General features: G+C 66.4%; 98 protein-coding genes and 5 pseudogenes. 44 read left to right on the top strand and 59 right to left on the bottom strand.

What is annotated here, in order from left to right; all coding sequences use genetic code 11:
- Positions 1-441 (bottom strand): annotated as a pseudogene (locus VP06_RS34060) (type IV secretory system conjugative DNA transfer family protein); the annotation flags it as partial.
- Positions 442-682: 241 nt separating this feature from the next.
- On the opposite strand from VP06_RS34060, the gene VP06_RS08340 reads away from it, so the two are divergent.
- On the top strand, positions 683-1204 hold the full coding sequence (locus VP06_RS08340; protein ID WP_048446021.1) for a hypothetical protein: 522 nt from the start codon (positions 683-685) through the stop codon (positions 1202-1204).
- A gap of 20 nt (positions 1205-1224) precedes the next feature.
- Here VP06_RS08340 and VP06_RS08335 read toward each other — a convergent pair whose 3' ends face one another.
- Both VP06_RS08335 and VP06_RS36120 read right to left on the bottom strand, forming a co-directional pair.
- The gene (locus tag VP06_RS08335; protein ID WP_245291100.1) at positions 1225-1797 is read right to left on the bottom strand and encodes a hypothetical protein; all 573 of its coding nucleotides are present in this window, start codon (positions 1795-1797) and stop codon (positions 1225-1227) included.
- Positions 1797-2108 carry a hypothetical protein gene (locus VP06_RS36120; protein ID WP_156295506.1) on the bottom strand — a complete coding sequence of 104 codons (312 nt, stop codon included), beginning with the start codon at positions 2106-2108 and terminating at the stop codon, positions 1797-1799. The genes VP06_RS08335 and VP06_RS36120 overlap by 1 nt, the downstream gene beginning before the upstream one ends.
- Before the next feature lie 273 nt (positions 2109-2381).
- On the opposite strand from VP06_RS36120, the gene VP06_RS08325 reads away from it, so the two are divergent.
- Genes VP06_RS08325 through VP06_RS08285 form a run of 10 tightly spaced genes read left to right on the top strand, consistent with a single transcriptional unit; the run spans position 2382 to position 10875 of the window.
- A complete protein-coding gene (locus VP06_RS08325) occupies positions 2382-3206 on the top strand; it encodes a thioredoxin domain-containing protein (protein ID WP_048463313.1) in 825 nt (274 codons plus the stop codon).
- A gap of 2 nt (positions 3207-3208) precedes the next feature.
- Positions 3209-3478, top strand: coding sequence for a hypothetical protein (locus tag VP06_RS08320; protein ID WP_048463312.1), 270 nt, complete (start codon positions 3209-3211; stop codon positions 3476-3478).
- Complete coding sequence (locus VP06_RS08315; protein ID WP_048446026.1) at positions 3475-4131, top strand: DotI/IcmL family type IV secretion protein; 657 nt, start codon at positions 3475-3477, stop codon at positions 4129-4131. The genes VP06_RS08320 and VP06_RS08315 overlap by 4 nt, the downstream gene beginning before the upstream one ends.
- Positions 4128-5246, top strand: coding sequence for a DotH/IcmK family type IV secretion protein (locus tag VP06_RS08310; protein ID WP_048463311.1), 1119 nt, complete (start codon positions 4128-4130; stop codon positions 5244-5246). The genes VP06_RS08315 and VP06_RS08310 overlap by 4 nt, the downstream gene beginning before the upstream one ends.
- Positions 5247-5258: 12 nt before the next feature.
- Positions 5259-6554, top strand: a complete 1296-nt coding sequence (locus VP06_RS08305) for a DotG/IcmE/VirB10 family type IV secretion system protein (RefSeq protein ID WP_048463321.1) — start codon at positions 5259-5261, stop codon at positions 6552-6554.
- Positions 6554-6712, top strand: a complete 159-nt coding sequence (locus VP06_RS36115) for a hypothetical protein (protein WP_156295505.1) — start codon at positions 6554-6556, stop codon at positions 6710-6712. Before VP06_RS08305 ends, VP06_RS36115 begins: the two co-directional genes overlap by 1 nt.
- The gene (locus tag VP06_RS08300; protein ID WP_048446340.1) at positions 6712-6966 is read left to right on the top strand and encodes a hypothetical protein; all 255 of its coding nucleotides are present in this window, start codon (positions 6712-6714) and stop codon (positions 6964-6966) included. Before VP06_RS36115 ends, VP06_RS08300 begins: the two co-directional genes overlap by 1 nt.
- Before the next feature lie 14 nt (positions 6967-6980).
- Positions 6981-7466: a hypothetical protein gene (locus VP06_RS08295; RefSeq protein ID WP_048446341.1), complete on the top strand. Its 486-nt coding sequence runs from the start codon at positions 6981-6983 to the stop codon at positions 7464-7466.
- Entirely contained in the window at positions 7463-10450 is a 2988-nt protein-coding gene (locus VP06_RS08290; RefSeq protein WP_048463310.1) for a hypothetical protein, read from the top strand. Before VP06_RS08295 ends, VP06_RS08290 begins: the two co-directional genes overlap by 4 nt.
- Positions 10451-10464: 14 nt before the next feature.
- Positions 10465-10875, top strand: coding sequence for a hypothetical protein (locus tag VP06_RS08285; protein WP_245239812.1), 411 nt, complete (start codon positions 10465-10467; stop codon positions 10873-10875).
- 1270 nt (positions 10876-12145) lie between these two features.
- Here the strand turns inward: VP06_RS08285 and VP06_RS08280 are convergent.
- From VP06_RS08280 to traA, 4 genes are all read right to left on the bottom strand, one after another.
- Positions 12146-13057: a hypothetical protein gene (locus VP06_RS08280; protein WP_048463309.1), complete on the bottom strand. Its 912-nt coding sequence runs from the start codon at positions 13055-13057 to the stop codon at positions 12146-12148.
- A complete protein-coding gene (locus VP06_RS08275) occupies positions 13054-14355 on the bottom strand; it encodes a Fic/DOC family protein (RefSeq protein ID WP_048463308.1) in 1302 nt (433 codons plus the stop codon). Before VP06_RS08275 ends, VP06_RS08280 begins: the two co-directional genes overlap by 4 nt.
- Entirely contained in the window at positions 14352-14639 is a 288-nt protein-coding gene (locus VP06_RS08270) for a hypothetical protein (protein ID WP_048463307.1), read from the bottom strand. The genes VP06_RS08275 and VP06_RS08270 overlap by 4 nt, the downstream gene beginning before the upstream one ends.
- Positions 14640-14857: 218 nt before the next feature.
- Positions 14858-18562, bottom strand: a complete 3705-nt coding sequence (traA, locus tag VP06_RS08265) for a Ti-type conjugative transfer relaxase TraA (protein ID WP_053081603.1) — start codon at positions 18560-18562, stop codon at positions 14858-14860.
- A gap of 525 nt (positions 18563-19087) precedes the next feature.
- Between traA and VP06_RS34645 the strand changes: the two genes are divergently transcribed.
- From VP06_RS34645 to VP06_RS08250, 3 genes are read left to right on the top strand one after another with little or no spacing between them, the layout of a single operon-like run.
- Complete coding sequence (locus VP06_RS34645; RefSeq protein WP_082167264.1) at positions 19088-19387, top strand: TraC family protein; 300 nt, start codon at positions 19088-19090, stop codon at positions 19385-19387.
- Positions 19371-19568, top strand: a complete 198-nt coding sequence (locus VP06_RS08255) for a conjugal transfer protein TraD (RefSeq protein ID WP_048463305.1) — start codon at positions 19371-19373, stop codon at positions 19566-19568. Before VP06_RS34645 ends, VP06_RS08255 begins: the two co-directional genes overlap by 17 nt.
- Positions 19565-21562 carry a type IV secretory system conjugative DNA transfer family protein gene (locus tag VP06_RS08250; RefSeq protein WP_048463304.1) on the top strand — a complete coding sequence of 666 codons (1998 nt, stop codon included), beginning with the start codon at positions 19565-19567 and terminating at the stop codon, positions 21560-21562. The genes VP06_RS08255 and VP06_RS08250 overlap by 4 nt, the downstream gene beginning before the upstream one ends.
- A 172-nt stretch (positions 21563-21734) precedes the next feature.
- Here the strand turns inward: VP06_RS08250 and VP06_RS37090 are convergent, their stop codons facing one another.
- Both VP06_RS37090 and VP06_RS36110 read right to left on the bottom strand, forming a co-directional pair.
- Positions 21735-21908 carry a hypothetical protein gene (locus tag VP06_RS37090; RefSeq protein WP_167350778.1) on the bottom strand — a complete coding sequence of 58 codons (174 nt, stop codon included), beginning with the start codon at positions 21906-21908 and terminating at the stop codon, positions 21735-21737.
- Between the two features lie 578 nt (positions 21909-22486).
- Positions 22487-22660 carry a hypothetical protein gene (locus tag VP06_RS36110; RefSeq protein WP_156295504.1) on the bottom strand — a complete coding sequence of 58 codons (174 nt, stop codon included), beginning with the start codon at positions 22658-22660 and terminating at the stop codon, positions 22487-22489.
- Between the two features lie 549 nt (positions 22661-23209).
- Here VP06_RS36110 and VP06_RS08245 point away from each other — a divergent pair.
- Complete coding sequence (locus VP06_RS08245) at positions 23210-23680, top strand: hypothetical protein (RefSeq protein ID WP_053080496.1); 471 nt, start codon at positions 23210-23212, stop codon at positions 23678-23680.
- Between the two features lie 39 nt (positions 23681-23719).
- On the opposite strand, the gene VP06_RS08240 is transcribed toward VP06_RS08245, so the two are convergent.
- The 3 genes from VP06_RS08240 to VP06_RS08230 form a co-directional block, all read right to left on the bottom strand.
- On the bottom strand, positions 23720-24646 hold the full coding sequence (locus VP06_RS08240; protein ID WP_197093160.1) for a DUF2493 domain-containing protein: 927 nt from the start codon (positions 24644-24646) through the stop codon (positions 23720-23722).
- Between the two features lie 335 nt (positions 24647-24981).
- Positions 24982-26049, bottom strand: a complete 1068-nt coding sequence (locus tag VP06_RS08235; RefSeq protein WP_048463303.1) for a DUF7146 domain-containing protein — start codon at positions 26047-26049, stop codon at positions 24982-24984.
- 27 nt (positions 26050-26076) lie between these two features.
- A complete protein-coding gene (locus VP06_RS08230) occupies positions 26077-30429 on the bottom strand; it encodes a strawberry notch family protein (RefSeq protein ID WP_048463302.1) in 4353 nt (1450 codons plus the stop codon).
- 196 nt (positions 30430-30625) lie between these two features.
- Between VP06_RS08230 and VP06_RS37990 the strand changes: the two are divergent.
- Positions 30626-31111, top strand: a pseudogene (locus VP06_RS37990) (MucR family transcriptional regulator); the annotation flags it as partial.
- A gap of 249 nt (positions 31112-31360) precedes the next feature.
- Here the strand turns inward: VP06_RS37990 and VP06_RS08225 are convergent.
- The 5 genes from VP06_RS08225 to VP06_RS08205 form a co-directional block, all read right to left on the bottom strand.
- Complete coding sequence (locus VP06_RS08225; RefSeq protein WP_048463301.1) at positions 31361-33580, bottom strand: ParB/RepB/Spo0J family partition protein; 2220 nt, start codon at positions 33578-33580, stop codon at positions 31361-31363.
- A 113-nt stretch (positions 33581-33693) separates the two neighbouring features.
- Positions 33694-34179 (bottom strand): hypothetical protein, encoded by a 486-nt coding sequence (locus tag VP06_RS08220; protein WP_048446353.1) that lies wholly within the window; start codon positions 34177-34179, stop codon positions 33694-33696.
- A gap of 414 nt (positions 34180-34593) precedes the next feature.
- A complete protein-coding gene (locus VP06_RS08215; RefSeq protein WP_048463300.1) occupies positions 34594-34893 on the bottom strand; it encodes a hypothetical protein in 300 nt (99 codons plus the stop codon).
- A gap of 61 nt (positions 34894-34954) precedes the next feature.
- Complete coding sequence (locus VP06_RS08210) at positions 34955-35722, bottom strand: hypothetical protein (protein ID WP_048446355.1); 768 nt, start codon at positions 35720-35722, stop codon at positions 34955-34957.
- Complete coding sequence (locus tag VP06_RS08205) at positions 35722-36744, bottom strand: ArdC family protein (RefSeq protein WP_048446356.1); 1023 nt, start codon at positions 36742-36744, stop codon at positions 35722-35724. Before VP06_RS08205 ends, VP06_RS08210 begins: the two co-directional genes overlap by 1 nt.
- A 253-nt stretch (positions 36745-36997) precedes the next feature.
- On the opposite strand from VP06_RS08205, the gene VP06_RS08200 reads away from it, so the two are divergent.
- Positions 36998-37297, top strand: a complete 300-nt coding sequence (locus VP06_RS08200; RefSeq protein WP_048463299.1) for a hypothetical protein — start codon at positions 36998-37000, stop codon at positions 37295-37297.
- Between the two features lie 49 nt (positions 37298-37346).
- On the opposite strand, the gene VP06_RS36105 is transcribed toward VP06_RS08200, so the two are convergent.
- The 5 genes from VP06_RS36105 to VP06_RS08180 form a co-directional block, all read right to left on the bottom strand.
- Positions 37347-37511, bottom strand: coding sequence for a hypothetical protein (locus VP06_RS36105; RefSeq protein WP_156295503.1), 165 nt, complete (start codon positions 37509-37511; stop codon positions 37347-37349).
- A gap of 99 nt (positions 37512-37610) precedes the next feature.
- A complete protein-coding gene (locus VP06_RS08195) occupies positions 37611-37847 on the bottom strand; it encodes a hypothetical protein (protein ID WP_048446358.1) in 237 nt (78 codons plus the stop codon).
- 65 nt (positions 37848-37912) lie between these two features.
- The gene (locus VP06_RS08190) at positions 37913-38236 is read right to left on the bottom strand and encodes a DUF736 domain-containing protein (protein ID WP_048446359.1); all 324 of its coding nucleotides are present in this window, start codon (positions 38234-38236) and stop codon (positions 37913-37915) included.
- 494 nt (positions 38237-38730) lie between these two features.
- Positions 38731-39126 (bottom strand): type II toxin-antitoxin system VapC family toxin, encoded by a 396-nt coding sequence (locus tag VP06_RS08185; protein WP_048446360.1) that lies wholly within the window; start codon positions 39124-39126, stop codon positions 38731-38733.
- Positions 39126-39368, bottom strand: coding sequence for a type II toxin-antitoxin system VapB family antitoxin (locus VP06_RS08180; RefSeq protein ID WP_048446361.1), 243 nt, complete (start codon positions 39366-39368; stop codon positions 39126-39128). The genes VP06_RS08185 and VP06_RS08180 overlap by 1 nt, the downstream gene beginning before the upstream one ends.
- A gap of 198 nt (positions 39369-39566) precedes the next feature.
- Between VP06_RS08180 and VP06_RS08175 the strand changes: the two genes are divergently transcribed.
- Positions 39567-40466 carry a MobA/MobL family protein gene (locus VP06_RS08175; RefSeq protein ID WP_048463298.1) on the top strand — a complete coding sequence of 300 codons (900 nt, stop codon included), beginning with the start codon at positions 39567-39569 and terminating at the stop codon, positions 40464-40466.
- A 99-nt stretch (positions 40467-40565) separates the two neighbouring features.
- Here the strand turns inward: VP06_RS08175 and VP06_RS37085 are convergent, their stop codons facing one another.
- From VP06_RS37085 to VP06_RS08155, 5 genes are all read right to left on the bottom strand, one after another.
- Positions 40566-40739, bottom strand: a complete 174-nt coding sequence (locus VP06_RS37085) for a hypothetical protein (protein ID WP_167350779.1) — start codon at positions 40737-40739, stop codon at positions 40566-40568.
- A gap of 308 nt (positions 40740-41047) precedes the next feature.
- Positions 41048-41260 (bottom strand): hypothetical protein, encoded by a 213-nt coding sequence (locus VP06_RS37985; RefSeq protein ID WP_245239813.1) that lies wholly within the window; start codon positions 41258-41260, stop codon positions 41048-41050.
- 210 nt (positions 41261-41470) lie between these two features.
- Positions 41471-41731 carry a type II toxin-antitoxin system prevent-host-death family antitoxin gene (locus VP06_RS08165; RefSeq protein ID WP_048446364.1) on the bottom strand — a complete coding sequence of 87 codons (261 nt, stop codon included), beginning with the start codon at positions 41729-41731 and terminating at the stop codon, positions 41471-41473.
- 72 nt (positions 41732-41803) lie between these two features.
- Complete coding sequence (locus VP06_RS08160; protein WP_048446365.1) at positions 41804-42190, bottom strand: hypothetical protein; 387 nt, start codon at positions 42188-42190, stop codon at positions 41804-41806.
- On the bottom strand, positions 42187-42726 hold the full coding sequence (locus VP06_RS08155; RefSeq protein ID WP_048446366.1) for a hypothetical protein: 540 nt from the start codon (positions 42724-42726) through the stop codon (positions 42187-42189). The genes VP06_RS08160 and VP06_RS08155 overlap by 4 nt, the downstream gene beginning before the upstream one ends.
- A 229-nt stretch (positions 42727-42955) precedes the next feature.
- Here VP06_RS08155 and VP06_RS37980 point away from each other — a divergent pair.
- Together VP06_RS37980 and VP06_RS08150 are read left to right on the top strand one after the other, a co-directional pair.
- A pseudogene (locus VP06_RS37980) lies at positions 42956-43156 on the top strand (hypothetical protein); the annotation flags it as partial.
- Complete coding sequence (locus VP06_RS08150; protein WP_048463297.1) at positions 43095-43958, top strand: metallophosphoesterase; 864 nt, start codon at positions 43095-43097, stop codon at positions 43956-43958. The pseudogene VP06_RS37980 and the gene VP06_RS08150, both read left to right, overlap by 62 nt.
- 210 nt (positions 43959-44168) lie before the next feature.
- Here the strand turns inward: VP06_RS08150 and VP06_RS34630 are convergent, their stop codons facing one another.
- The 6 genes from VP06_RS34630 to VP06_RS08130 form a co-directional block, all read right to left on the bottom strand.
- Positions 44169-45110, bottom strand: coding sequence for a hypothetical protein (locus VP06_RS34630; RefSeq protein ID WP_197093159.1), 942 nt, complete (start codon positions 45108-45110; stop codon positions 44169-44171).
- On the bottom strand, positions 45079-45477 hold the full coding sequence (locus tag VP06_RS37080; protein ID WP_197093158.1) for a hypothetical protein: 399 nt from the start codon (positions 45475-45477) through the stop codon (positions 45079-45081). Before VP06_RS37080 ends, VP06_RS34630 begins: the two co-directional genes overlap by 32 nt.
- A gap of 322 nt (positions 45478-45799) precedes the next feature.
- Positions 45800-46366, bottom strand: a complete 567-nt coding sequence (locus tag VP06_RS08145) for a recombinase family protein (RefSeq protein ID WP_048446368.1) — start codon at positions 46364-46366, stop codon at positions 45800-45802.
- Between the two features lie 291 nt (positions 46367-46657).
- Positions 46658-46900: a DUF6894 family protein gene (locus VP06_RS38935; protein WP_048446369.1), complete on the bottom strand. Its 243-nt coding sequence runs from the start codon at positions 46898-46900 to the stop codon at positions 46658-46660.
- Between the two features lie 289 nt (positions 46901-47189).
- On the bottom strand, positions 47190-48002 hold the full coding sequence (locus VP06_RS08135; RefSeq protein WP_048463296.1) for an AAA family ATPase: 813 nt from the start codon (positions 48000-48002) through the stop codon (positions 47190-47192).
- Entirely contained in the window at positions 47999-49468 is a 1470-nt protein-coding gene (locus VP06_RS08130) for a Mu transposase C-terminal domain-containing protein (protein WP_156295502.1), read from the bottom strand. The genes VP06_RS08135 and VP06_RS08130 overlap by 4 nt, the downstream gene beginning before the upstream one ends.
- A gap of 150 nt (positions 49469-49618) precedes the next feature.
- Here VP06_RS08130 and VP06_RS08125 point away from each other — a divergent pair, with 150 nt between their 5' ends.
- Positions 49619-50203, top strand: coding sequence for a recombinase family protein (locus VP06_RS08125; RefSeq protein ID WP_048463295.1), 585 nt, complete (start codon positions 49619-49621; stop codon positions 50201-50203).
- Positions 50204-50697: 494 nt separating this feature from the next.
- On the opposite strand, the gene VP06_RS08115 is transcribed toward VP06_RS08125, so the two are convergent.
- From VP06_RS08115 to VP06_RS08100, 5 genes and pseudogenes are all read right to left on the bottom strand, one after another.
- Positions 50698-51333 (bottom strand): recombinase family protein, encoded by a 636-nt coding sequence (locus tag VP06_RS08115; protein WP_048463294.1) that lies wholly within the window; start codon positions 51331-51333, stop codon positions 50698-50700.
- Positions 51334-52239: 906 nt separating this feature from the next.
- Entirely contained in the window at positions 52240-52677 is a 438-nt protein-coding gene (locus tag VP06_RS08110) for a ProQ/FINO family protein (RefSeq protein WP_053080499.1), read from the bottom strand.
- Positions 52678-52981: 304 nt separating this feature from the next.
- A complete protein-coding gene (locus VP06_RS36100) occupies positions 52982-53533 on the bottom strand; it encodes a hypothetical protein (RefSeq protein ID WP_156295501.1) in 552 nt (183 codons plus the stop codon).
- 930 nt (positions 53534-54463) lie between these two features.
- Complete coding sequence (locus VP06_RS08105) at positions 54464-55498, bottom strand: IS110 family RNA-guided transposase (RefSeq protein WP_048446372.1); 1035 nt, start codon at positions 55496-55498, stop codon at positions 54464-54466.
- A gap of 183 nt (positions 55499-55681) precedes the next feature.
- Positions 55682-56011 (bottom strand): annotated as a pseudogene (locus VP06_RS08100) (DUF6118 family protein); the annotation flags it as partial.
- A gap of 23 nt (positions 56012-56034) precedes the next feature.
- On the opposite strand from VP06_RS08100, the gene VP06_RS38930 reads away from it, so the two are divergent.
- A complete protein-coding gene (locus VP06_RS38930) occupies positions 56035-56124 on the top strand; it encodes an ATP-binding protein (RefSeq protein ID WP_363325447.1) in 90 nt (29 codons plus the stop codon).
- Between the two features lie 106 nt (positions 56125-56230).
- Here VP06_RS38930 and VP06_RS37070 read toward each other — a convergent pair whose 3' ends face one another.
- Positions 56231-56374 (bottom strand): hypothetical protein, encoded by a 144-nt coding sequence (locus VP06_RS37070; protein WP_157080608.1) that lies wholly within the window; start codon positions 56372-56374, stop codon positions 56231-56233.
- Between the two features lie 3 nt (positions 56375-56377).
- Between VP06_RS37070 and VP06_RS36095 the strand changes: the two genes are divergently transcribed.
- From VP06_RS36095 to VP06_RS08085, 3 genes are all read left to right on the top strand, one after another.
- Positions 56378-56620, top strand: coding sequence for a hypothetical protein (locus tag VP06_RS36095; RefSeq protein WP_157080607.1), 243 nt, complete (start codon positions 56378-56380; stop codon positions 56618-56620).
- A 175-nt stretch (positions 56621-56795) separates the two neighbouring features.
- Entirely contained in the window at positions 56796-57227 is a 432-nt protein-coding gene (locus VP06_RS08090) for a hypothetical protein (protein ID WP_048444554.1), read from the top strand.
- A gap of 135 nt (positions 57228-57362) precedes the next feature.
- Positions 57363-58712, top strand: a complete 1350-nt coding sequence (locus VP06_RS08085) for an IS1380 family transposase (RefSeq protein ID WP_048463292.1) — start codon at positions 57363-57365, stop codon at positions 58710-58712.
- Positions 58713-59064: 352 nt separating this feature from the next.
- On the opposite strand, the pseudogene VP06_RS37975 reads toward VP06_RS08085, so the two are convergent.
- Positions 59065-59201, bottom strand: a pseudogene (locus VP06_RS37975) (tartrate dehydrogenase); the annotation flags it as partial.
- Positions 59202-59443: 242 nt separating this feature from the next.
- Here VP06_RS37975 and VP06_RS08080 point away from each other — a divergent pair.
- Both VP06_RS08080 and VP06_RS34615 read left to right on the top strand, forming a co-directional pair.
- Entirely contained in the window at positions 59444-60607 is a 1164-nt protein-coding gene (locus tag VP06_RS08080) for a nucleoside triphosphate pyrophosphohydrolase family protein (RefSeq protein ID WP_048444553.1), read from the top strand.
- Positions 60604-61275 carry a uracil-DNA glycosylase gene (locus tag VP06_RS34615; protein ID WP_245239713.1) on the top strand — a complete coding sequence of 224 codons (672 nt, stop codon included), beginning with the start codon at positions 60604-60606 and terminating at the stop codon, positions 61273-61275. The genes VP06_RS08080 and VP06_RS34615 overlap by 4 nt, the downstream gene beginning before the upstream one ends.
- Here VP06_RS34615 and VP06_RS34610 read toward each other — a convergent pair whose 3' ends face one another.
- From VP06_RS34610 to VP06_RS08065, 5 genes are read right to left on the bottom strand one after another with little or no spacing between them, the layout of a single operon-like run.
- Positions 61276-62055: a thymidylate synthase family protein gene (locus tag VP06_RS34610; RefSeq protein WP_082167261.1), complete on the bottom strand. Its 780-nt coding sequence runs from the start codon at positions 62053-62055 to the stop codon at positions 61276-61278.
- On the bottom strand, positions 62027-62713 hold the full coding sequence (locus VP06_RS34605; protein WP_082167260.1) for a C1 family peptidase: 687 nt from the start codon (positions 62711-62713) through the stop codon (positions 62027-62029). The genes VP06_RS34610 and VP06_RS34605 overlap by 29 nt, the downstream gene beginning before the upstream one ends.
- A complete protein-coding gene (locus VP06_RS08075) occupies positions 62710-63723 on the bottom strand; it encodes an ImmA/IrrE family metallo-endopeptidase (RefSeq protein ID WP_082167259.1) in 1014 nt (337 codons plus the stop codon). Before VP06_RS08075 ends, VP06_RS34605 begins: the two co-directional genes overlap by 4 nt.
- A 5-nt stretch (positions 63724-63728) precedes the next feature.
- Positions 63729-64100: a helix-turn-helix domain-containing protein gene (locus VP06_RS08070; protein ID WP_048444552.1), complete on the bottom strand. Its 372-nt coding sequence runs from the start codon at positions 64098-64100 to the stop codon at positions 63729-63731.
- Positions 64100-64447, bottom strand: coding sequence for a hypothetical protein (locus VP06_RS08065; RefSeq protein ID WP_048463291.1), 348 nt, complete (start codon positions 64445-64447; stop codon positions 64100-64102). Before VP06_RS08065 ends, VP06_RS08070 begins: the two co-directional genes overlap by 1 nt.
- A gap of 162 nt (positions 64448-64609) precedes the next feature.
- Between VP06_RS08065 and VP06_RS08060 the strand changes: the two genes are divergently transcribed.
- From VP06_RS08060 to groL, 3 genes are all read left to right on the top strand, one after another.
- Positions 64610-66823: a metallophosphoesterase gene (locus tag VP06_RS08060; RefSeq protein WP_048463290.1), complete on the top strand. Its 2214-nt coding sequence runs from the start codon at positions 64610-64612 to the stop codon at positions 66821-66823.
- A gap of 164 nt (positions 66824-66987) precedes the next feature.
- A complete protein-coding gene (locus VP06_RS08055) occupies positions 66988-68223 on the top strand; it encodes a hypothetical protein (RefSeq protein ID WP_048463289.1) in 1236 nt (411 codons plus the stop codon).
- 2597 nt (positions 68224-70820) lie between these two features.
- Entirely contained in the window at positions 70821-72431 is a 1611-nt protein-coding gene (gene groL / locus VP06_RS37970; RefSeq protein ID WP_280950184.1) for a chaperonin GroEL, read from the top strand.
- A 138-nt stretch (positions 72432-72569) separates the two neighbouring features.
- Here groL and VP06_RS08045 read toward each other — a convergent pair whose 3' ends face one another.
- A complete protein-coding gene (locus VP06_RS08045) occupies positions 72570-73631 on the bottom strand; it encodes a site-specific integrase (protein ID WP_048444547.1) in 1062 nt (353 codons plus the stop codon).
- Positions 73632-74099: 468 nt separating this feature from the next.
- Here VP06_RS08045 and VP06_RS08035 point away from each other — a divergent pair, with 468 nt between their 5' ends.
- The 3 genes from VP06_RS08035 to VP06_RS08030 all read left to right on the top strand — a co-directional run bounded on the left by VP06_RS08035 (position 74100) and on the right by VP06_RS08030 (position 75091).
- Positions 74100-74480, top strand: a complete 381-nt coding sequence (locus tag VP06_RS08035) for a type II toxin-antitoxin system VapC family toxin (protein ID WP_245239711.1) — start codon at positions 74100-74102, stop codon at positions 74478-74480.
- Between the two features lie 4 nt (positions 74481-74484).
- Positions 74485-74625, top strand: coding sequence for a hypothetical protein (locus tag VP06_RS36080; RefSeq protein WP_156295498.1), 141 nt, complete (start codon positions 74485-74487; stop codon positions 74623-74625).
- 106 nt (positions 74626-74731) lie between these two features.
- Entirely contained in the window at positions 74732-75091 is a 360-nt protein-coding gene (locus VP06_RS08030) for a CrcB family protein (RefSeq protein ID WP_280818942.1), read from the top strand.
- A 105-nt stretch (positions 75092-75196) separates the two neighbouring features.
- On the opposite strand, the gene arsH is transcribed toward VP06_RS08030, so the two are convergent.
- A complete protein-coding gene (gene arsH, locus VP06_RS08025; protein WP_048444545.1) occupies positions 75197-75949 on the bottom strand; it encodes an arsenical resistance protein ArsH in 753 nt (250 codons plus the stop codon).
- Positions 75950-75999: 50 nt separating this feature from the next.
- On the opposite strand from arsH, the gene VP06_RS08020 reads away from it, so the two are divergent.
- The 5 genes from VP06_RS08020 to VP06_RS08000 are packed head-to-tail and all read left to right on the top strand — an operon-like array spanning position 76000 to position 79803.
- Positions 76000-76359 (top strand): ArsR/SmtB family transcription factor, encoded by a 360-nt coding sequence (locus VP06_RS08020; protein WP_048463315.1) that lies wholly within the window; start codon positions 76000-76002, stop codon positions 76357-76359.
- Complete coding sequence (locus VP06_RS08015) at positions 76352-76879, top strand: arsenate reductase ArsC (protein WP_048444544.1); 528 nt, start codon at positions 76352-76354, stop codon at positions 76877-76879. The genes VP06_RS08020 and VP06_RS08015 overlap by 8 nt, the downstream gene beginning before the upstream one ends.
- Positions 76879-77304 carry an arsenate reductase (glutaredoxin) gene (arsC, locus tag VP06_RS08010; protein ID WP_048444543.1) on the top strand — a complete coding sequence of 142 codons (426 nt, stop codon included), beginning with the start codon at positions 76879-76881 and terminating at the stop codon, positions 77302-77304. The genes VP06_RS08015 and arsC overlap by 1 nt, the downstream gene beginning before the upstream one ends.
- 33 nt (positions 77305-77337) lie before the next feature.
- A complete protein-coding gene (locus tag VP06_RS08005) occupies positions 77338-78633 on the top strand; it encodes an arsenic transporter (RefSeq protein WP_048463288.1) in 1296 nt (431 codons plus the stop codon).
- Positions 78634-78639: 6 nt separating this feature from the next.
- Complete coding sequence (locus VP06_RS08000; protein ID WP_048444541.1) at positions 78640-79803, top strand: MFS transporter; 1164 nt, start codon at positions 78640-78642, stop codon at positions 79801-79803.
- Positions 79804-79817: 14 nt separating this feature from the next.
- On the opposite strand, the gene VP06_RS07995 is transcribed toward VP06_RS08000, so the two are convergent.
- Entirely contained in the window at positions 79818-80045 is a 228-nt protein-coding gene (locus VP06_RS07995) for a DUF1289 domain-containing protein (RefSeq protein WP_048444540.1), read from the bottom strand.
- A gap of 93 nt (positions 80046-80138) precedes the next feature.
- On the opposite strand from VP06_RS07995, the gene VP06_RS07990 reads away from it, so the two are divergent.
- Positions 80139-80417 (top strand): metal/formaldehyde-sensitive transcriptional repressor, encoded by a 279-nt coding sequence (locus VP06_RS07990; RefSeq protein WP_048444539.1) that lies wholly within the window; start codon positions 80139-80141, stop codon positions 80415-80417.
- 14 nt (positions 80418-80431) lie between these two features.
- Positions 80432-81547 (top strand): nickel/cobalt efflux transporter, encoded by a 1116-nt coding sequence (locus VP06_RS07985; protein WP_048463287.1) that lies wholly within the window; start codon positions 80432-80434, stop codon positions 81545-81547.
- Positions 81548-81612: 65 nt separating this feature from the next.
- On the opposite strand, the gene VP06_RS07980 is transcribed toward VP06_RS07985, so the two are convergent.
- The 3 genes from VP06_RS07980 to VP06_RS07970 are packed head-to-tail and all read right to left on the bottom strand — an operon-like array spanning position 81613 to position 83383.
- The gene (locus VP06_RS07980) at positions 81613-81810 is read right to left on the bottom strand and encodes a hypothetical protein (RefSeq protein ID WP_048444537.1); all 198 of its coding nucleotides are present in this window, start codon (positions 81808-81810) and stop codon (positions 81613-81615) included.
- A gap of 18 nt (positions 81811-81828) precedes the next feature.
- Positions 81829-82563, bottom strand: coding sequence for a DUF4396 domain-containing protein (locus VP06_RS07975; protein ID WP_048444536.1), 735 nt, complete (start codon positions 82561-82563; stop codon positions 81829-81831).
- 37 nt (positions 82564-82600) lie between these two features.
- Positions 82601-83383, bottom strand: coding sequence for a glutaredoxin family protein (locus tag VP06_RS07970; protein WP_048444535.1), 783 nt, complete (start codon positions 83381-83383; stop codon positions 82601-82603).
- 58 nt (positions 83384-83441) lie between these two features.
- On the opposite strand from VP06_RS07970, the gene VP06_RS07965 reads away from it, so the two are divergent.
- Positions 83442-83879, top strand: coding sequence for a MerR family DNA-binding protein (locus VP06_RS07965; protein WP_048444534.1), 438 nt, complete (start codon positions 83442-83444; stop codon positions 83877-83879).
- Positions 83880-84085: 206 nt separating this feature from the next.
- On the opposite strand, the gene VP06_RS37060 is transcribed toward VP06_RS07965, so the two are convergent.
- Positions 84086-84223 carry a heavy-metal-associated domain-containing protein gene (locus VP06_RS37060; protein ID WP_197093161.1) on the bottom strand — a complete coding sequence of 46 codons (138 nt, stop codon included), beginning with the start codon at positions 84221-84223 and terminating at the stop codon, positions 84086-84088.
- Positions 84224-84658: 435 nt separating this feature from the next.
- On the opposite strand from VP06_RS37060, the gene VP06_RS07960 reads away from it, so the two are divergent.
- The 3 genes from VP06_RS07960 to VP06_RS07945 all read left to right on the top strand — a co-directional run bounded on the left by VP06_RS07960 (position 84659) and on the right by VP06_RS07945 (position 87515).
- Entirely contained in the window at positions 84659-84862 is a 204-nt protein-coding gene (locus tag VP06_RS07960; protein WP_053080351.1) for a heavy-metal-associated domain-containing protein, read from the top strand.
- An 830-nt stretch (positions 84863-85692) separates the two neighbouring features.
- Positions 85693-86154: a hypothetical protein gene (locus tag VP06_RS07950; protein ID WP_048444532.1), complete on the top strand. Its 462-nt coding sequence runs from the start codon at positions 85693-85695 to the stop codon at positions 86152-86154.
- 71 nt (positions 86155-86225) lie between these two features.
- Positions 86226-87515 carry an adenylate/guanylate cyclase domain-containing protein gene (locus VP06_RS07945; protein ID WP_053080350.1) on the top strand — a complete coding sequence of 430 codons (1290 nt, stop codon included), beginning with the start codon at positions 86226-86228 and terminating at the stop codon, positions 87513-87515.
- Positions 87516-88883: 1368 nt separating this feature from the next.
- Here the strand turns inward: VP06_RS07945 and VP06_RS07940 are convergent.
- From VP06_RS07940 to VP06_RS07910, 7 genes are all read right to left on the bottom strand, one after another.
- On the bottom strand, positions 88884-89264 hold the full coding sequence (locus tag VP06_RS07940; protein ID WP_048444531.1) for a hypothetical protein: 381 nt from the start codon (positions 89262-89264) through the stop codon (positions 88884-88886).
- Between the two features lie 232 nt (positions 89265-89496).
- Positions 89497-90132, bottom strand: coding sequence for a c-type cytochrome (locus tag VP06_RS07935; protein ID WP_048444530.1), 636 nt, complete (start codon positions 90130-90132; stop codon positions 89497-89499).
- A gap of 105 nt (positions 90133-90237) precedes the next feature.
- A complete protein-coding gene (locus VP06_RS07930; RefSeq protein WP_245291098.1) occupies positions 90238-90822 on the bottom strand; it encodes a copper-binding protein in 585 nt (194 codons plus the stop codon).
- A 191-nt stretch (positions 90823-91013) separates the two neighbouring features.
- Positions 91014-91298 (bottom strand): copper-binding protein, encoded by a 285-nt coding sequence (locus VP06_RS07925; protein WP_048444562.1) that lies wholly within the window; start codon positions 91296-91298, stop codon positions 91014-91016.
- A 172-nt stretch (positions 91299-91470) separates the two neighbouring features.
- A complete protein-coding gene (locus VP06_RS07920; RefSeq protein WP_048463286.1) occupies positions 91471-92892 on the bottom strand; it encodes a multicopper oxidase family protein in 1422 nt (473 codons plus the stop codon).
- Between the two features lie 32 nt (positions 92893-92924).
- Positions 92925-94469, bottom strand: coding sequence for a TolC family protein (locus VP06_RS07915; protein WP_156295496.1), 1545 nt, complete (start codon positions 94467-94469; stop codon positions 92925-92927).
- A 62-nt stretch (positions 94470-94531) separates the two neighbouring features.
- Positions 94532-94757 (bottom strand): hypothetical protein (locus tag VP06_RS07910; protein ID WP_048462729.1); only part of this gene is annotated, 226 nt, incomplete at its 5' end.

The raw sequence follows: 94757 nt of genomic DNA, 5'->3' as shown, positions 1-94757 counted from the left end.
GTCGCCGACATTCGGCGGGAAGGGCTGACTGTCCCCCCCGGGCAGGTAGCGCGGGCCGTTGGCGATGGCGTTGAGGGCGTTGGCCTGGGCCACGCCGCCCGGCCCGTAGTAGCCCGGAGGCGGGTAGCCGCCGTAGCCAGCACCGCCGTATCCGCCATAGCCTGGAGCGGCGTAGCCAGGGGCAACACCGCCGTAGCCCGGAGCCGCGTAGCCGCCCCCGTAGGCGCCGTAGGTGGGCTGGACGTAACCGCCGCCATAGCCGCCATAGCCGGCGTAAGCGGGTTGGGTGTAACCGCCATAGGGCACGCCGTAGGCGCCCGCCGTCGCGACCGGCGCACAGGCGGCCGGGTTCTGGGCGCAGTACGTGTTGGCGACCTGGGCTGCTGCCGGGAAGGCCGCGATGCAGAGCGAGGTGGAGAGAAGCCAGCGTGCAAGGCGCATGGTCAGACCCCGTGCTCGCGCAGCTTGGCGTCGACATGACCCGAAGTGCTTCCGCCGGTGCTGACGCAGGCAGGCAGCAACACGGACATACCGAGAAGCACGGCCGCCAATCGAAGAAGGCAGCGAACGCGATTACGGTCCATACTCAAGCCCCATGGATTTTATTGATATTTGCCTTGCAGGCTCGACCCTGAGTGATCCACAAGCCTGATCCAGAACGCACACGCGATGGATTGGGCCAATGGGGATCGGATCGTTTCTCTCGGCGCGGCTCGCGCGCCGGGTCGGGCCGGAGCACCGCAGCTTCGCGGCGATGACCGGAACCGTGCTGGGTGGCGCCCACGCGGCGTGCCCGATCTGCCGGCGCGGCCATCTGCGGCCCGATCCCGCCGCTCCGAACCTGCGCCAGTGCGACGACCCGGCCTGCAGGGCGACCTTCTCGCTCGCCGAGATGGGCCGCACCTTCGCGATCGAGGGCGCGGACGTGCGCGACCTCGCGCACGAGGCGCGCCGGCAGGCGCTGGTCCTGTTCCTGACGGCGGTCCTGCTCGGGGTCCTGGCGGCGGCCTGGGCGGTCTTCGCGCAATCCTGGCTCACCCTGCTCGGCGCGGTGCTGCTGTGCACCGTGGTGCTGGCGAGCGCGCTCGTGCAGCGCTACCGCGCCTGGCAACTCGATCAGGGCCGGATGTTCGAGGCCCGCGCTCCGTTCGGCGCTTTCCTGATCGCCGAGTTGAATGGACTGCTCGGCCGCGAACGGGCCTGAGAGGAGGGGCGAGCGCATCGTCAGCTCCCCCCCATCATCGTGCACACGTTCGACAGCGACACGTCCATCTTGATCGTGCTGCCGACGAGGTCCGCGACGTCGTTGATGAAGAAGGCCAGTGTCCCGCCGACGAGGTACAGAACTGCCGAGCCGGGGCCGGCGCCGTGCTGGCCAGCCGTGGCGTTGTAGAGCCGCATGCCGGCGATCAGCCAGGCGAGCGAACCCAACGCCATGAAGAAGTAGGTGATCGCGATCTTGATGCTGTCGCAGGTCGAGGAGCGAGGCAGCGAGCCGTAATTGAACATGTTGTAGGTGATGTTGCCGCCCAGGACGAACGAGTTGGCGAACTTCCACATCAGAACGGGCGCGACGATCATCGCGCTGCCGAGCGCGAGCTTGCCGAAGGCCGCATCGATGGTCACCGGACGGTTCGTGAACTTGTGCTCTCCGGCGGCGACGCCGTAGAGGCCGTAGAGCCCGGCCGTCCCGTACACGATCCCGAGCAGCGCGATCAGCAGGAACACCAAGTTGACGACGAGCGGGAACACCTCGCTCAGCGAGGCGAGGACGCTGCCGAGGTCCGGAACCGCCATCACTGACCCCTTTTCGAAAATCTGGAATGATGCTCCAACTGCTCGACACGTTCCTCAAGCGCGTTGAGCCTTGCTATGAGCTCCTCATATCTCAGGTTCGTCGGATCGACGTCGAGGCTAGGCCGGCGATAGGGCCGCTTCTCCTCAGCACTTCCGTCGTGATACTCGAATTTCGATCTATTTTTTTTCTGCAATTCAGGATTTACTGCGGCATCGGGTGCTGCCGCTACCAAAGTTGGCATCGCGGTTGCGAGTACAGCCGCCAGGGTTGCATTTCTTAATAAGGCCTTAACGAAGCTTTCCGCGGCCATGTCTGCTTAGCCCTTTCGATCTAGCCGGCACGCTGGCCTGAGCCCTACTGCAACCCTTGACGCAACGAGTGCGGAGCAACCCGCAAGTCCTTGTGCTATACACCGGTATATCGCTATCATTAACGTACGAATGATCGTGGTATTGATGCCATAGTACCCCTCGATCAGCACCCTTGGTCTTGGATGCCCCTGGGGCTTGATTGACATGTTGCGTCCATGTTCGCAATAAGAGCGCCAACACAAAAATTATGACTCTCTCGGGGCATCCTACGCATGGAGAACGCAGTAAAGCACCTGGCCTGGGCCGGATCACTTGTCGCGTGTGTGTATCTTGCAACGGTCAACGACTGGCAGCTCATTTCTCTCCACATCGTCGCTGGAGAAAATAATCGTCCTATGTCAGGGCCTGAGCAGAACAAATCTTCTTCTGCCAATTCTGCCAAAACTGCCAATCCGGCCAATGTGTTAGCCCCTGCTCCGCCGCCCTCCCCACAGGTTGCGTTAGCGCCTGCAATCACACCCTCTGCGGCAGCGCCGACCTACGTTCCAGCGGCAGTGCCCGCGCCCGTGCCGCAGCAGGCGGGAACCGTCAGCTACGCAACGATCGAAGATCCCAAGGCTGCCAGGCCTGTGATGGAGCTTCTGGCCAAACTTGCCTCAGTCGTCGATGCGCCGCCGGGCACGCCGGAGGGTCAGATCGCGACGATCTTCTTCGATCCGCGCTGCCCTTACTGCCACGCCGCCTTCGCCGCTCTGCATGGGCGGATCGCGGCGCGCTGGGTGCCGGTCGTGGTCCTCGGCGATCCCGAGGGCGGCAACCGCATGGCGGCCGGCATCCTCTCGGCCACCGACCGGGTCGCGGCGCTCAAGGCCGCCTTCGAGACCAAGGGGGGCAAGCCCGGCGAGATTACCCCGGAGATCGGCGCCAAGCTCGCCGAGAACAAGGAGGCCTTCGCCTCGATCTTCGCAGCATCGCCGGCCCTGCGCCCCGGCGTCCCGACGATGTTCGTGCCCCGCCCCGACGGGCGGCTCGCGATCATGGTGGGCTACGAGACCGGCGACGACGCCAAGCTGCGCGCCGTCCTGACCGGTAGCTGACGATGGCGCGGCGATCCTCCATCGGAGCGTTCAGCCTGCCCTCGGCCCGCGGCTGCCTGTCGCCGTCGGCGCTCGCCGACGAGATCGAGGGCTACGCGCGCGCCTCGTGGTTCCTCTCCGGCGCGGTCTTCGCCTCGCTGATGGCGATGATGTGGCTCACCTATGCCTGCCTCAAGCGGGCCGAGGTGATCCCCTACGTCGCCGACGGCGGCGTGTTCGGCTGTGAGGTCAGGATCGTGGCGCCGCCGGCGGCAGGAAAGCCGCGCTCATGAAGTCGGCCGACCACATCTCGCGCGAGGTCGATGCCGGCCGGATGATGCTGCGCAACCAGTGGTACTGGATCCTGCTGCTGTCGCTGTTCCTGACCCTGTCGCTCGTCGTCAACGCGCTTCTGTTCTACAACGCGTTCGTCCGGTTCCCGGTCAAGCAGTTCATCTGGACCTCGGACGCGCAAGCCGTCTGCGATGCGATCCCGCTCAACGAGCCGAACATCTCTCAGGCTCGGCTGAAGGAGTTCGCGGTCAGCTCGGCCGTCCAGTTGAATAGTTACGACTACGCGAACTGGCGCGCGCTCATCAACAACGCGCTGTCGCAGTCGTTCACCCCGAGTGGGCGTGACCGTTACCGGGCGGCTCTGCAAGAGAGCGGCATCATCCAGAAGGTCGTTCTCGGCTACCAGACCGTCTCGGCCGTGACGACGGACCCGGCCAACGTGGCCGAGGAGGGCAAGGCGGCGGGCCGGTACTACTGGCGCGTCGAGGTACCCCTGCAGATCTTCTACCGCACCAACGTCGAGACGCGGGTGGAGCGGCGTCTTCTGACCATGACGATCGTGCGGATCGACCCGTCTCCGATCAACCCGAACGGCATCGCGATCGACTCGGTGATCTCGACGCAGCAACTAACCAATCAGGTCGGGCCATGATGCGCGTATTGGCCCCGGGCTTTGCCGCGGTTGCCGTCTGGGCCTCCGCCGCGGTCGCTCAAGCTCCCGGGCAGCAAGCACCTGGGCAGCCGGCCCCGCCGAACTTCCAGCCCTCGGGCGATGCGGTGCGCCGGCCGGCCGGTGTGCCACCCACCGGCCTGCCGCCTGCCACGGGCCCGTTGGCGGCGCAGGCGCCACCGCCCGTCCCGCGCGCCCTGACCCCGGCCGAGCTGGAGGAGCTGCGCAAGCGCATGCTCGGGAGCACCCAGGGCATGATCCTCAAGCCCGGCGAGATCCAGGACGTGCGTCGCGCAGTCCAGGACGCGCAGGGCGCCGGCAACTTCCCGGGCCGCGACGGGCGCATGCCCCGGGCGGAGCCGCGGCTCCTCACCGTGACGCAGGAGATCAGCCGCTCGGCGCCCGAGACGCTGCACCTGGCCTACGGCGTGGTCTCACCGATCACCTTCGTCGACGCCAAGGGCGCGCCCTGGCCGATCGCCTCGGTCGCCTACGATCCGCGCCTGTTCGCGCAGGACGGCACCGGCTGCGGCCAGGACACCGCGATGGGGGCGGCCCAGGTGCCGGCCGCGACGGGCGCCGACCGGCCGACCTCGATCAACTTGATGCCGTGCCGGTACGACACCTGGGGCAACATCCTGATCCGGCTCGAGGCCGTGCCCTACCCGATCCCGCTGATGATCCTCTCCGGGCAGAGCGAGACGGTGGACATCCCGGTCACGGTGCGGGTCGCCGGCACCTCGCCGCTCACCCCCGTGAAGGTGGTGACGGCGAGCACTGCCCCGGTGCGCAAGGCCGGACCGCCGGGTCCGCCGCGCGGGACGGGCCCGATCGACACCACGGCGCTCCTGCATCTGTTCGGCTCCGGCACCCCGCCGGCCGGCGCCCAGAAGCTCGCCGCGACCGGCGGGGCGCAGGCCTGGCTCTACCGCGAGCGGATGTACGTGCGCGTCCAGGGCGATCTCGTCAGCCCGCAGCCGGTCGCCTCGGCCGACGCGTCGGGGGGCTACCGCGTCTACGAGTTCCTGCGCCCGGCCTCGCGCCTCGTCGCCGAGCGCGGCGACGGGGCCGAGACCGCCATCAGCATCGAGTTCTAGGGGGGGATGGCGATGCTCTCATCGAAAGTGGTCGCGGCACTCGGCGGTGTCGCCCTGTTCGGCGCCCTCGGCTCGGCCGCCTTCATCCTGCGGGACGTCCCCGGTGCCGACCAGGGCGCGGGGCTGGCCTCCGAGATCCGGGGCCAGACCCCGAACCCGCCAAACGACATGATGAAGCCGGTCGGCAAGGCCGAGGCGGACCGGCGCGCCGGCGTCAACCGCCAGGCGGCCGACGAACGGGACAGCGCCGGCAAGCCCTTCGTGGCGCCGACGGTGATCGCCGAGAAGCGCGGCGCGACGATGGGCGAGCTGCCCGACGCCAATCCGGAGCCGAAGCCCCCTGAGACGCCTCCGGAGCCGAAGGTGGTCGAGCGGATCATCTACCAGGACCGGCCGGTCATCCAGACCGTGTACCGGGACGTGCCGGTCCAGCCGACGGCCGACCCCGAGCAGGTCGCGGCGATCAACGACCAGATCAAGGCGCTGCTGAAGCCGACGCCGGGCGGGTTCCTGGTGCGGAGCTTCGCCAAGGGCGAGCGGCCCAAGCCCCCCGAGCCGCGGGCTGCCGCCGTCGCGCCGCCGCCCCCGACCGGGCCGTTCGGGATGGGCGTTCGGCACGCGACCGTGGCGCGTGCCGGCGACGTCGCCTACGCGGTGCTCGATCGCGGCTTCAACTCGGACGATCCGGCGGCGCCCATCTTCGCCACCATCGTCGACCTCGACGAGCGCCAGCAGCCCGGACCGCTCAACGGGATCCGGCTGCTCGGCCAGATCGTCTACTCGCAGACGCAGGCCTCGATCCGGTTCTCGACCATGATCCTGCAGGACGGCCGCCAGGGGCCGATGCAGGCGGTCGCGATCACGGTCGACCAGGCCCGCACGGGCGTGGCCGAGGACGTCGACAACCATACCCTGGAGCGCTACGGCGGCCTCGTCATCGCCGGGTTGATCCAGGGCGTGGGCCAGGTCGGCCAGCAGCTCACGCAGCTCAACACCCAGACGGTGGTCGGCAACGGCTTTGCGGTCCAGTCCGGCCGCAACGTCGACTGGCTGACGGCGGGCCTCGGCGCCGCGCAGCCGGTGGGCCAGGCCCTGACCGCGGCGGCGGCGCGCAGCTTCAGCCGGCCGCCGACCCTGTCCTCTCCGACCAACTTCCCGATCGGCATCGTCTTCCTGCAGCCCGTCGTGGTGCCCCTCGACGCCGCCCGGGTCACGGTCGGTGCCGGCACCGGCTACGGGCCGGATCCGGCCTATGGCCCGAGCTACCGGCCCGAGACCCTGCCGATCTCCTATGTGAGGAAGCCGTGATGGGTCCGTCCAAGGGGCTGGCCGACGTCCTGCGCGGCCTGATCGACCTCGTCCTTCTGCCCGTCGTGGTGCCTCTCGACGCGGCTCGGGTCACGGTCGGGGCCGGCACCGCTTACGGGCCCGAGACCCTGCCGATCTCCTATGTGAGGAAGCCGTGATGGATGGCTCGAAAGGCCTGGCCGACGTCCTGCGCGGCCTGATCGACCTCGTGCCGGTCCTGGCCTGGCTCGTGGTCGTCATCACGGCGGTCGCCGGCATCTTTCTCACCGGCTACGCGATGCTGCGGATCTACCAGGCCAACAACTCCGGCGACGGCACGGCGGGCAACTGGATCGTCGCCGGGGTGATCGGCTGCGCGATGACGATCCCCACGATCATCATCGCGCAATTCTCCTTCTACTTCGCCGAGTGAGGGGGCCGGACGCGATGAACGACGGATCCTGGCACCTCATCGACAACCTGACCGCCAACGCGGCGGCCTACCTCGACGATCACCCCCTGGTGAGCAAGGCCGCCATCGCGCTCACCCTCGCGGCGGGCTGCTACGCGATCGTGGCCGCGCGGGCCTGGTCGGTGTCGGTCTGCTCGGACCGGAGCTTGCGCCGGATCCTGCACGTCTGCGCCATGGCGGGCGGCGGCTGCCTGTTCCTGACCGGGCTGTTCTACGACAGCCTGACGCGCGGTCTGGACGGCGCGATCACGTCCCTGCCGCTGATCTACGTCTACTACCCGGCCTCGATCACACTCTCCTGCGCCGCGATGGTGTTTGCCCTCGCGCAGGTCTACTGCGCCCTGCACGTCCGCCCGGCGCCTCTCATGCGGGGGATCGTCCCGGGCCTGCTCGGCGCCTGGCTCTTCGCGCTCGCGGTGCCCGTCTATCAGTTCTCGGTCATCCTGCGAGGCGTCCAATGAGGACGGCCGACAAGTTCTGCGACCTCGCCGGGTTCGATCCGGAGCGCGAGGAGGCGGTGGTCTACGCCCATGACGGGTCGCAGGTCACCCTGATCGAGATCGACGGCATCCGCTCGATCGTCTCGCCCGACGACTACCTCGTCAACGTGGTCGAGCGCTTCGCCGGCGGGATCGCCCAGATCCTCAAGCGGCCCGGCCACCAGCTCACGATCTCCTACGAGTCCTCGCTCAACACCGCCAAGGTCATCGAGCCCTTCGTCGAGCGCCAGGGCCGGCGCGCGCGCCAGAAGGGGCTCTCGGTCGAGGCGCTGATCGAGGAGGGCCGGGCGGTCCTGGAGGAGCGGGCGCGCTCCGAGACCATCCTGCTCGCCGCCTGGACCCGGCCGACGGCCGGCACGCCCGAGGAGGTCCGCCGCGAGCAGCGGGACAACCGCCGGGCCTGGCAGGAGCTGCCCCCGGCCCATGACGCCCAGAACCCGTACCTGCGGCTCGGCTCGCTCGACGGCGTCCACGCCGCGTTCGTGCGCCGGGTCATGGAGGCGCTCGGCGAGGCGCGCCTTCAGGGGCGGATCCTCGCTCCCGATGGTCAGGGCCGGCGGCGCGATCTGGAGCAGATCCGGGCGGCCGTCCTCTACCACGAGACCCCCGACGGCTGGACGCCCTACGGGCCGGGCACGAGGCGCTACCCGGGTGCCAAGGAGCGCCACGACGACGACGTCAGCGACTTCTTCACGCCGACCGTCGCGCGCCAGATCATGACCTCGAACGCGCAGGCCTCGAGCAACATGCGCGCCCTCGACATGGGCGGGCGCCGCTACGCGCTCGCGGTCATGCGGATGTTCCCCTCGTCGATCCTGCCGTTCAACCGGCTGCTCGACTCGCTGCTCGAGAGTTCGTCCCGCTCGGCCGACATGCCGTTCCGGGTCTGCTTCCACCTCGAGGCTTTGCGCGACGCGGATGTCGGCTTCCGGCTCAAGAAGGTCCTGGCGGGCCTCCTCGCCTTTGCAAGCCCGAGCAACAAGAACCTGTTCCGGGCGCTGCGCCAGCTCGAGGAGGTGGTCGAGAAGGACGGCGAGGCGATCGTAAAAGGCAGGGTCATCGCCACGACCTGGACCGAGCCGGGCGAGGATCCGGGGCTCCTGGAGCGGCGGCGCTCGTACCTGATGAGCGGGATGATGACCTGGGGCGAGGCGGTGATGACCGACGCCCCCCACAACCCGTTGCGGGCTCTCTGCGAGACGGTGGCCGGGATGACGGTGCAGGCCGAGATCCCGCCGGGCTCGATCGCGCCGCTCGGGGATCTCGCGGCGATGCTGCCGTTCCACCGCACGGCGCCGATCTTCAAGCAGGGCCAGAGCATGCTGGTCACGCCCGACGGCAAGCCGGTGCCCTACGAGGCGCTCTCGCCCGAGCAGCTGTTCTGGCTGACGCTGATCTACGCCACGCCGGGCTCGGGCAAGTCGGTGCTGATGAACCGGCTCAACGTCGAGTTCGCGTCGTTCTCCGCCGGCGCGGCGCTGCCGTTCCTGGCCGTCATCGACGTCGGCGTCAGTTCCAGCGGGTTCATCGAGCTGGTGCGCAACGCGCTTCCCCCGGAGCGGCGGCACGAGGCGTACTACGTGCGGCTCCTCAACACGCCGGACTTTGCTGTCAACTTCCTCGACCTCGGGCTCGGCCGGCGCATGCCGCTCGAGCGCGAGCGCAGCTTCATCGAGAACTTCCTGACGACGCTCCTCAACGTCTCAAACCCGGAGGTATCGCTCCTGATCCCGCGCCTCATCACGCGGGTCTACCAGCTCAAGAGCGACCTCCAGTTCTCGTCCTCGCCGGCGGTCTACCAGCCCAACGTCGACCCCGAGCTCGATCGGCTGATCGCGCATTACGGCATCAAGGTCGGCGACCGGTCGAAATGGTGGAGCATCGTCGACGCGTTCGTCGAGCGCCGGCTCTCCACCGCCGCGCAGCGCGCGCAGCGCTACGCGATGCCGGTGCTGGAGGACTTCGCCCGGGTGCTCGCCGAGCCGATCATGGTGCAGGACTTCCCCGCCGAGCTGATCCGTCACGTCCAGCGCTCGCTCGAGAGCGCGATCGAGAAGTTCCCGATCTTTTCCCGGCCCACCCGGCTCGACCTCGGCGAGGCGCGGGTGGTGTCGATCGACCTCCAGGACGTGGCCATGCGCCACAAGTCGCCGGAGGCCGAGCGCAACAACGCGCTGATGTTCATGATCGCGCGGCATGTCTACCTGTCGAAGATCTCCGGCTTTGCCGAGGAGATCGCGAAGATGGATTTTCCGCCAGAGGACGCGATCCGGGCGGAATACGTCCGGTACTGGGAAGCGCGCTACGCCGAGGTGGCGGAGACGCCCAAGCGCCTGTGCATGGACGAGTATCACCTGACCGGCGGCGTCGAGACGATCGCCCGGCAGGTGAAGTCCGATGCCCGCGAGGGCCGCAAGTGGGGCCTGGAGCTGATCCTGGTCTCGCAGCTGCTCGCCGACTTCGACACGCTGGCCGACATGGCCTCGACGGTGCTGGTGCTCAACGCCGACTCGAACGAGATCCGCGAGCAGGCCCGCAAGACCTTCGGGTTCGACGGAGCCGTGAAGTCCGCGCTCGAGCGCCAGGTCCACGGGCCGCAGGGGCGGCGCGGCGCGAACATCCTGGCGCGGTTCAAGCTGCGCGAGGAGGAGCGCTGGATCGTGCTCAACAACTCGCTCGGGCCCCGGATGCTGTGGGCCCTGACCACCAAGGCGGAGGACCGCCTGGTGCGCGACGAGCTGTACCGCCGGATGGCGGTCAACGAGGCGCTGCGCATCCTGGCTACACGCTTTCCCGATGGCACCGCCATCGAGACGTGGAGTCGGATGTCCGCGCTTGCGCGGTTCGGTGAGGACCGGATCGCAAAGACGATCGTCGATCAAGTGTTGGGGGAACTCATGAGCGACGCTCAACCCCGGATCGACCGATCCAGAACCGCCGCATGACAATGGAGGTCCCAATGAACATCAAGGATATCTACTACCGTTCCCTGGTCACCGCCACGATGCTGGGCCTGAGCACGATGTCGGCGCTGGCTCAAGCGACGGGCGGCAGCGCCTCGGGCGATCCCTCGGCGCCGATCGAATTTCTGAAGAACTCGCGCTCGAAGGCGTCGAGTTCGGCGCTCAACGCGTCCTCGATCGCCACCGGCGGCAACAACGCCGGCATCGTCATCTCGATCATCTTCGCCGTGGTCGGCATCGGGCTTGCCGGCATCTCGGGCGTGAAGCTCTACAAGTCGTCGCAGGACGACAACGCCCGCGAGGATGCCGGCCGGTCTCTGGCCGGGATCGTCGTCGGCTCTGCCGTCACGATCCTGGGCGTCATCATCGGCGTGGTCACCACCTACATGACCGGCGCGAGCACCTGACGGCCGACCCGGCCGGTCCAGCGTGGCACGACGACAGCGCCGAGCGGAACCGTCCGCTCGGCGCTGTCGCAGCTTGAGAGTGTTACACAATTGAATGTAAGTGCCTGAAATCGCTCGCAATCACGATGAGGAGCGGCGATAAAACCGTTGCAAGTCAATGGGTTTGCTTTGTTACTCTAATCGATTCAGTCGAAAGTCGCCCGTTAATTTTTCTATCTGAAATCGAAAATGGGAAATATTTGAATATTTTGGTACCCAAATTCACTTATTCATCACTCTGCACGACACGAAAGAAAAATCGACCTTTGGTTTTGTACCCTTGATTTTGCGAACCAAATCGTCACTCATAAATATTGTATCGGGGAATTTTTCCTCGATCCACAGGTCTGGACCCATCAACGACTTGTTCGATAAAGCAATATCCAAATTATCTACCCAATTGTGGATCTTCCATATTTTCTTATCTGGGTGTACATTGTAAGTTATTTTTGCTATATTTTTACTTTCCCCGGTAATTAAACTACTCTTCCTGCATCCAAAATTGATAAAATAAAAATGTTCATTGATCTCTGTTGTTAGATCGGCATGATAAAATTTGATAGGGATTAGCTCGCCAGTCCCGAGATCGAATTGCCTAATTACATCGGCAAGCGATTTTCTTATAACGATGAACCCGCCAACAAAAAAACTTCTTTCTTACGGCGAAAGCATTTTTCGTCGAAAATTGCTACGTATTCGGGGAATAACTTGCGATCTAATGAGTAACCAGCGACGTGTCTTTCAAGATTTAACAGCCTATCACGACGTTCGTTCGTAATTTCATGCTGCGCCGGCCGCCAATCATCATCAAAATATTTATACCGTAAGCCGTGTTTGTCGCCTATAGCATAGTCTTTTATGATGTTTGTCAGCCAAATTTTTTGAGACATGGCACGCTCCCTCAGGCGCTCGACATTGGCAGGAAAAATCCCTTCTTTTAATTAATATGGGAATCCGCCCCACTCATTATTTTTAATGGCGATTACAACACGTATTATGAGAGTGTGTTGCGAACCCTGATGTAATTACTTTCTATTATCCAATAGAACGATAAGATACGACAGAGAAAATCATCGCCGGCTCCGCCGTCACGATCCTGGGCGTCATCATCGGCGTAGTCACCACCTACATGACCGGCGCGAGCACCTGACGGTCGAAGCGGCCGGTCCAGCATGACACCACGACAGCGCCGAGCGGAGCCTCTTCGCTCGGCGCCGCGTTTCGAGCGATCTCAGTACGCCGTGATCGCAGACTGCAAGTTCGGATCGACGTGGCGAAGCCACGCGTAGTCCGGAAAATGGATCCGTTGCATCGCGAGAGCCGCGGCCGCGAGCGCCGAGACGGCCGCGGCGAGGCCCTCCTTCTGCTCGAGCACCTCATGGACCTGGCGAAGCGGAGCATCTTCCCGGCCGTTCCGTTCAGTGATTGCCTGGAGCAGGGCGCCGTACAGGGTCGGTAGGAGAGTGACAGGCTGCTCCGCCAGGGGATTCGCCGCGTGGCGGTCTGCGGCCGCCCTGACAGCCTTCAGGACGGCGTCGCGTGCCTTGCGATCGGTGAGGGGAGCCACCGCGTCGATCGTCAGGAACAGGGCGCCGGCGAGGTGCCAGGGAATAGCGTCCAGCTCCGTCTCGACGGCTCGGGCATCGAGGAGGTCGCGGACCCCCTTGAACGTGTTTGGAACGCCTGCCTGGACCTGGAACGCCTCCTGGTCTTTGTCTGGCACACGCATCACCCGGTCGGCCGGCATGAACCGGCTGCCGATTTCCTCCCGCCCAAAGCCTAGACGCGGCAGGGTGATGAGCGCTTCGATGTGGTGGCGGCTGCGCTTGCGCCAGGCGAAGTAGCCGACGAGCGCCGTGAGCAGCGCGGCCACCAGGCCGAAGGCGACGCTCGACTTGTAGATCGACACGTACGCGAACGGCTCGCCGACCGGCATGCCGGTGAAGTACCGGCCCCAGCCGGTAAACCGCCACAGGGAGGCGCTCTCGATCAGTCGCAGGACGGCGTATATCCGGCCGAGGACCGGGCTGAACGTCCACCACACGAGGCTGAGGACGGCCAACGTCGCGAAGGCGACGACGCCGAGGACCACGACCCTGGCGGGCGTGACGGTCTCGGCCGAGTTCTCATGCAGGGTCGTCATCGCGTGTGGCCGAGCTGGGGCTCGTCACGGCCGAGCGCCTGTGTCTGCGCGAGGGTCTGCTGGCGATCGTCGACCATCAGAGCCTGCGCCACCGGTTTGAGGACGGCACGGATTTCAGCGAGATCCTGCCCCTGAGGCAGAAGGCTCCTGGCCTGCTCGGGGCTGCCCTGGATCAGCATCGCCGAGCCCTCGCGGCCGAAGCGCTCGATCAGGCTCTTGTCGATCTGGCGCACCTCCGCGACCAGCCCGGGATCGGCGACGATCTCGCGGGCCGTGCGGGTCTGCAACGCCTCGGCGAGCGCGGGGCTCGGGCCTGGGATCTCGATGCGGTTGCGCACGGCATCGTCCGGGCGCTGGCCGGCGAGCAGCACGTAGCTCGCCGGGATCAGCACTCGGCCGACGACCTGGCTGCGCGCCACCTCCTCACGCGGCTGGGAGCGATCCAGGGTCTCGTCGTTTCGCAGCACCCGCACGTCGACCCGCGAGTTGTTCTCCGGCATCACCCGGAACGAGGCGAGCGGCACCGCCGCGATGTGCCGCTCCAGACGCACCAGGGCGTGGTGGTAGCTCGTCGCGACCACCTGGCCGCGGACCTGGGTGCCGGGCTCGGGCAGGACGATGCGCGGCGCCCCCATCAGGCGGGTCGCCTCGAACGCCTCGGCCGAGAGGCGGCCGAGGACCGGATGGGCGCGCTGCTCCTCCGAGTAGCGGGCATTCCGCACCATCAGCGTCAGGGGCTGGATTTCGCCGCGGGTGGCGAGCACGAGCTTGTCGCGGGTCTCGCTCGGGATCCGGTTGATCAGCGCCTGGTCGAGGGGCTGCTTATGGTGGCGGGCGTACTGCTCCATGAACGCCAGCAGGGTCCGGGTGTTGCCCTCCCGGAAGGGGTGGGCCTGGAACAGCGTCGCCATGGTACCGGCCAGGCGCATCGCCGGCCGGCTCTCCTTCAGGTTTCCGGGCTGCTCCTGCGTGAGGCTGGCGAGGGCGGTCCGCATCTGCTGGTCGATCCCGGCCGGCGGCGTGTAGGCGACGCTGCGGCCGTTCAGCACGATCTCGGGCTTCCACAGCTCGACCGTGCGGGTCTCGCCCGCCCACGGGTAGATCTCGCCAAACAGCCGCTTATGGATCGCCGCGAAGTGCGCCTGGTCGAATTGCCCGAGCACCGGCTCCTTGAGCATCTGGCGCAGGGCCTGGAACGAGACGAGCTGCTCGCGCTCGGCCAGGGCCTCCGGATCGCGGATCTCCGCGGTGTTCCTGAGGGTGTCGGTGCCCTCGTAGACGTAGGGATCGCCGCTCACGCCATCGCTCCCTTGGCACGGGCCCGGCGCGCGTCGAGGGCCTGGAACACCTCCTCGTTGGTCACGAGGCCGGCCCCCGAGAGGAGGGCGCCGAGCTGCACGCGCATGCTCATCTCGTTGCCCGAGCCGCGCATGATCGCGACGGCCTGCTCGTCCTCGGGCGAGGTGAGCGCGGTGACGAAGGGCGCGAACTCGCGCTCGTCGACGCCCGAGGCCAGGGCCTCGAGCAGGGTGAGGGCCTCCTCGCGCCGGGTCACCAGCGCCGGCAGATCGGATAAGCTCATGAGTGCGGTTCCTCGGTTGAAGCCCGGCCGATCCGGCGCGCAGGCAGCGACTCTCGTTCCGTCCTCGAGACGGCAAAAACTCTCGGCTGTCCTCTCGCCTACCCTTACCCATCGTCGCTGCGGGGCCAATACGAAGCACGTGTCGTCCGCGTCACAGGTTCAGCCGGAGATTGTACTAACAACCAAATCACCGGGGCCGATCCAGGTGTGATCGGGCGTTACAGCGTCAGTCCCGGATCCCGGTCACGGTCGAGCTCCTGGCGCCGTTCTTGGGCTTGCTGCGGCTGCACGTCGAGGCGCTGATCGAGTTCCCGGCGCAGGACCGTGGCGATCAGGTGATCCAGGCTGCCCTCCTTGAGGTAGGAGGCGACGAACCCACCGCCGGACAGGATCTCGCGCTCCTCGCTTGTCAGCCACTGCGCCGGGCCGAGGCCCTTGTGCGCCGCGTTGCCGATCGCCCCGTTGGCACCGAAGCGGCGGCCTACGGCGCTCGCGAATGCCTCGATCTCGGCCCGCTGCTCGGAGGTCGCAACCGCCTTCGCGACCACGGCATCGAACGCGCGCGGATCGGTGCCAGGGGTTCGGGCGATCGTGGTCAGTGCCGCTGCGGCGGCCGGGGACAAGCCGGGCACCTCGATCGCGATGCGCATGCGGTAACGCTCCTCCTCCGGACGCGCCTTGTCGGCCATGATCGAGAACCGGTTCTTGAGCTCGACGGCGGTCCATTGGATCGCCCCATAAGCAGCCTCGGCCTTCTCGCGTTCCTCCTTCTCGGCTTTCGGAACGAACCAGCCCTTTCGACCCCGCAGGCCGCCATAGGCTTCGGGGTTGTCCAGCAGGTCGCCGATCCGTGACGAGTAGCCCCTACCGGGGGTTCGAAGCTGGGCGTAGATCGCATCGAACAGCTTGGCGGGATCCTTGACCGACATGCGGATCTCGGCGTGCAATGAGGCGAGCTCACGCTTGAGATCCCGTTCCGGATCGACGCGGCTTTCGAGCACTTCGTCGATCGCCGCTTCGTCGTAGGGAACGGCGGACAGGAACGGCTTGAGCGGGGCCTTGGCGACCGGAGCTTCAACGGCGGCGGGGCGTGATGCGGAAAGAGACTGCCAAGCCGTGGCAAGTCGACTGGCGAGGTCGTGCACGCGGCGCCAGCGCGCCTGAGTCGCGACGATCATCGTGCGTGCGCGCTTCACCAGCGCAGGCACCAGAACGGCGTGACCGTTGAGGCCGCGCCGCTCGGCGAAGGCCGAGGCGAGGGCGCGCATGTCGGCCGGACGGACCCGGTCCGCAATCTCGGTTTCGGCACGCTCCAGACGAGTCAGGGCGGCGTCGAGTGCAGCGAGCGAGGGCGAGCCAATCGACGGGTCCGGCGACGGAACGACAACGGCATCCTGCCTGCCCCGTACCGCCTCCAACCGTTCGGCCAGAGCGGAGAAGCCATCGGCCATGCGACCGGCATCGAGCAGCGGAACGTCGCCGGGACGATCCACCCGGATCGCGTCGTCCATCAGCTCCGGCGGGCGGGTCAGTGCGACCGCTGCCTCGCGGAATGCAGCCTCGTCGGCATAGTCGAGGGTCGAGGCCTTGGAGCCGTCGCGCGACAGCCGTCGCGTCAATCCGGCGAGGGCGGCCGCGTCCAGAACATCGCCCGTGGCGGCGGGCCCGAGCTTCTTCATGCGCCAGGGCGGGATGAAGTCGACGTGCGCGCCATGAACCGTGACGGCATGGCGATGGCGCGACATCGTCACGTAGGTCAGGTGCTGATCCATGCCGGGCGTGGCCAGCATGTGCACCCGATCGACGGTGTCGCCTTGCGACTTATGAACGGTCGCCGCGTAGCCGTGATCGAGGTTGCGATAGGCCTCCGCCTGGACTTCGATCTGCGGCCCATCGCCGACACCATCGCGATCAAGCCTGACCGTGAGACGACCGCTCGATGCCGCTTCGACGGTGGCGAGCATGCCGTTCTTCACGCCGAGCTGACGGTCGTTTTCCAGGAACAGGATGCGATCCCCGGGAGCGAACATCCGCTCGCCGCGCGCCGTGACGAACCGCGCCTCATCGGCGAGATGGCCGTCCTCCTTCAGCGCGGATCGCGCGAGGGTATTGAGGGCCAGAACGTCGACGTTGGTGTGAGCGAGGATCAGCGTCTGGGATGGGCGACCGTCGGGCTTCAACCCGAGATAATCCGGCTTCCAGGCCGCGATCAGGCCGGCGCGGGCAGCGTCCCGGTCGGGGGTGAAGCGGATGAGCCCGGCCTTGCGATAAACCTCGAACGCCTCAGCGACCCGCCCCCTGGCAAAGTCCTTCGTCGCCTGTCGCATCTCCGGCAGGACCTGGCGCCGGACCTCGGAGAGTTCGGCGTAGCCGATGGTCTCGGTGATCGCCCGAAAGCCGGCGCCGGCCTCGATCGGCTGGAGCTGCATCGCATCGCCGACGATCACGAGCTTGGCCCCGCGCCGCTCGACCTCTTGCACGATCCGTGAGAGCTGCTCGGATGCGACCATGCCGGCCTCGTCGACGACGATCACGTCGCCTGGCTGGAGGACATCGCGCTCGTGCTTCCAGCCAAGCTCCCATGAGGCCAGGGTGCGGCTCGGGATGCCGGCACTGCGCTCCAACCCCTCGGCCGCCTTGCCGGCCAAAGCTCCGCCGATGACGCGGTATCCGCTGGCCTCCCAGGCGGCGCGTGCCACCCCGAGCATGGTCGATTTGCCGGCACCCGCGAACCCGACCACGGCCGAGATCCGGTCCGGTGCCGTGACGTGACGCACGGCATCGCGCTGCTCCTCCGACAACTCGGGGCGCGCCGCCAAAGCATGCGCCAGCGCGCGATCGGAAACACCGTGGCTGGTGTCGGCGTAGAGCCGGCCGGTGGCGGCCTGCATCGCGACTTCGGCGTGGAGCAGCGCCCGTGTCGTCCAGCGTGCCGGGGAGACCACGCGCCCGCTCTCGGGGTCGAAGACCTCCTCGGCGACCGCGACGAGTTCGGGTGACTGGCCAAGCCTGAGACGCACCGCATCGAACGCGGCCGGGTCGTCGATGTAGCGGAAGACGGCGCGAGCGATGTCGCGCTCGTCGAACACGCTCTTCTCGCGCGACAGGATCGGCAGCAGCTTCTCGGGATCGGCGATGATGGCTTGCGCATTGCGGATGCGCTTCTGCTTCTCCTCCTCGACGCGATCGGAGACGGTGCCGCGAAGGTTCGAGGCCTGGACGCCGATATGCTCGGTCGGCTCGATCCGGATGCCGGCCTCGACGTGCGAGCGGTGGTCGATGCGAAGGTCGAAACCCGCGGCCGCAAGATGCCGATTGGAGACCTCCGCCCACGAACGGCGCCATGGGATGAGGTGCTTCATCGGCCCGGCCATCACCTCGTACTGAGGCTTGCCGTCCGGGCGGTAGATGATGTTGCCGTCCGGGTCGCGGGCGAACTCGTGCTTGCGAGCAAAGCCTTCCTCGGTGAGCATCCGCAGCGGGATCATGACGTGGATGTGCGGGTTACCCGGCGCATCGTGCAGAGCCCAATCCACGACATGGCCGCGGGCCGCGACCTCCGTCTCGATCCAGTCGCGGGCGAGTTCGATGTTCTGCGCCAGCGTCAGCTCGACCGGCAGGGCGATGTTCAGCTCCATCGCGTAGCCGGTGCCCCTCAGCCCCTCCTTCTTCTCGACGGCGTTCCACAGGAAGGCCGAGGCCCCGTTCTCGCTGCGCCCGTCGAGCGCGGTCCGGAACCAGGCCGGAACCACGGGGGGAAGGCTGAACTCGGTGTGGGCGACGTGCTGCTTACCCTCGTAGGTGATGACCTTGCCGTCGGCCTCACGGGTCATCGTGGCCGCGCGCCGGTAGGCGGCGCTGGCGACGGCGCTCTTGCCGCGACCGCGGCTGATGAGCTGAGCCGAGAGGTGATAGATCGCCATGCGAGGCTCCCGAGCTTGGCCATTAGCAGCTAACCCAGGGAAACGCAAGTTTCCTTTAAGTGCGCCCCTTCGTAAAACTCAGGGGACTTTGCGGAGGCGCTGCGCGCCGTAGCTCTGCTTGAGTGAGGCCCCTTCGGGGCCGGAACCTTCCGCCCGGCGACAGCCGGCCAGCGCGACGCCCCACCGCGCACCATCGCTCGCCGCATTGGAGCTAACGGGGGCGATCGAGGCCGGCTCGGACCAACCTCATCGAAGCGGCACAGGTCGCGCCGCCGGAAGGGGGAGGGTGGTCGGAACCTCGGCCGTAAGCTCGGCCATGAGAGGCCGAGGAGCTGGCCCATTATTAGCAAGCGGAGTGGGACGCGCCACATCAATCTAAGACTGACACGCGCGAAAGTGTGACGCTGGAACCACGGATCTTCGTGCCATGAGCCAGATATCGCTCGCGATGTCTGACGCAGCGTTTCCTATTCGCCATGGGGATGTTAACCAACGCCGTCCAACGGAAGAGGGGATGGGGCAGTCATGGCGAGGCCAAAGTCGCGCGAGTCGATCCTCGGCGAGATCCAGCAGCTGACCAGCTCGATCGATGCGCTGAAGAGGAAGCTCAGTGAACACGACAAGGCCGAAGCCGCGCGGATCGGCGGATTGGCGATGAAGGCCGGCCTCGGCTCGATCGCCATCCCGGAGGAGGATTTGAGCAAAGCCTTCGAGGAGATGGTGGCGCGATTTCGTACGGAATACCCGGAGGTGGCGCAGCCCAAGGCAAAGGGACGTCGAGGCGCTCGACCGGCTCCAGAGGGAGCTGATGCAAAAGCGGAATGAGGAGCGTCGGCGGGACGCTCACAAGAAGATCACGCTCGGCGGCCTGATCGTCAAAGCGGGGCTCGCCGACATCCCGAGCAATGTCCTGCTCGGCCTGCTGGTCGAGGGCCGCGAGCGCATTCGCGACCCTGCCGAGGAGGAACGGCTCGCCCGTCTGGGGGATAAGGAGTTCCGGGCATGAAGTGGCTCTACGGTGCCATCGCCGTTGCGATCGGCCTCGCTCTGCACCTCGCGTTCTCGCTGGTTCTCGCGCCCCTCGTCGGGTCGTTCTACGTCGTCGAGCCCGGCCATTCGATGATGGTCCAGGCCATGCGGGTGGCCGCGGTCGCGTTCCCCGCGCTCATCCTGTTTGCCATCTGTGGACTGGCCCGGCCCGGCGACAGCGGCCGGGTCATCGCCGTGTTCTCCTCGCTGTTCCTGATCGGGCTGTGCGTCTGGACGGTGCGCGAGGAGATCGCCCGGCTGACCGCCCTCTCCCCGGGGGCGGACACGCGAGCGTTGCTGCGCAAGACCGACATCCCGCTGTTTTGCGCGGTGTGCTTTGCGGGCTTCGTCGCCTTCGTCGCGCCGGTCGTTTCCCTTGTCCGGGTCAAGAAGACCACACGCGGCTACAACAAGCCGATCCGCTCGAAATCGGCCGCCCACGGCGACGCCGAATGGGCGACGATGCGGCTTGCCGGCGAGCTGTTCCCGGAGGATGGCGCACTCGTGCTGGGCGAGCTGTACCGACCCGATCTCGATGCGAAGAGCCAGTCGCGGATCTTCAAGCCCGGTGATCGCAGGACGTGGGGCTCCGGGGGTCGCAAACCCCTGATGGGGTTCAACGCGGATCTGGGCTCCGGGCACGGCCTGATCTTCTCCGGATCCGGCGGGTTCAAGACGACGGGCACCGTGATCCCGATGCTGCTGTCGTGCCCCTGGAACACTGTCGTGCTCGATCCCTCGACCGAGCTGTATCCGATGCTCGCCGACTACCGGAAAAAGATGCGCGGTCCGGGAAACTTCCGGCGCGTGCACTGCATCACCCCGAAGGACCTGGAGAGCGGGTTCAACGTCCTCGACTGGATCGGGCGGGGCGAGGACTCGGCCGAGAAGGACATCGCGGCCGTGGTCGGCTGGATCGCCACCGGCCAGGTCAAGCGCGCCGACCCCAATGATTTCTTCCGAAACTCGGCGCTCCAGCTCATCCGCGGGGTGCTGGCTCACATCTGCCTCAACAGGGGTTTTGATGCGACCCGGCCGCGCACGCTACGCACCTTGCGCGAGCTGATTTCGCAGCCCGAGCCCGACTTCCTGATGCAGCTCGGGTGGATCCTTCGCGCGGAGGAAAAGGACTCGTTTGCCGCGCTGGCGCTTGGCCCGTTCAAGTCGATGACGCCGCAGACGTTCTCGGGCGTCTACGCCACCGCGGCCGACCTCACGAACTGGCTGTCGTTCAAGGAATATGCCGCGATCGTGTCGGATGGGGCGTTCTCCAGCCTTGACCTCGTGGAGGACGATATCGACGTGTTCGTCGCGCTCGATCTCCAGACGCTTCAGGATTATCCGGGCCTCGCCCGGGTCATCATCGGCGGGCTGTTGAATGCGCTCTACCACGCCAACGGTGAGGTGAAGGACCGCGTCGCGTTCATCCTCGACGAGGCGGCACGGCTCGGCAACATGAGCCTGCTCGAGGTCGCCCGTGACGCCGGCCGCAAGTATGGCATCGTGCTCGTGATGGTGTACCAGGCGCTGGGCCAGCTACGCCAACAATGGGGCGACAAGGACGCCGTCTCGGCGTGGTTCGAGTCGACCTCGTGGCAGAGCTTCTCCGCCGTCACCGACGTTGACACGGCCAAGGCGTTGTCGGAGCGGTGCGGGTACTTCACGCAGGAAATTATCTCGTACAGCCAGCAGGCCCGGACGGGCAAAGGCTCGGGCGGCGTGAGCGTGTCGGCCTCGACGGCGCTTCACAAAAGGGCACTCATCATGCCCGACGAGATCATCAACACGATGCGGCGCGACGAGCAGATCCTGTGCGTGCCGGGTGTCGAGCCGATCCGCTGCGGCCGGGCGATCTACTTCCGTCGCGATGACATGAAGAAGCTCGTCAAGGAGAACCGCTTCTTCGCTCGTGAGAGCCAGGAGGCCGATGATTACAGGAACGAGATCAAGGCGAGCCCACAGGCGGCCTGACGGGCCGCTCGCCGTGGCACCAGGCGCGGCGAAACCCGTCCGCAAGGACGGTTCGGCGGGCGCCCGGACGGGGGCTCGCCGAAGGCTTGTCCCGCGCGCTACGAACCAGCGTATGGCTCCCCGATCTTCGGGGTCGAAGGCCGCCGTTCGGGCGGCCCTGGAGGAGGGGGTTTTAGCCCTCCGGGGGAAGCTGGGCGACCCGGGTTTGGGCGGCCTTCAGCTCGGCCTGGATGGCGCGCCGCTCGCGCGGGCAGGAGATGGAGGCCAGCTCGGCGCGGAGTTCGGCGACGTGGGTCACGAGGGCGTAGCGGGCGTGGGCGGGGAGGGTCGAGGTGGGGCGCGGCATCGGCTGGGTTCCTGTGGCGCTCGGGACCGTCCCTGCGCGATGCGACCCCCCAAACAGGCGGCGGCTCCGCCTGCACCCCGAGAGGGGCCGGAGCGCAGCGGAGGACCGGCCGGACTGACGATTTTGTCCCGCGAGGAATGGCGCGCAGCGCCAGGGGAAAATCGTCTGGCCGGACGGTTGCGGGCGGAGACGCCGTCTGTTCCCTTGTCGCCATCGTGTAGGGACGGTCCGACGCTGTGGCGAACGTCGGCGCCGCGCTTCACCGCCGGTTCCGCTTGGGGCGGATCGACCGGACGCCGGGCTTGCCGGATGGGGCGGGGTGGCCGGCTCGTGGCCCTCGCCGCTCGTCCAGTTTGGCGCGGGAGGGCGCCCCTCACCGCGCCGCCGCCGCTCGTGATGGCGCCCGCTCCGGACGCCTCCAGCCTCGCGGCCTGACCAGATAGGCTGCCCTCGCCGGGGAGGAGCGCTTCCAGCCGGGCACCGATACCTCCATGATCCGGGCACCACTCAGCGCCGAGGTTCCCGGTCTCCCGACATGGTCGAAGGGCCGGCTCATGCCGACCCTCGTGGTGGCTCGCTCAGGCCCCCGCAGGGAGGTCGTCGATCGCGTCCTGGATCGTCTCGATGCACTCCGCCACGACGCGCCGCGCGGCCAGGTCGGAGAGCGAGTTCATCTCCGCATTCATCGAGGCCAGGATCGCCTCGAGGTTCGCACGAAGATCGGTCTGCGGGATGTCGGTGGAGAGGAGCATCGGCTGGGTTTCCCTGGCGCTCGGGACCGCCCCGGCGCGATGCAACCCCTCAAACAGGCGACGGTGTCGCCCGCACCCTCGAGGGGCCGGAGCGCAGCGGAGGACCGGCCGGACTGGCGATTTTGTCCCGCGAGGAATGGCGCATAGCGCCAGGGGAAAATCGTCCGGCCGGACGGTTGCGGGCGGAGCCGCCGTCTGTTCCCGTGTCGCCATCGTGTTGGGACGGTTCGACGCCGGCGCGAACGTCACTGCCGCGCCTCCTCCTGCGCCCTACGCCATGGGTGAACCTGCCGGTCGGCGTTCTTTGCCGGATGGGCGGTGTGACCATCTGCTACCCCCGCCGTCGCTCCTGATTGCAGGTGGCTGACGCGCTGCGCCGCGTCTCGCGTGGCGCCGCTGCGGCCCCGCCAGCCTCGCGGCTTGACCAGATGCGCGACTCTTGTTGGGGAGGAGCGCTTCCAGCCTGGATCGGGTCGGCTCCGGTTCAGTGCTGACCCTGCCTTCCCTGCGTGCTACCCTGCGGCAATCAGGGTGATCCTTGGGGTAGTCATGGCCGTCAACCCGCTCGAGCCGTTCACCTGCCCCGAGGCTCCCGCCGAGGCTCTTCCGGCATCTTCCTGGTCGACTTTGAAGGCGATCTTCGATGGCACCACCTCGCTTCGGTTCGAAGTCGGGGAGCCGGCCAATCTGCGCCTCACCTTGACCTTCAGTGGCCTCCCCCTTTCGGCGACCGGCGTCGAGGACGTCGCCGACCTGATCGAGGGTTTCCAGCTTGACGGGGAAGCTTCCGTGTTCTGCGACCGCATTGGGTTCTCGCTGGTCCAGATCGGCGATGTCGTCTTCTATCGCGACGCGGATACCGAGGTCTCCCTCCCGCGCGGGGCCTACGACCGGCTGGCCTTACTCGTCACCGATCTGATCCAGGATCAACGCGTGCACGGCGCCTTCGAGGAGGCCTATCGGCGGCTTGCCAGGGAGACCCGGGCGGCCGCCTGGCACCCGAGCCACGTCGAGGGATAGCGGCCCGATCACGGGCCGCTCGCTCCCGGGGTCCGGCGCTCACGCGCCGGCCTTCACGCCCCGCGCAACGGGGATGCCCTTCGCCATCGCCTTGTCGGCGAGGTTGTCGGAGATCCCGCCACCGGGGAAGTGCACCACCCCGATCGGCGCCTGCTCCAGGATGGTGTCGTTGCGCCGAAACGGAGCCGCCTTGCTGTGGCGCTTCCACTCGGGCCGGAACACCACCTGCGCGACCTTGCGGTTCTCGGCCCACTTCGCCGCGATCAGCTCGGCGCCGTCGCCTCCACCGTGGAGCAGCACCATGTCGGGGTGCTTGGCCCGCACCTTGTCGAGGGTGTCCCAGATCACCGACACGTCCTGGAACTGCTTGCCGCCCGTGAAGGCGATCCGGGTGCCCGGGGGCAGGTGGATCTCGGTCTCGGCTCGGCGCCGGGCGCTGATGAAGTCGCGCGAGTCGATCATCGCCGCGGTCATCGTGGCGCGGTTGACCTGCGAGCCGGAGCGCGGGCGCCACAGCGACTTCGTGATCCGGGTGAACCGGTGGGCGGCGGCGTCGCGGGCGTACTCGAAGGCGTTGCGGCGTTCGCAGAGCGTCTGCCCGAGGGCGATGAGCCGCTCCAGCTCGACCGACAGCACTTCGCTGCCGTCCTGCTCGCGCTGGCTCTGGCGCTGCGCCTGCTCGTTCTCGTCGAGCTTGCGATCGATCTGCTCGACCCGGCGGTGGAAGACGTTCACGAAGCCCCAGAGCACGTCCTCGAGGTCGTCCTCCAGGCGGGTGTCGGCGAAGGCCTGCTCGAGGGAGGACATCGCGACGTTGAGGGCTCCGTCCATCTGGAAGGCGCCGGGCAGGGGCCGGGGATCGTCGTGCTCCTCGAACGGGCGGTAGCCGGTGACCGCGAGCTCCTCGAGCAGGGTCGGATCGGGCTGAAGGTCCTCGTCGAGGTCGTGGGTCAGGTGGTCGAGCATCGCTTAGCTCCTCGAGGGTCCGGGGACCGCGTCCATCGCGGCCTTCATGGCGACCCAAGGCCGGGCTCGGGGGCCTGGCGCACCCGCGCGAGGATCCGCATCGCACGTCTTGCGATGCGGCCGCGCGGGCCGGAGCGGAGCGGAGGACGGCTCTGCGACCGTCGATTTTGTTTCGCGATGCAAAGCCGCCCCACGGGCGGCGGCGGAAAATCGTCGGGCGTGAAGCCGTTGCGCCCAAGGTCCCCCGACCCGGCATCCCGTCGCCCTCTCAAGAAGGCCGTGGAGGCGGGCTCTCTCGCGGCCCCTGCGTGCCAGCGGGCCTCTCCACCCACTCCTCAGGCGGCAGCCGCCTCCCCGCCCTCATTGAACAGGAGATGCGCCACGGCATCGTTCGGGTCGAGCTGCGGGGCCAGGTGCAGGGCGAGATCGCGCGGGCCGAGGTGGCACAGGTCGCGATTGAAGTCGTCCTCCCGCGGAACGAGGTCACTGACCAGGATGCCTTGAGCCTCGGCGCGCTGGCGCAAGGTCCAGGCTCCCCGCTCCCCGGCCTCGTCGGCGTCGCGGGCGATGTAGAGCTGGCGCAGGCCCCCCGGCAGGATCAGGGCGCCGAGGTGCCCGGCCGAGAGCGCGGCGACGTGGGGGATGCTCGGCATCAGGCGGTGGACCGACAGCACCGACTCGACGCCCTCGCCGGCCACCATCACATCCGACACGGTGCCGGGAAAGCGCACGCCGTGGCCCAGCAGGTTGCCGAGCACGCGGCGGGGTTTCGGAAGTTCGGCCTTGCCACGCCCGTCCGGCGCGAGCCAGGTCCGGCCTACCGCCGTGACCGACCCATCGAGATCGGTGACGGTAGCGAGCAGGGCCGGGTGCCAGGTATCCGGACCCGGATGCTTGCGGGACGGCCGATAGAGGCAGCGCGGGTGGAAGCGCAGGGCGGCGAAGCTCGCGGCGTGCTCGATCCCGCGTGAGCGCAGGTAGGCCTCCGCCGGGGTGCCCGCGAGCGGCCGCCCGTAGCGCAGCATCCGCCGGGCCGACTCCGTGGTGTCACGCGCTGGTGGGAGCGCCTCGCGACGCTCCGGCGCGGGCGGTTCGGGCAGGCTGAGGAAGGCCCATGCCTCGGCCAGCGCGTCGCGCCAGTCCTCGCCGCGCTGAAGCCGGATCACGTCGAGGAGGTCGCCGTGCTCGCCGGTGGCTGCATCCTGCCACTTGCCCCGCCGGCCCTTGCCGCTGGCCGGGCCGGTCAGGCGCACGTAGAGGGAGCCGCCCTCGGTGTTGTAGACGTCCCCGACGCACCAGTACCGACCGGAGCGGTAGCCGTTGGAGAGGTAGCGCCGACAGAACCACTCGACATTGTTGGCGAGTTGAGCCGCGATATCCGAGGCGGGGGGTAGTGTCGGCATGATCGAACCTCCGTCGGGACACGGACATTAAGCGTGAGCGGTGACGGCGACGCAACGCAGGAGCGCGTGGCGCTCCATCATCGCGGCCAGAATGGCCGCGCCGCGCTCGCCGACCGGGATGAACAGACGCGTACGAAACGAGATCACCTCGGAGAACAGCCCGATGGTCTTGAGCCCCGCCCGCGCACTCTCGCTCGCCCCGATCACTTCGATCCGATCCTCGCCCATCACCCTTGCTCTTTTCACCTGAAGACCGCCCGCGAGCTGCAGGCTGGTCCGCCCGCCGAGCACCGCGGCGTAGGCCTCGGCCGGCGCCAGGGCGGCGCCAGCTCCAAGGTTCAGCCGCTCGCGGGTGACGTGCAGGTCCTGGGCCTCGACCACGCGCCCGACGATGCGCTCTCCGGCGTCGGTCACGAGGCGGAAGACGCGCATGTCGATGCCCGGCAGCCGGTCCCAGATCGGCAGCAGCAGGCCGGTGACCACGTAGAGGGTGCGCTCGTCGAACTCGGGCAGGCTGGCGAGTTCAGCCGCCCACGCCGCCGCGAAGGCCTCCGGCGTCACATCCTCGAACGAGGAGCGGGCGTACTGGTCGCGGTCGAGAAGCTGGCGCTGGAGCGGGCGCACCAGGCGGACCCGGGCGACCACCGAGCCGTCCTCGCGCGTCTCGCTCGCCGCCTTGCCCATCAGCGCCGGCCGGCCGGAGCGCGCGTTCACGACGGGGCGGTAGCCGTCGGCGATCATGTCGAGCGCCGTGGCGAGGTCGAGCGGCCGGAGCCGGCGGCGCTCGGCGATGGTCAGGAGGTGCGTGTGCGCCCCGCTCGCCGGGTGGGTGTAGGCGACCTCGCGATCGGTGACCGTGAAGCTCTCGGCGGTCAGGACCTCGACGCCGACGTCGTAGACCCCGGCCGAGATCGCGCCCTCGATCACCAGGGCCAGCCGCTCCTCGAACGCCTCGAACAGGACGTTCTGGACCGCGATGCGCAGCGCCAGCACGCGGTTGAGGAAGCGGCCGATCGGCGGCAGCTCGTCGAGAACGGAGCCGTTCTCGGAGGTGAGCGCGAGCCCGGTCATCGCCTCGAACACCTTGAGCGGGCAGCCCTCGATCTCGCCCCGCACGATCGCCCAGTAGAGCTGGCGAAGTGCCGTCGCCGCGTACGGCCCTTCGAGATTGTCCTCGGGCCGGAACAGGCCCTGGCCGCCGGTCTGACGCTGGCCGCGGGTGATGGCGCCGAGGGTGTCGAGGCGCCGGGCGATCGTGCTGAGAAACCGCTTCTCGCCCTTCACGCTGGTGGTGACCGGGCGAAACCGAGGCGGCTGCGCCTGGTTGGTGCGGTTGGTGCGGCCGAGCCCCTGGACCGCCGCGTCGGCCTTCCAGCCAGCCTCGAGCAGGTAGTGGACGCGCAGGCGCTGGTTCTTGGCGCCCCGGTCGGCATGGTAGCTGCGCCCGGTGCCGCCGGCATCCGAGAACACCAGGATCCGCTTCTCGTCGTCCTGGAACGCCTGCGTCTCCGAGAGGTTGGCGGTCGCCGGCCGGTTCTGGAGCGCCAGGCGATCAACGCCGTCCTTGCCCGCCTGGCGCACGATCCGGCGCGAGCGTCCCGTCACCTCGGCGACGACGTCCGTGCCGAAGTGGTGCAGGATCTGGTCGAGGGCCGATTGCACGGGCTCAAGCCCGCACAGGTGCTCGATCAGGCTGTCGCGGGTCTCGACAGCCTCGCGGCACAGGACGGGCTGGCCGTCGGCATCGATCACCGGCCGGGACAGGATGTTGCCGCCGTCGTCGGTGTAGGGCTCGTAGAGCTGGGTCGGGAAGGCGTGCTTCAGGTAGTCGATGACGTACTCGCGCGGCGTGACATCGACGTTCAGGTCGCCCCATTCCTCCGAGGGGATCTCGGCCAGGCGCCGCTCCATCAGCGCCTCGCCGGTCGAGACGATCTGGACGACCGCCGCGTGGCCGGCCTCGATCCCCGCCTCGATCGCCACGATCAGCGAAGGGCACTTCATCGCGGTGAGCAGGTGGTTGAAGAAGCGCTGCTTGCTCGACTCGAAGGCGGAGCGCGCCGCGGACTTGGCCGCCCGGTTCAGCGTTCCGGATGTGCCGGTGACGCCCGAGGCTTTCAGCGCCGCGTCGAGGTTGGTGTGGATCACCTGGAAGGCGTCGGCGTAGGCGTCGTAGATCGCCGTCTGCTCCGCCGTCAGCGCGTGCTCGAGCATCTCGACCTCGACGCCGGCGTAGGACAGCGAGCGGGCGGTGTAGAGGCCGAGCGCCTTCAGATCGCGCGCCAGCACCTCCATCGCCGCGAGCCCACCCTGGTCCATGGCGGTGACGAAGTCCGACCGGGTGGGGAACGGGAAGGCGCCGCCACCCCACAGGCCGAGGCGGTGGGCGTAGGCGAGCTTCTCGACCGTGACCGCGCCGGTGGCGCTGACGTATAGTACGCGGGCATCAGGCAGGCGGTACTGGAGTGCGAGGCCGGCGCGCCCCTGCTGCGAGGCCTCGACCACGCCGCGATCGCCTGAGCCGGCCGCGGCGTTGGCGAGCGCGTGGGCCTCGTCGAGAGCGATGACGCCGTCGAAGTCCGGCCCGAGCCAGGCAAGGATCTGGTCGAGGCGCGAGCCCGAGCCGTTGCGACCGGTTCCGCGCAGGGTCGCGAAGGTGGTGAACAGGATGCCCTCGGACAGCGTCACCGGCTTGCCGGGGGCGTAACGCGACAGGGGCACGATCTGGAGCGGCTCCTGGCCGAGGTGGCGCCAGTCGCGCTGGGCGTCCTCCAGCAGGGCTTCGTTCTTCGAGATCCAGAGCGCCTTGCGGCGTCCCTGGCCCCAGTTGTCGAGGATGATCCCGGCGACCTGGCGCCCCTTGCCCGCGCCGGTGCCGTCGCCGAGAAAGAAGCCCTGGCGGAAGCGCACGGCGCCATCGGCACCCTTGGCCGCGGCCGAGAGGACCGTGCTGGTCTCATCCACCGTCCAGTAGCCCGGCAGGTGGCGGGCGTGGGCGGCGCCGGCGTAGATCACGGTCTCGAGCTGGCATTCCGAGAGGAGGCCGCCAGTGACGATAGCAGTCGGCAGGCGCGGGGTGTGGCTCGGCCTTGGCAGGCGGACCGAGGCCATCGCCGTCGACTGTACCAGCGGGGTCGGGTGGGGTTGCGCGCCCTCGATCCGCAGGGTCTCCAGGGCGTAGGCCTCGTACAGGGCGGCCTCGGCCGCGAGCGTGGCGGGCAGCTCCTCGATCACCGTGTAGGTGACCTCCGGGGCGGTCTCGCCAGCGGCAGCCGGGGCGGCGTCCGGCGCGCGGGAGCGCGGGGCCGGGGCGGGCCTACGGGCGAAGCCCGGGATCGCGCTGCGTCCAGCCGGCGCGGCCGGCTCCAGGCGGGCCGGGACGCTCGCGAGCACCGCGGCCAGCAGCGCGGCCACATCCTCCATCAGCCCGAGCGGGGCGACGTGCGCGCCCGTCTCGCCGGCGGGCAGCCGGTCGAACACGCTGAGGCGCACATCGACGGACGTACCGTGTTTCGCGTAGGCGCGGCCCGACAGCCCGGCCGAGAACACCAGCCGCCCGCCGCGCTCGCCAAGCGCCGCGAAGGCCTTCGCCGCGGCCGGGCGATCGGGTCGGAAGCTCTCGCCGGTGATGGCGACCAGGCGCCCGCCGCGGGCAAGCCGGGACAGGGCCGAGCGCAGGTGATCGCCGGTGGCGTCGCGATAGCGGCCCTCGACCTGGGCCGCCACGGAGAAGGGCGGGTTCATCAGGATCACGCTCGGGGTAACGCCCGGATCCAGCCTGTCGTGGATCTGGGCTGCGTCGAGCTGCGTGACCGAACCGGCCGGGTACAGCGCCGTCAGGAGCCCGGCCCGGGTCGCGGCCAGCTCGTTGAGATGGAGGCGCGCGCCGCCCAACTCGGCGTGGATCGCGAGCAGCCCGGTGCCGGCTGACGGCTCCAGCAGCTCCTCGCCCGGCCGCAGGCCGCAGGCGAGGGCCGCAACGTAGCCGAGCGGCAGCGGCGTCGAGAACTGCTGGAGCGCCTCGCTCTCCTCGCTGCGCCGCGTATGGGTCGGCAGGAGAGCGGCGACCCGGGCGAGCATCGCGAGCCGGGCGGCCGGGGTCGCGGCCTTGGCCCGGATCGCCGGCCAGAACCGGCGCAGGAACAGAACTTGAGCGACCTCGCCGGCCTCGTAGGCGTCCTTCCACAGCCAGAAGCCCTCGGCGTCGTTGCCGCCGCAGGCGGCTTCCATCGCCGCGCGCAAGGCGGCGGTCTCGATCGCGCGGCCTTTCGCGAGGGCATCCGCGAGGCGCGTGCCGGCCTCGACGATCGCGGCCGGGCTCGGGCTCGGCACGAGGGCGGTGCTAGCCTCCAAGTATTTGGCGCTGATGGAGAAGTTCATGGTCGCGGCTCCTGGTCGATCAGGCCGGGCCGCGGGTCTCTCTTCCCCTCGCACCGGCTTAATCCCCCGGAGGGCTCCTTTTCCTCTCAGATTACGGAATTTTTATACCGTCCCGAAGTATTGAGGACACACTGCCGGTCCTTCCACACCGGGAATTCCCTTACGAACCATTAAGACCATTGACCATTGCCAAGTCATGGGCTTGCATGAAACAGTCAGACACAGCGGAGGGATTCGTCGGTTGAACCGGCCGCACAGAACAAACCACGACACGATCGTCGAATGCACGGCCCGGATCGTGATGGCGTACGTTGCCGGCAACAGGATACCGCCGGATCGTGTCGCCCCGCTGATCGAGTCGGTGTTCGAGGTGGTCAAGTCTCCGCGCGACTTCGAGGTCGACACGGCCGTCCCCGAGGCCCCGGCTCTCACCTACGTCGCGTCGGACCATCCCCGCCCGCAGGCTCCGGCACGCCTTCTCACGCGCAGGGAGATCGAGGACTCGGTCCAGGAAACCTACCTCGTCTGCTTCGAGGACAATAAGCACTACCGGATGCTGGCCCGGCACCTGCGGCTGTTCGGCCTGACGCCGGATGCCTACCGTGAGAAGTGGGGTCTGCCCGACGACTACCCGATGATGCCGGCGGCCGACCACAAGCATCGGTCCGAGCTCGCCCGGCAGCGCAACCTCTGGCAATACGATCGCAGCGCGGCCAAGCCGCGCAAGAAGTACGTCATGAAGGCCAAGAAGCAGCCGCAAGGCGTCGAGGACCTGTCCAAGCCGAAGGCCTACAGCATGGATCTCACCCGAGGCGGGTGGAGCCTGAAGGGGGAGATCGCGCAGGCAGCGACCCCGGGCTGCCGCCCGGGACCGGTGCCGATCAGGTCTGCGACGGGCCCGAGCGCTCGGCCCGCACCCACCCTGGGCTTCTCATTCGGCGTCGATGGCGTAGCCCAGGTCAGGCTCACCGTCGGCTGGGCCGTCCTCGCCGTCGAGGAAGGGCGGAAGCGGCTCGGACCCGTCCTCCTCCGCAGCTTCGCCGAGGAACGCCGGCAGCGCGGCCTCCTCGGTCGCCGTCGCCCCCTCGGCACTCAGGCCGGGCGTGCGCAGCAGTTCGGGCAGCCAGCCGCTGTCGGCCATCAGGCGCTCGGCCTCGCGCGCCATGTCGGCCTTCTTGAGATGGTCGAGGAGCTGGGCCTTGTCCTCGCCCTTGGCCTCGCGCACCGCCGCCAGGATCTTGCCCTTCGTCACGCGCGAGAAGTAGTTCGCCGCCGTCGGCTTCCAGTCCCGGGTCATGTCGAGCCCGACGAGTTGGGCGAGCTGGTCGGCATGCGGCATCACCTCGGCGGGCCGCCGATCGTAAGCGCTGTGCATCGCGTTGATGGAGAGGCCGGCGCAGAGCGCGAACAGGTCCGTGCGCTCCTCGGGCGCCAGTCCCACCAGGAAGTCCCAGATCGCCCGGTGGTCGGCCGGCAGGCGCCTCGCCCACGCCTCGCGCTTCGCGTCGAGGGCGCTCGCCGGCCGGTAGGCGTCGAGGCCCTGGACGGTGTGATCGGGGCGGGCCGAGGAGGTCGAGATCTCCAGGCAGGACCCGGTGCGGTAGCCTGTGACGATGACGCGGATCACCATGGCGTGCAGGACCGCGATGAAGGCGGCCTGGGGATCGTCGGCCAGCGCCTCGCGTAGCGCGATGGTGCGGTAGGTGGTCAGTTCGGTCCGGTGCTGCTCGGAGAGTGGGCGCTCGACCTCCTCCGGCTCGGGCGCGGGGGCGAGCGCGGGCGTGCTACCCCCGATCGTGATGACCGTGCGCATCACCGCCGGAGCCGGGGCAGCGACACTGCCCGAGGGGGACGCGACCGGCTCGCCGATCGGCGCCGGCGCCGCTCCGGCCGCGGACGCGCCGTGGTCCGCCCCCGCAGGGGTCTCCGTCTCAGCCCGGGGCTCGTCCTCGGGCCGGACGTAGCCGCGGCGCACCTTCGGCGTGCCGTCGTAGTCGAGGGTGACGAACGCACCGGCGATCGCGATGTCGGCCGGGTCGTAGATGTGGGCGCGGGCCTCGAACGCCGCGATGTCCCTCTCCAGCTCGGACATCCGATGCGCGGCGTCGGTGGGCCATTCCTCGTCGCTGTAGCCGTACTCGTTGTCGAGTCCCTCGCGCTCGGCCAGGGCCGCCTCGAAGGCCTCATGCTCGGCCTCGCTCAGCTCGGAGCGGGTCGGCAGGACGCGCAGGCCGTATAAGCGGCTGCTCATCAGCGCCAGCGACACCTCGATCCACTTCCAGCCCTCCGCCGCGACCGTGGTGCTGAACTCGGCGAGCTTCGCCTCGGCCAGCCGGTCGAGCAGCGCCGCATCCTCGAACCAGCCGTCGCCGCGGTCCGTGAACAGGTCGCGCAGGATCGTGCCGCCGGCGGCCTCGTAGGCCTCCTCGCCGACGAAGATGGCGCGGGCCTCGCCCATGCTCACCGTGCGCTCGGTCAGCGCCTGGCGGATGCCCCAGTTGCTCAGGGCGCCCCGCTTCTTCAGCGCCTCCCAGACCTGAACCTGGCGGGCATGGTCCTCGCTGACCGAGAACGCCATCAGGCATTCGAGCGTCATCTGACCGGCGCCGTAGGCCTCGAGCAGCGCCGGGCTGACGCCGGCGAGCCGCAGGCGCTGGGTGACGATCCGCTCGGTCACGAAGAAGCGGGCGGCGATGTCGGCGGTCGACATGCCGGTGTCGGCGAGCGCCTTGAACGCCCGGTACTGGTCGAGCGGATGCAGGGCCTCGCGCATCGCGTTCTCGGCGATCGAGTCCTCGGTCGCGCTGATCGCGCTGCCGGCCGCGCGCACGATGCAGGGCACCTTGACGGTCCTGGCCATGCGCCCGGTCGCCACCAGATGCTCGAGCGCGCGAAAGCGGCGCCCGCCGGCCGGCACCTCGAAGCGGCCGGTCTCCTGGCCCGCCTCGTCGAGGAGCGGGCGCACGCTCAAGGACTGGAGCAGGCCGCGATGGGCGATGTCGGCGGCGAGATCCTCGATGCTCATGCCGTCGGCGATCCGGCGCACGTTGGCCTGGGACAAGCTGAGCTTCTCGAACGGGATCCCGACCGCCTCGGTCAGGACGATCTTGGCGGTGGCGGCGATCTTGGCGGCGGCCTTGGTCCTGGACATGGCTCATCATCCTTCGCGTCGGGTGGTCGGCTCTCTGTCGACCTCGAAACCCTCACGCAGGCGAAGCCCCCCTCTGACTCCAGAAGGGGGCCGCGGAACCGTTGGTCGCCAGATCAGGCGGCGACCTGCACGCGGGCGCCCACGGCCTCGCGCGGGGCCAGGGTCAGCGGCGGGACGGCGGTGGACACCGCCTGATCGAGCCGCGCCAGGATCTCGGGCAGGCCCTCGCCGGCCTCGTGCGCGTTGCGGAGCGCTGCCAGGGTCATCACCGGCTCGCCGCCGTCGTCGGCCAGCTCGGCGGCTGGGCTCGCCAGCCCCGGGCGCCAGTGGCGCAGGCCGGCGTCGAACACGCCGGAGCGTGCACACCAAGTGCGGAGGTACGACAGCCCGTGCTTCTGGCAGTAGGCGTCGAGGTCCGAGGTGAGGCCGAAATCCTGGAGATCCTCGAAGGTCACGCTCGTCCCCTCGGCCAGGGCCTCGTGCACCAGGCGCTCGGCCTCGGCGAAGTAGCGGCCCGTCGCGGCGATCAGGCCGGCGACGGCCTGCGCGCCCTCCAGGGGGCCGCCGATGGTCACGGTGGTCATCACGTACTCGCCCATGTCTCGCTCCTGAGCTGCAGGCCCGACGGGAGCGCTCGTCCCGCCCGGGAAGCCTGCACGGAGGAAAGGCCCTCCTCTGACTGTGAGGCGGGCGGAGACTGGCGAAAGGATCGGGAAGGCGCTATCTTCGGTCGTGGAGTGGGAGGACAGGTTTCCCTGTCCCCCCGTTTCGCTAGAATGTGAAGAATTGGACCCGGAGGCGCAGCTGCCAACTGCTCCGGGTCCTTTTCACATCAAGCGTAATGCTCAGTGGCAAGAACCACATCGGCATTACTCCCATCGCAGGCGAGGCCTTCGCCGAGGCCGGGGCGGCCTATCCTCCCCGGCAGGGCCGGTTGGCTCGGCCCCTCTGCATCCGCCTGCAATACCGTGTGTCGTATCCGGCAACCCGGGTCGCGTCGATGGCTCGCCCGCTCAGGAGGCTGCGTCCGGAGCCGGCAGGGCGCGAGCGGCCGGCCCGGGAAGGCGAGCCGGTGCTGCCGCGGTATCGGCAGCCTGGATGCGCACCACCATGGCGCTACCGGCCGTGAGGTCGTGCAGGTCGACCAGGACGGTGAGGGCCTTGGCCACGTCGCCGGCGAGATGAGCCCGCGCCTCGTCGAGGGTTGGGGCGTGGTGGCGACGCACAAGCTCGCGCGCGGCGGCCTCGAGCACCCTCGCGGGATCCAGGACATCGAGGTCGAGGGACATCGTGTAGGACGAAGGATCGGCCATCTGCGCCAGGCTCCGAAGGGTTCAGGGTCAGGGCCTCTCTCGACTTCGAGAAAGCCCGACTTTATCCCTCTGCCTCTCGCTCCTCTTGCGCCAGCCGCCGGACGATGACGGACCGCGTATCGTCCGCTTGGGCGAGGCGGCGGATTATCGCGAGGTCGTCATCCGAGCAGGTGCCGCGCACGATGATGTCGACCCAATGCCCGCTGCGGCCGACGTGGCTGTCGCGCAGCCGGTGGTTCGACGAGGTGTAGAAGCTCTCGCTCGGATCGATCAGCCGCACGCGCGAGGTCAGGAACAGGATCCCGGACCCGAGATTGCCGCAGAACAGGCGCTCGTCGGCCCCCGTCGTCTTCGGCCCGCCGCCCACCGTGCGCTGGCCGATCTGCCGGAAGGCCTCGGAAAAGCTCGCCGGGTTCGGCGTCGTCCGGGGGGTGAGCGTGTGGCCGCCGCCCCACGGCGGCCGCGCCGGATCGATCCGGCCGGTCGCGATCTCGTGCAGCAGGGTGCCGAGATAGCTCGGATCGGCCGGATACGGACAGATCCGCCACAGAGCCCGGATCGCGCGGCGCTGGTCGACCTCCAGGGCGGACAGGCGGTTGCGAACCCTGCGCCAGCCTTCCGCCCGCTGCCGCCGGCTCTCCTGCTGCTGACGCTCCCATTGCCCGGTGCGCCGGACCATCTCCTCGTCGACGTCGAGCTGGCGCTCGGCGATCACCGCGGCGAAGAGGGGCAGGGCCGCCTGCTCGCGGACCTGCTTGCGCTGGTACGCCGCGCGCTTGCGCGACGTGTCCTCGAACGCCGTCGGCCGCGGCCAGCGCTTGAAGCGCATCACGCCGCCTCCCGCTCGATCGTCGCCGCCGCGTCCTCCGCACCATCCTCCTCGCCCTGCCCGCCGGCGCCGTCCGGGGCGAGGTCGGCCGGCAAGTGGCCGAGCAGCCAGTCGGCCGAGCGGCTGGCCAACCCTGCGGCCTGCACGATCGCGCGCGGATCCGAGCGCAGCACCTCGAGCCAGTTCGCGATATAGTCGGCGTGGCGCACCGTCGGCACGATCCCGAGGCTGGCGCAGACGAAGGCCGCCGAGATCTCGGCCACGAGCTCCTCCCGTGCGTACCCCTCGCTGCCGAAGCGGCCGGTGAAATCGCGCGCGAGCCGATGGGCGGCTCCCGTGGCGTGGCTCATCTCATGCGCCGCGGTCCTGTGAAAATTCACCGGCTCGAAGAACGATTGCGGCGGCGGCAGCACGATCACGTCGTCGGCCGGGCGGTAGAACGCCCGCTGCCCGCCAAGGTGGATGGTGAGGCCGGTGCCCTCCATCAGCGCGCGGAAGCGCGGCTCGATCAGGTCCTCGCGCGGCGGCGGGGGCGGCACGTAGAGGTCCTCCGGCAGGCCGTCGCACTGCGCACAGTTGAACACGGTGTACTGCTTGAGGAAGGCGATCGCGCGCGCCTCCTCGCCCGCCCGCGAGGCCCGGTCCCGCTCCTGCTCGGGGGTGAAGCGATTGGCGTAGACGACGGGCGTGCCCTTCTCGCCGCGGCGCACGCAGCCCCCGAGGGCGAGCGCCTGGCGGAAGGTGAGCCAGCGCTGGGTCGGGTAGCCCGCCGCCATGCCGCTCGACCACAACAGCATGACGTTGATGCCGGAATACGCTCGGGCGGTCTGGGCATTGCGCGGCATCCCGACCGCGGCGGCTCCCGGCAGGTCGCCCCACGGCTGCACCCACGGCACCCGGCCCTGTTCGAGCTGGGCGATGATCGTGTCGGTGATGCGCTGGTAGAGGTCGATGCGCGGGCCTGGAGCGGCCTCGGAGCGGCGGGCAGCGGGCTTCCGGGAAGAAGAGGGTCGGCGGGCCATCGGGGAGGTCTCGCGACGGGCGCCGGAGCCTCTCTCCGGCCTGATCTCCCGTCATGGCCTCGCGAGGCCTTCTCTCACTCCGGCGCGGTCCCCTGACCCATCCTCGAGGCGGCCGGCGGGAATGAGCGGATCAGGCAGCCCCTTCCTCACCGACTATCGTCCTGGTTGGTGGATCACGCCAAATGCCTATCTTATGATTGCAAGCAGACCGCGCGGGATACCCTGCGGCAGGCTCGAACCAAGGAGACGTCGTGTGCCTTGCTCGACCGCATCTGACGCGACCTTGGAGCACCGGACGATCGAGGCGCACCGGCACTACCTTGCGGCGCTCATGCGGGTCGAGGCGCTGGACGAAGCCGACGACGGCTCGGACGGCGAGCGGGAGCGCCTCGATGCCGAGGCAGCTCATCTGCAGACGTTCGCAATCCTGAACCTGCTCTTGAACGAACTCGGCTACGTACCGAAGGGCCTGGTGACCCGGTCCGAACTCGCCATGGCGCTGGCCTGCGAGGTGGGGAGCTACGGCGTGTACCCCGGCCACTTGGATAGCTGAGGCCCGGGCTGGCAGAAGGCTCGCGCCGGGACGCGAGCCGAAGTGCTCATCAGGTCAGCTTGATAAGAGCGGCAAGGGCTCCGAAGGTCGTCACGAGCCCCGCCACGATCATGCTCCCGAGCCGAATGGTCAAGCGGAGCGTCTCCAGCTCCATGGCAGAGCGGAGTTCGTCCTTGGCCGCGCGCAAATCCTCCTTGGTCACGAGATCGACCATGATGAACTCCCGGGGCCCACGGCGTGTACCCCGGCCACTACGACAGCGTAGACCCGGGTCGGCAGGAGGCTCGCGCCTTGGCGCGAGCCAAGGTCCAGATCAGGTCAGCTTGAGAAAGGCGCCGAGGGCCGCAATGAAGGCCCCGACGATGCCACCCAGGCGCACGGTGATCTGCAAGGTCTGTAGCTGGAGGGCGGAACGCAGATCCTCCTTGGTGGCGAGGTCGACCATGATGAACTCCCGGGCCGCTTCGGCATGCGCCTCGGCGTGATCGGTGGGGATGCCGGCCGCACGCAGTGTCTTCGAGTAGCCGAGTGTATCAAACGCGTAAGCCATCGTACTTGCTCCTTCTGTCGCAGGTCCGGCCCCGCCGCGAGGGGCGGGGCCCGTGAGAGCCGGGGTCAGTCCTGGCGGCGGCCGGTGGAGCGGGTCCAGATCAGCGAGTGGGTCTTGCCGTCCTCCTCGGCAAAGAGCCGGGCGTAGAGCGGAGCCGGCAGGCTCGGGTCGTCGATCTTGACCGAGATGTAGTCCCGCCCCTCGTTGGACCGCTTGGCCCACCCGGCGCCGATCTCCGCCCTGGCGAGGTAGATCCGGTGGGTCGGCGCGTTCTCGGCCGTGCGCTCCGTCTCCGCCTGGATCGTGACCTTGCGAGCCTGGATGGTGAGGGTGGCGATGTCGCCGGTGAAGCCGGTCTGGGTCTGGGTGAAGGTGCCGATGGTCGCCATGGTCGTGATCCTCTCGTCCGGTTGCTCTCGGCCGCGCCCCTGCGGCCTCGATGGCGTTCGTTGAGCCGGAGGCGACCGGCGCCGCACCTGCTTGCAGGCCGCAGCGTCAGCGGAGGACGGCGAGGGACGGTTTTCTTGATCCGCGAGGAGACGCCGCAGGCGGCGGGGAAGAAAACCGGCATCCGCCGTTGCGGTGGTCCCGGTCGCCCCGGGTAGAACCGCCCATCACCGAGGCCTCTGGGCTGCGGCCAGGCCCTCCGGACCGCGGGAACGCCACCTGGCCGGCTCGGGTGACGCACCTGACCGCGACGGTTCCGGTCCCCGCACCCCGCCTCTGGCCGGAGGCCCGCACCCGGGGACGATCTACGCGCGCCGCTCCCCGCCGGCCCTGACCTATTCGCGAAGGCCTGACGATGGCACGGTCCTGCCTGAGAGGGAGGTAGGAGGGGGCTTCAAGCTCAAGCACGGCTCGAGCTTCTGCAACCGCCGACGCGCTACGCTGCCGCGATGTCGGTCAACGGAAAGCCACGGCCTTTGAACAGCAGCGGCATGCGATAGGCCTGGGCACAGGCATAAGCGAGGCAATCCGCAGGGGTGAGCCCGGCCGTGTGACGGCCCTGGCCGTAGCGCTCGAAGGCCTCCAGCGCACCGTCGGCAGTCTTGGGCGACATGGCGACCACCTGGATGCTTGCCAACGTGAGGTAATCCCGCACGGCCTGCCGGGCGTCGGGCAGCGGCAGATCGAGGATGCGCGAGAGGGCAAGCGTGGTCTCGAAGACCGCAACCGGCGAGGTGAGCCGCTGGCGGGCCTGCTGGAGCCGTGCGACGAGGGCGGCGGCCTCGGGCTCGCCCGACAGGATCGCGACCAGAGCGGAGGTATCGACGAACATCACCGGTTGCCAAGGAGATGGTCGCGCAAAGCGGCCTCGGCCGGGCGTGGGTTCGGGCCGGCCCGCTCGCGAAGCCGGTGGGCGAAGTCGAGCGAGAGGGCGACGAGGTCACGCTGGCCCTTTTCGCGGTCGATCTCGTTGCGTAAGGCTTGGTGAACAGCTTCGGTCTTGGTGGTGCGCTTGAGCGTTGCCAGTTCTTGAGCGAGGGCGTCGACCGCCGGATCCTTGATGAACAGCGCCATGGATATCCCAAGTGGATATAGCCGATATCCCAATCAGGATATCCCAGGAGCAGTGTGGGGCAAGCCCGCCGCGTGACGGGTAGAGGGGCGAAGGTACGCTGACCGAACGCGAGGATCGCTCCTCGCAGGGGACGAAAAGCGGCTCTGATGCCGTCGGCATCACTCAGGGGTGGTTTTTGCACTCGTGTCGAGGAGCTTATGGCTATCTACCATTTGAGCACCACCAGGATCACCCGACGCAAAGCGCAAAGCGCGGTCGCTTCGGCTGCGTACTATGCGGACGAGGCACTGACCGACCATCGCACCGGCTTGCACCATGCGATGCCGCCTAGAGACGGTTTGCTTGATAGCGAGATCCTGTTTCCGAGCGAAGCTCGCATGGCGACGCCCTGGGATCGGCAGAGACTCTGGAACGCCGTCGAGGCACGGGAGAAGCGTGTCGACTCCCTCGTGGCGCTGCTCTGGATCGTCGCGCTGCCCCATGAGCTGTCGACTGCGGATGCTATTGCCCTGGCGCGATCATTCGCCGACACCCTCATCAATCGCTGGGGCTGCGTCATCGACCTCACGGTGCGGAATACCGGCTCGCTAAACCGCGTTGGCTATTTGCTCACGACGACGCGCCGGTTTGACGGTGATAGTCTTGGGGAGCAGATCGACTTCGTTATCAATGCCCAGACTCGGTACAACCGTGGCATCGAGACGTCGCAACGATCCGATTTGCTGGCCATTCGGGCCCAATGGGCCGAGATGGTCAACGCGGCGCTCGCCGCGGCCGGCTTCAGTGCGCGGGTCGATCACCGCAGCCTGAAGGATCAGGGCTTCGATCTCATCCCCCAGACCCACCTCGGTTCGACCGTAGCGCGACGGACCCGACGCGGCGAGGACATGGATCACAAGGCGGGCTCGGTGGATCGCGACATCTACAATGCAAAGTCGATCCTGAAGCAGCCGGATATCATCCGGCGCCTGCTCGAAAGCCGCGGAGAGCCCTTCGACGCGCAGAGTGCCAGACGTGCGATCGATCGCTTCGTCGACGATGCGCCCCTGCGAGAAGGGCTCTACCAGCTCGTCATCGCGGAATGCGAGCAGCCTTGAACCCGGCAAGATGGCAGGCCGCACCAACGGCGTGCGACGGCCTGCGGATCGATATCGACGGTGCGACCCATGCTGGACGGGGTCGCACCGGCGGGAGGATCACTCCTCCCCGTGGGGGTCGAACTCGGTGACGACGTCGGCCGGGTCGCCCTCGAACTCGTCGGAGGTGACGACGCCGAAGCCGGCCTCGGAGCGGAACACGGTGACCGGGACCATCAGGGAGGCCGCGAGGCTGTGGGCGTAGCGGTTCGCGAGGGTGAGATCGGTCGCCATCGGGGTCTTTGCTCCGGCTGGAGCGGGGGCGATCCCCGCTCGACAGCGGCCCCTAGAGGCCGAGAGCGGCCGCGATCACCGCGTAGGCGAAGCCGAAGCGGCCGCCCGCTTGCGGAGCGGACCCCTTGCGGGTTGATCGTAGAAGGCCGCGACGGCCTATCGGGGTGGCGGACGAGAGAGCGGGGTCGTCCACGCCGGCGCGGGCCTGACATCGACATGCCAGCGTTCTCTAAAGCGATATCAGACCAATAAGCCGATCGTCCTGGCCCGACGCTGCCCGCCATGCCGCGGCCGGGGGGCGTATGCTGTTAGAGGGTCCGGTCGATCCGCCCCTGCGCCGTGGTGAACAGTGGACGGATCGCTGCCCGGATCTGGTTCATGAACCCGGGCCCGAACGAGCCGCGTGCCGTCTGGTTCGGGTCGAAGTGGAAGGACCGCTCGGCGACGTCGTAATTGTACTCGCTGACCGTGATCCAGCCGCGCTTCAGCGTCGATAGGCCGGCCCGGCGCAGCTCGAGCACCGGGATCTCGAGGGCGGTTTGCCCCTCGGTCGGTGCGGTACCCGAGATGGCCAGCAGGACGAGATGCGTCAGGCCCTGGCGCGGGTCGGGGATGGTGATCGCCAGACAGGTCGGGCGGTCCTTGGGTGCATGGAGACGGCCTTTCTCGCTCTGCCAGCGCCACAGGTAGGGATAGGTGATGACCGCTCCCGTCGGGAAGGGTTGGCCATCCTAGTCGCCTCGGTGGTCGGACGATTGGCGATCGAGCTCGGCCAGGATGAGGCTCGCTAATTTCTCCGGCGTTTCCCCGGCGCCATAGGCCCGGCGCGGATCGGCCTGCTCGGTCAGTCGCTGGTAGGTGTCGGCCGAGAGCACCACCAGGGAAGGGCGGCCGTGCTTGGTCAAGGTGAGCGGTGCTTGGCGCGCCTCATCGTGATAGCGGCCGAAATGGCGCACGAACTCGGCGGTTGTGACGGATCGGTCGTCCGGCATCGTCTACCCCTCTGGAAAATACAGATTATACAGATAAAACAGGATCGCGACCGGCGTCATGCGCGGATGGCACTACAGGCCGAGATCCTCCTGGAGGAAGCGGGCCGGGATCGCTTCCTCGGCGCCCTCCCACACGATGCGGCCGCCCTGCCAGATCGTGACGTAGCCGCCGCCCTTCGGCATTGGCGCCAGCGGTGCTGCCTGGAAATTCCGGCAGCCGAACTCGCCCACCGTGGCCGAGAAGGCGGGCCTTGGATTGTTGCCGATCAGGACGCGGTCGCAGGCGCCGGTCGGGCGCCGGACACGGCGGCGGGAGTGGCCGAGGCGGAACGCCTCGTAGGCCTGCCGCTCGCCCTCGGGCGGCGGCCTCCAGTGCCGGCAGTGCTTGCACTGGCCCGGACGTGTCCCGACGGGCTCCTCGAGCGCCGGTCCGCCGTTGTGTCCGAAGCCTCCCGTCACGACCGGTCCTCCCGCGAGGGCGCTAGCGCCAGCCAGGCCCGGAGGTCCTGGCGCATCCGGCCGATCTGGTCGTTGATGACGGTGACGCGGGCATCACGCCGAACGCACCCCATCTCGACGAAGCCGCGCACGAGGGCGTGCATCACCTCGACGTAGAGGCGGCTCCCGACGAGGGCGAGGTCGGTGATCGGCTCGTCGCCGTAGCGGGTCAGGCCGGCGATCTCTGCGCCGGCGTGGATCCCGCAGCTGTCGGGCCGGGTCGGCGAGGCCGGCCGGGGCCAGCGCGTCGTCACCCCGCCTGCGATCATCCGCTCGGCGAGATCGGGGGTCAGGCGCTTGTTGTAGAAGTCGATCGCCGTCGAGGCGGCGCGAAAGCCGTAGAGGGCCGACAGGAAGGCGACCTTGGCGCGACGGCCGTCCGGGTCGGCGGCACGCAGCGTCCGCCAGAGCGGGCCATCGTACCGATCGAGTGCGGGCATGTAGCCGGGGTCTGGTCGCTTGGTGGCAGAACAGGCGAGGACGAGGAGGCGGGCCATGATCGGTCATTCGTGGCGGGCGCCGGAGCCTCTCTCCGGTCAAGAAACCCGTCGAAAAGCCGGGACTTCTCTCTATCCTCGCCATTCCGTGACCCAACCGACGACCGTCGTGCCGAGTGGTGGCTCCAGCCTCGGTGGTCGGTAATCGGTAGTGGCGAGCGGATTTTCCAAGAGCTTTCAGGAAAGGAGGGATTCGCCCTCAACGAGGCCGTGCTAGCGTGGCCGCATCGTGCCGATCCGCCCCGAACACCGCCACTTCTATCCGATCGACTGGCCGCAGCTCTCGGCCGTGATCCGCTTCGGCCGCGCCGGCGGGCGCTGCGAGGCCTGTGGGCGGCCGCACGGGCAGTTGATCGTCTGCCTCGACGATGGGACCTGGCACGACGCCGAGGCCGGTGCGTGGCGCTCTGGCCGCGGCCGGCTCCTACGCCGTGATCAAGCCCAATCCCACCGCGCCCTGGCCGGCGAGCCTCACCCTGCGCATCGCCGTCCTTGCTGATATCCATGCCTGCGATCCCTTGATGAGGATCGAGCGCATCGGCGGGATCGTCGAAGCCACCAACGCGCTCGGGGCCGACCTCATAGTCCTGGTCGGAGATTTCGTGGCCGATCAGCGTTTCGTCACCCGCAACGTCTCGGCCGCCGAATGGGCGCCGGTGCTGGCTAAGCTCACGGCGCCGCTCGGTGTCTACGCGGTTCTCGGCAACCACGATTGGCGGGCGGACAGGGAGGCCCAGATGCGTGGCGCTGGGCCGACTATCGCGGGCACGGCGCTCACCGACAACGGCATCCGGGTCCTATCGAACGAGGCAGTACCGCTCGCAACTCGGGCCGGCCCCGTCTGGCTCGCCGGCCTCGAGGATCAACTTGCCCTGGTGCATGGCCGCTGGCGCTTCGGCCGCAAGCGGGTGGGCCTCGACGACCTGCCCGCCACCCTGGCGGCGGTGCCGAACGGCGCGCCGATGATCCTGCTGGCACATGAGCCCGACATCTTCGCCAAGGTGCCGGCCCGGGTCGCGCTGACCCTGTCGGGTCACACTCATGGCGGGCAGGTGCGGCTGTTCGGCTGGCCGCTGGTGGTGCACTCTTGCCGCCGCTACGCCTACGGCCACGTCCGTGAGGCGAGCGACCTCGTGGTCTCCGGAGGCTTGGGCCTCAGCGTTGCGCCGATCCGGTTCGGGGTGCCGCCGGAGATCGTGGTGGTGGAGCTGGGGGCGGAAGCGGTGGCGTGAACGGTGTACCCGACTCTTGCCACCTACCGGATCGGCTGATGCCCACCGCGATGTCGATCATACCTCCCACCGCGGTGCGGGTCGCGCGATGCGGTCGTTACCCGTAGGGCCGAAACCCGGCACGGGGTTCGGGGAGCGAAGCGAGTAGGACGCGGTTCCGAAGGAACGCGCCAATCGGCTGTGGTAACGTCGGGCAATAATCTAAACTACTCATGCATGGTCTGGCTCTATAGCTTCAGGCAAGCTCAGATCGTCCAAAAGCTCGGCACGATCTTGAGTAGAAAGCCAAATCAAAAATCCTTTATCGACCACGTGCAAGCTTGTATTGGCTGTGTCGTAGTCGAGTACAAGGGGCCTAGTACCCTTTTTGTTCTGCAAAGAGGCCGCAGAATTTAAAATCTGTGTAATATTTCCATTATTTAGATCTTTACCTTTTGGGTGCTTTGACTTTATTAACGAAGCGATCCTGCGAAGTCTGATGCCCTTCTCAAGCTGCTCGACGGAGCTACAGAGTATTGCATAGACTACCCATTTCGGCATCTCCAAATCGGTTTCCTGAAAGCCGTCGGCAAAGCCCATCAGAAAGCCTCTGTACCTCCCAGCTTGCTCTGAAACAACTTGACCGACAACCTGTGCAGGATCGATGTCGACACCAACCACATGAGGATCACCCTGACAAGTTTCAAAGACGCTTGAAGCGCGGCATGCTCGCCGGCAAGCTTCTTGAACGATGTGAACGCTATCAAAGCATCTGCTGAGTAAGCCCTCTCGAAACCCTTCGTCAACCACGACGTTCAAGAGTGCGGCGCCCGCATCAATTACTTCGGCAAGGCTATCGCGTGTCCAAGTATCAACGTCAACCGATGAGACGCGATCAGTTAAATCACCATTAAAACCGATGAGCCGGTTTTCCTCACGCCATACACCCACAATGATAAATGTGAGTTTGGAATTTTCGTGAAACGTTTTTAGGGAAAAGCTAAAATTCCTCTGCGACTCATCAGGTAGATAGTGAAAATCTTCGAGCACTATATAGCGCTTGAATTTAATTTCTTCCAACGCCCGAATGATGTCGTTAGGATCGTTTGGATCAAGTTCTATTGGCTTTAAGGTTTCTTTTTCAGTGCTGGTATTTTGATTCGTAACCGGCATTACCCGAACCCTCTGTAATAAGCGGGATCTTAGCTTTGGCACCGACGCCTGCGACAACTTTGTGAGAACCTGAAGCTGTTTTTTCGAGAGATTGGCGAATATTGAAGCCCGCTTCCTTTAATATAGAAGCATGCAGTTCGGCTAGTGTCCATTTATTTTGACAAGATACTACAATATAATCAGTTTCAACCAAACACTTTTTGCGCAACGATGTTTTATCTTGCTTAGAACTACCATAAATCACAATATGTTGGCCTCGGGACAGACTTTCAATAAATTTGTCATCGACAATCTTTCGAACAACGTAGTTCATAGGAAGATCGCGATTTATTCCGAACACTTCATCGGTTGTGTGAGCTGTTTTCAACGCGATAATTCCTTTGTGAATGCTGTTACACCAGATAGGGGTCGGAACCCGAAGCGACAGCTTACCTCTGATCGCGGCGCTCGTCCTCTCGAACTTCTACCCAAGCTCACGCTTTGATGACTGCATGGTAAGGGCCCGCAATAGTGGTGCATGCCACGACTGCGGAGTAGGCCGCGCGGGACGGTCGTTACCAGCAGGGCCGAAACCCGGCACGGGGTTCAGGGAGCGAAGCGAGTCGGACGTGGTCCTCAAGGCACGCGCCCTTCAATATGGTCTCACCGTTTCGTTCTCTGGCGACCCCCCAGCGTGTGAGACCAGTAAGTCAGGCCTGCATCTCCTCCTTCGCCTCGAGCGCCCGGTAGACGCTGGTGCGGGAGATCCCAAGGGCCCGGGCGATGGCAGCGGGTCCTTCCCCTGCTGCATCCCGGCGCCGGATTTCGTCCACGGGCATGGATTTCGGCCGACCCTTGCCGGCGTAGACGCCTGCTGCCTTGGCCGCCTCGATCCCGGCTCGCTGACGCTCCAGGATGAACTTGCGCTCCATCTCCGCCACCATGCCGAGCACGGTGACGACGATCCGCCCAATGTCACCGCCCGTGGTCATTTCGGGGTCGAGGATGCGCAAGGAGGCGCCCTTCTGGTCGAGGTCGTGCACCAGGTTGAGCACGTCCCGGGTGGAGCGGCCGAGACGGTCGAGGCGGACCACCACTAGCTCGTCACCCTCGCGCAGGAACTGCATCACGGTGGCGAGTTCGGGCCGGTCGTCGGCGGATTTGCCCGACATCTTCTCCGAGCGGATCACGGTGCAGCCGGCGGCCTTCAGCTTTTCGAGCTGAATGGTGAGGTCCTGGTCGGTGGAGGAGACGCGGGCATAGCCGAACCGGGCCATTCTGGACCTCAAAACGTACCAAAAGGGTGGCTTTGAACGGGGGTGTGTAACATATACCGAAAACAACCCTTTTGGAACGCTCGAGGGACGTACCACGAAGCCGCACCAGAACGGTATACTGTTAAGATGCGAATATATGTCGGAAAACAGGTGTTTTCCGACATCCAAGATGGCCAGTCGGGCATGTTGGCTGACGCCTGACGCTGACGAGCGCTTCATGGGTCTGCTGGCGACCCGTTGCGGACCGTCAACGAAGAAGATCGCCTACCCGAACTGGCTTCACAGCATGTCTCAGGCGGTCTCGACCAACCACTCGGCTCGGAGACTGAATGAGGCTTTGAAGACCTCTTGCCCCGCCTCGTTGCGCATCAATACCGAAATCTCTCGGTCCGCGTGCGGCGCTATGTAATCTCGCGCGATATCAGGTAAGACCCTGATCGCAGCATCCCGGGCAGCATGCACATTAGGGAACTCGGTTCCTACATCGTCGACCGTCAAGCCGCCGTCTTGTATGTCAAAGAAGAAACGAGGCATAGCAAACTCAGTAAAGCACGCCGATAGCGCGGAAATTTCGTATTCGCCGGAAGGCTTCAATGCACTCCAACGATCCTGTGTCTGTATCCGGACAGGGTTGGTGGCACGTTAACATACGTATAAACGTAATTATTTGTTGTAGATCGCGCCAACAAATGCTGAAAAACCAATCAAATGTAAATTGTATAAATGGATTTGATCGAAGTCGCAACAGCTTGACCTTAAGAAGTTCTTCTTCCCACCCCATGCGGTGTGACCTTCAGCGATAACTGGCGGCTTTTTTCGTGCGCTAAGTGGCGCCGATGACCAGCGTACTGCGAGCCGCCTCGACGACGTCGTCCGTGATCACCCTCAGCTCGTTGATCTTGAGGATGCGCGCAATCTGCACGAACAGGCGCTGAAGCAGCCGGAAGTTGCCGCCCGTGATCCGTGCGATCGACGCCATCGCCTGGACATCCGTGAAATCCGCCTCGTCCAGCGCGAGCCCGAGCTGGCGCCAGTGGCGCGTCAGCACGAAGGTGAGTTCGTCGCCTTGCAAGGGACGATAGTGGTGGGCAAAGCCGACACGGCTGTAGAGCTGAGGGTAGCGCGACAGACGCTTCTCGATCCCCGGCATACCGATCAGGATCACCCCAATGCTCGTGCGGTCGAACAGATCGCGCAGGTGCTCCAGGCCCGTCGTCGACAGCCGCTCGGCCTCATCCACGATCAAGAGCTCGGCCAATCCACGCCGAAGACCCGTGCCGCTCGCCTTGTCGCGCCCGAGGTGTTCGTCGATGCAGGCATCCACTCGAACGAGAAGGCAAGCCACGTCGTCGCGCAGCACCCGCAACGAGCATCCCACCGCCGGAGTGTAGAAGGCGCTGCGGCTCCCGGCGAGCGTGGCATGGACCTCGGCGTCCGAGGGCTGGCGCGGCCCCCAGGTTTCGAGAAAGGGCTCGGCCACATCCCAGTGTGCGTAACGACGCGCTGACAGCGTCTTGCCGACGCCGGCCGGCCCGTAGCAGAGGCCGATGTAGCGGTGTTTGCGAACCGCGTCGGCGAATTCGCTGAAGCGGCGATGCTCCTTGGTCGCGATGAAGGCGCCCGATCTGGCGGTCATCCCTCGTCCTCCGCCTGATACACGCGCAACCGTGGCCGCGTCGCGGAGCGGGCCGGTGCGGCCTGGCGCTGGGGACGAGCGGGGTCGGGCAGGAAGTCCGCGACGCGCGCCACGCGCTCGTTGATGGCAGTGCGCAACGCACGGCGGTGCAAGCGACGGGCCGCCTCGATGTCCTTGAGGCTGAGAGCTTCCCCGGCATGCTCCTCGTTCACCGCCCGGCACAGGAAACGGTCGCGATGAAAGACCCGGATCTCGGAGACGTCGCGCGGGTCGTAGCGGATCGTGACGGTCTCGCCGACATAGGCCGCCAGGGTCGAGGCGACGTAGCGCAGACCCTGGAAGTGGATGCCGTCACGGCGCACGCAGCGCGGCTTGGCGACCATCACCAGAAGAAGGTCGAGCGCCTCGAGGGTCTCGGGGAGGCGGGGCAGGAAGCCGTTCGCCCGCCACGCATCGAGCGGCGTTTGCCCGATCTCGCCATGCGTGCGCCCGTGATAGGTGCCGCTGATGAAAGCGCCGACCGCCCGATCCAGGTCGGCCAGCGAGAGGACCGGCGGGCTGGCCAGCTTACCGTCGACGAGGTGGCCGGGTAGTTCGGACAGGAGTTCGGTGTTGAGGGTCCCGAACAGGCGCTCGATCTTGCCTCGACCCTGCGGGCGGGCGACGCCGGAGTGGACGATCTGGACGCGCAGGTTGGCCGCCACCTGATCGAGGTGATGGCTGGTGAAGTCGCTGCCGTGATCGACGTAGAGCACATCCGGGATGCCGCAGACGGGCCAGGCGGGGTCGGCCTTGCGCCAGATGGCGTGGCGGAGCGCCAGGCTGGTGTTGAGCGCCGAGGGCGCTCCGAGGAACAGCATGGTGCCGGCGATCGCCCGCGAGTGGTCGTCGATCACTGTCGTGAGCCAGGGTCGGACCGATCTGCCGCCTTCGTCGAGAACGAGGATGTCGAGGAGCGTGTGATCGGCTTGCCAGAGCGCGTTGGGCGCGCTCGCCCGGTGACGGACGATCAGCTCGTAGCGGTCCCGGAAGGCGGCGGGTCCGTCGAGTGCCAGAGTCACCATCGCCGGATCGAGGCGAGCGAGGATGGCGTAGACCGTGCTGTAGGAGGGGATGCGCCAACCCTGAGCCTCGGCGACGGCAGCGGCCCTTCGATGGATGGCGGCGGCCGAGGATCGTGGCCGTCGCAGGGCCATGCCCTCGATCAGGGTCACGAGATCGGCGGGCAGGCGGCTGTGGCCCGCGTCGCGCCGACCGGCACGGGCGAGACCGACCAGCCCGTCATGGCGATACCGGGCAAGCCAGCGCTGGGCGGTTCGCAGCGGCACGTCGGCCTGCGCGGCGGCGTGGATCAGGGGCACATCGTTCTCCAGCGTCGGCTGGAGCACGGCGAAGCGCGCCATGGCCAGCCGGCGTTGGTCCTCGGCGAGGTCCGCGAACGAAGCCACGATGGTGGGGTCCGTCATGGGGCCTCCCTGACCAGTGACGCTTGCCTGCCAGGCCTGTCCGGAACCGGCCGGTTCTGGACAGTGTGGCCCATCCTGTTCAAAACCTAGCTTCCGCGAGTTCCGGACAGGTGTCCAGTTCCGGTCAGGGTTTTCGGACAAAACTGCTTCATGCCGCGCACCTTCGCCTACCTCCGCGTCTCGACCCCCGGCCAGACCACCGACAACCAGCTCACCGAGATCCAGGCCGCCGGGTTCACCATCGAGCCGCGCCGCCTCGTCACCGAGACCGTGTCGGGATCCACAGCAGTCGCGCAGCGCCGCGGGTTCGCCCGCCTGCTCGACAGGCTCGAGGCGGGCGACGTTCTGGTGGTGACCAAGCTCGACCGGCTCGGCCGCAATGCGATGGACGTGGGTGCGACCGTCGCCAGGCTCGACGAACTCGGCGTGCGGGTTCACTGCCTGGCGCTGGGTGGGGTCGATCTGACGAGTTCAACGGGCAAGCTGACGATGGGCGTGATCAACGCGGTCGCGGAGTTCGAGCGCGATCTCCTGATCGAGCGGACCCAGGCCGGGCTGAGCCGAGCGCGGGCGGAAGGCCGACGGCTCGGCCGGCCGGCCAGTCTCACCGGCGAGCAGCGGGCGGAGGTGGCGCGTCAGCTCGGGGAGGGTGCGAGCGTGTCGGCCCTGGCGCGGGCATTCAAGACCAGCCGGCAGACCATCCTGCGGATCAGGGACGCAACCGTGCCGTCCTGATCGCCTCAGCGTCCCGACCGCAACGCGGGATCGGCCATCAAGCCCTGAAGAAAGACCGCCATTTATCGCTGAAGGTCACATCTTGCCGCGTACGAACCCAGCCATGGGGCTAGCACGGCAAATCCCGTCGAGTTGAGCAGATGCATGGGAACGTCGCCGGCAGGGTTTCCCGTACATGCCGGTCTGAGGCATGCGGGCGCCGCCCTCCGGCCTCATAGTCCTATAGGCTACGTCAAGCTTCACTCCGAAGCAGCCGATCTAGATTTCTGCCGGGATCGGAATTCCTGCCTGTGCATTACAGGTGGCATGTCACCCGACGATTGCACCTCCGAGCTTCTCCAGCGCGCCCAAGATACAATCGAGGCGGCAGAGCGCGTCCGCTCGAACAATGCCTGTCTCCGGGCGCATGGATACGAACTCGCCCTCAAGACCCGCGACACGGCAGAGTTGCTTCGCCGTATGCAGGAAGATGCGGCGGTCCGGCCACAGACAGCTCAGGCCACCCATCGGGCGAGGATCGCTTCGGCCTCCGCCGGGTCTTCCTGGATCCTGTAGATGGTCTGTCGGCTTAGGCCGGAGTTCCGGGCGACTGCTGAGACGGTGGCGCCCTGGGCGAGTTGGGCCCGCACGGCGTCGAGCTGAGTCCGGGTGTAGCTGGGCTTGCGGCCGCGGTATGCATCGTCCCGGGCCTTGGCGTGGGCGATCCCGGCGCGCTGCGCTTCCTTGGTCGCCTCGGCCTGGGCCTGGGCCGTCGCGCTCATGAAAGCGATGAGCGCATCCCGCACGGCCTGCTGCATCGGGTCCTTAGTGGCGCCGTCGAACACCAAGCCGTTGATGACCGTACGGACGATCACGCCGCGGCGCATCAGCTCGCGAATGGTGTCGGTCACGTCCTGGTAGTCGCGGCCGAGCCGATCGACCCACCGGACCACGAGCACGTCGCCGCGCCGGAGCATATCGAACAGCCAGCGCCCCTGCAGCCGATCGGCGGGCCGGGTGCTGACGCCACTCACGCCTTCGTCCGCAACCACGGCGTCGATCGCGAAGCCCGCGGCCTCAGCCTGCGTCCGCTGGTGGGCGGCGGTCTGGTCTGTGGTGCTCACGCGGGCGTAGAGGATGGTCTGCGACATGGCCGAAGCGTCCGTTGATCTCATGTCCGCATAAAACCACGTCCGTAAGGCAAAAGCGACCCTAGCGGACAGGGATTCGGACGGTCTCGGCCCTGTCCGCTGCGGTATACCCATGCGGACGCCATCGGCTGCGCATAGCTCACCCCGGCTAGGTTTGGGCTGCTCTCTAAGAGGACCGCGACGGCTTATGGTGAGGTCTACACGCCGCGTCGATCCTGGTCCGTCTGAGCAGCAGCTACAAGCCATGCGTCACATTCTGAAACGCGATAGAAACTTGACTCTATGTCAACTTTGCGCAAAATTACATAAATGGCAGATTTTTTCGAAGCCAAATAAAGAATTGATTTTCCGGAGGATTAGATGATGCGTCTTTCGACCGCTTTGATGACTGTCGGCTTGATCGCTGTCGCAACGACCTCATTTGCGGGTAGCGGTGTGGGGGGTGCTGGCGGTCAAGCCGGTGGAAATGGCAATAGAGGTGGGAACGGCACATCGGGGGGAATGCCGGGGTGTGGCGGCGGAACCAATCCGTCTTCCGATGGAAAATTCTACATTCCCGGCACTAAGCGGGAATGCAATCCAAGCGACGATGATCGCAAGAAACTAAGATAGAATTGTAGCAAGTCACTTGCTGTTCGACGCATTTCACTCTTTATGCTGGCTCCATACGCCCCCCTTATGCGAGGGCGAGCAGGGTTTGGAGAGGCCGCGTAGACGCCCTCTAGGGCGTCGAAGTCGTCGGTGGTGCAGCGCCAGGCAGCCGGCTGAGGTCAAGGTACGCGCGGCCTTGAGACCACACACCGCGTCAGCGACCGTCACCCGCAGGGCCGAAACCGCGCAGCGGGTTCGGGGAGCCGCCGCAGGCGGCGAGTAGGGCGCGGCCCGTAGGGGACGCCCCTCTCAGCCTCAGACACCCTGCGCGCCTGATTGCGCAGCATCTTCGACAGGACCAACTGCCTCGGCGCCGGCGGTAGCCGCAGCGAGTGCAGCCGCCTTTCGCTGCCGGGCTCTCTCCTGGTCGACCTCGTAGGTGCGCTGCATGTCGTGCCGATCCTTCTCCCTCACCGGCTCGACCGGATTGCCATCAAGGTCGTAGCGCATCGATCCAGGCTGGGCGACCGCGTGCCGGTAGCTGAAGCTGCGGACGTAGTCGCGGATCGCCCTCTCGCAGACATTGACCGTCACCTCGGGTCTGCAGCGGGCGAGGATCTCGGGGCCGAGACCGACCTGGAAGGGGCGCATGGGATCGCGCAGTGCGGCCGGAAGGACGCTGATCGTGGCGACCAGGAGAGCGTTGAGCGCCTGGGCTCGGGCGAGGACAGCGGACCCAGCAGTGCTCGGCACCCGGCTTCTCGCCCAAGGACGGAACGGGCGAGTCTGCTTGACGAGTGTATCCGTCGCCGCGGCGCGAGTAACTGGCTCAGGGTTCGGCGCCGACACGATCTCGGTGGGCTCGACATGCGAGTTGGCTCCACCTGGCCGAGTTGCGCCTGTCCAATCGCGGCGAAGAGGCGTAGCGCGAGATCGGCAATATATCGATGGTCCCTAACGCTTTTATCGGCACCGTCTACGCAACGAATTGAAAACCGGGCCACGAGGCAAATATTATTCTAATATTTTAAAAATCATAGCATTCAGATAATCATTACTAAGTAGCTTTAGATGTGCGACGCGATCTAGGACAAACCAAACCAAATGTTAAATCATCTCTCTGCCGTCTAATTCGCCATTGGCATTTGCCATTTTCAAAAATTGTCATGTCTTCCGCTGTAGCCTCTCTAAACAAGCGGGCTACATTGACAGGAGCTTGCTTTACATCTGGAATAATGAGCGCTGAAGTGATAAGACCAACGGCCTGAAGCGATCTTTCATCATACCGTAGGCCAATATCTATTAGATTTCTAGATATTACAAGACTTCCACATTTTTCGCTCCAATATGTTCTTTCAAGTTTCAGAAACAACAATTTCAAATTTCCAACTTCCATCCCAATTTTACCGTTACATTCACCAGTGAATGGCAAATTGATATTTTTTTTCTTAGATAAGAAGCTAATTCTATCCTCTAATTCCTCTGGGTGCAAAGCCGAAGCTGTCAGAAATAGCGATGCTGGTACTATCACATAGGCCAATAAATCTACCGAAATCGAGGTGTAAGCTCGACTGAGCAATCGGAGAAATTCATTGAGCATGGCTACCACCCTTTTGGCTGGTTCCTATGACTTGGCGATTGAGCATTCGCGATCAAGACCCCAAGGCCACATTCAAGGAAAAAAAGCCGCAGCTCAATTTTTACAGGGCGGACGGACGAGACCGACGCTCCTACGGATCTCCTGCAACTCAGTGCGACATCACGCTGGTACCTAATTCGGGCGTCTGGTCGTCCCGAGGGGTCCCGATGCAGTCGCGTCGGAGAGCTACACGCAAGGCGCCAGATCGCCTCTCGGCCAGCGAGGTTTTAGCCCCTTGCTTGGTCCAGAAGTCCGGTGCGGAACTCGCGTCCTCCGCATGCCCACAACTCAACAGTCACGAGCCGCAGGTGAACCGGCCGCCGGCGTCGCCTCTCCCCGCTCATAACTTAGGCTCTGATCACCCCTTCTCCAGATAGTTCATGCGGGTCGCCGCCCTGGGTGATAATGTCCTTCTCTGATTGCGGAGAAGTCAAGCAGTCGAAGCCAACTGCTCTACCAGGCGTAGCGCCTCGTAGAGGGCGGTCTTTCTTTCCGATCTTCAACCTGTAAGCGGCCTCGGGAGCCGTCAATCCGATCGCCATGAGCGCTCGCGCCCGCATCAGGACGTCCGGGTTCACGACGGGCTTGCGCTCCCCCCTTCCGGCCCAGCGCCGCGGCTGCCGTCAAACCGGCCCGGGTCCGTTCTCAGATCGTTCGGCGGACACCTCCCTGGCTGGGATCGCGGCCGTTCGATGGTCCCCCGCGAGGATCATGCTTCTCTTCGAGGTCGGCGCAGCGCCGCCTCACGATAGGGTCCGACAGTTCGGGCGCTGCAATCTTTATCGCGCACTCGGCCGGCCGGAGCCGGAGGGTGCCGGACATTATCCGCAGTCGCCCCAACCGCGTCCCGCGGGGGGACATCGCTCCGCCACGACGGCGGAACCCGTGTGGCGGGACCGGTCAGCTCGCAGCGGCGGCGTCCCGGGTCCAGCGGAAGTCGGTGCCGTCACTCCACAGCCGATGCAGGAGCACGGCCAGCTTGCGGGCGACGGCGACGGTGGCGCGCTTCAGGCCGCGCCGCTTGGCCAGCGCCATGCCCCAGGCCTTCAGGGCCGACCAACGCTGCGTGCGGGTGATCAGCGACAGCGCCGCCTGGAACAGAGCTTGGCGCACCATGTGATCGCCGCTCTTGCTGATCCGCCCATTCCGGTCGATCTCGCCGGAAGCGTACTTGCGCGGCGTCAGCCCGAAATGCGCGCCGACATCGCGCGAGCGGGCGAAGCGCTCGGGGGCGTCGATCGCGGTGGCGTAGGTGAGGGCCACGACCGCGCCGACCCCCGGCACGGTCATCAACCTTCGGCAGACCGGATGCTCCTTGGTGGCGCGCAGCAGCATGCGGTGCAGGACATCGATCTGGCGCCGCAGGTCGTCCCGGGCCTTCAGCATCGGCACGACCATGGCCATGAGGCGAGGCCGGTCCGCCAAGAGGTCGACGACCCGATCGTGGAAGGTCGCGGGTGTGACCGGTCCAATCTTGAGCCCGAAGGCCTTGAGCTTGCCGCGGATCTCGTTGTCGATCGCGAGTTGGGTCGCCAGGAGCGTCTTGCGGTTGGTGAGCAGCAGGCGCAGCTCCTGGCTCAGGGCGGTCTTCACGTGGACGGCAGTGTACCAGCCGACCCGGATCGCCTGGGCGATGGCGCGGGCGTCGTTGCGATCGGTCTTGACCGCCATGGCGGCGGTCGCCCCCTCCACGCGGCGGGTCTCGATGCAGACGGCGGGGTACCCAGCCTCCCGCAGCCCTTCGTACAGCCAGGGCGAGAGCGGGCCGGCCTCCAGACCGATCCGGTCCAGGGGCATCCCCAAGTCGGCCAGCCACATGATCAGGGCGGCCGGCTCCGATCCGGCCTTGCCCTCGCGGATGATGGTCCCGACCTCATCGACCACGCACAGCGCGGTCTCGTTGAGGGAGACGTCGAGCCCGGCGAAATACCTCATCACACCACCTCCTGACCGGCGGAAGACGGATCGAAAGCGCGGGTGCCGGCATCGGATGCTTGCGGAATGAGGCAGAGCCCGCAATCACCTTATCTTTATCAGACATAGTGTTCGCGGGATTTGCTCCCGCGGAGACTCTCTGAGGAGGCTGAGGACCGGTGTAGGAATGCCCATCGGGATCCATCAGGGGCGAATCATTCCCAGGCTCCGGCCCTGCACCGGCACAATCAGGGTGCAGCTCCGCTCCAATTCGGTCTTCGCCAGAGCCACCCGGCACGACGCCACCGTCGCAGCGTTCGCTCGCACAAGTTCCTGGGCCGCGTAGATCCACTCGGCAGACTCAGGGTTGGCGAAGGCCATCAGGCGGGTGCCCGCATCCCAAGCGCGCTCGCCCATCACCGTTGCCACCCTCCGCTCCGCCAGCGAGAACGATAGGAACCGCGGCACCGCCAGCACCAGACCCATCAGGATCCCTGCCGCGCCGGCTCCCCCGAGCCACGCATTCCGCCGCCACCGCTCGCGTACGCGCCGGTCGGGTGGCCTTTGTAGAGTGGGCGCAGAACGTGGTGTTCCTGGGTCCGTCCGGCGTGGGCAAGACACACCTGTTGTCGCCCAACGTAATCTGACCCACACTCATGCCGGAACCGTTGCTTGGCGCACTGGCCGCCCTATCAATCTTCCGCGCTACTACTCTGGCTTGGGCAGCCCCCACTCAGGATCTCCGCTCATTTTTCAGTAGGTTGCAATCTTGGATTGCAGGATCGGATCGACGTGGCGAAGCCATGCGTAGTCCGGGAAGCGCAGGCCGTGCGCCTTTTGGGCTGCCTCCGCCAGCGCCGACGTTGCCGCGGCAAGATGCTCCTTGGCCTTGAGCACCTCGTGAACCTGGGCGAGGGCGGCGTTATTCCGCCCCTTTTGATCGGTGATCGCCTGGAGCAGGTGGCCTTGCAGGGTCGGCACGAGTGTGTCGGGCAGCCGCGCCTGCGGATCGGCGACCTGGCGGTCTGCGGCCGTCCTGGCGGCCTTCAGGACGGCCTGCTGGTCGAGGGTCGCGAGCGCATTCGCGACCCTGCCGTGGAGGAGCAGCTCGCCCGCCTCGGGGATAAGGAGTTCAAGGCATGAAGTGGATCCCGAGACGCTCGGTCACAGCCGACCCTCGCGCGAGCGGTCCGCCAGAGGGCAAGGCTCGCGAAGCCCAGGCTTTCCTCCCACTCTCGGACTCTGAGCGCAGATTCACGGCAGGATGCGACCCGAGGGGGATTCACCCTTAACTCGGCCGTGGTAGCGTCGCTTCACCGTGCCGATCCGCCCCGAACACCGCCACTTCTACCCGATCGACTGGCCGCAGCTCTCGGCGGTGATCCGCTTCGGCCGCGCCGGCGGACGCTGCGAGGCCTGCGGGCGGCCACACGGCCGGGTGATCGTCTGCCTCGACGGGGGAGCATGGTACGACGCCGAGGCCGGCCACTGGCGCTCAGGCCGTGGCCGGCCGCTGCGACGCCTGCCCGGGCTCGAGGTCCTAGCCAGCGCACGGCTGACTGTGCCGATCCTGGCGGCCTGTCACCGCGCGCACGATACTAGCCTGAACGGCGACCGGGATCTCGCCGCTTGGTGCCAGCGCTGCCACCTGATCCACGACCGGCCCGAGCATCTGCGGCGGCGGCGGCTGACCTATCTGCGGCGGCGAGCGCTGGGCGACCTGTTTCTCGGGACCTACCCGATCAGCTAGAGCAGCGCCCGATCACGTTGTAATCGGGCGCTGCTCTAGCCCGGATTATTCATGCGTGGTGACGGGCATGGTGCAAGCCGCTGATCGGCCATAGATTTCGGCTGCAACACTCGAAACCAGCCGCTCGCGGAGACCATGCCCGCCAAGGTTGACGATACCCCGCCGCTGCCCGGCCTGTCAGCCGTCTGCGGCAAACCCCTGGTCGCCCGCTTCGATGGCGGGCGGCTCTCCTCAGATGGAGGCGTGCTGGCGCTGAAAGAGATCGAGCGCCGCCTCGGCGTCGCCGATCGCCTGGCCGCCTGCCTCGATGACCCGCGGGCGCCCGAGCAGGTCCGGCACAGCCTCGCCGACATCATCCGCTTCCGCCTGCTGATGATCGCGGCCGGCTACGAGGACGGCAACGACGCCACCGCCCTGCGGCACGATCCTGCCTTCAAGCTCGCGCTCGACCGCCTGCCCGACGCGGCGGCGCTCTGCTCGCAGCCGACCATCTCGCGGCTCGAGAACCTGCCCGACCTTCGTGCCTTGTTGCGCATGGGACGCGCCCTGGTCGGGCTCTATTGCGCGAGCTTCCGCCAGGTGCCGCGCCGGATCGTGCTCGACCTCGACGACACCTTTGATCCGGTGCATGGCGAGCAGCAGTTGCGCCTCTTCAACGCCTACTACGACGAATACGGCTTCCAACCTCTCGTGGTGTTCGACGGCGAGGGCCGGCCCGTGGCCGCCATGCTGCGGCCTGCGCGTCGCCCCACGGGTGCCGAGGCCCGCAGCTTCCTGCGCCGGCTGGTGCGCGAGATCCGGGGCCACTGGCCACGCGTCGAGATCCGCATCCGCGCCGACAGCCACTTCTGCGCGCCCGAGGTGCTGGACTTCTGCCGCGCCGCTCGGATCGACTTCGCCCTCGGGGTCGCTGCCACCCCGACGCTGCGCCGACACGTCGCGGCGCTGGAGGCAAGCACGGCAGCCCGTCACGCCGCCCGCCCCGACCGGTGCAAGCTGCGCCGCTATAAGGCGTTCTTCGATGGCGCGCGGAGTTGGTCCCGCGTCGAGCGCGTTATCGCCCGCGTTGAGGCCGGACCGCAGGGCACGGACACCCGCTTCATCATCACGAGCCTCACCGGTGGCGATCCGCGCAGGATCTACGAGCAGGTCTACTGCGGGCGTGGTCAGGCGGAGAACCACATCAAGGCGTGGAAGCGCCATCTCGCGGCCGACCGCACGTCGTGCATGAAGGCGACCGCCAACGCGTTCCGCCTGATGCTGCACACGGGCGCTTACTGGATCCTGTGGTCGCTGCGCAGCCTCATGCCGAAGCGCTCCAGCTGGCGCGTCGCGCAGTTCGATACCCTCCGGCTGCGGCTCGTGAAGCTCGCCATGCGGGTCGTCGAGTTGAAGACCCGCGTCACGCTGCATCTGCCCAGCGCATGCCCCGATCGCGCGATCCTGCGCCTCGTTCTCAACCGCCTGCCGCGCCTCACCTGTTGAGCTGTGGGGCAGCTGCCCTGGTCGAACCCCCGCGTCGCAACCCGCCAGACCCGCGATCTGCACCCGATCCCCGGCCGACAGGACCGGCGCCGATCTCGCGCGTTTGCACAACCATACAGCGAGCCTTCGCCAGACGCAGAAAGCCCATGACCCCAGTCATGAATGATCCGGGCTAGCTCTTTGATTTTACCGCATTTTCTAAGATGAACCGGTATCCACCTCGTCGGAAAATGCTTAAGAGGACAGAGCGGCAGGTTCGCTGCCGATGCAAGCGAGGCCGCCCGACCGGCGCGTCGGCGATGGAGCCCTCGATCAGCCTCATCGCGAGGGCAGTGCCGACGCAGGGATACCGCTACCCCAGGGCTTGCTCGACCGCCCTTCCGCAAGCCTCGGTGTCGGCATCGCCGCCGAGGTCGCGGTGCGCAGGGTCTGCTCGGCCAACACCCGCTCGATGCCGGCAACGATCTCCGCCGCGGCCTCCTTCAGGCCAGTGCGCCTCGTACCCGATTGCGGAGCACCCGTACTGGAGCTCAGGGTGAAGCCTCTGTGCGTCAGCGGCAGACATCTGCTCGCTGCCAAGCTTCAGATATTGACGCGCGGTCGATGGCCCTGCCAACGTCGCGCCCGACGAAGACAGCGGTTGCCCTCGTCGCGTCGCGGCGAATGGCTGGCGGCGTTGGAGGCGCTCATGCGGGGGCTGGAGGAGCTGTGACCCAACTAGCGCGTGTTGCATGACACACGAAGCCTTCGCACCGCTCACAATCGCCGAGTACGCTGCACAGGCAGCCCTCACCGATCAGCGCAGTGACGGCGGATCGCTGGCGTTTCCGCTCCTTGGCCTCTTCGGCGAGACGGGAAGCCTGCTCAGCGAGGTCAAGAAGAAGCAGCGCGACCGTACTTCCTATCGCGGCTACGCGGGTGCCGTCGTCGAGGAGCTCGGCGACGTCCTATGGTACCTCGCAGCGGTGGCATCCCGCACACGCGTGCCTTTGCCCGGCGTCTTCGCGGAGGCGGTCTCTAAGACGGGCAACAATGAAGCGATCACCCTGGCTTCGTTGCAGCCCGACATCATGCCTCGAGCTGGAGAACCGACTGCCGCATTCGAGCGCACATTGCTGAAGCTGGCCGGAGAAGTCGGAATCCTTGTCATGGACGCACAAGGACAGGGCATCGAGAAGGACATCAGTCTACTGCGAAGCCGTTTGGTTACGATTGCACAAACCCTAATTCAAGCCTCTAACGAGGCCGGCGTCACGCTCGAGGCAGCAGCCGTCAAGAACCTTGCAAAGATCAGCGACCGCTGGCCGCGCGAACGGCAATATCCCGCGCCTCTCGACGCCTTAGCAGACGCCGAGGAGCGCCTGCCACGCAGCATCGCGATTGAGATCTTCGAACGGGAAGTTCGTGGACGGACCTACGTTTTTCAACGACGTAACGGAATCAACATTGGCGATCGGCTGACCGACAATGCCATGACTGCCGATGACTACCGATTTCATGATGCCTTCCATTACGCCTATGTAGCTGTGCTAGGCTGGTCACCCGTCATTCGCGCTCTGTTCCGCCTGAAGAGAAAATCGGCACCGAAGGTTGATGAAGCGCAAGATGGCGCGCGTGCCATCCTGATCGAGGAAGGCCTGACAACCTGGATCTTCGGGCAAGCGCTTGAGCTCGATCTGTTCACCGGCATGAAGCCGGGTGATTTACCATTCGACCTGCTCAAACAGGTTCGCCAGTTTGTGGCTGGCTACGAGGCGGAGCGGTGTCCACTATGGCTTTGGGAAGAAGCCATCCTCCAAGGCTATACGGCGTTTCGCTTTCTGCGTGAACATCGACGCGGACGCCTCATTCTCGACTTGGACCAACATCAGATGACAATCGAGCCACTTTCGTGAAGACACCTCGTAAGTTTGCTGACGCCCTTGCAGGCATGTCCCTCAAGTCGGTGTTCAATCCGTATCGTGATCACTGCCCCCTTCACGACCGAGAAGACGGCGCACTCGTACGCAAACGCAACCTGATCCACTGTCTCGAAGCGGCCATTGAAGCGCGTGTCGATACGATCTGGATTGCGCGAGATCTCGGATACCGCGGCGGAAGGCGAACTGGCGTACCGCTGACCGATGAGGTTCACTTGGCTTCCGCCAGCGTGCTTCTGGGCGGCATAACCCTTGATCGCGCGACGCATGGCCCGATCGTGGCTGAACGTACAGCGGCCGTGGTTTGGCGGGTTCTTTCCCGAGTCGGAGCACCCGTCGTTCTCTGGAACATTTTCCCCTTGCATCCGCACGAGCCGGGGGACCCACTATCCAATCGCTGTCACAGCCGCTTCGAACGCGATGCCACCTGGCCATTCCTGACAGCGCTCATCGCGATGATAGCCCCGCGTCGGATCATAGCGATCGGGCGCGATGCTGGTCTGGCACTCTCGGGACTCGAGGTTCCGGTGATGACGGTTCGCCACCCAAGCTATGGCGGCCAGGCTGAATTCATCGCCGGTGTTCATGCTATCTACGGTCTGGATGGAGAGGATGTCGCTCCGCAGCTATCCCTTTCTGTCTGATCAGACCGTCGCCGGCGCAACTGGCGCGATTGCCTGATCGAACTGTGCGAGGAGAGTCTTGATCTCCCCGCGATTGGTCCTCGGTGGCTGGTCAACCTTCGCGTGGGTTGAGACGATCGTCAGCGATCCCACCTCTAGTTCGGCCTCTCGTGCGACAAAGCTCATAAGTCGACCCAAGCCGATGATATTACCGAGCAGCTTTTCCACATAGTAGTGGTTGCGGTACTGTGCGGTCAAAATCAGCTTGCGTGGAGCACTGGGAACGATCTTGAAACTGAGAAAACTGAGGCACTGACCGCCATAAGGCGAATTATCAACGTCGCGAACAGGATCGAACAAAGAGATTTCATATTTATTCAATGCTTTTACGCTTCTGTCGCCCATCCGCGTGACGATATTCCACAACTGATTTGGCGAATTTCCAGATGAAACGGGATAGTCAATCATCCGCTCGAAATAATATCCGGACCATCGCTCACCGCGCCGCACCTTTGCCAGGACGCGATGATTGAATACATCAAAGAATTCCGGCGCTCCGTGTCGGTAATAGAGCGCAGCCGGAAAAATCGTGTTGGCAACGGTTTCGATCGGCTTCGCACAGGAAGCTAGAAAGGCGTCGACGGCAGCAACACCCGGATGCGCGATCGTCGATCCCGCAGTGGGGTCAGCAACATCAATGATAACGTTGTAAGCCTCGTGACCCGGCTCGGCGTCAACGGCGCGCACCGCCTCACGCCAAGCGGTCGCGCAGTCAGGCTGCGGAGGAACTGGCAGATACATCGACATCCTCCGTGAGCAATGCGGCCGCGAACAGCCGCGGTGCGATGAACCTCTCGGTCAACCAAGCATGTCCGGAGAGGCCCCAGCCAAGCCCCCAGCTGTTACGCACGAGGATTGCGCGTTCAGCCTGTACCGTGCCGTGACCGACGGCGATCACTGCGTGCCGCCGGGCCGGCTCGGGCACCTCACCGGCCGCCGGCTGAACGACACCAGCCGGACTTGGCATGAAAAAGGATCGTGACAGCGTCATCAGCAATATGACGGGTCGTTGCGCGTCGATCTCGGCAATGATCGGCCCGACGTCGTAGGCGTGAGGCGCTCCAGCCCGCCGAAACCGGGCGCCGACTTCGGCAGGGGGCAACCAAGCGGTTAGATCCGCAGGGACTGCAGAGAGATATGGCCAGCCGGCCTCTTCCGGTTGTCCGTCGTGGCGCAATGTTTCGAGCATCGCTGGCAGCGTTGCGCCACGGTCCGGCGGACGGCTCGCGCGTTGCTGCGCTTGGTAGAAGGCGCATTCGCAAGACAGTGGTGACCAGCCCGGGCGCAACGCAGCGTGCGCGTCGCTGGCCGCGAAGGCGAGACAGGTTGGGCGCGAGCCCTGGTTGCGGGCCTCACCAAAGTGGGGCCGCAGGTCCTCCAGAATGGTGATCGAGGTCATGCGGCTTCGAGCAGCCTCCGCCGCTCGGCGCGCGAGAGGCCTTCCTCCTCCGGGCCCGTCAAGTCGAAATCGAGTTCCAGCCGGGACAGCGGTGGGTCAGGCTCCCATGGGCGCCGCTCATCGAGTTGCAGCAACCCGCGGCTGCCTTCTTCAGGCGCCACGGTCACACGTCGAATGACGGGTCCACCGATGCCATCGCTGTCCATGTCTTCCGTCGAGTCTCCCACGATTGCAAAGCCGCTCGCCGCCAGTTGATCGATATCCCAGAGATAGCCGCCTCCACTATGCTCCTCGAGGCGAAGTACGAAGAGGTCATTCCGGCTACCATCGATCCGTGTTCCGGCGTCGCGTTCCGTCAGCAGCCAGACATCACCGCGATAGTTCTCGGGTCGGTAGTCCTCAAGAAGCGCGACCTTCAGTTCGCGCGGCCGTGTTGTGACCAGATCACGCGCGAGGGCTGCAGAAATCATCTTGTGGCGAGCTAGCGTCCAGCAGGCCGCTTCGTAACTGGCGCCGAGCCGCAGGGAGAGCTGATACACTCGGTTCGGCCGCCGGAAGTCAGCTACTGTCCAGCCCTGACGCGCAGCATGCCACAGGATCAGCCAACGCGGCATCAAGAACTCGGTCGCGAATGCGTCGGCCTCAACTTCCTGAAAATCCTCGGTCGGCACACCCGCCATCGGCATGCGTCGCAGAATGCTGTCGTCGTCGAGGCTCGGGCGATGCTTCATGGCGTAGTGGCCAAGCTCATGTGCGGCGGTGAACCGCTGGATCGCCATTGGCCGCTGCGTTGTGACGAGGACGCCCGGAACGGGATCACTGAGGTAAGCGCCGAGCAGCCCTTGCAACGGTCGCAGGAGGAGCGGCAGATTGAGCGTCTGGATGGCCCCGAACACGTCGACAGCACCACCACGCGCGGTGATCAGCGTTCGCAGGCCGAGCGCTTGATGAATACGCGCCGCCGCCATAGTCCCAGCCCGCACCGCACCCGCGTAGTCGGAGGCGGCCATGCGCGTCAGTCCTGATTGGCTTGCGAACGGGTTCGCAGATAATCCGCGAACCGGCCGAGCTCGTTACGGTCCTGTAGCGACAATGCCGCGGCGCGGCGGGCAAGATGCGCAACATCGACAGGCAGGGCCGCCGCCTCATCTTCCCCTGTGAAGAACGCCACCGGCTGACGATAGAGCTTGGCAAGGCGGGTCAGCTCGATCGCCTCCACGCGTCGTTGGCCGTTCTCGATATCGGTCAGTGCGGTGCGAGGGATCTTGAGGTAGGTCGCGACCTCCTCCTGCTTCAAACCAAGATACTTGCGAGCTTCACGCAGCCGCTCGCCGAGTCGGCGACGCTCGACATCGTCGTCGTCCTGCTGGATTGCGACTTGGCTCATCACTTGCCCCCCTTTCGCTTCTTCCAAAAGGTCTCAATGTTCGGCAGCAGCTGCGCGAGCGCCTGGTCAACTGAGCGATAACCACCAGTCCGAACCACATTCTCCGGCAGCTCTATGCCCAGGAGCGGCTCAACGATGCAGAGGATCGACACGACTACGAGGGAGTCAATCTGAAATGGCGTGCTCCCGATCGCAACGGGCGTCGGCGGCAAAGCAACGCCTCTGATCGCCGCCTCGGACTTGACTATCTCAATCAGCTCGCTCCGCAAATCTGCCTCGACGGCTGCCGAGGGGAACGGAGCAACGACAGGAGCTGAGACAGGTGGAGCAAGCGTGGCAGTAGCCATGACATTTCTCTTCGAACCGGAGTGAACATAATGTCGGAATAATCGACATGCAAGGCGACAAATGTCGGCACCGAGCGGTTGCACGCCGTCCAATTGGTATGCCCATAGAGCGGCACGCGGCTGCGAGTGTTCAGCAACCTCAGGGTTGGCTAGAACGAGGGTATGGCCGAACGCGCAACCTTCCTCCACATCACCGACCCCCACCTGTCCGGATCCGGCGTTCGGTTGGAACGAGACGATCGCAAGGTCGAGGTTCCGGGCATTCCAGCCAGCACCCGCGAGGAGGCGCTTGGTCTCTTGTTCAGGCGCTTGGCTGAGCGTCTGGCGAGAGAGGACAGGGCGCTCGATGGGGTGATCTTTTCGGGTGATGCCCAGAACAAGGGCGCGGCTGGCGGCCATGAGCTGGTCTTCAAGTTGATCGCCGAGCATCTCGGCATCGCCGTCGATCGCATTGTGTCGGTCCCGGGCAACCACGACGTGCCTCGCGACGCAGCTCCCGGCTCTGCCCAACGCTACGAGGATTTCATACGAGTCTGGCGCGACCCGGGCTGTGTCGTACCATGGCTCGACGGCATCGATGGATGGCCGGCCATTATAGCTCCTGAGAGACATCGGCTGATTGCTACCGATTGCAGTTGGGCGGTGTTTCCGATCAACACCAGCAATTGGTCGCATGTGACCTCGGTCCTGCCTGAACCCCTGCGATCTTATTGGGATGCGATCCCCGATACGCTCGCGCCCGGCGAGACGGCGGTTGCAGCCCAGTTGCGGTCGCAACTCCAGGCCCTGACGCGGTACGACATGGCCCGTATCTCCGAGCATCACCTCGAGGCCTTGCGTGCGATCGTCACCTCTACACCTCAGCCGGACAAGGGCCGCCAGCTTCGTATCGCGGTGATGCACCATCATCTGCGCTCGCCAAGCCTGCGTGAAGAACTGAAGCCTTTCGCGGATATGTCTAATTTGGAGCAGGTGCGTGCTTTCCTGCGCGGCAGTGACATCGGGGTTGTCATTCACGGCCACAAGCACGAACACGCAGCCGATTTTGACCATATCTATGCCGGCGGCGGAGACGATATGCACCGCGTCCTGGTCATCTCAGGCGCGACATTCGAGGTCGGACGCGAAACCGACGCGGTTCGACTCATCACGCTCGATGGTCTTCCGCATACGCCAGAGGTGAGGATCGAAGCGATTCCGTTGCCCCGATCGGGCGCCGAGGATCATCGGCCAGCGCCGATCCTTCGCAGGCTATGGACGACGGGCGTCCGTTCCGCTGAGACCGTACTGGTTTCCTCTGGGGCGCCGGTGATTGTCGAAGGATCCGATCTGGACGAGGTCTATGCCCGCGCACTCGCAATCGCGAAGAGCGATGCGAGGCGAGGCACCCTGCTCGTTCACCTCGATCTACCCGACGACGACGGCAAGACGCTACCGTTGCCCAGCGCCTATGCGGTTCCAGACGACCTGCAGGGCGATGAGCGCCAAACCTGGCTGCGCGAACTCGTCGAGTGGTGGCAACTCGACCGATCGCAGCTGGAAACGCGCATCCCCTACCTGCACGGCGCACGCCTGAGGCGGTATGGCGGCAAGATCGACCAGATCGAACGCATCATCGCCCTTCTCAGGGCAAAGCCGAGCACCCGGGCGGTCGCCGTACTGGTCGATCCGTTCCGCGACTTCGCCCCCGACGGGGCGGGGGAGGAGTTCGCGTCCTTCTGCCTCGTCGAATTCCGGCGAAGGGACGCGGATGCGGGGCGTATCGCCGTGGATGCAATCGCCTTCTACAGGGCGCAGGAGTTCGAACGCTGGTGGCCGATCAACATCGCCGAGCTGCGCTTTCTGCAAAGAGAGATCTGCGAAGAGCTCGGTTTTCGGCCAGGCCGCATCACCACGATTGCCGCGGATGCGAGAACGATCTCTCGATCGCCCACGCAAGTGGCGATGCCGATCGTCGACCGTTGGCTCGACCAGGCTCCGGAGCGGCTCCATCTCCTTGCCGATGCTCTCGTTCACAAGGCCATGCACGGGGTTGCGCAGAACAGTGCCGTTCGCGAATGGCGACGGTCCTTGGCAGAGTTGCGCACCGCCACGGATGGCTTCAACTCCGACGGCATTCCCGTCGCGATCGAAGGGTTGCTCACGCTCGCCACCTACATCAAGGTCACTGCGCCGGTGGCCGATGAGGAACTCTCCATCCTGGCGCGCAACCTCGGGGACCTTGCACGCGTCAACGAGACCTTCGAACATTCCACGCGGTCCCGGGCCGCGTTCAATCGGTGGTCGCCGGTTGCACAGAGCCTTCTCGTAGCGCTCGAGCGCCTGACCGATGCACGCCTGCCGGCCGGTCAGCCGGCAACTGCCAGGACGGACTGAGAGATTTCCGCCGATGAGCCCGACGACGCGTTCGCCCCACCGCGGCCGACCTCCCAGCTGACGCGCGCACGGCTTGACCACTCGGCTGCGGTGGGGCTTCTTCTCCAACAGAGCTCGGTTGGTAAGCGCAGCATAAGGCGCTCCACGAACGACGGGGGGTTGCGATGGCGGACGTGACGCTGCTTTTCGTACACGGGACCGGCGTGCGAAGCGCCGGACGGCAGCAGACCGTCAAGCGGATCCGGGAAGGGCTCGCAAAGGCCGGCTTAGGCGGCATCGAGCTGGATTTTGTGGACTGGGGCGAGACGCACGGAACGAAGGTCAGCAAGCAGGACCTTGAGGCTGTCCTGCCCCTCGGGGCCGCGATGGCTTTGGCCGGCACGACGGAAGCCGAGATCGAGGCCGCACTCTGGTCCGATCTGCTCGCAGATCCCCTCGTCGAGCTCCGGATGGCCGCGCTTAGACAAGCGGCAGCTCCTGAGGGCGCTGTTCCGTTGCCTGGCGGCTCAAAGCCCGCTGACTTCGAGCTTGTGCAGGCTATCCAGGCTCTCGGGACGAAGCTTGTCGATCCTTTGCCCGGCGAGGTGACAACTCAGGCCATTCGAGAGGCCGCCCGCTCACTGGAACGAGAGCCGCTCGTTCAAGAGGCCGCCCTTTCGGTCGGCTCCGCTCAAGACTCCGACCTGATCGGGGCGACCGCTCGCGCCATCGTAGCCACGACTCTGCGGGGAACTCGCTCGGAACCCGGTACCGGACCGTCAGCGCTCTATCTCCGATCCGAACGCGATGCCCTCGTTGAGGCGGTTCGTTCCGCCCTGGCGCCGATTACGATGGGGATTGGCAGCTGGCTGCGCGATAAGGTCAAAGACTTCGCAACCGCAAAGGCATCCGATTGGGCGATTAATCGCCGTGACGCCCTGATGCGGAGTTCTTCACCGGCCGCCGGCGACATCTTGCTCTACCAACGGCGCGGAGACGACATCCTGGCAATGATCGAGGCCAAGATCCTGGAGCTTTCAGGCAAGGGCAAGCCCGTGATTGTACTCGGCCATAGCCTTGGCGGCATCATGCTGGTCGATCTGCTCAGCCGCCCACGCGAAGAGCGCCTACCCGTCTCCAAACTGATCACCGTGGGTTCGCAAGCCCCGATGCTGTTCAAGTTCGACGCGCTAGGCACGATGCGGCCCGGGGGCGAGCGCTCAGAGGGAACACCGTTCGTGCCGTGGCTCAATATTTATGACCGCAGCGACCTCCTGTCATTCTGCGCGGCCCGAGCATTTCTGGGTGCTGTGGGCATCGAGGACCACGAGCACGCCTCCGGTGTTTCGTTCCCTGAGGCCCACAGCGCCTACTTCCTCGCTGACGAGGTCTACGAGCGCATCAAGCAGTTCCTCGGTTAGCTGTGCGCGACGCCTACGCCCTTGTCATCGGTATAGATCAGTACGAACGCGATGGCATCCCGACGCTTCCGCATTGCGTGGACGACGGGCTCGCCGCTGTCTCGTGGCTCCGCTCAATCGAGGTTCCGGACAACCGGATCCTTCTTCATCTCTCGCCGTCAACAGGACGCAACGTCAATGCTGGCGGCATCGCTGTCCACGGCTGTGATCATCGTAGCATCGTGCAATCGATCAACTCGCTGAAGAAAGCCAAGGCTGACCAGTTATTCGTCATCCTATCTGGCCACGGCCTGTACGCAATCTCGAAATCGGTCTTCCTACCTTCGGATTACGGCGTCGACGAAATCACCTCCAACAATTTTTGGCTGGATGAATATCTTCGCTATTTTATGAGCTGGGATTTCCGGAGACAATACATCATCTACAACGCCTGCAAAGAACCCATCGCTACGATCGGCAGAGTCCCACCCGTAATGGCCAGGGGGCCTGAAGCTCATCCAGACAGCTATAAACCAGCCGCCGGCAACGCGCTCACGGTGTGCCACGCTGCGGCGCCGGACGAGAAAGCATGGTCAGGAGACGCCGGGGGAACACTTGTATCGGAGCTTCTCGATGCACTCGCCCCTGAAAAGCTCAGCAGCATGGACCCGCTCGATCCTCTGCAGTCCGCCATCATCTACGATTGGGACACCGGGACACGCGAAGTCGACTTGAAAGAGATCTTTGATCAGGCGGTCGCGCCGCGCTTCGCACTCAGGGCTGCGGCGGCGAAGAACCCGCAGACCCCTTTTTGTCAACGCCTCGGGGTGGCAGAGCTGACGAATCGTTCGCCAATCATCGACCTCCCGCAAGACACCTACCTTCCGGTTGTTGTTAAGACCGATCCGCCTGAGGCGAAGCAGGCTATTGCACTGCTTACCCTTCGATCCCCGGTACCAACGCGACAGCTCGTGCTGCCTGGCCTCGGTAAGCCGATCAATCTGCCAATGCGCTGTTTTGGTCCTACCGGTGCGACCGTGTGGACCTCGTTCCTAACGGAGCCCATGAGCGAGTGGCGCAAGCGTCGGTCACCCGCTCCAACCCAACTCGTTGGTGACACCGTCGAGATCACTTTGGAACTCGAGAGAACGGATCCCCCACCACTCAGCACCGACGAGCCACCGGACGCTTCGTTCACCCCAGTCCCACAAGGCAGTTGGTCCAGCTGCGGCATCACACCCGACGCATTCAATATTCGAGCGAGCGGCACCGGAGGAGCATCGTACTCTCTGCCGGGCCCTGCATATGACTCCCTACTCTCCGGACCGTTTGCCCCGAGCGCGCCGCAGGCGGGTGTTATCTTTGAGAGGCATGAGTTCGGGCCCAACATTCGCCCAGACCCTGCGGTTCCTGATGCCGCCAGCGCTGCACGAAGCCACGCGCTGGACTGGCTTCATGCTTTGCGGTCCACATACGCCGGCAACGGCCTCGAAATCTATCTCTCGCCCATCGGCGACGACTTCGATCGTCCCGCTACGAATTTGCGATTTGTCCTGCCGGAGGGCGGGGCTCGGCGGCTCGGGGGACACTTGGCCGGCACTCCGCTCGTATCGATCGAGCTTATCGGTTTCCCCGAGCGGACGCGAAGGATGTCGCTCACCGACATCGAGGGACACCCGACCGAGTACCTCGAAGCGGGCTTCTATCGCGTGAGGGTGGACCTTCCCTGGGGAGATTGGGCCTGCAGCATCAGCGTGGGACTGTCGGACGGTGTCGCGGAATGCACGTTGCCGAAGCGGATCGGCGTTGAGCCGCTTCGCAACCTGGCTGCCTTCGGCGAGGCGTCCGAGCGCGCGCGGATACGGCAGAGCACGGCGGCGGCGGGAAAATCTTTCAATGTGATCGTCCGGACGGGTAAGCAGCGCTTTGCCATTCTGGGTGGTGGTATCGAACTTATCCTGAACCAGGATGTCAGCGGCTTTCGGATCGAGCCCCAGTCAGACGCGGCAGTGCCTGAGTGGGACGCGGCTTTCTCCACTGGTCGTGCAAGCGCGATCGAAACATCGCGCATTCGCGAACTGCTCGGGGATGGCGCGGCTGAGGCCTTTCGAACGTTGGCGGAGCGAGACCTCATGCTGCTCGCGTGCGCCTACGCGGCGTTCGGGCGGGACGAAGGGGTCCTCACTGTGGAGGCCCTCGACGCGATGCACGGCGCTCTTCGCGACGCTCCCGATGCAAGCCTCCTGAGGTTGGCGACCGGCGCGAGCGCAGGGGCTGATGTCCTCCATCGCTTTGCTGACAGCTCCCTCGTGCCCCTTCTGCGCTGGGGCGTACCCATCATGCAGACACTCTTGCACAAGCATAATTTTGCGGTGCCGGATTGGACGAGGCATCTGACCTTCACCTCCGCCTGGACCACAATTGATGAGGCCGGTATCAAGTCGCTGGAAATCGACGACCGGAAGGCCAACCGACCGCGGGTGTGGACGCAAACCGTCGATCTGGATGAGCGCCCTTCGGCTCCGGTCATCCGCACTCGGCAAACCCGATCGTCGACTTTGGCCGGAATTGCCCTCCGCTCTGGCGCGGCCGTCGCGTACCCCTCGTCCATCGCAGCGTTGGTCCGTGGCGTGGACATCCTGGCCGACGCGGTCAAGGTGACGCTGGGCCCGAAGGGCCGTACCGTTGTGATCGAGAAGAGCTTCAGCGCGCCCCGGATCACCAAGGACGGCGTGACCGTCGCCAAGGAGATCGAGCTCGCCGACAAGTTCGAGAACATGGGCGCCCAGATGGTGCGCGAAGTGGCCTCGAAGACCAACGACATCGCGGGTGACGGCACCACCACCGCGACCGTGCTGGCCCAGGCCATCGTCCGCGAGGGTGCCAAGTACGTCGCCGCCGGCATGAACCCGATGGACCTGAAGCGCGGCATCGACCTCGCCACCCAGGCCGCCGTAAAGGACATTCAGAGCCGCGCCAGGAAGGTATCGACCTCGGAGGAGATCGCCCAGGTCGGCACGATCTCGGCCAACGGCGACAAGGACATCGGCGAGATGATCGCCCATGCCATGCAGAAGGTTGGCAACGAGGGCGTGATCACGGTCGAGGAGGCGAAGACCGCCGAGACCGAGCTCGACGTCGTCGAGGGCATGCATTTCGACCGCGGCTATCTCTCCCCGTACTTCATCACGAATGCGGAGAAGATGATCGCCGAGCTCGAGGATCCCTACATCCTCATCCACGAGAAGAAGCTGTCGTCGCTCCAGGCGATGCTGCCGGTGCTCGAGGCCGTGGTGCAGACGGGCAAGCCCCTCGTCATCGTCGCCGAGGACGTCGAGGGCGAGGCGCTCGCCACGCTCGTGGTGAACAAGCTGCGCAGCGGCCTGAAGGTCGCGGCCGTGAAGGCGCCGGGCTTCGGTGACCGCCGCAAGGCCATGCTCGAGGACATCGCGATCCTGACCCAGGGTCAGATGATCGCCGAGGACCTCGGCATCAAGCTCGAGAACGTGACCCTCCCGATGCTCGGCCGCGCCAAGCGCGTCCGCATCGAGAAGGAGAACACCACGATCATCGACGGCGCCGGCGAGAAGTCGGACATCGAGGCCCGCGTTCAGCAGATCAAGGCGCAGATCGAGGAGACCACCTCGGACTACGATCGCGAGAAGCTTCAGGAGCGTCTGGCCAAGCTCGCAGGCGGCGTCGCGGTGATCCGCGTCGGCGGCGCGACCGAGGTCGAGGTCAAGGAGAAGAAGGACCGCGTCGACGACGCCCTCCACGCCACCCGCGCTGCAGTAAAAGAGGGCATCGTCCCAGGCGGTGGCACCGCGCTTCTGCGGGCCAAGAAGGCCGTGGCGGCCCTGTCGAGCGACAACGCCGACGTCCAGGCCGGCATCAAGATCGTGCTGAAGGCCCTTGAGGCCCCGATCCGCCAGATCGCTCAGAACGCGGGCGTGGAGGGCTCGATCGTGGTCGGCAAGATTACCGACAACACGGGCTCCGAGACCTTCGGCTTTAATGCCGAAAGCGGAGAGTACGTCGACATGATCGAGGCCGGCATCATCGACCCGGCCAAGGTCGTGCTCACCGCTTTACAGGACGCGGCCTCGATCGCTGGCATTCTCGTGACAGTAGGAGCGATAATCGTCGGCGAGGTATCTCCGAAGCAGAGCGACAATGGTCACCGGGCGATGGAAGCATCCACCAGGGCGCCAGATGAGATAGTCATGTGAGGCGGATCATTATTTATCCCGCCTTTGTCGAGCTATTCCAATAGTGACTTGATCCATTTAGACAATTATAAGCTATGAACGACGCATGCTTGACAATCAAACGCAATGGCAAGTCGTGCCATCAGCGTTTAGCAAGACTTATGCCCTGTTTTGCAGTGTCGCGAGCTTTCGCGCCGCGCCGCGTTGCGCCCGAAGGCGTTCGCCGTAGCGAGCCGGCATGGCTGGCGTCTTCCATGAGCCAGCCTGCATCACCTCGAGCAGCTCGAACCCGGCCGCGAACATGTCCTGCGTAGCACCGACTCGAGTCGAGTGACCGGAGGGGAGGCGTGGGATTTTCAGCCCGGCCGCCGAGGCCAACGCCCGGTAAATCCTCGCCACGTCCCTGTCACCGAGCGCCCGTGCCCCGACCTTGCCGCTCTTGGTGAGCGGCCGGAACAGTGGTCCGCTCTCCAGCCCGGCCGCGGCGAGCCACGCCTCGACATGAGCCATGGTGTCGGGGGCCAGGTACTTGATGGCGCCTTCGCCCTCCTGGTCGGCTTTCGAGCGCCGTACCAGGACAGTGCCGGAGCCGTCGGCACCGCGCTCCAGATCCTCGATCGACAAGGAGACGAGTTCGGAGCGGCGCAGCAGGGTGTCGTAGGCGACGGCGACGAGGGCGATGTTTCGCAGCGCGATCAGTGGAGCCCCGTGCTCGCCTTCTGACACGCGCCGATGCAGGCGCTCTACTGCCTTCACGGCGATCATGCGGTCGATGCTGGTGCGGTTGAGGGGCTCGGCCTGCTTCTGGCGCCGGCCCTTGGCCCGGTTCATCCGCTTGACCGCCAGCCGGACGATCTCGTCGGCACAGGGGTTGGCTAAGCCGGCGGCCCGGTGCAGCGCAGCGATCGAGGAGCGGTAGCGCTCGACCGTGGCGCGCGACTTCGTCTCGGCCTGTGCGTCGATGAAGGCGGCGATCGTCTCGGGCGTCGCCGGCAGCATCGTCCGGCCGGCCTCCCGGCACCAGGCGGCGAAGATCCGGCTGTCGGCGGCGAAGGCCCGGACGGTGTTGTCGGCGAAGGCACCGTGTGCGGCGCGGGCGTGGCCCTCGAGCCGTTCGATCAGGATCTCGTCGGTCGGCGGCAGGCCAGCGGCGGGCGGGACCGGCAGCGCCAATGCCTCGAGAGGGGATTCAGGGGTCGGGTCGGCGCGGTCGAGGTCCATGAGCCGAGCCTACCCGGTCGGGCCTTAACGATCCACTAATTATGACCGATAATCGTCATTATCGGTCATAATCGGAGCGGTGAATTCGGCTATGACACGGTTGCGCCTTGTTGCGAATATCAAGATTGTGGAGCAACAGACGTTCTCTCCCTACGAGTTATATGAGGCCCTTGGTTATGGTTGAACCCCTACGCCGAACGGTACAGGTTGCGGAGAATGGGAGAATGAACCTCCCTGCGGACATGCGTCGCGGATTAGGCCTGAATGGGGCTGGGCGCGTGATCCTTACACAGGATGAGGATGGCATTCGCATCTCGACGGTCGATCAGGCCTTGAAGCGTATCCGAGCCCTAGCGGCTCCGTTCGCCCAAGGGCGAGAGTCCGTGGTCGACGAGTTCTTAGCGGAGCGTCGCGCCGAAGCCGCGCGGGAGGATGGTGAGGATTCGGATGCCGGACGCAACTGACCCCGTGCTCGATGCCTCGGCGGTGCTGGCCGTCATATTCGGCGAGGCGGGTGCCGATCGGGTGGCGGAGCATCTACCGGGCGCGCGGATCTCCGCGGTGAACGCTGCGGAGGTGATGACCAAGCTCGTCGACCTCGGGATGCCGGAGGATACCGTCGACGCGGTCTTCGCGGGACTGCAGCTCACGGTCGTGCCCTTCGAGATGGCCCATGCACGTGACAGTGCGCGCCTTCGAACACTCACCCGGGCGACCGGTCTGTCGCTGGGCGATCGCGCCTGCCTGGCGGTGGCAGGTCAGCTCGATGCCCCGGCGTTCACGACCGATCGGGCTTGGTCGCGGCTGGACGGCGCCGTCGTCGGCGTCACGATCGAGCTGCTGCGTTGAGGCAATGGCTGGCACCGCCACGCTCCAGGCGATCGCGACGGGGCTCAACGAGCGCCAGCGGGCCAATCTGCTGGCCGCCTACGAAGAGGATCAGGCCCGCGAGGCGACGCATTGCGGGCTGGGCGATCCTCCAGCCTGGCGCTGACGCGCGGACTGAAGATCCGGTAGCGAGGTTTTCCTTACATTTGATAACATGGCAGTTTTCTCTGATATCCGCCGCCACTCAGCGCACACATATCGCAGCCCTGCGGGTGCTGGGGTCAGGAGCGTTTCCCTGCGGCACACTCGGCATCAACGTGCTGGGGTCATTTTTGATGGGCCTCGTTACCGAATACTCTACTCTCAAGTCTGGCCTGCCGATACAGCTCCGACTCTTTCTGACAACTGGCATCCTCGGCGGGTTCACCACCTTCTCGGCGTTCTCGCTGGAAGCTGCGCTGCTGTACGAACGCGGCCAACTGGGCGCGGCGCTGGCTTACGCGGTCGGCTCGGTCGCGTTGACGACCGGCGCGTTGTTCCTCGCCCTCGCCCTGGTGCGGCTGCTGGTGAATGGGGGGCTGCATGACCCCGCTGGGCGTCGCAGGCGGCGAGCGATGCGTCCAGGAAAATAGCTCCCGCGATCGGCGGCGGCGCGGTGATGAGGGGCGTCGGGGCAACGTCAAGCATGGGGCCCCTCCTCGTCGAGGAATATGCCGGGGCATGCGCCCCGGTTAGCGTTAGCGGGGACGCTTTTCAAAGCCGATGTCGGCCGCGACGGCCTTCAAACGGTCCGAGCCACGCTCCTTGCGTTCGCTGTAGCGGTCCACCAAGTAGCCGGCGCGCTCGCGGGTCAGCAGCGTGAACTTCATCAGTTCCTCGCAGACGTCCACCACGCGCTCGTAGAGCGGCCCTGGCCTCATCCGACCGGCGTCGTCAAACTCCTTGTAGGCCATTGGCACGCTGGACTGGTTCGGGATGGTGATCATCCGCATCCAGCGGCCGAGCAGGCGCAGGGAGTTCACGGCGTTGAAGCTCTGCGAGCCGCCGGACACCTGCATGATCGCCAGGGTGCGGCCCTGGGTCGGGCGCACGCTGCCCTCGCTCAACGGCAGCCAATCGATCTGGCTTTTCATCACGCCGGTCAAGTTGCCGTGCCGCTCCGGCGACACCCAGACATGACCCTCGGACCACAGCGAAAGGTTGCGCAACTCCTGCACCTTCGGGTGGTCGGCGGTGGTGTCGTCGGGCAGCGGCAGCCCGTCCGCGTGGAAGATCCGCACCTCGCCGCCCATCGCTTCCAGCAGGCGAGCGGCCTCGTAGGTCAGGAAGCGGCTGAACGAGCGCTCCCGCAGCGAGCCGTAGAGGAGCAGGAAGCGCGGGGCGTGGGTGAACGGCTGGGCCACCTGCAGATGCGCGCGGGTCGGCAGCTCGAAGTGGGCCTCAGACAGGTTCGGCATACCGTCGGTGAAGGGGTGCAGGGGCTTGTCCAAGAGGCGGCCTTCATCTACATTTCAATAATGATTGAGATATTGCATAAATGATGGACCAACGGCAAGCCGTCGCCGCCTTCGCGGCCCTCGGCCAGGAACACCGCCTACGCATCGTGCGGGCGCTCGTCACCGCCGGCCCGGACGGCCTGGCGGCCGGCGTGCTGGCGCAGGAGGTCGGCGTGGCCGGCACCAACTTGTCCTTTCACGTGAAGGAACTGAGCCATACCGGGCTGATCCAGTCCCGTCGGGAGGGGCGCTCGGTCATCTACACCGCCACCTTCCCGTCGCTGGGCGATCTGATCGCCTTCCTGATGCGCGACTGCTGCCAGGGCCGTCCGGAGGTCTGCGCCCCGGCCGTCGAAGCCCTGGCCGCCTGCCTTTGCACTCCCGGAGACACCGCCCATGCCTGAGCGCGTCTACAACGTGCTGTTTCTCTGCACCGGCAACTCGGCCCGCTCGATCCTGGCGGAAGCTATGCTGAACAAGGACGGGCAGGGGCGCTTCCGGGCCTTTTCTGCCGGCAGCCAGCCCAAGGGCCAGCCGCACCCCCTGGCGCTCGAAGCCCTCCGCGAAACCGACTATCCGACCGAGGGCCTGCGCTCGAAGTCGTGGGACGAGTTCGCCGCGCCGGGTGCCCCGGTGATGGATTTCGTGTTCACGGTCTGTGACAACGCGGCCGGCGAAACCTGCCCGTTCTGGCCCGGCCAGCCGGTCACGGCGCACTGGGGCATCGAGGACCCCGCCGCGATCGAGGGCCTGGACTACGTGAAGGCGGCGGCCTTCCGCCAGGCGCAACGCTACCTCAAGAACCGCATTTCCGCGCTCATCGCCCTGCCGATCGCCAGCCTGGACGAGTTCGCCCTGACCGCCAAGGTGCGCGAGATCGGCCAGCAGGATGGCGCCACGTCGCCCCGGCCGGAGGTCGCGTGATGGACGTGGTGGTCTACCACAACCCGGCCTGCGGCACCTCGCGCAACACGCTGGCGATGATCCGCAACGCCGGCATCGAGCCGCACGTGATCGAGTACCTGCAAACCCCGCCCACGCGGGCACTGCTTGTCGCGCTGCTCGACCGCGCCGGCCTCACAGTGCGCGACGTGCTGCGCGAGAAGGGCACGCCCTACGCCGAGCTGGGCCTTGGCGATCCGGCCTTGACCGACGCCCAGTTGCTCGATGCCATCGAGGCGCACCCGATCCTGCTCAACCGGCCGCTGGTGATCTCGCCCAAGGGCGTGCGCCTGTGCCGGCCGTCCGAAGCCGTGCTGGATCTGCTGCCGGCGCAACAGGGCGAGTTCGTGACGGAAGACGGCGAGCGGGTCGTGGACGAACACGGCCGCCGCATCGCCTCCGCCTGAGCGTCATCCCCAACCAGAACAAGAAACGTCCCCATGCTCGCGCTTGCCATCTTCCTCGTCACCCTCGTCTTCGTCATCTGGCAGCCCAAGGGCCTCGGGATCGGGTGGAGCGCCCTGGCCGGCGCCGCCGTGGCGCTCGCCACCGGTGTGATCCACCCCGGCGACATTCCGGTGGTCTGGCATATCGTCTGGGACGCCACGTTCACCTTCGTGGCGCTGATCATCATCTCCCTGCTGCTCGACGAGGCCGGGTTCTTCCATTGGGCGGCGCTGCACATTGCCCGCTGGGGCGGTGGGCGGGGCCGGCTGCTCTTTCCGCTGGTGATCCTGCTCGGCGCGGCCATCGCGGCGGTGTTCGCCAACGATGGCGCCGCGCTGCTGCTGACCCCGATCGTGCTGGCGATCCTGCTCCGCCTCGAGTTCAAGCCGGCGGCAGCGCTGGCGTTCATCGTCGCCTGCGGGTTCGTGGCGGACAGCACAAGCCTGCCGCTGGTAATCTCCAACCTGGTCAACATCGTCTCGGCCAACTTCTTTGACGTGACGTTCGGACGGTACGCGGCGGTCATGGTTCCGGTGAACCTGGTGTCGCTGGCGGCGACGCTGGTGGTGCTCGGGCTGTATTTCCGGCGGGTGATCCCGGCAGCGTACCCGGTGGCGGAACTCGCACCGCCCCGGCAGGCGATCCGTGATCCGCTGGTGTTCCGGACGGCGTTTCCGCTGCTCGGCGTGCTGCTCGCCGCCTACTTCATCACCGCGCCGTTCGGGGTGCCGGTGTCGGTGGTGACCTGTGCCGGCGCGGCGGTGCTCCTGCTGGTCGCCAACCGGGGCCGTGTCATTCCGATCCGCAAGGTGCTGGCCGGCGCCCCCTGGCAGATCGTGCTGTTCAGCCTCGGCATGTACCTGGTGGTCTACGGCCTGCGGAACGCCGGCCTGACCGACGAGCTCGCCAAGGGCCTGGTCTGGCTGGGCGGACAGGGGCCGTGGGTCGCCACGGTCGGCACCGGCTTTGCCGCTGCCATCCTGTCGTCGGTGATGAACAACATGCCGTCCGTGCTGATCGGGGCGCTCTCGATCCAGCAGGCCCCGGACCTGTCGCCGCTGATCCGCGAGCTGATGATCTACGCCAACGTGATCGGCTGCGACCTCGGGCCGAAGTTCACGCCGATCGGCAGCCTGGCGACCCTGCTCTGGCTGCACGTGCTCGCCAGCAAGGGCCAGAAAATCACCTGGGGCCAGTACATGAAGGTTGGCCTGGTCATCACCCCGCCCGTGCTGCTGGTCACGCTGCTGGCCCTGGCGGCCTGGCTGCCGCTCGTCGGCACCCGGTAGCCGCCGATGCCTCCGGCCCGGCGCTGGCCGGTGATCTCCGCCCTGGGCGTGGTCGAAATCCTCGCCTGGGGGTCATCATTCTACCTGCCGGCGGTGCTCGCCGGCCCGGTCGCAGAAACGACGGGCTGGCCGCTGGCCGGGGTGGTCGGCGGCCTGACCCTCGGGCTGCTGGTTGCCGCCGCCGCCGCACCACATGTCGGGGTGGCGATCCACCGCCACGGCGGCCGGCCGGTCCTGACGCTCGCCGCGCTGCTGCTGACGGCGGGCCTCGTCACCCTGGCCGTGGCGCCGGCCTTGCCGGTCTATCTGGCCGGCTGGCTGCTGCTCGGCCTCGGCATGGCGTGCGGCCTGTACGACCCGGCCTTTGCAACCCTTGGCCGGCTCTACGGCGCCGAGGCGCGACCGGCGATCACGACCCTGACCCTGTGGGGTGGGTTCGCCAGCACCGTGTGCTGGCCGCTCTCGGCGTTCCTGGTCGCGCAGGTCGGCTGGCGGGGGGCGTGCCTGGCCTATGCCGGCCTGCACCTGCTGGTCACGCTGCCGCTGGTGCTGCTGCTGATCCCGAAAGCTCCGGCCCTGCCGGTGACGGCGGAGCCCCACCAGGCGACGACCGGCCCACTGACGAGACAGGAGCGGCGGGCGTTCCTGCTGTTCGCCGGTGTGCTCGTGCTCGGCGGCGCGATCATGGCGCTGGTGTCGGTCCACCTGATCACGCTCCTCCAGACGCGCGGCGTGGCGCTCGCCTCGGCGGTCTCCTACGGGGCGCTGATCGGCCCGGCGCAGGTCGGGGCGCGGATGGTGGAGATGGCGTTCAAGGGCCGGCATCATCCGCTGTGGACCCTGACGGCGGCTCTGATCCTGGTGGCCCTCGGCCTGGTGCTGCTCGCTCTTGGCCTGCCCGGTGTCGGGGTCTGGCTGGTGCTCTACGGCGGCGGCAACGGGATCTATTCGATTGCGCGGGGCACGGTGCCCTTGGCGCTGTTCGGCCCCGTCCGCTACCCGGTCGTGGTCGGCCGCCTGGCCAGGCCGGGACTGATTGCTCAAGCCCTCGCGCCGCCGGCCGGCGCGTTCGTGCTGACTCATGCCGGTCCGGATGCGCTGTGGCATCTGCTGCTCGCCCTGGCCCTCATCAATGTCGGGCTGGTCGGGGTGCTCTGGCGGGCGCGGTAGCCACCATTCGCAGCTCACGAGGCATGAGCGGAGCGTCGCGCCTTCTCGGCCGGCGCCTCGACCGGCTGCTGTTTGCTCAACTGTTCCATCCGGCGCGGCAGCTCGCGCAGGAGAGCGGTACGCCGGTAGGGCGTCAGCTTCCGCCACGCCTTGATCTCCGGCACGGTCCGGCCGCAACCCAAGCACCAGCCGGTCTTCCCGTCCCATGCGCACACCCCGATGCAGGGGTCCTCCTTCTTCATGCTAGGGGCCTCCGTGCCCCGATCACGCAATTTGTGCTCGACAACGCATAGGGTAGCCCCCTATGTATCACCCTACAAGCGAAAGCTGACCCGATGGCCCACACGATCAAGGAAAAGACCAAGCTGCTGGCGCGGGTGCGCCGGATCAAGGGACAGGCGCAGGCGGTCGAGCGCGCCCTGGAGGCGGAGATCGGCTGCGCCGATGTGCTGATGCTGGTCGCCTCGATGCGCGGGGCCATCAACGGGCTGACCGCCGAGTTGATGGAAGATCACATCCGCCACCACGTCGTGAACCCGGACAACGAACCGGATGCCGACCGCGCCAAGGGTGCGGCCGAGCTGATCGAGGTGGTGAAAACCTACCTCAAGTAACGAAAGCTCATGCCATGACCCCTTTGACCGACCTGCTGCAGCAGGGGACGGCGCACGCCTGGCTGTTCGTGCCGACCGCGATCCTGCTCGGTGCGCTGCACGGCCTTGAACCCGGCCACTCCAAGACGATGATGGTAGCGTTCATCATCGCGGTGCGCGGCACGGTCATGCAGGCAGTGCTCCTGGGGCTGGCAGCCACCCTCTCGCATACGGCGGTAGTGTGGGCGATTGCCCTGGGCGGGCAGTACTTCTGCCAGCAATACGCTGGGGAGGCGTCGGAGCCATACTTTCAGCTCGCCTCTGCGATGCTGATCGTCGGCATCGCTCTCTGGATGGTGTGGCGGACGTGGCGCGAGCAGCACCATAACCACCACCATCACCACGACGCGGCGCACCACGTCACCACCCGCAGTGGCCTGCTGACGCTGGAGATCTTCGAGGACGGCGTACCGCCGCACTGGCGCGTGCGCAGCGAGCGCGGCCCGCTGCCGGAAGCCGTGGCGCTGAGCGTCGAAACCCAGCGCTCGGACGGCGCCCGGCAGGTGTTCGGGTTCGTGCGCAACGGCGAGTTTCTCGAAAGCCTCGAGAAAATCCCGGAACCGCACGCGTTCACGGCGCGGCTGCACCTCGATGCCCCGGCCGGTGCGGAGGTCCACGAGGTCGCGTTTGAGGAACACGACCACGATCACATGAACCTGGGCGACGAGGACGATGCTCACGCCCGCGCCCATGCCGACGACATTCGGCGGCGCTTCGCCGGTCGCACCGTCACCACGGGACAGATCGTCATGTTCGGCCTGACCGGCGGCCTGATCCCGTGCCCAGCCGCGATCACGGTGCTGCTGCTGTGCATCCAGCTCAAGCAGTTCAGCCTCGGGTTCGCACTGGTCGTGTGTTTCAGCATCGGCTTGGCGCTGACGATGGTGTCGGCCGGGGTGCTGGCCGCCCTGAGCGTCAAGCACGTCGCCTCTCGTTGGACGGGGTTCAGCACCTTCGCTCGGCAGGCGCCCTATGCCTCGGCCGTCTTGATCGTATTGGTCGGCCTCTACACCGGCTGGCTCGGCTGGCAGGGCATCCAGCACGGCCCAGCGGCGCACGCGGCTGAGGCCGCTGCCGTGCGGAATTCTTGAGTTGTAGCAGGGATTAGCCAAAGCAGACCGGGCCACGTAACCCGGTCTGATCGGCGGGCGGGTGCTCAGCCGCGCTTGCTCATGTTGCTGGCCATGCCGTCACAGCAGCCGCCGCCTTTCTTGCCCGTCATGCCGGCGTGGGTCATCGCCATGCCGCCCTTGCCGCACATCATCGCGCCTTTGCCGCCGCAGCAGATCATCGCCAGGGCGGGCGTGGCGGCCAGCATCAGCAGCGTGGCGTTCGTCACAACAGGCGTCTTCATCGGGATCTCCGGATCAGCTCACATCCGCTCTTTGATGCCGACGCTGACCAGCCACCAGTTGACCGGGTAGCTGGTCAGAAACCCGGCCACCATGGCGAGCTGCATGGCGAACCAGAACTCGACCGAGTTGACCGGCGCCGGCCGGCCCGCGAGGTACGGGTAGAGGTAGAACTGCACGAAGGCCATGAAGCCGTACATGCCGACCTGCCAGGCGATCAGCGAGGCGGTGTCGGCTTTGACCGCGGCGATCAGACCCTCCCTGGGGGACAGGCCGCGCATCGGCACGATGGCGTAGTACTGGAACACAATCCCGAGCACGTAGGCGAACACGAAATCGAGCACCCAGACCGCGTACATCTTTTCCGCAAACAGCGAGTGCCAACCGAACCAGACCGCCACCCCGGGGACCAGGAACGCCAGCAACTCGGCGGCAACATCGCCAAGCATGCAGCCGCTGCCGCAGTGGAGGGCGCCCTTGCCGACCATCACCGGGAAGGGGGTCTGGGTCATGTTGGGCGGCTTCTCGCCGTGCGCCTTGGCGTGGTGGTGCGCCGCCATGGTCGCCAGCCGCCCGTAGCGGAAGTATGCCCAGACGGTCGCCACCGTGCCGAACAGCGCACTGACCGGCCAGACGATGTTCATCACCGTCATGTGTTGCGGCTGCCGGATTACCTGGACCGACAGCAGCAGCGAACAGGCGCCGCCGAGCAGCAGGGCGAGGATCGCGAGGGCATGGAACCAAGCCGGGAACATGGACAGTAGCCTTTCGTGGACCTGCAGAGATGGCGGCTTACATGCCCGCCATCGCCGGCATGCCGCCGGTGAGGCTCACGGCCAGCATCCACAGCGCCATGGCGACCATCATCACGTTCTCGGTCAGAGAGACGAAGCCGAGCGGGACGTTGCTGCTACCACCGACGCAGGCGCACTTCAGCTCGCGCCGGTCGAGGTAGACCGCCTTGAACACCGACACTGCGCCGACCGTGCCGATGAACAGCGCCACTGGAATGCTGAGCCAGTTCAGCGCGCCAGCAATCATGAGTACGCCTGCCAGGCCCTCGGCGAAGGGGTAGATGTAGGAGTAGGGCACCCATCGCTTCGCCAGCAGGTCGTAGTTGAGGAACATGGTCGCGAAGCTCTCGACGCTCTGGAGCTTGAGCAGCGCCAGCACGGCCATGCTGAAGGCGATGAACCACTCCCCGGCGCGCACGGTGAACGGCGTGCCGTAGACCGCGTAGCTGGCGGCGAGCGCCATCAGCGCCGTCATGCTGAACAGCGCGATGACGGGGGTGTAGGTGGTGGCCTTGGGGTTGGCGATCGACTTGCCGAAGTAGCGGCGCAGGTCGTCGTAGCCGCCAATCCGCTGGCCGTCGATGAAGGTCTGCGGGGTCGTCTTGACGCCGTGCTCGGCCTTGAACGCGTCGGTCGCCTCCCGCGAGGTCAGCCACTTGTCCTCGACGGTGAAGCCTTGGCGGCGCAGCAGATCCTTGGCTTTCAGGCCGTAGGGGCAGGTGTGCGCCTCCATGACCATGCGATACAGCGTGGCCTGACGGGGTTGGGTGGAGGAAGTCATTGCAGCATCTTTCGGATTTGAGTTGTTGACGTGTTGCGTCTGATATAAGGTCCGTACCATGGTACAGGGTCAAGCAGTGCTCGAAATCACGATTGCAGGGCTGGCCCGCGCCGGCGGCGTGGGTGTTGAAACCGTGCGCTACTACCAGCGGCGCGGACTGCTGCAGACGCCAGCACGTCCCGGGCCTGCGGGCTACGGCGGCGGCATCCGCCACTATGGGGCGGACGACCTGCGCCAGTTGCGGTTCATCCGGTCCGCGCAGGTGGCTGGGTTCACCCTGGAGCAGATCGCCGAGCTGATCGCGCTTGATGCCACCGACGACCGCCCCCGCGCCCAGACGCTGGCCCAAGAGCGGATCAAAGCCCTCGATGCCAAGATCGCCGAGCTGCAGGCAGCCCGGCGATTGTTGGCGCGCTTGGCGGAGACCTGCCGCGCCGGCAGCGCCGGCCCGTGCCCGATCCTCTCGGCCTTTGAGCACCAGGCCGCCGAGCCCTAAGCCGCAGCGAGGTGCGATCCCATCTCGACAGCGACCAAAGGGAGCGCGAGGGCGAGTGCGACCAGAACGTCGCGGCGCAGGCCAGCCGCCTCGCCCTCGCGTGCCAAATCGGTGTCTCGGCCTTGCCTAATTCCTCGTGCCTCGTAGCCCGTCTCATCCACGGCCTCCAGGAGGTCCGCCTCCGTGACCGCGCTCGCCAGGTGACGCTACTTCACGCGTCCCGTGGTTAGGTTCACGGCGGCGCCAGTCACCCCGCCGACGCGGGCAAGCGCCCGCTCGACGCGCGAGACGCCGGGCGCGCAGATCATGTCGGCGACGGCGACCTCGGTCCAGGCCTCCGGCACGGAGTAGCCCACCTCCTCGATGGCTCGGAGGGTAGTCGGTGCTTCGGGGGGCTGGAGAAGCGCACGTGGGCGCGTGCGTTCGCCAGGTTGACCGTCCGTCGGCGACGCCGGGAAGCCGTTCGAGCGCGGCCTCGACCCGCCCGACGCAGGATGCGCAGCTCATTCCTTCGACGGTCAGGCTGAGTTGCTGCCCCAGGCCGCATGCCGTCTGGAAGTTTAGACGACGTCTTGGCCCATGACCCGTGCCCTCCTCTGTCTCGGCTCCCACAGATAGATGGGGGTTCCAACGATGGGAAGGTCAGAGGGACCCGGCGATGCTGGGCACATGGACGACGGGACCGGGCCAGTGCCTGCCAAGGGAGCGGCTACCTCCCTTGACCTTCCCATCATTGGAAGGTTCATACAGGGCGGGAACGCGCGAGAAGGAAGACAGTGATGTTGCATTTCCACGTGTCCAACATGAGCTGCGGCGGCTGCGCCAAAAGCGTCACGCGCGCCGTCCAGGTACTCGACGGCAACGCGAAGATCGACATCGACCTGACGAGCCGGGAGATCACCGTCCGCGGCGCGGTCGACGCACCGAGAGTGGTGGCGGCGCTCAAGCGGGCGGGGTACGAGGCCCGGATGCTGGGGGCCTGACGCACGCGCCCGAGGGGTCCATTGGCAGGGAATGCCGAGACCGCTGCGGCCCGTGGCTTGCGTTGTGCTGCCTGGCCGTGAGACATTTCGTGCAGGCGTATTTCGAAGTGGACGAACCTTGCTTTCGTTGAGGACCCTCCTGTTCGCGGTGGCTGCGACGTTCCTGGCCGCCTTCCCGGCTGGTTTCTGGCGCGTATCCGCGCCAGTCGGGTTGACCGCATCCCAGGCAGAGAGCGGCTTCCAGTACGTGCGTGGCGGAACGGCCCACCTCCACGACATGGCCGTACACTACGAGAACGTCCGGGCGTCCGTCACGGCCGAGCCCGAGGACGACGCCTGTATGCATCACGCGTCCGGCGGCAGGAGCTATGCCTCTAACTGTTGCGGCTTCGCCTGCCACGCCTTAGAGCCGGCGCTCCCGCCCGGGCTTATGGCATATCCCAGCCGCACATCCGATTGCTGCGTCGTGGACGACGAGCAAGTCGACGGCTGCACCCCTTTGCGCATCGAGCGCCCACCCAGGGCGGCCTGAACCTGAACGGGTCCACTTCCCTCCAGGTCGATGGTTCGCATTCTTGCCCGCAGGCAAGGCCGTGTCCCGTACCTGACCTCCTTCGGCCGTCTTCCTGACGCTGAACGGCGCCGCGACGGGAGCAGCCTCTCCATCGCGGCGGGCGACGTAGCGGCATGGCGGGACCACCGACCGCCGCTCATTCGCGTTTCCGAAAAGGACTGTCCGGCGCCGCGCTCCGCCTGCCTTTGTGGCGAGGCTCGCGTCGGTTGATCGTGCCGAGGTGCCGACCAGGCCAACGCACCAGGATTGACTTGCGATGATCACGAACTTGTTCCGGGCATTTGCCGCGACGGGGGCGTCTGCCCTGATGGCCAGCACCGCCCTGTCGCACGACGAGGGCGCCACAGCGGGCGAGATCCACATCGAGGGGATCGCCGCCACGCCGGCGAGATCTGGCGAAACGAGCCGAGTCACGTTCACCATCGAGAACGACGGGCCTGATCGGGCCGTGCTGTTGGGACTGCTCCTCACCACGGGCGAACCATCGCAGGTGCGCGGGTTCCTGGGCGTGAGCCATAGCGCCGCGGTTGCCGGCGTGGGCGTCGAAGCTGGCGACGTCTACCGGCTGGGCGACCGCACGGCGTGGATTGATGTCGGACCCCTCCGGCATGATCTGCTGGAGGGCGCGAGGGTCTCGGCCGTCGTCCGGTTCGACCGCTTCGACGTGCCGGTCACGTTGCATGTGGACGGCTCACCCGCCGCCCGGAAGTCCCGGTGAGCGGAATGCCCTCACCTCCGGCATCATCGGCCGACCCCGCCGGGCTGTTCTGGGCGGAACTGCCTGCCCGAATGGAGCAGGACTTCGAGCGGCGGGCGCTAGCTCCGCGGCTCGGTGTCGTCCTCATCCTCCTGCTGGGTGCCCTCGCCGACTACGGCCACGGCAACCGCGCGGGCCACTGGGTCGTGCTCGGGGCCTACGGCGTCGTCACGCTGCTGGCGGCTGCCGGCGCCCGGGCGCGGTCCGACCGCGTCCGCGCCTGGCTCCCGCTCGCGGCCACGTGCGCCGATGCGGCCATCGCGGTCTACGTCGTCGCCGACCACGTGCCGCGGTATGCCGGCGAGGCCCATCTCGCGACCGACTCGGTCAGCCTCCTGCCGGCGTACTTGTTCCTGCTGCAGACCGGCATGCGTCTCCGGCCTCGGCTCGCCGCGCTCTTCGCGGTGCTCGTTGCCGTCGGGTGGGCGGCCGCGCTGGCCCTGCTCATGGACCCCGCGCGTCTCGGGCCGGACGGCACCCGCGTCCTGGTCCGCCAGGGCATGGGCCTTGCCGCGTTCGCGGTCGCGTCGGGCTTCGTCGTGGCAACAGCCGCGTGGATGCGTGCGTCGGCCGCAGCGGTGTTGCGCGCCGGGGAGGAACGGCTGATGCTGTCCAGGTTCCTGCCGGACGGCGTAGCCACGGAGGTCGTCCGCACGGGCGGCACGGCCTCCGTGGCCGAGCGCCATGCGACCCTGCTCGGCGTCGATCTTCGGGGCTCCTCGGCGCTCGCCAGGACGTATCCGCCTGCGCTCTCGGTCGCTTGGCTGCTGGACTTCCGGCGCCTCGTCCACGACGCGGTGACGACCCATGGCGGCGTAGTCGACAAGTACGTCGGCGACGGAGTGCTGGCGCTGTTCCTAGACGGCGACGCCGGCGAACAGGCCGCACGGGCCGTGGCGGCCGCGGAGGCGACGCTCGCGACCCTGGCAGCGTTGAACCGCGAGCGGCACAGGACTGGGTGCCCGACGCTGCGGGTCATCGCCACCCTGCACTGCGGCCCGGTCCTGGCCGGCGTGTTCGACGATGGCCGGCGTGCCGAGTTCACAGTGCTCGGGACGGTCATGAACGACCTGTCGCGGATCGAGCGACGTGCCAAGGAGGACGACCTGGACATGGTCGTCAGCGCGGACGTCCTGCGTCAGCTCGGTGCTGAGGCGCCCGCACGGCTGGGGGCCCGCCCGTTGCCGGCCTCGGTAGAGCCGACGCTGCCGCGCCTTTTCGCACTCTGCCCCGGCGCAACCGGACAGGCGCCAAAGGATGTCGGGCGCGGCCCCCTGTCGGCTTCACCCACCATGCTCACCAACTCGGTGGATACGCCGTGAACCCCACCCTGCCGTCCGGGACGGCCATTCCCTCCTCCCGCGACAACGGCACGCATGACCTTGTCGGCGTCGACCGGGGAACGTCGCCGCACCCGCGGGAAACGCGGCGAGCTTCCGTCCGCTCATCGCGAGCGGCTTGCGGCTTTCACGGCCATGGTAAGCCACGGACATGCAGGAACTTGCCCTGGACGCGCGGGGATGACGCATCGGGATCAAACGATCAGGTAGACTGCCACAGCCGTGAGAACGAGGGTCAGAGCACACTTCCAGAATGGAAAGCGGCTCGACGCCGCTACCTCCGTCTCAGTGTCGTACCAGAGCGGATCATCCTGATGTGTCACGACGGCTTCCCTCGGTGCGGCTCCTGCCGGAAGGGAGCACGCCTAGCCAGAGCGTCAAGTCTCGGCATTAAAGAATGAAAAATGCCGTCCATTGGAACGGCGAAAGGTCGCTGCGCGCGCGACTCAAGGTTAACTGAGGCATCGGATGGATAAGGATGACGTTGGGTTAGGCCACGATGCCTGCCGTCGTTTGCTCCAGCTATGTTCTTGCACGATGTCATCCTTGAGGTCCTGCTTGCCGGGTCCATCCACCATGGGCCATACGCACCTCCCGGACCACCCCGCCCTCGACGCCATGGTCCTGCTGGTTGACCAAGCACGGCGCAAGCTCCAGGCTGCTTTTTCCGCCGGCTACCCTTGCCGCGAAAGCCGGGCAGGCCAAGAAGAAGTGCGCCTACATCGCCAACCTCGGTAGTCGGACAAATGAGGAGGATCGGGGCGATGAAACGCTCCGTCCGGTCGCCATGCGAGACGGAACGTTGGGATCTGCGGCGGTCGTCGCCGCTCCATGCCGCCCTGACAGGCAAGCACGAAACGCGGATGTTTCTCCCGTGCAGGCCACCTCCCTCCCCTGCGCCGTCGACGCCGCCGACCACGAGTTCCTTGTGAGCCCGAACCCAACGACCTGTCCAAAGGCCTCGACGCCGCCGTCGAGGCATTCGCGGGCGACGTCTGGAAGCGCGCCAAACAGGAAGCCACCCCCCGTGTCGCGCGCGAGCGCGGCCGGGCCATCCGCGTCGCAGAGGACGACGGCGGCGAGCATCTGCTCTGCTTCGTCGAGCGGCTGCAGCCGACATCGACGCCCTTATCGCCCGCGCCGAGGCCGCCGAGGCCGATGGCAGGAGCGTCCAGACCTGCCTGACGACGTAATAGGTACCCTCGCCCGACCGGCCGATGCTTGCCGTGGCCTGGCTCCGCGGCCTGCCGAGCAGTGCCTTCCCGGGACGACCGGCGAACTGTTCTGCCTGACAGCCAACCACCTCGCCGACCGCAACCGCATGTGCCGCAGGCTCGCGAACCCAGTCAATCAAGCCTTTTTCGTGAACCGCGCGGACGCGGCCCTTCCGCCGACCTTCAACGAAACCGTCGCCACGACCTGGCTGGTTGCCGCGACGGGCAGCTTGCCCTGGACGCTGTTGGTGCCCGCTGGGCTCAGGTCAACCTTGTAGCTTTTGCCACCGACCAGCACCGTGGCGGTGCCTGAGATCTGTGACGCGGGAACGGGCTTGCGCATCTCGTCCAGGACGTAGACGGTTACATCGGCATCCTTCACCACGAGTTCCAACCATAGCTCCTGCGCCTCTTGCACGAGGCCGCCATGCGCGGCCTGGGGTGCCTCGCCATGGGCGAGGGCGGACCCGGATGCGAGGCCGAGGGCGAGCAACAACGGTATCGCGTATCTCTTCATCGTAGATCTCCATTTGCTCTTGTATTTGCCTGGTCGTTGGTCGCTCGTGTGGCCTTGGCCGTGGGAGACCACACGAGTCGGAGCGGCTTCCGACCAGTGCCCGTCCTGGTGCCCGATCCGGCAGCGAGCGTGTGCAACGACAGCGTGTTTGGGGGCTTCGGATCCGCCCTCACGGCGCCACCCGACTGGTGTGAGGCGACCTCAAGGGCTTTCGCGTGGCGGGCCGCGACGGTCAATGGCTGTGCTTGTGCCGCGCGCCGTCTGGCTGCGATGCGGTGGACGGCTGGTCGGTTCCCTTCGTACCTTCCGCTGGGGCGGTGCCATGGTTCATGCCGCCGTGGTCGCCTGCTGCCTGCGCCTGCATCCACATGTCGTTGTACTCGTCGTTGGACAGGCCCGGCATCTTCTGCAGCAACGCTACCGTCGCCCAAAGCATCTCGTCACCGTCACTCGCCATCGACGGCATGCCGCTCATCTTGATGCCGTTCTTCAGGATCCAGAACAGCTCGCCTGCGGTGTAGCGCCTCGTAGCCTCCTTGAGGTCGGGCGGCTCGGGGTACATGCCGTCGGCCACCTCGCTGCGCTTGGCGCCAGGTCCGCCGTGGCACGTGGCGCAATGCTCCGAAAAGTGTCCGACGGCTGACACGAGCTTGTCTTGCTCGTCGTAACCTGGGGGGGGCGCCAGACCAGCCGCATGCGCACGGATCGAGCGCACCCGTGCCTTCTCCAGCACCCACGTGGTCAGAGCCCAGTGGGGCTCAGTGGCCGCGACGTTGAAAACGCCTGCGTAGATCACGGCAGCAGCGGCGAAAGTCGCCAGGGCGCCGGCCGAGAGCAGCGTGAGAAGGACGATCTTGGCAGTTCGCATGAAAGTATCCTGGGTTAATGGGCCCGAGCCGGACTGCCAACGCGTCGGGTGCAGGATGCCGTCGGCAGAACCGGGTTGAGTGCGCGCTCGATGTCCTCCGTCGCCTCATCGCGCCTTCTGGATGCGCGTGATGGCGAGTTGCCCATTCACCCGGTCGGCGGAGAACCGGACCCGGTCCCCGGCCTTCACTCCCTTCAGGATGGCGGGGTCGGCAACCCGGTAGGCCATGGTCATGGCGTCCATGTCGATGTTCGGGATGCGCTCGTGGTCCAGCGTGACCTTGCCGGCGGCTTCGTCGACCTTCTGGACGGTCCCGCTCACGAGAGGCGTGTTGGCAGGGGGCTGGGCTGCGGCAGGTTTGGGCGGCGGCGCGGGAGAAGGAGACGCAGGCTGGCGCGAGCCGCCCGCCTGGGCTTGGCGGTCCAGCGGGCCCTCGCCGGAAGGCGTCTGGTTCGGCTGTGACCGGTAATCCGATTGCCGGCTCCGGACTTGCCACTCCTTGAGAGCGTCGATCTTCTGCTGCTGCTCGTCCTGGATCTTCTGCGCCGTCTCGCGCAACTGCCGGTCGCCGCCGTATTCGAGCTGTGCCTTGGCGAGGAAGAGTGTCTGCTCGTAGCTCGCGATCAGGAGTTCGGCGAAGTCCCGGTCCGGATCGCCAGTCAGCTTCAGGTTCCTGAAGCGGTCGGCCATGACCTCGCGCACACGCTCAATTGCGGCCGGGGCGCCCTTGGCGGGTTGGGCCCAGGCCGCCCCCGAGAGCGGGCTTGCCAACACCAAGCTCACGGCAGCCGACAGGAATAGATGTCGCATGTGATTTCCTCTACGGCAGGGGCCTGCCGCGCGGCATCGTGCGTGTCCGCGCGGCGGGCCGGTTCGGGGCGCTACTTGGCTTTCCGAATCTTCGTGACAGTGTACTGACCGTCGGCCTCGTCGACCTCGAATTCGATCTTGTCCCCGGACTTCAGATCCTTGAGCATCACCGGATCCTTGACCTTGTAGGCCATGGTCATGGCGTCCATGTCGAGCTTCGGGATGCGCTCGTGGTCCAGCGTGACCTTGCCAGCCGCCTGGTCTACCTTCGTGACCGTGGCCTTGACGGATTGCGCCCAGGCCGGGCCCGCCAGGGCCAGCAGCGCGGCGAGGGCGTAGAGAGGTATCTGCCTCATCGTGTTCTCCTGATGGTCGCTGTGCCGCTGCACGGGCACCTCTTGAGGGGCCGTGGCGAGGCCCGTGCAGCGGCTTTCGGGGGACTAGGTCCGCCCGAACCCGTCCGCCAGTGCGCGCCCGCGTTAGGGCACCGTCGTGGCAGAAGCCTGGAAGACATCCGGCATCGCCGGCTCAGTGGTTTCCGTGACCGCCCGGGTTGGCGGCCGTCCGACGCTTTCGCGGGTCGACCACGCGCAGGTCGGTCTCACGCGCGCGCTTGCCACGCGGAGTATTTGGATCGCGGCTAGGCTCGGGTAGGGGCTCGCCAGTCCACTCGTAGGCCTGCGTACCCGGCGGATGCTGATACCAGCCCGGGTCCCTATAGTCGCCTGGCGCCACGTCCGGGCGGACCTTCAGCACGGTGAACATGCCCCCCATCTCGACCGAGCCGAACGGACCGGCACCGGTCATCATCGGCAGCGTGTTCTCGGGCAACGGCATCTCCATCTCGGCCATGGCGCCCATGCCGGTCGAACCCATGGGCATGTAGCCCGGCGCGATCCTCTGAATCCGCTTAGCCGTGCTCTTTAGGTTCACGCCGATGTATGTGCGCACCGAGTGGCCCATGGCGTTCATGGTATGGTGCGACTTGTGGCAGTGGACCGCCCAGTCACCGAGTGCGTCGGCGTTGAACTCGATGGCCCTCATCTGACCTACGGCCACATCGGCGGACACCTCGTACCATTGCCGCTCGGGCGGGATCCAGCCGCCGTCCGTACCCGAGACGTGGAAATCGACCCCGTGAACGTGGATGGGGTGGTTAGTCATGGTGAGGTTGCCGAAGCGCATGCGCACCTTGTCGCCCTGGCGCGCGACCATGGGATCGATGCCCGGCCAGACACGGCTGTTGAAGCACCACATGTTCATATCGAGCATCGTGTTGACCTTAGGCACGTACGACCCGGCCTCGATATCGTAGGCGTTCAGGAGCCAGACGAAGTCGCGGTCGACCCGCCGCTCGGCTGGGTCGCGCGGATGCACGACGAAGAAGCCCATCATGCCCATCGCCATCTGGACCATCTCGTCCGAGTGCGGGTGGTACATGAAGGTGCCCGAGCGCCTCAGGATGAACTCGTAGACGAAGGTCTTGCCGGTCGGGATGCCGGGCTGGTTGAGCCCGGCGACGCCGTCCATGCCGTTGGGCAGCGTCTGGCCGTGCCAATGCACGGAAGTCGCCTCCGGCAACCGGTTGGTGACGAAGATGCGCACCTTGTCGCCCTCGACGGCCTCGATGGTCGGACCCGGCGACTGTCCGTTGTAACCCCAGAGATGGGCCTTCATGCCCGGTGCCATCTCGCGTACGACGGGCTCCGCTACGAGGTGGAACTCCTTCCAGTCCCCGCGCATGCGCCACGGAAGGGTCCAGCCATTCAGCGTCACCACCGGATTGTAGTCGACGCCGGTGGTGGGCACGAGCGGCGGCTGCGTCGTCGCCTTGTCCATCGAGGGCGCCTCGGGCAGGCCGGCGGCCTGCACGCGCCCGCTGATCATCGACGTCCCTGCGAGGACCAGTCCGCCGGCCCCGAGCAGGTTCCTCCGCGAAATCTCAGTCATTGGTCTCTCCATGTGTCTCGTGCGAGGTGGCGTCAGCCGCCCGGGGTTGCGGCTGCGAGGGTCTCGCCCCCGCCGCCGGCAACCCCCTCGACGCCTGCGCTCTCGCCGCCGAACCCCTCTCCGCTGAAGCCGCCGCCTATCACGGCCGCCCTGAGGTCGGTCGCCGCGATCCAGAAGTCGCGTTGGGCTTCGATGGCCTGGATGTTGCTCAGGATCCGGGACCGGGCGTCGATGATCAGGGTGGTGACATCGATCAGCATTCCGCTGTACTGCAACAGCGCTTGGTCCTGGATCGTCTTGCGCAGGGGCAGCACGCTGCCCTGGTAGTGGCGGGTGATGTCGTACTGGCCGCGATAGCGCTGGTAGGCCTCGCGCACCTCCGAGCGGGCGTTGACCGCCTTCTCAGCGAGACGGTGGGCAGCGCCGAGGTATGCCTCCCGCGCACCGCGCACCACCGTCGTCCCAAAGTCGTAGATGGGGATGACGAGGTCGACGGAGTAGCCGCGCCCGAAGCTCTTGTCGCGCGTGACGTTGAAGCCGCCCTGCTCGTTCGGCTCGAATGCCTTCGAGCGATCGAAGCGATCGGAATATCCGACATCAAGCACGTTGATGAAGCCGCTGACCTGGTTGAGGCCGTACTGGCCCGCGAGCGACTGGAGTTCGAAGCGCGCCGTCTGGATGTCCGCCCGCTTCTTGATCGCCTCGGCCTCGATTAGGGTGCCGCTCACCAACCGGCCCGGCAGCGCCGGCAGACTGTTCGGGAGCTTGAAGTCGATCTCGCGTCCCCAGAGGCCAAGCAGGCGGATCAGTTTCTCGCGCTCGACCCGCTGCAAGACGCGGGCTTTGGCCAGCTGCGCTCCGAGTTCGCTGTAGAAAGCGTGCTCGCGCGCCTGTTCCAGCTTGTTCAAGGCGCCCGTCTCACCGAGCTGCTTGGCCAGGGTGGACGCGGAGCCGGCGCTCGCGAGCGCCTGCTCCAGGTAGGCGATGGACTGGTTCGCCGACACGGTCCGGTAGAACTGGCGCCGGGCCTCGCCGGCGAGCCGCAGCACCTGTCCGACCGCGCGGTACTGCTCCGCCCTGAAACGGTTCTGCGCGATGGGTATGCGGACGGGCAGCGTCAGGAGTTCGATAAGGCTCGCGGCCACCGAGCGCTCGATCTCCAGCGTGAAATCGCCCCCGGTACGGCTGAGAGAGAGCCGCGGGACTGGCGGCAGGGTCGCCTGGACGAACTCGGCTTCCGACACGCCTAGGTCGTTGAAGGACGCTTGCAGGGCGCGGTTCTTCAGTAAGGCGACCTGAACCGCGCCGTCGGGCGTCAACGGGCGCCGCAGCAGTTGCTCTGCACGCGTCGCTGCGCCCGCCGCGGCGGTCTCGTCGGAGACTTTCACGATGCCCTTCCTCAGCTCCAGAGCGGCATAGCTGTGCGCCGGGCCGAGCCCACCGTCGGCCGAGAAGCCCAAGCAGCCGCCGAGCGGCACCCCGACGACCGCCAGCAGGGCGGCCGCCCGGGCGCGGCGGCCGAGCGACGCTTCGGCTCCCCAGCATGCGCCGGACCAGCGAGTCTGAGCCGAGGTCATCCGTGAGTTTCCTTTGAGGCCTAGTCCGGCGGCGAGCTGGGATTGGTTACAGGGGCGGCGCATCATCGCCCTCCCGTGTCGCGCCTGCCGCCCATGCCGGGCATGTTCATGCCGGGCATCCGGGAGTGGTCCATGCCCTCCATGCCGCCCGAGCCTGGCTTCGGCGTCACCGCGCGGTTGAGTTCGCGCCAGTCCTTGGGATCGACCACGTCGTAGCGCGCCACGCCGGCGGTGACCGCGGAGTAGTGCGGCGCGCGCACGGCGACGGCGGGGTTGGCGGGCAGGACG

It is taken from the genome of Methylobacterium aquaticum, from assembly GCF_001043915.1.
Taxonomy (GTDB): Bacteria; Pseudomonadota; Alphaproteobacteria; order Rhizobiales; family Beijerinckiaceae; genus Methylobacterium; species Methylobacterium aquaticum.
Note: the sequence above shows the minus strand (reverse complement) of the source record. Positions and strands in the feature narration are given on the sequence as shown.

Coding starts and splice junctions, on each gene's coding strand:
- VP06_RS08340 (WP_048446021.1), top strand. CDS start 683: ATGGGGATCGGATCGTTTCTCTCGGCGCGGCTCGCGCGCCGGGTCGGG.
- VP06_RS08335 (WP_245291100.1), bottom strand. CDS start 1,797: ATGGCGGTTCCGGACCTCGGCAGCGTCCTCGCCTCGCTGAGCGAGGTG.
- VP06_RS36120 (WP_156295506.1), bottom strand. CDS start 2,108: ATGGCCGCGGAAAGCTTCGTTAAGGCCTTATTAAGAAATGCAACCCTG.
- VP06_RS08325 (WP_048463313.1), top strand. CDS start 2,382: ATGGAGAACGCAGTAAAGCACCTGGCCTGGGCCGGATCACTTGTCGCG.
- VP06_RS08320 (WP_048463312.1), top strand. CDS start 3,209: ATGGCGCGGCGATCCTCCATCGGAGCGTTCAGCCTGCCCTCGGCCCGC.
- VP06_RS08315 (WP_048446026.1), top strand. CDS start 3,475: ATGAAGTCGGCCGACCACATCTCGCGCGAGGTCGATGCCGGCCGGATG.
- VP06_RS08310 (WP_048463311.1), top strand. CDS start 4,128: ATGATGCGCGTATTGGCCCCGGGCTTTGCCGCGGTTGCCGTCTGGGCC.
- VP06_RS08305 (WP_048463321.1), top strand. CDS start 5,259: ATGCTCTCATCGAAAGTGGTCGCGGCACTCGGCGGTGTCGCCCTGTTC.
- VP06_RS36115 (WP_156295505.1), top strand. CDS start 6,554: ATGGGTCCGTCCAAGGGGCTGGCCGACGTCCTGCGCGGCCTGATCGAC.
- VP06_RS08300 (WP_048446340.1), top strand. CDS start 6,712: ATGGATGGCTCGAAAGGCCTGGCCGACGTCCTGCGCGGCCTGATCGAC.
- VP06_RS08295 (WP_048446341.1), top strand. CDS start 6,981: ATGAACGACGGATCCTGGCACCTCATCGACAACCTGACCGCCAACGCG.
- VP06_RS08290 (WP_048463310.1), top strand. CDS start 7,463: ATGAGGACGGCCGACAAGTTCTGCGACCTCGCCGGGTTCGATCCGGAG.
- VP06_RS08285 (WP_245239812.1), top strand. CDS start 10,465: ATGAACATCAAGGATATCTACTACCGTTCCCTGGTCACCGCCACGATG.
- VP06_RS08280 (WP_048463309.1), bottom strand. CDS start 13,057: ATGACGACCCTGCATGAGAACTCGGCCGAGACCGTCACGCCCGCCAGG.
- VP06_RS08270 (WP_048463307.1), bottom strand. CDS start 14,639: ATGAGCTTATCCGATCTGCCGGCGCTGGTGACCCGGCGCGAGGAGGCC.
- traA (WP_053081603.1), bottom strand. CDS start 18,562: ATGGCGATCTATCACCTCTCGGCTCAGCTCATCAGCCGCGGTCGCGGC.
- VP06_RS34645 (WP_082167264.1), top strand. CDS start 19,088: ATGGCGAGGCCAAAGTCGCGCGAGTCGATCCTCGGCGAGATCCAGCAG.
- VP06_RS08255 (WP_048463305.1), top strand. CDS start 19,371: ATGCAAAAGCGGAATGAGGAGCGTCGGCGGGACGCTCACAAGAAGATC.
- VP06_RS08250 (WP_048463304.1), top strand. CDS start 19,565: ATGAAGTGGCTCTACGGTGCCATCGCCGTTGCGATCGGCCTCGCTCTG.
- VP06_RS37090 (WP_167350778.1), bottom strand. CDS start 21,908: ATGCCGCGCCCCACCTCGACCCTCCCCGCCCACGCCCGCTACGCCCTC.
- VP06_RS36110 (WP_156295504.1), bottom strand. CDS start 22,660: ATGCTCCTCTCCACCGACATCCCGCAGACCGATCTTCGTGCGAACCTC.
- VP06_RS08245 (WP_053080496.1), top strand. CDS start 23,210: ATGGCCGTCAACCCGCTCGAGCCGTTCACCTGCCCCGAGGCTCCCGCC.
- VP06_RS08240 (WP_197093160.1), bottom strand. CDS start 24,646: ATGCTCGACCACCTGACCCACGACCTCGACGAGGACCTTCAGCCCGAT.
- VP06_RS08235 (WP_048463303.1), bottom strand. CDS start 26,049: ATGCCGACACTACCCCCCGCCTCGGATATCGCGGCTCAACTCGCCAAC.
- VP06_RS08230 (WP_048463302.1), bottom strand. CDS start 30,429: ATGAACTTCTCCATCAGCGCCAAATACTTGGAGGCTAGCACCGCCCTC.
- VP06_RS08225 (WP_048463301.1), bottom strand. CDS start 33,580: ATGTCCAGGACCAAGGCCGCCGCCAAGATCGCCGCCACCGCCAAGATC.
- VP06_RS08220 (WP_048446353.1), bottom strand. CDS start 34,179: ATGGGCGAGTACGTGATGACCACCGTGACCATCGGCGGCCCCCTGGAG.
- VP06_RS08215 (WP_048463300.1), bottom strand. CDS start 34,893: ATGGCCGATCCTTCGTCCTACACGATGTCCCTCGACCTCGATGTCCTG.
- VP06_RS08210 (WP_048446355.1), bottom strand. CDS start 35,722: ATGCGCTTCAAGCGCTGGCCGCGGCCGACGGCGTTCGAGGACACGTCG.
- VP06_RS08205 (WP_048446356.1), bottom strand. CDS start 36,744: ATGGCCCGCCGACCCTCTTCTTCCCGGAAGCCCGCTGCCCGCCGCTCC.
- VP06_RS36105 (WP_156295503.1), bottom strand. CDS start 37,511: ATGGTCGATCTCGTGACCAAGGAGGATTTGCGCGCGGCCAAGGACGAA.
- VP06_RS08195 (WP_048446358.1), bottom strand. CDS start 37,847: ATGGCTTACGCGTTTGATACACTCGGCTACTCGAAGACACTGCGTGCG.
- VP06_RS08190 (WP_048446359.1), bottom strand. CDS start 38,236: ATGGCGACCATCGGCACCTTCACCCAGACCCAGACCGGCTTCACCGGC.
- VP06_RS08185 (WP_048446360.1), bottom strand. CDS start 39,126: ATGTTCGTCGATACCTCCGCTCTGGTCGCGATCCTGTCGGGCGAGCCC.
- VP06_RS08180 (WP_048446361.1), bottom strand. CDS start 39,368: ATGGCGCTGTTCATCAAGGATCCGGCGGTCGACGCCCTCGCTCAAGAA.
- VP06_RS08175 (WP_048463298.1), top strand. CDS start 39,567: ATGGCTATCTACCATTTGAGCACCACCAGGATCACCCGACGCAAAGCG.
- VP06_RS37085 (WP_167350779.1), bottom strand. CDS start 40,739: ATGGCGACCGATCTCACCCTCGCGAACCGCTACGCCCACAGCCTCGCG.
- VP06_RS08165 (WP_048446364.1), bottom strand. CDS start 41,731: ATGCCGGACGACCGATCCGTCACAACCGCCGAGTTCGTGCGCCATTTC.
- VP06_RS08155 (WP_048446366.1), bottom strand. CDS start 42,726: ATGGCCCGCCTCCTCGTCCTCGCCTGTTCTGCCACCAAGCGACCAGAC.
- VP06_RS08150 (WP_048463297.1), top strand. CDS start 43,095: ATGGGACCTGGCACGACGCCGAGGCCGGTGCGTGGCGCTCTGGCCGCG.
- VP06_RS34630 (WP_197093159.1), bottom strand. CDS start 45,110: ATGCCGGTTACGAATCAAAATACCAGCACTGAAAAAGAAACCTTAAAG.
- VP06_RS08145 (WP_048446368.1), bottom strand. CDS start 46,366: ATGGCCCGGTTCGGCTATGCCCGCGTCTCCTCCACCGACCAGGACCTC.
- VP06_RS38935 (WP_048446369.1), bottom strand. CDS start 46,900: ATGCCTCGTTTCTTCTTTGACATACAAGACGGCGGCTTGACGGTCGAC.
- VP06_RS08135 (WP_048463296.1), bottom strand. CDS start 48,002: ATGACCGCCAGATCGGGCGCCTTCATCGCGACCAAGGAGCATCGCCGC.
- VP06_RS08130 (WP_156295502.1), bottom strand. CDS start 49,468: ATGACGGACCCCACCATCGTGGCTTCGTTCGCGGACCTCGCCGAGGAC.
- VP06_RS08125 (WP_048463295.1), top strand. CDS start 49,619: ATGCCGCGCACCTTCGCCTACCTCCGCGTCTCGACCCCCGGCCAGACC.
- VP06_RS08115 (WP_048463294.1), bottom strand. CDS start 51,333: ATGTCGCAGACCATCCTCTACGCCCGCGTGAGCACCACAGACCAGACC.
- VP06_RS08105 (WP_048446372.1), bottom strand. CDS start 55,498: ATGAGGTATTTCGCCGGGCTCGACGTCTCCCTCAACGAGACCGCGCTG.
- VP06_RS08085 (WP_048463292.1), top strand. CDS start 57,363: ATGCCCGCCAAGGTTGACGATACCCCGCCGCTGCCCGGCCTGTCAGCC.
- VP06_RS08080 (WP_048444553.1), top strand. CDS start 59,444: ATGACACACGAAGCCTTCGCACCGCTCACAATCGCCGAGTACGCTGCA.
- VP06_RS34610 (WP_082167261.1), bottom strand. CDS start 62,055: ATGTATCTGCCAGTTCCTCCGCAGCCTGACTGCGCGACCGCTTGGCGT.
- VP06_RS34605 (WP_082167260.1), bottom strand. CDS start 62,713: ATGACCTCGATCACCATTCTGGAGGACCTGCGGCCCCACTTTGGTGAG.
- VP06_RS08075 (WP_082167259.1), bottom strand. CDS start 63,723: ATGGCCGCCTCCGACTACGCGGGTGCGGTGCGGGCTGGGACTATGGCG.
- VP06_RS08070 (WP_048444552.1), bottom strand. CDS start 64,100: ATGAGCCAAGTCGCAATCCAGCAGGACGACGACGATGTCGAGCGTCGC.
- VP06_RS08065 (WP_048463291.1), bottom strand. CDS start 64,447: ATGGCTACTGCCACGCTTGCTCCACCTGTCTCAGCTCCTGTCGTTGCT.
- VP06_RS08060 (WP_048463290.1), top strand. CDS start 64,610: ATGGCCGAACGCGCAACCTTCCTCCACATCACCGACCCCCACCTGTCC.
- VP06_RS08055 (WP_048463289.1), top strand. CDS start 66,988: ATGGCGGACGTGACGCTGCTTTTCGTACACGGGACCGGCGTGCGAAGC.
- VP06_RS08045 (WP_048444547.1), bottom strand. CDS start 73,631: ATGGACCTCGACCGCGCCGACCCGACCCCTGAATCCCCTCTCGAGGCA.
- VP06_RS36080 (WP_156295498.1), top strand. CDS start 74,485: ATGGCTGGCACCGCCACGCTCCAGGCGATCGCGACGGGGCTCAACGAG.
- VP06_RS08020 (WP_048463315.1), top strand. CDS start 76,000: ATGGACCAACGGCAAGCCGTCGCCGCCTTCGCGGCCCTCGGCCAGGAA.
- VP06_RS08015 (WP_048444544.1), top strand. CDS start 76,352: ATGCCTGAGCGCGTCTACAACGTGCTGTTTCTCTGCACCGGCAACTCG.
- arsC (WP_048444543.1), top strand. CDS start 76,879: ATGGACGTGGTGGTCTACCACAACCCGGCCTGCGGCACCTCGCGCAAC.
- VP06_RS08005 (WP_048463288.1), top strand. CDS start 77,338: ATGCTCGCGCTTGCCATCTTCCTCGTCACCCTCGTCTTCGTCATCTGG.
- VP06_RS08000 (WP_048444541.1), top strand. CDS start 78,640: ATGCCTCCGGCCCGGCGCTGGCCGGTGATCTCCGCCCTGGGCGTGGTC.
- VP06_RS07995 (WP_048444540.1), bottom strand. CDS start 80,045: ATGAAGAAGGAGGACCCCTGCATCGGGGTGTGCGCATGGGACGGGAAG.
- VP06_RS07990 (WP_048444539.1), top strand. CDS start 80,139: ATGGCCCACACGATCAAGGAAAAGACCAAGCTGCTGGCGCGGGTGCGC.
- VP06_RS07985 (WP_048463287.1), top strand. CDS start 80,432: ATGACCCCTTTGACCGACCTGCTGCAGCAGGGGACGGCGCACGCCTGG.
- VP06_RS07980 (WP_048444537.1), bottom strand. CDS start 81,810: ATGAAGACGCCTGTTGTGACGAACGCCACGCTGCTGATGCTGGCCGCC.
- VP06_RS07975 (WP_048444536.1), bottom strand. CDS start 82,563: ATGTTCCCGGCTTGGTTCCATGCCCTCGCGATCCTCGCCCTGCTGCTC.
- VP06_RS07970 (WP_048444535.1), bottom strand. CDS start 83,383: ATGACTTCCTCCACCCAACCCCGTCAGGCCACGCTGTATCGCATGGTC.
- VP06_RS07965 (WP_048444534.1), top strand. CDS start 83,442: ATGGTACAGGGTCAAGCAGTGCTCGAAATCACGATTGCAGGGCTGGCC.
- VP06_RS07960 (WP_053080351.1), top strand. CDS start 84,659: ATGTTGCATTTCCACGTGTCCAACATGAGCTGCGGCGGCTGCGCCAAA.
- VP06_RS07950 (WP_048444532.1), top strand. CDS start 85,693: ATGATCACGAACTTGTTCCGGGCATTTGCCGCGACGGGGGCGTCTGCC.
- VP06_RS07945 (WP_053080350.1), top strand. CDS start 86,226: ATGGAGCAGGACTTCGAGCGGCGGGCGCTAGCTCCGCGGCTCGGTGTC.
- VP06_RS07940 (WP_048444531.1), bottom strand. CDS start 89,264: ATGAAGAGATACGCGATACCGTTGTTGCTCGCCCTCGGCCTCGCATCC.
- VP06_RS07935 (WP_048444530.1), bottom strand. CDS start 90,132: ATGCGAACTGCCAAGATCGTCCTTCTCACGCTGCTCTCGGCCGGCGCC.
- VP06_RS07930 (WP_245291098.1), bottom strand. CDS start 90,822: ATGGCCGACCGCTTCAGGAACCTGAAGCTGACTGGCGATCCGGACCGG.
- VP06_RS07925 (WP_048444562.1), bottom strand. CDS start 91,298: ATGAGGCAGATACCTCTCTACGCCCTCGCCGCGCTGCTGGCCCTGGCG.
- VP06_RS07920 (WP_048463286.1), bottom strand. CDS start 92,892: ATGACTGAGATTTCGCGGAGGAACCTGCTCGGGGCCGGCGGACTGGTC.
- VP06_RS07915 (WP_156295496.1), bottom strand. CDS start 94,469: ATGACCTCGGCTCAGACTCGCTGGTCCGGCGCATGCTGGGGAGCCGAA.